The 112,676-nt window shown below is 63.4% G+C and carries 105 protein-coding genes, 1 tRNA gene and 1 pseudogene (1 of these 107 running past the window's edge); 47 read left to right on the forward strand and 60 right to left on the reverse strand.

Features of this window, described 5'->3' with window-relative positions; all coding sequences use genetic code 11:
- Both ACLV74_RS06500 and istB read left to right on the forward strand, forming a co-directional pair.
- Nucleotides 1-290: pseudogene (locus tag ACLV74_RS06500) on the forward strand (IS21 family transposase); the annotation flags it as partial.
- On the forward strand, nt 280-1,071 hold the full coding sequence (gene istB / locus ACLV74_RS06505) for an IS21-like element helper ATPase IstB (RefSeq protein WP_411878557.1): 792 nt from the start codon (nt 280-282) through the stop codon (nt 1,069-1,071). The pseudogene ACLV74_RS06500 and the gene istB, both read left to right, overlap by 11 nt.
- Nucleotides 1,072-1,139: 68 nt before the next feature.
- Here the strand turns inward: istB and ACLV74_RS06510 are convergent, their stop codons facing one another.
- Nucleotides 1,140-1,571, reverse strand: a complete 432-nt coding sequence (locus tag ACLV74_RS06510) for a hypothetical protein (protein ID WP_411878558.1) — start codon at nt 1,569-1,571, stop codon at nt 1,140-1,142.
- A 232-nt stretch (nt 1,572-1,803) separates the two neighbouring features.
- On the opposite strand from ACLV74_RS06510, the gene hxsA2 reads away from it, so the two are divergent.
- The 5 genes from hxsA2 to ACLV74_RS06535 all read left to right on the forward strand — a co-directional run bounded on the left by hxsA2 (nt 1,804) and on the right by ACLV74_RS06535 (nt 6,549).
- The gene (gene hxsA2, locus ACLV74_RS06515; protein WP_411878559.1) at nt 1,804-2,100 is read left to right on the forward strand and encodes a His-Xaa-Ser repeat protein HxsA2; all 297 of its coding nucleotides are present in this window, start codon (nt 1,804-1,806) and stop codon (nt 2,098-2,100) included.
- 56 nt (nt 2,101-2,156) lie between these two features.
- Nucleotides 2,157-2,468, forward strand: a complete 312-nt coding sequence (gene hxsD, locus ACLV74_RS06520; protein ID WP_411878683.1) for a His-Xaa-Ser system protein HxsD — start codon at nt 2,157-2,159, stop codon at nt 2,466-2,468.
- On the forward strand, nt 2,446-3,903 hold the full coding sequence (gene hxsB, locus ACLV74_RS06525) for a His-Xaa-Ser system radical SAM maturase HxsB (protein ID WP_411878560.1): 1,458 nt from the start codon (nt 2,446-2,448) through the stop codon (nt 3,901-3,903). The genes hxsD and hxsB overlap by 23 nt, the downstream gene beginning before the upstream one ends.
- Nucleotides 3,900-5,057 (forward strand): His-Xaa-Ser system radical SAM maturase HxsC, encoded by a 1,158-nt coding sequence (hxsC, locus tag ACLV74_RS06530; protein WP_411878561.1) that lies wholly within the window; start codon nt 3,900-3,902, stop codon nt 5,055-5,057. Before hxsB ends, hxsC begins: the two co-directional genes overlap by 4 nt.
- 154 nt (nt 5,058-5,211) lie before the next feature.
- Nucleotides 5,212-6,549 carry an FRG domain-containing protein gene (locus ACLV74_RS06535; RefSeq protein WP_411878562.1) on the forward strand — a complete coding sequence of 446 codons (1,338 nt, stop codon included), beginning with the start codon at nt 5,212-5,214 and terminating at the stop codon, nt 6,547-6,549.
- 74 nt (nt 6,550-6,623) lie between these two features.
- On the opposite strand, the gene ACLV74_RS06540 is transcribed toward ACLV74_RS06535, so the two are convergent.
- Genes ACLV74_RS06540 through ACLV74_RS06560 form a run of 5 tightly spaced genes read right to left on the reverse strand, consistent with a single transcriptional unit; the run spans nt 6,624 to nt 11,988 of the window.
- Nucleotides 6,624-7,490: a TniQ family protein gene (locus tag ACLV74_RS06540; RefSeq protein ID WP_411878563.1), complete on the reverse strand. Its 867-nt coding sequence runs from the start codon at nt 7,488-7,490 to the stop codon at nt 6,624-6,626.
- Nucleotides 7,491-7,492: 2 nt separating this feature from the next.
- Nucleotides 7,493-8,485: a TniQ family protein gene (locus ACLV74_RS06545; RefSeq protein WP_411878564.1), complete on the reverse strand. Its 993-nt coding sequence runs from the start codon at nt 8,483-8,485 to the stop codon at nt 7,493-7,495.
- Nucleotides 8,436-9,401, reverse strand: a complete 966-nt coding sequence (locus ACLV74_RS06550; RefSeq protein ID WP_411878565.1) for a TniB family NTP-binding protein — start codon at nt 9,399-9,401, stop codon at nt 8,436-8,438. Before ACLV74_RS06550 ends, ACLV74_RS06545 begins: the two co-directional genes overlap by 50 nt.
- Nucleotides 9,402-11,366, reverse strand: coding sequence for a hypothetical protein (locus ACLV74_RS06555; protein ID WP_411878566.1), 1,965 nt, complete (start codon nt 11,364-11,366; stop codon nt 9,402-9,404).
- Entirely contained in the window at nt 11,308-11,988 is a 681-nt protein-coding gene (locus tag ACLV74_RS06560; protein WP_411878567.1) for a Tn7 transposase TnsA N-terminal domain-containing protein, read from the reverse strand. The genes ACLV74_RS06555 and ACLV74_RS06560 overlap by 59 nt, the downstream gene beginning before the upstream one ends.
- 481 nt (nt 11,989-12,469) lie before the next feature.
- On the opposite strand from ACLV74_RS06560, the gene ACLV74_RS06565 reads away from it, so the two are divergent.
- Nucleotides 12,470-13,516 (forward strand): hypothetical protein, encoded by a 1,047-nt coding sequence (locus ACLV74_RS06565; RefSeq protein ID WP_411878568.1) that lies wholly within the window; start codon nt 12,470-12,472, stop codon nt 13,514-13,516.
- A 148-nt stretch (nt 13,517-13,664) separates the two neighbouring features.
- Here the strand turns inward: ACLV74_RS06565 and ACLV74_RS06570 are convergent, their stop codons facing one another.
- The 4 genes from ACLV74_RS06570 to ACLV74_RS06585 all read right to left on the reverse strand — a co-directional run bounded on the left by ACLV74_RS06570 (nt 13,665) and on the right by ACLV74_RS06585 (nt 22,551).
- A complete protein-coding gene (locus ACLV74_RS06570; protein ID WP_411878569.1) occupies nt 13,665-14,819 on the reverse strand; it encodes a hypothetical protein in 1,155 nt (384 codons plus the stop codon).
- Nucleotides 14,820-15,559: 740 nt separating this feature from the next.
- The gene (locus tag ACLV74_RS06575; protein WP_411878570.1) at nt 15,560-19,111 is read right to left on the reverse strand and encodes a helicase-related protein; all 3,552 of its coding nucleotides are present in this window, start codon (nt 19,109-19,111) and stop codon (nt 15,560-15,562) included.
- On the reverse strand, nt 19,111-21,312 hold the full coding sequence (locus tag ACLV74_RS06580; RefSeq protein ID WP_411878571.1) for a hypothetical protein: 2,202 nt from the start codon (nt 21,310-21,312) through the stop codon (nt 19,111-19,113). Before ACLV74_RS06580 ends, ACLV74_RS06575 begins: the two co-directional genes overlap by 1 nt.
- 141 nt (nt 21,313-21,453) lie before the next feature.
- Nucleotides 21,454-22,551 carry a hypothetical protein gene (locus ACLV74_RS06585; RefSeq protein WP_411878572.1) on the reverse strand — a complete coding sequence of 366 codons (1,098 nt, stop codon included), beginning with the start codon at nt 22,549-22,551 and terminating at the stop codon, nt 21,454-21,456.
- A 1,405-nt stretch (nt 22,552-23,956) separates the two neighbouring features.
- Between ACLV74_RS06585 and rpoH the strand changes: the two genes are divergently transcribed.
- Nucleotides 23,957-24,880 (forward strand): RNA polymerase sigma factor RpoH, encoded by a 924-nt coding sequence (gene rpoH, locus ACLV74_RS06590; RefSeq protein WP_411878573.1) that lies wholly within the window; start codon nt 23,957-23,959, stop codon nt 24,878-24,880.
- A gap of 288 nt (nt 24,881-25,168) precedes the next feature.
- The gene (locus tag ACLV74_RS06595; RefSeq protein ID WP_411878574.1) at nt 25,169-26,887 is read left to right on the forward strand and encodes a diguanylate cyclase; all 1,719 of its coding nucleotides are present in this window, start codon (nt 25,169-25,171) and stop codon (nt 26,885-26,887) included.
- A gap of 21 nt (nt 26,888-26,908) precedes the next feature.
- Here ACLV74_RS06595 and ACLV74_RS06600 read toward each other — a convergent pair whose 3' ends face one another.
- From ACLV74_RS06600 to ACLV74_RS06620, 5 genes are read right to left on the reverse strand one after another with little or no spacing between them, the layout of a single operon-like run.
- Entirely contained in the window at nt 26,909-27,538 is a 630-nt protein-coding gene (locus ACLV74_RS06600) for an SCO family protein (RefSeq protein ID WP_411878575.1), read from the reverse strand.
- Nucleotides 27,539-27,545: 7 nt separating this feature from the next.
- Nucleotides 27,546-28,466: a heme o synthase gene (gene cyoE / locus ACLV74_RS06605; RefSeq protein WP_411878576.1), complete on the reverse strand. Its 921-nt coding sequence runs from the start codon at nt 28,464-28,466 to the stop codon at nt 27,546-27,548.
- 9 nt (nt 28,467-28,475) lie between these two features.
- Entirely contained in the window at nt 28,476-29,609 is a 1,134-nt protein-coding gene (locus ACLV74_RS06610) for a COX15/CtaA family protein (RefSeq protein ID WP_411878577.1), read from the reverse strand.
- A 37-nt stretch (nt 29,610-29,646) separates the two neighbouring features.
- The gene (locus ACLV74_RS06615) at nt 29,647-30,363 is read right to left on the reverse strand and encodes a hypothetical protein (RefSeq protein WP_411878578.1); all 717 of its coding nucleotides are present in this window, start codon (nt 30,361-30,363) and stop codon (nt 29,647-29,649) included.
- Nucleotides 30,360-31,133: an SURF1 family protein gene (locus ACLV74_RS06620; RefSeq protein ID WP_411878579.1), complete on the reverse strand. Its 774-nt coding sequence runs from the start codon at nt 31,131-31,133 to the stop codon at nt 30,360-30,362. Before ACLV74_RS06620 ends, ACLV74_RS06615 begins: the two co-directional genes overlap by 4 nt.
- Before the next feature lie 18 nt (nt 31,134-31,151).
- Between ACLV74_RS06620 and ACLV74_RS06625 the strand changes: the two genes are divergently transcribed.
- Nucleotides 31,152-31,391 (forward strand): twin transmembrane helix small protein, encoded by a 240-nt coding sequence (locus ACLV74_RS06625; protein WP_411878580.1) that lies wholly within the window; start codon nt 31,152-31,154, stop codon nt 31,389-31,391.
- Between the two features lie 62 nt (nt 31,392-31,453).
- On the opposite strand, the gene ACLV74_RS06630 is transcribed toward ACLV74_RS06625, so the two are convergent.
- The 8 genes from ACLV74_RS06630 to ACLV74_RS06665 form a co-directional block, all read right to left on the reverse strand.
- On the reverse strand, nt 31,454-32,371 hold the full coding sequence (locus ACLV74_RS06630) for a cytochrome c oxidase subunit 3 (protein ID WP_411878581.1): 918 nt from the start codon (nt 32,369-32,371) through the stop codon (nt 31,454-31,456).
- A 76-nt stretch (nt 32,372-32,447) separates the two neighbouring features.
- Nucleotides 32,448-32,654, reverse strand: coding sequence for a DUF2970 domain-containing protein (locus ACLV74_RS06635; protein WP_411878582.1), 207 nt, complete (start codon nt 32,652-32,654; stop codon nt 32,448-32,450).
- Between the two features lie 2 nt (nt 32,655-32,656).
- Nucleotides 32,657-33,259 carry a cytochrome c oxidase assembly protein gene (locus tag ACLV74_RS06640; RefSeq protein WP_411878583.1) on the reverse strand — a complete coding sequence of 201 codons (603 nt, stop codon included), beginning with the start codon at nt 33,257-33,259 and terminating at the stop codon, nt 32,657-32,659.
- 41 nt (nt 33,260-33,300) lie between these two features.
- Nucleotides 33,301-33,414: a cytochrome oxidase small assembly protein gene (locus ACLV74_RS06645; protein ID WP_348048202.1), complete on the reverse strand. Its 114-nt coding sequence runs from the start codon at nt 33,412-33,414 to the stop codon at nt 33,301-33,303.
- Nucleotides 33,415-33,437: 23 nt separating this feature from the next.
- Nucleotides 33,438-35,072, reverse strand: a complete 1,635-nt coding sequence (ctaD, locus tag ACLV74_RS06650; RefSeq protein ID WP_411878584.1) for a cytochrome c oxidase subunit I — start codon at nt 35,070-35,072, stop codon at nt 33,438-33,440.
- 99 nt (nt 35,073-35,171) lie between these two features.
- Nucleotides 35,172-36,347, reverse strand: a complete 1,176-nt coding sequence (coxB, locus tag ACLV74_RS06655; RefSeq protein ID WP_411878684.1) for a cytochrome c oxidase subunit II — start codon at nt 36,345-36,347, stop codon at nt 35,172-35,174.
- Nucleotides 36,348-36,484: 137 nt separating this feature from the next.
- Nucleotides 36,485-36,985, reverse strand: coding sequence for a DUF2244 domain-containing protein (locus ACLV74_RS06660; protein WP_411878585.1), 501 nt, complete (start codon nt 36,983-36,985; stop codon nt 36,485-36,487).
- Between the two features lie 176 nt (nt 36,986-37,161).
- Complete coding sequence (locus ACLV74_RS06665; protein ID WP_411878586.1) at nt 37,162-38,064, reverse strand: biotin synthase; 903 nt, start codon at nt 38,062-38,064, stop codon at nt 37,162-37,164.
- Between the two features lie 59 nt (nt 38,065-38,123).
- Between ACLV74_RS06665 and ACLV74_RS06670 the strand changes: the two genes are divergently transcribed.
- The 3 genes from ACLV74_RS06670 to ACLV74_RS06680 all read left to right on the forward strand — a co-directional run bounded on the left by ACLV74_RS06670 (nt 38,124) and on the right by ACLV74_RS06680 (nt 39,933).
- The gene (locus ACLV74_RS06670) at nt 38,124-38,924 is read left to right on the forward strand and encodes a ComF family protein (RefSeq protein ID WP_411878587.1); all 801 of its coding nucleotides are present in this window, start codon (nt 38,124-38,126) and stop codon (nt 38,922-38,924) included.
- 31 nt (nt 38,925-38,955) lie between these two features.
- A complete protein-coding gene (trmL, locus tag ACLV74_RS06675) occupies nt 38,956-39,432 on the forward strand; it encodes a tRNA (uridine(34)/cytosine(34)/5-carboxymethylaminomethyluridine(34)-2'-O)-methyltransferase TrmL (protein WP_411878588.1) in 477 nt (158 codons plus the stop codon).
- Nucleotides 39,433-39,612: 180 nt separating this feature from the next.
- A complete protein-coding gene (locus ACLV74_RS06680) occupies nt 39,613-39,933 on the forward strand; it encodes a hypothetical protein (RefSeq protein WP_411878589.1) in 321 nt (106 codons plus the stop codon).
- Here ACLV74_RS06680 and ACLV74_RS06685 read toward each other — a convergent pair.
- On the reverse strand, nt 39,930-40,385 hold the full coding sequence (locus ACLV74_RS06685) for a MaoC family dehydratase (protein ID WP_411878590.1): 456 nt from the start codon (nt 40,383-40,385) through the stop codon (nt 39,930-39,932). The genes ACLV74_RS06680 and ACLV74_RS06685 overlap by 4 nt on opposite strands.
- A 72-nt stretch (nt 40,386-40,457) precedes the next feature.
- Nucleotides 40,458-41,075 carry an AAA family ATPase gene (locus tag ACLV74_RS06690; RefSeq protein WP_411878591.1) on the reverse strand — a complete coding sequence of 206 codons (618 nt, stop codon included), beginning with the start codon at nt 41,073-41,075 and terminating at the stop codon, nt 40,458-40,460.
- A gap of 73 nt (nt 41,076-41,148) precedes the next feature.
- On the opposite strand from ACLV74_RS06690, the gene ACLV74_RS06695 reads away from it, so the two are divergent.
- Together ACLV74_RS06695 and kefC are read left to right on the forward strand one after the other, a co-directional pair.
- Entirely contained in the window at nt 41,149-41,847 is a 699-nt protein-coding gene (locus tag ACLV74_RS06695; RefSeq protein ID WP_411878592.1) for an NAD(P)H-dependent oxidoreductase, read from the forward strand.
- Nucleotides 41,847-43,703, forward strand: a complete 1,857-nt coding sequence (gene kefC / locus ACLV74_RS06700; RefSeq protein WP_411878593.1) for a glutathione-regulated potassium-efflux system protein KefC — start codon at nt 41,847-41,849, stop codon at nt 43,701-43,703. Before ACLV74_RS06695 ends, kefC begins: the two co-directional genes overlap by 1 nt.
- A gap of 52 nt (nt 43,704-43,755) precedes the next feature.
- On the opposite strand, the gene ACLV74_RS06705 is transcribed toward kefC, so the two are convergent.
- The 7 genes from ACLV74_RS06705 to ACLV74_RS06735 form a co-directional block, all read right to left on the reverse strand.
- Nucleotides 43,756-45,891 carry a serine/threonine-protein kinase gene (locus tag ACLV74_RS06705; protein WP_411878594.1) on the reverse strand — a complete coding sequence of 712 codons (2,136 nt, stop codon included), beginning with the start codon at nt 45,889-45,891 and terminating at the stop codon, nt 43,756-43,758.
- Between the two features lie 204 nt (nt 45,892-46,095).
- Nucleotides 46,096-46,986: an adenylate/guanylate cyclase domain-containing protein gene (locus ACLV74_RS06710; protein ID WP_411878595.1), complete on the reverse strand. Its 891-nt coding sequence runs from the start codon at nt 46,984-46,986 to the stop codon at nt 46,096-46,098.
- Between the two features lie 165 nt (nt 46,987-47,151).
- Complete coding sequence (locus tag ACLV74_RS06715) at nt 47,152-47,907, reverse strand: sulfite exporter TauE/SafE family protein (protein WP_411878596.1); 756 nt, start codon at nt 47,905-47,907, stop codon at nt 47,152-47,154.
- Nucleotides 47,908-48,001: 94 nt separating this feature from the next.
- Nucleotides 48,002-48,976: a Bug family tripartite tricarboxylate transporter substrate binding protein gene (locus tag ACLV74_RS06720; RefSeq protein ID WP_411878597.1), complete on the reverse strand. Its 975-nt coding sequence runs from the start codon at nt 48,974-48,976 to the stop codon at nt 48,002-48,004.
- A gap of 13 nt (nt 48,977-48,989) precedes the next feature.
- Nucleotides 48,990-50,192 carry a 3-oxoadipyl-CoA thiolase gene (gene pcaF, locus ACLV74_RS06725; RefSeq protein ID WP_411878598.1) on the reverse strand — a complete coding sequence of 401 codons (1,203 nt, stop codon included), beginning with the start codon at nt 50,190-50,192 and terminating at the stop codon, nt 48,990-48,992.
- Nucleotides 50,193-50,222: 30 nt separating this feature from the next.
- On the reverse strand, nt 50,223-50,873 hold the full coding sequence (locus ACLV74_RS06730; RefSeq protein ID WP_411878599.1) for a 3-oxoacid CoA-transferase subunit B: 651 nt from the start codon (nt 50,871-50,873) through the stop codon (nt 50,223-50,225).
- Complete coding sequence (locus ACLV74_RS06735) at nt 50,870-51,586, reverse strand: 3-oxoacid CoA-transferase subunit A (protein WP_411878600.1); 717 nt, start codon at nt 51,584-51,586, stop codon at nt 50,870-50,872. The genes ACLV74_RS06730 and ACLV74_RS06735 overlap by 4 nt, the downstream gene beginning before the upstream one ends.
- Before the next feature lie 111 nt (nt 51,587-51,697).
- Here ACLV74_RS06735 and ACLV74_RS06740 point away from each other — a divergent pair, with 111 nt between their 5' ends.
- Complete coding sequence (locus tag ACLV74_RS06740) at nt 51,698-52,501, forward strand: IclR family transcriptional regulator (RefSeq protein WP_411878601.1); 804 nt, start codon at nt 51,698-51,700, stop codon at nt 52,499-52,501.
- A gap of 116 nt (nt 52,502-52,617) precedes the next feature.
- Here ACLV74_RS06740 and ACLV74_RS06745 read toward each other — a convergent pair whose 3' ends face one another.
- Entirely contained in the window at nt 52,618-52,839 is a 222-nt protein-coding gene (locus ACLV74_RS06745) for a hypothetical protein (RefSeq protein ID WP_411878602.1), read from the reverse strand.
- 456 nt (nt 52,840-53,295) lie between these two features.
- Between ACLV74_RS06745 and ACLV74_RS06750 the strand changes: the two genes are divergently transcribed.
- Complete coding sequence (locus ACLV74_RS06750; protein ID WP_411878603.1) at nt 53,296-53,730, forward strand: DUF1841 family protein; 435 nt, start codon at nt 53,296-53,298, stop codon at nt 53,728-53,730.
- A gap of 54 nt (nt 53,731-53,784) precedes the next feature.
- On the opposite strand, the gene ACLV74_RS06755 is transcribed toward ACLV74_RS06750, so the two are convergent.
- Nucleotides 53,785-54,459 (reverse strand): c-type cytochrome, encoded by a 675-nt coding sequence (locus tag ACLV74_RS06755; RefSeq protein WP_411878604.1) that lies wholly within the window; start codon nt 54,457-54,459, stop codon nt 53,785-53,787.
- A 135-nt stretch (nt 54,460-54,594) separates the two neighbouring features.
- On the opposite strand from ACLV74_RS06755, the gene ACLV74_RS06760 reads away from it, so the two are divergent.
- From ACLV74_RS06760 to ACLV74_RS06790, 7 genes are all read left to right on the forward strand, one after another.
- A complete protein-coding gene (locus ACLV74_RS06760; protein WP_411878605.1) occupies nt 54,595-55,449 on the forward strand; it encodes an AAA family ATPase in 855 nt (284 codons plus the stop codon).
- Nucleotides 55,450-55,464: 15 nt separating this feature from the next.
- The gene (locus ACLV74_RS06765; protein ID WP_411878606.1) at nt 55,465-55,692 is read left to right on the forward strand and encodes a hypothetical protein; all 228 of its coding nucleotides are present in this window, start codon (nt 55,465-55,467) and stop codon (nt 55,690-55,692) included.
- A gap of 5 nt (nt 55,693-55,697) precedes the next feature.
- Nucleotides 55,698-56,285: a GNAT family N-acetyltransferase gene (locus tag ACLV74_RS06770; protein ID WP_411878685.1), complete on the forward strand. Its 588-nt coding sequence runs from the start codon at nt 55,698-55,700 to the stop codon at nt 56,283-56,285.
- Nucleotides 56,286-56,310: 25 nt separating this feature from the next.
- The gene (locus ACLV74_RS06775; RefSeq protein WP_411878607.1) at nt 56,311-57,531 is read left to right on the forward strand and encodes a vWA domain-containing protein; all 1,221 of its coding nucleotides are present in this window, start codon (nt 56,311-56,313) and stop codon (nt 57,529-57,531) included.
- Between the two features lie 271 nt (nt 57,532-57,802).
- On the forward strand, nt 57,803-59,647 hold the full coding sequence (locus ACLV74_RS06780; protein WP_411878608.1) for an autotransporter assembly complex protein TamA: 1,845 nt from the start codon (nt 57,803-57,805) through the stop codon (nt 59,645-59,647).
- A complete protein-coding gene (locus ACLV74_RS06785; RefSeq protein WP_411878609.1) occupies nt 59,647-63,624 on the forward strand; it encodes a translocation/assembly module TamB domain-containing protein in 3,978 nt (1,325 codons plus the stop codon). Before ACLV74_RS06780 ends, ACLV74_RS06785 begins: the two co-directional genes overlap by 1 nt.
- A gap of 69 nt (nt 63,625-63,693) precedes the next feature.
- Nucleotides 63,694-63,768 (forward strand) — tRNA-Arg (locus ACLV74_RS06790).
- 146 nt (nt 63,769-63,914) lie between these two features.
- Here ACLV74_RS06790 and ACLV74_RS06795 read toward each other — a convergent pair.
- The gene (locus tag ACLV74_RS06795) at nt 63,915-66,089 is read right to left on the reverse strand and encodes an SEC-C metal-binding domain-containing protein (protein ID WP_411878610.1); all 2,175 of its coding nucleotides are present in this window, start codon (nt 66,087-66,089) and stop codon (nt 63,915-63,917) included.
- Nucleotides 66,090-66,205: 116 nt separating this feature from the next.
- A complete protein-coding gene (locus tag ACLV74_RS06800; RefSeq protein ID WP_411878611.1) occupies nt 66,206-67,219 on the reverse strand; it encodes a hypothetical protein in 1,014 nt (337 codons plus the stop codon).
- A gap of 149 nt (nt 67,220-67,368) precedes the next feature.
- Between ACLV74_RS06800 and ACLV74_RS06805 the strand changes: the two genes are divergently transcribed.
- Nucleotides 67,369-67,758 carry a helix-turn-helix domain-containing protein gene (locus tag ACLV74_RS06805; RefSeq protein WP_411878612.1) on the forward strand — a complete coding sequence of 130 codons (390 nt, stop codon included), beginning with the start codon at nt 67,369-67,371 and terminating at the stop codon, nt 67,756-67,758.
- Between the two features lie 67 nt (nt 67,759-67,825).
- On the opposite strand, the gene ACLV74_RS06810 is transcribed toward ACLV74_RS06805, so the two are convergent.
- Together ACLV74_RS06810 and ACLV74_RS06815 are read right to left on the reverse strand one after the other, a co-directional pair.
- Nucleotides 67,826-68,650, reverse strand: a complete 825-nt coding sequence (locus ACLV74_RS06810) for an alpha/beta fold hydrolase (protein WP_411878613.1) — start codon at nt 68,648-68,650, stop codon at nt 67,826-67,828.
- 468 nt (nt 68,651-69,118) lie between these two features.
- Nucleotides 69,119-69,526, reverse strand: coding sequence for a GFA family protein (locus tag ACLV74_RS06815; protein WP_411878614.1), 408 nt, complete (start codon nt 69,524-69,526; stop codon nt 69,119-69,121).
- 202 nt (nt 69,527-69,728) lie between these two features.
- On the opposite strand from ACLV74_RS06815, the gene ACLV74_RS06820 reads away from it, so the two are divergent.
- Nucleotides 69,729-70,214, forward strand: coding sequence for a hypothetical protein (locus ACLV74_RS06820; protein ID WP_411878615.1), 486 nt, complete (start codon nt 69,729-69,731; stop codon nt 70,212-70,214).
- Nucleotides 70,215-70,392: 178 nt separating this feature from the next.
- Here ACLV74_RS06820 and ACLV74_RS06825 read toward each other — a convergent pair whose 3' ends face one another.
- Nucleotides 70,393-70,995: a TetR/AcrR family transcriptional regulator gene (locus ACLV74_RS06825; RefSeq protein WP_411878616.1), complete on the reverse strand. Its 603-nt coding sequence runs from the start codon at nt 70,993-70,995 to the stop codon at nt 70,393-70,395.
- Nucleotides 70,996-71,140: 145 nt separating this feature from the next.
- Between ACLV74_RS06825 and ACLV74_RS06830 the strand changes: the two genes are divergently transcribed.
- The 3 genes from ACLV74_RS06830 to adeC are packed head-to-tail and all read left to right on the forward strand — an operon-like array spanning nt 71,141 to nt 76,965.
- On the forward strand, nt 71,141-72,328 hold the full coding sequence (locus tag ACLV74_RS06830; protein ID WP_411878617.1) for an efflux RND transporter periplasmic adaptor subunit: 1,188 nt from the start codon (nt 71,141-71,143) through the stop codon (nt 72,326-72,328).
- Between the two features lie 19 nt (nt 72,329-72,347).
- Nucleotides 72,348-75,512, forward strand: coding sequence for an efflux RND transporter permease subunit (locus ACLV74_RS06835; protein WP_411878618.1), 3,165 nt, complete (start codon nt 72,348-72,350; stop codon nt 75,510-75,512).
- Nucleotide 75,513: 1 nt separating this feature from the next.
- On the forward strand, nt 75,514-76,965 hold the full coding sequence (gene adeC / locus ACLV74_RS06840; protein WP_411878619.1) for an AdeC/AdeK/OprM family multidrug efflux complex outer membrane factor: 1,452 nt from the start codon (nt 75,514-75,516) through the stop codon (nt 76,963-76,965).
- Between the two features lie 86 nt (nt 76,966-77,051).
- On the opposite strand, the gene ACLV74_RS06845 is transcribed toward adeC, so the two are convergent.
- Both ACLV74_RS06845 and ACLV74_RS06850 read right to left on the reverse strand, forming a co-directional pair.
- A complete protein-coding gene (locus ACLV74_RS06845) occupies nt 77,052-78,491 on the reverse strand; it encodes an N-acyl-D-amino-acid deacylase family protein (protein ID WP_411878620.1) in 1,440 nt (479 codons plus the stop codon).
- A gap of 6 nt (nt 78,492-78,497) precedes the next feature.
- Nucleotides 78,498-79,478 (reverse strand): Bug family tripartite tricarboxylate transporter substrate binding protein, encoded by a 981-nt coding sequence (locus tag ACLV74_RS06850; protein ID WP_411878621.1) that lies wholly within the window; start codon nt 79,476-79,478, stop codon nt 78,498-78,500.
- Between the two features lie 105 nt (nt 79,479-79,583).
- Between ACLV74_RS06850 and ACLV74_RS06855 the strand changes: the two genes are divergently transcribed.
- A complete protein-coding gene (locus tag ACLV74_RS06855; protein WP_411878622.1) occupies nt 79,584-80,480 on the forward strand; it encodes a LysR substrate-binding domain-containing protein in 897 nt (298 codons plus the stop codon).
- Between the two features lie 69 nt (nt 80,481-80,549).
- Here ACLV74_RS06855 and ACLV74_RS06860 read toward each other — a convergent pair whose 3' ends face one another.
- Nucleotides 80,550-81,290 carry an NIPSNAP family protein gene (locus ACLV74_RS06860; protein WP_411878623.1) on the reverse strand — a complete coding sequence of 247 codons (741 nt, stop codon included), beginning with the start codon at nt 81,288-81,290 and terminating at the stop codon, nt 80,550-80,552.
- 90 nt (nt 81,291-81,380) lie between these two features.
- Here ACLV74_RS06860 and ACLV74_RS06865 point away from each other — a divergent pair, with 90 nt between their 5' ends.
- Nucleotides 81,381-82,031 (forward strand): TetR family transcriptional regulator C-terminal domain-containing protein, encoded by a 651-nt coding sequence (locus ACLV74_RS06865; protein ID WP_411878624.1) that lies wholly within the window; start codon nt 81,381-81,383, stop codon nt 82,029-82,031.
- A gap of 63 nt (nt 82,032-82,094) precedes the next feature.
- Here ACLV74_RS06865 and ACLV74_RS06870 read toward each other — a convergent pair whose 3' ends face one another.
- Nucleotides 82,095-82,625, reverse strand: coding sequence for a DUF3237 domain-containing protein (locus ACLV74_RS06870; protein ID WP_411878625.1), 531 nt, complete (start codon nt 82,623-82,625; stop codon nt 82,095-82,097).
- Entirely contained in the window at nt 82,622-83,020 is a 399-nt protein-coding gene (locus ACLV74_RS06875) for a nuclear transport factor 2 family protein (protein ID WP_411878626.1), read from the reverse strand. Before ACLV74_RS06875 ends, ACLV74_RS06870 begins: the two co-directional genes overlap by 4 nt.
- 182 nt (nt 83,021-83,202) lie before the next feature.
- On the opposite strand from ACLV74_RS06875, the gene ACLV74_RS06880 reads away from it, so the two are divergent.
- The 3 genes from ACLV74_RS06880 (at nt 83,203) to ACLV74_RS06890 (ending at nt 85,331) form a co-directional block, all read left to right on the forward strand.
- Nucleotides 83,203-83,685, forward strand: a complete 483-nt coding sequence (locus ACLV74_RS06880) for a winged helix-turn-helix transcriptional regulator (protein WP_411878627.1) — start codon at nt 83,203-83,205, stop codon at nt 83,683-83,685.
- Nucleotides 83,686-83,999: 314 nt separating this feature from the next.
- The gene (locus ACLV74_RS06885; RefSeq protein ID WP_411878628.1) at nt 84,000-84,641 is read left to right on the forward strand and encodes a hypothetical protein; all 642 of its coding nucleotides are present in this window, start codon (nt 84,000-84,002) and stop codon (nt 84,639-84,641) included.
- A 27-nt stretch (nt 84,642-84,668) separates the two neighbouring features.
- Entirely contained in the window at nt 84,669-85,331 is a 663-nt protein-coding gene (locus ACLV74_RS06890; protein ID WP_411878629.1) for a Fic family protein, read from the forward strand.
- A 25-nt stretch (nt 85,332-85,356) separates the two neighbouring features.
- Here ACLV74_RS06890 and ACLV74_RS06895 read toward each other — a convergent pair whose 3' ends face one another.
- Genes ACLV74_RS06895 through ACLV74_RS06905 form a run of 3 tightly spaced genes read right to left on the reverse strand, consistent with a single transcriptional unit; the run spans nt 85,357 to nt 91,208 of the window.
- A complete protein-coding gene (locus tag ACLV74_RS06895) occupies nt 85,357-86,814 on the reverse strand; it encodes an efflux transporter outer membrane subunit (RefSeq protein WP_411878630.1) in 1,458 nt (485 codons plus the stop codon).
- Nucleotides 86,811-89,987 carry an efflux RND transporter permease subunit gene (locus ACLV74_RS06900; protein ID WP_411878631.1) on the reverse strand — a complete coding sequence of 1,059 codons (3,177 nt, stop codon included), beginning with the start codon at nt 89,985-89,987 and terminating at the stop codon, nt 86,811-86,813. The genes ACLV74_RS06895 and ACLV74_RS06900 overlap by 4 nt, the downstream gene beginning before the upstream one ends.
- Before the next feature lie 9 nt (nt 89,988-89,996).
- Entirely contained in the window at nt 89,997-91,208 is a 1,212-nt protein-coding gene (locus ACLV74_RS06905; RefSeq protein WP_411878632.1) for an efflux RND transporter periplasmic adaptor subunit, read from the reverse strand.
- A gap of 338 nt (nt 91,209-91,546) precedes the next feature.
- On the opposite strand from ACLV74_RS06905, the gene phnC reads away from it, so the two are divergent.
- Genes phnC through ACLV74_RS06925 form a run of 4 tightly spaced genes read left to right on the forward strand, consistent with a single transcriptional unit; the run spans nt 91,547 to nt 94,844 of the window.
- On the forward strand, nt 91,547-92,416 hold the full coding sequence (gene phnC / locus ACLV74_RS06910) for a phosphonate ABC transporter ATP-binding protein (RefSeq protein ID WP_411878633.1): 870 nt from the start codon (nt 91,547-91,549) through the stop codon (nt 92,414-92,416).
- A 56-nt stretch (nt 92,417-92,472) separates the two neighbouring features.
- Entirely contained in the window at nt 92,473-93,438 is a 966-nt protein-coding gene (gene phnD / locus ACLV74_RS06915; protein WP_411878634.1) for a phosphonate ABC transporter substrate-binding protein, read from the forward strand.
- A gap of 19 nt (nt 93,439-93,457) precedes the next feature.
- Nucleotides 93,458-94,264 (forward strand): phosphonate ABC transporter, permease protein PhnE, encoded by an 807-nt coding sequence (phnE, locus tag ACLV74_RS06920; protein ID WP_411878635.1) that lies wholly within the window; start codon nt 93,458-93,460, stop codon nt 94,262-94,264.
- Between the two features lie 22 nt (nt 94,265-94,286).
- Nucleotides 94,287-94,844: a phosphonate degradation HD-domain oxygenase gene (locus ACLV74_RS06925; RefSeq protein ID WP_411878636.1), complete on the forward strand. Its 558-nt coding sequence runs from the start codon at nt 94,287-94,289 to the stop codon at nt 94,842-94,844.
- Here the strand turns inward: ACLV74_RS06925 and phnN are convergent.
- From phnN to phnF, 3 genes are read right to left on the reverse strand one after another with little or no spacing between them, the layout of a single operon-like run.
- On the reverse strand, nt 94,793-95,380 hold the full coding sequence (gene phnN / locus ACLV74_RS06930; RefSeq protein ID WP_411878637.1) for a phosphonate metabolism protein/1,5-bisphosphokinase (PRPP-forming) PhnN: 588 nt from the start codon (nt 95,378-95,380) through the stop codon (nt 94,793-94,795). The genes ACLV74_RS06925 and phnN overlap by 52 nt on opposite strands.
- Entirely contained in the window at nt 95,377-96,072 is a 696-nt protein-coding gene (locus tag ACLV74_RS06935) for a DUF1045 domain-containing protein (protein ID WP_411878638.1), read from the reverse strand. Before ACLV74_RS06935 ends, phnN begins: the two co-directional genes overlap by 4 nt.
- A complete protein-coding gene (phnF, locus tag ACLV74_RS06940) occupies nt 96,072-96,845 on the reverse strand; it encodes a phosphonate metabolism transcriptional regulator PhnF (protein ID WP_411878639.1) in 774 nt (257 codons plus the stop codon). The genes ACLV74_RS06935 and phnF overlap by 1 nt, the downstream gene beginning before the upstream one ends.
- A gap of 98 nt (nt 96,846-96,943) precedes the next feature.
- Here phnF and phnG point away from each other — a divergent pair, with 98 nt between their 5' ends.
- Genes phnG through ACLV74_RS06975 form a run of 7 tightly spaced genes read left to right on the forward strand, consistent with a single transcriptional unit; the run spans nt 96,944 to nt 102,742 of the window.
- Entirely contained in the window at nt 96,944-97,408 is a 465-nt protein-coding gene (gene phnG, locus ACLV74_RS06945; protein ID WP_411878640.1) for a phosphonate C-P lyase system protein PhnG, read from the forward strand.
- Complete coding sequence (phnH, locus tag ACLV74_RS06950) at nt 97,405-98,022, forward strand: phosphonate C-P lyase system protein PhnH (protein WP_411878641.1); 618 nt, start codon at nt 97,405-97,407, stop codon at nt 98,020-98,022. The genes phnG and phnH overlap by 4 nt, the downstream gene beginning before the upstream one ends.
- Before the next feature lies 1 nt (nt 98,023).
- Nucleotides 98,024-99,142, forward strand: coding sequence for a carbon-phosphorus lyase complex subunit PhnI (locus ACLV74_RS06955; RefSeq protein ID WP_411878642.1), 1,119 nt, complete (start codon nt 98,024-98,026; stop codon nt 99,140-99,142).
- Complete coding sequence (locus tag ACLV74_RS06960) at nt 99,139-100,035, forward strand: alpha-D-ribose 1-methylphosphonate 5-phosphate C-P-lyase PhnJ (protein ID WP_411878643.1); 897 nt, start codon at nt 99,139-99,141, stop codon at nt 100,033-100,035. Before ACLV74_RS06955 ends, ACLV74_RS06960 begins: the two co-directional genes overlap by 4 nt.
- Nucleotides 100,036-100,082: 47 nt before the next feature.
- On the forward strand, nt 100,083-100,859 hold the full coding sequence (phnK, locus tag ACLV74_RS06965; protein ID WP_411878686.1) for a phosphonate C-P lyase system protein PhnK: 777 nt from the start codon (nt 100,083-100,085) through the stop codon (nt 100,857-100,859).
- A 30-nt stretch (nt 100,860-100,889) separates the two neighbouring features.
- A complete protein-coding gene (gene phnL, locus ACLV74_RS06970; protein WP_411878644.1) occupies nt 100,890-101,588 on the forward strand; it encodes a phosphonate C-P lyase system protein PhnL in 699 nt (232 codons plus the stop codon).
- 14 nt (nt 101,589-101,602) lie between these two features.
- On the forward strand, nt 101,603-102,742 hold the full coding sequence (locus tag ACLV74_RS06975) for an alpha-D-ribose 1-methylphosphonate 5-triphosphate diphosphatase (protein ID WP_411878645.1): 1,140 nt from the start codon (nt 101,603-101,605) through the stop codon (nt 102,740-102,742).
- Between the two features lie 205 nt (nt 102,743-102,947).
- Here the strand turns inward: ACLV74_RS06975 and ACLV74_RS06980 are convergent, their stop codons facing one another.
- Genes ACLV74_RS06980 through ACLV74_RS06995 form a run of 4 tightly spaced genes read right to left on the reverse strand, consistent with a single transcriptional unit; the run spans nt 102,948 to nt 106,382 of the window.
- Nucleotides 102,948-103,682, reverse strand: coding sequence for an ABC transporter substrate-binding protein (locus ACLV74_RS06980; protein WP_411878646.1), 735 nt, complete (start codon nt 103,680-103,682; stop codon nt 102,948-102,950).
- Nucleotides 103,683-103,715: 33 nt separating this feature from the next.
- Nucleotides 103,716-104,558 carry an amidohydrolase family protein gene (locus tag ACLV74_RS06985; RefSeq protein WP_411878647.1) on the reverse strand — a complete coding sequence of 281 codons (843 nt, stop codon included), beginning with the start codon at nt 104,556-104,558 and terminating at the stop codon, nt 103,716-103,718.
- A gap of 10 nt (nt 104,559-104,568) precedes the next feature.
- Nucleotides 104,569-105,396 carry an alpha/beta fold hydrolase gene (locus ACLV74_RS06990; RefSeq protein WP_411878648.1) on the reverse strand — a complete coding sequence of 276 codons (828 nt, stop codon included), beginning with the start codon at nt 105,394-105,396 and terminating at the stop codon, nt 104,569-104,571.
- Between the two features lie 14 nt (nt 105,397-105,410).
- Nucleotides 105,411-106,382, reverse strand: a complete 972-nt coding sequence (locus ACLV74_RS06995; protein WP_411878649.1) for a tripartite tricarboxylate transporter substrate binding protein — start codon at nt 106,380-106,382, stop codon at nt 105,411-105,413.
- A 132-nt stretch (nt 106,383-106,514) separates the two neighbouring features.
- On the opposite strand from ACLV74_RS06995, the gene ACLV74_RS07000 reads away from it, so the two are divergent.
- Complete coding sequence (locus ACLV74_RS07000; RefSeq protein ID WP_411878650.1) at nt 106,515-107,240, forward strand: GntR family transcriptional regulator; 726 nt, start codon at nt 106,515-106,517, stop codon at nt 107,238-107,240.
- On the opposite strand, the gene ACLV74_RS07005 is transcribed toward ACLV74_RS07000, so the two are convergent.
- From ACLV74_RS07005 to ACLV74_RS07030, 6 genes are all read right to left on the reverse strand, one after another.
- Entirely contained in the window at nt 107,237-108,181 is a 945-nt protein-coding gene (locus tag ACLV74_RS07005; protein WP_411878651.1) for a succinylglutamate desuccinylase/aspartoacylase family protein, read from the reverse strand. The genes ACLV74_RS07000 and ACLV74_RS07005 overlap by 4 nt on opposite strands.
- Entirely contained in the window at nt 108,181-109,200 is a 1,020-nt protein-coding gene (locus ACLV74_RS07010) for a Bug family tripartite tricarboxylate transporter substrate binding protein (RefSeq protein ID WP_411878652.1), read from the reverse strand. The genes ACLV74_RS07005 and ACLV74_RS07010 overlap by 1 nt, the downstream gene beginning before the upstream one ends.
- A gap of 90 nt (nt 109,201-109,290) precedes the next feature.
- Nucleotides 109,291-110,187 (reverse strand): LysR substrate-binding domain-containing protein, encoded by an 897-nt coding sequence (locus ACLV74_RS07015; protein WP_411878653.1) that lies wholly within the window; start codon nt 110,185-110,187, stop codon nt 109,291-109,293.
- 72 nt (nt 110,188-110,259) lie between these two features.
- Nucleotides 110,260-111,672 carry a formimidoylglutamate deiminase gene (locus tag ACLV74_RS07020; protein WP_411878654.1) on the reverse strand — a complete coding sequence of 471 codons (1,413 nt, stop codon included), beginning with the start codon at nt 111,670-111,672 and terminating at the stop codon, nt 110,260-110,262.
- 40 nt (nt 111,673-111,712) lie between these two features.
- Nucleotides 111,713-112,543, reverse strand: coding sequence for an N-formylglutamate deformylase (gene hutG, locus ACLV74_RS07025; protein ID WP_411878655.1), 831 nt, complete (start codon nt 112,541-112,543; stop codon nt 111,713-111,715).
- Between the two features lie 54 nt (nt 112,544-112,597).
- Nucleotides 112,598-112,676, reverse strand: partial view of an amino acid ABC transporter ATP-binding protein gene (locus tag ACLV74_RS07030; RefSeq protein WP_411878656.1) — the 3' end only. 701 nt of this gene lie beyond the right edge of the window; only the last 79 of its 780 coding nucleotides appear in the window; the start codon falls outside the window, past its right edge; the stop codon is at nt 112,598-112,600.

Below are 112,676 nucleotides of genomic sequence, written 5' to 3' on the forward strand. Positions count from 1 at the left end.
TGCTCAAGAAGGCCGGCGGGGATCGCGAGATGGTCGAAATCCTGGCACTGGTCCTGCAGCATGACGAGCAAGCGGTGCTGGCAGCCATAGAGACCTCCCTGGACGCTGGGGTCCCCACCAAGACCCATATCCTGAACGTGCTGCACCGCCTGGTGGACGGAAAGACGGCTGTTCCCGAGGTCATCGCTCCTCAGGCATTGAAGCTTGCCAGGGAGCCGCAAGCCAACGTCGGGCGCTACGACTCGCTTCGGGAGGTTGAAGAGAACCAGGAGCGGCGCCATGGCACGTGATTCCGCATCAAACTCAATCGTGGCCCTTCTAAAGGGACTCAAGATGCATGGCATGGCCCAGGCCGTCTCCGAGCTGGGTGATCAAGGCGCCCCAGCTTTCGAGGCAGCTCAGCCTATCCTTGCCCAGTTGCTCAAGGCCGAAACCGCGGAGCGTGAAGTACGGTCCATGGCTTACCAAATGAAGCTTGCCAGGTTCCCAGCGTATCGGGATCTGGCGGGCTTTGACTTTGCCCACAGCGAAGTGAACGAGGCAATGGTGCGCCAGCTACATCGATGTGACTTCATCGAGAAGGCTCAAAACATCGTTCTGGTTGGCGGTCCAGGCACCGGGAAGACTCATTTGGCCACAGCTATAGGGGTTCAGGCCATTGAGCATCACCACTTGCGTGTCCGGTTTCTTTCCACGATCGAGCTGGTCAACACTCTGGAGCTTGAGAAGTCGCATGGCAATACAGGACACATGGCCAATCGGTTGATGCACGTGGACCTGGTGATCCTGGATGAGCTGGGTTACCTGCCGTTCAGTGAATCGGGAGGTGCGCTTCTCTTTCACTTGCTGTCAAAACTCTATGAAAGGACTAGTGTCGTAATTACGACCAATTTAAGCTTTGGAGAGTGGGCCAGTGTCTTCGGCGATGCAAAAATGACGACGGCTCTTCTGGATCGACTCACCCACAGATGTCATATCCTTGAGTCTGGAAACGACAGCTATCGGTTTAAAAACAGCTCTGCAAAGACTCAACCCCAAAAGGAGAAAACCAAGAACTTATCCACATCGTGAGCACCTTCTGCTCACAAAGAGTGTGGGTCAAGATTCGATGGAAAACTCGGGTCAGACTTCAGCGCAATTCAACAGCCATCAACAAGATCAGAAGCTTTAGCCCAGAGCTGTGCCGAATTGGGAACCCACTTTGCCAAGTTCTCAGTTCCCCCGCCGGCACCATGAGACATCTCCCAAGTGGTAACTGACGGGTCCTTCCCAAAGATGGCGCCAGCATCAGCCAGTCGCTCTCCTGACGGCGAATCCACGCCATAGATATGCTTCAAGGAAGGATGCCCTTTAACGTCATTGAGATGGCTGACTGGCAAAACGGACGAAAATATGACGTGGTACCCGCCGCACTCGGAGTGCGAGCAATCGAATCTCAACTTGAAATCTGGCCGCCAGTCACCTACGGTGACGGGATTGGTCCAGTAAGACCATCCTGCCAGATCGAAAAATGCAGCCCATTGAGCCTCAAGGCGAGTCTTGAATTCAAGCCCGTCATAGTTTGCAGTCATGTTGCGCTCCCGATTCGCCTAAAAAAATTCATACTAGCAGCAGTCGCACACCCCAATGCAGAAGCTGCAATCTAACAAGCCTAAACGACACCAATAAAGGAACTCATGACGCTTGACGTCCTCCTCTAAACAGAGGATGCACAGAGATATTTAAAAGAGAAAATGGACTCCTTAGTAACAGTTGTTGACACGCTGTTACTGCCAGCGTATAAAAACCAAATAGGAGCAAGCCATGGCAAATCACAAATTCCTTATTCCAATGGGTATGGCCATTGCAGCAATCAGCGCTGCCCAGCCAGTTGTAGCGGCTTCTGTCCAATCTGCGCCGGCAACAGCGCAAACTGCCTCTCGAAGTTCTGCGGATCCGGTAGTGCAGGAAATTACCTATCAGATTGGCACCGAGGCACATGGATTGCTCATGAAGCGCAGCGAGGCTGGTGAGATATACGCATACCATCAATCTCACAGTTCACACAGCTCCCATAGCTCGCACAGTTCACATAGCTCTCACCGTTCCAGCGCGTACTGATAGGCGTGACCACGGCCGTCAGGTCGTTACTGTCGGGAAATATTCGGAAGGGAAGCGTGTCTGAAATCCGGTTTGACTCGACGCTATACAGCGCTGATACGATAAAGCGTGCCCTCTACAGGATGAGTGATCGGCTATCTGCTGACATTCGGGCTGAGGATGGTTGTTTTATTTGTACCTTGCATTTCGCTCCAGGGAAGAGCTCTGAGGGCATTGCATATGACGTCGCCAACTTTCGCAAGGAAGTCCTGGATCAAGACCTGCGCGAAAGAATTCGGGCCGAAACCGAATCCGTGCGGAACCTTATCTTGGCCCACGCATTCTCTAAAACAGGCCTTATAGCAGATGAGCAAGTTTCAACCCATTGAGTTCTACGGGAAGAAGCGGCCTTCAACGTATCAGCTATTGCCTTTTCGGTTTTCGGAGCTCGATGAAAACAGGTACGTGCTTACGAATCTCTCTGGCGAGTACTTGGTCGCACCGAAGAGCGCTGTAAAGCCATTTGTTGAGCATCAGCTAGATGCTTCGGATCCCCTTTACAAAGAGCTACGGGCTCGGCATTTCCTCATAGACGATAAGACCAATATCGCCCCAGACCTCCTAGCCATTAAGGTACGGACACGGTACGAACGCCTCTCAGATTTCACCGGGCTGCATATTTTTGTTGTCTCACTCCGTTGTGAGCACAGTTGTCCCTATTGCCAAGTCTCCAGGCAGTCAGAGGACAAGGGCAAATTTGATATGTCAGAGGCCGATGCGTTGGCGGCCATAGATCTTGTGCTGCAAGCGCCGGCAACTAATTTGAAAGTCGAGTTTCAGGGAGGAGAGTCACTCCTGAATTTCGAACTCATTAAATTCATCGTCAACGAATTTAAGGCCAGGCAATCCGGCAAAAACATTGCGTATGTGATCGCCACCAATTTAGCGTTGATTGATGAAGTTATTCTGGATTTCTGCAGAGAACATGAAATCCTCATATCGACCTCACTCGATGGCCCGCGCGAGCTTCACAACAAGAATCGCCCTCGCCCAGGAAAAGACAGTTACGAAAGAGCTGTGGCGGGAATTCACATGGTTCGAGAGCATCTAGGGCGCGATCAGGTTTCCGCACTAATGACAACGACTGAATCCAGCCTGGCGTTCGGGAAGGAGATTGTCGATGAGTACCTGGCTCAAGGTTTCAGCGGAATCTTTTTACGGCCGCTCTCTCCCTATGGTTTTGCAATCAAGACCAAGAGCTACTTGGCATACAACACAGACAGGTGGCTGGACTTCTACCGTAAGACGCTGGACTACATCGTTGATCTCAACAGGGACGGCATTCCGTTTCGAGAGCAATACGCGGCCACCATTCTGACAAAGATGTTCACAAGCACCGATCCTGGATACGTGGACTTGATGAGTCCGGCCGGAATTGGTATCGGCGCGGTGGTCTACAACTATGACGGCGCCGTCTACGCGTCGGATGAAGCACGCATGCTGGCCGAGATGGGCGAGACAAAGTTCAAAATTGGGCAGCTCAATAGGGATAGCTACAAAGATATCTTTCTTTCCCCGAATTTGCTGGACCCATTGGACGATTCTTTTGCATTTAGCGCACCTATGTGCAACGACTGCGCATTTGAACCCTACTGCGGAGCCGACCCCGTCTTCCATTTCGGTGTTTATAAAGACTATGTAGGTCGCAAGCCGGAGTCGGAATTTTGCCGGCGAAATATGGCCACCTTTCAGTACCTGATTGGGAAAATGGAAGAAGACCGCCACGTCAAAAAGCTATTCTTGAGCTGGGCAAGACACTCATGATCAAGCTCTATGGAAAAGTTGAGCGGCTAAGCGGTGAGATGCTGGAACCTCAGCTATTCACGCTTTCAACGAATCGCAATCTTCCAGAACGGATGCGCCGCAATTTCGCTTTTCTGTGTGACGGCGGGTCAATGCCGCATGGCTATGCAGCCTACGTTGCCAAGAGCGGAGCCACTATCATTGCCGGCGAGAATACCGGGCCGGTCTTTCAACTACCAGTCGAGCTGTCTTACCTGGCCGATGGCGATGTAGTAAGGGTGAACCCGTCAAACAATTCACTCCACGCCCTGTTTCGCAAAAGCTCTAAGCACAACACCATTCTCCTCACTGAGCAGTGCAATCACTATTGCCTGATGTGTTCACAGCCGCCCAAAGATATTGATGATTCATGGCTGATGGACGAGGCGATGCAGTTAGTTGAGCTCATTCCGCTAGAGACTACCAATATTGGCTTCTCGGGTGGGGAGCCAACACTGTATGGCCAGCGATTTATTGATCTCATGCGGCGTACCAAGAACCTACTCCCCGCAACTCACGTAGACGTATTGAGCAATGGACGGGCATTCAGGGATCCTCATTTTTCCCGGGCATTGGGCGAGGTGGCACATCCAAATCTGACACTTGGGATTCCCATTTACTCGGACGACCCAGTACGTCACGACTACGTCGTTCAAAGTGACGGAGCTTTTGATGAGACCATTCGAGGAATTCTAAATCTGAAGCGTGAGCGACAACGGGTTGAGATTCGGATCGTTATACACAAGCAGACCGTTGAACGCCTCGTGGAGACCTGCGAATTCATCGCGAGAAACTTGCTGTTTGTAGATCACGTTGCGCTAATGGGGCTCGAAATTACTGGGTTCACGCGCGCCAACCTTGACAAGCTATGGGTAGATCCGTATGAGTATCAAGACATATTGGCCGAGGCGACTCATGTCTTGAACAGCTACGGCATCAAAACGTCTGTGTACAACCATCAACTTTGTGTCATTAAAAGAGAAGTTGAGGCCAACTATACGAAGTCAATCAGTGACTGGAAAAACGAGTACGTCGATGCATGCCAAGGATGCAGTCGGATGAATGATTGTGGCGGGTTCTTTTCATCGTCCAAGATGTATCGCTATAGCGATTTTATAAAACCATTTTTAACATAGGACTCACGCCGGGGTCATATTTAAGCCTTCTTGCATGCTCATTTTTCACGCTCATCAATCCACACATTTACAACCAACCGTAGGCGACGCTCTGTGGTCGTATTTTTCTACGATTCTGCTAACTGAGTAAGTCACCTTCTAGCCATTAATCAGTATGTATCATTTCTTTGTCACGAGTAGGACCGGCGCTTGGGAGCTAGGCTTTTATGTCTATGAGCGGAGCCGGTTTCTCGAATACACGAACGACAAGATCGCCAGCAAGTTCAAAGTCAAAGCGCTTACTGCAACGCATATCCGAACCTTGCAAGCATGGCCGTGCCTTTTCGCGTATGAAGGAGAGACTCACGACGTTCGAATCGGCACTCTGACTTCCATAAAGGAGCAAGGCCACGCCATCCGGATCGAGTTCGAATTCAACCAAGACATTCCATCGATTCCCTACGCGGATATCAAGCCGTTCGCCCCGTTACTCGATATCCGGGAATGGGAAATGAATCGGACTCACTGGGCGATCAAAGATGAGGATCTCTTTGAGCGACTGCGCGCCCATGGGCTCATTGGCGCGGCTGAGCCGGAGGACCCAGTAGACGAAGCAGCCTCCGTCGACCATCTGCCGGAGGCTCCGCCTCCGCCCAGCATATCAACGGTAGGTGACTTTGTCCAAGTGGTATTGCAGCACCAAGCCGGAGAGGAGGAAGTTTTTTACCGTGGCCACTCCAGCAAGGGAAAGTACAAGCTGGAACCGTCACTCTTCAGAAAGGATGAAGCCGGGAACTACCGATACCTGGATGTGGAGCATATGCTCTATCGAGAGCTGCTCGTTTCTAACTCCATCGACTTCCACGGGGACAATTACACCCTCGACCGGCTCGTTCGGATGCAGCACTATTCGCTGCCAACTAGACTGCTCGACATTACGTCCAATCCGCTAATCGCGCTTTACTTTGCATGCAAATCGAGAGTCGCGGAAGACGGAGAGGTCATCATCCTGACGGTAGCTAGAAACAAAATAAAGTACTTCGATTCCGACACGGCCAGTTGTATTGCGAATTTGGCTCGACTATCTACGGTGGACAAAGAAGCTATTGATCGCACAATTGAAGGGATCACAGAGTTTAATGCTCAGGAGCCTATCGGACGTCTCATTCACTTTGTAAAGGAAGAGAAGTCATTTTTTGATTCACGTATTCAGCCAGAGCATCTGCGTACCATTCTTTGCGTCAAAGGCAAGCGCAGCAACGACAGGATATCCTCCCAGTCAGGGGCATTCTTGCTGTTCGGACTAGATGCGGTGCTTGATGAGCAGGGCACACCGGAAATCACAGTGAAGCGAATCACGGTATCGAACAAGGCAGAGATACTACGTCAGCTCGATCTGTTGAACATCAATGAGAGCACGGTCTTCCCTTACATAGAGAATTCCGCCAGATACGTCGCGCAGAAATATTCCTTCCGACCGGAAACTAAGCAGGCCGCGCCACCACAGGCTTGAACTCATAATTCCGGCTCGCTGGCAGCATTTGCGATCTCGACTGACTGCGGCAGCTTAACCACTAGCACAACTCATCAGCTGAGACCGAAGAGGTTCTTCAATCGGCGTTCCGCAGTGGACACGCTTACTTTGTGGTTCGAGTGAACGCCTTCACTACGCTCTGCCCCCAAAGAGGCGTTGAACAAGCAATTTTTCCTGATTTTCTCAGCAGTAAGTCCGTCCTCAGGACTCGGTAGGAGTCGCATTTTTTCCGCCAAAGGGAGGCAGCGTTTAATTGTCCGGTCAGCAACGTTGGGAATGTCTGCGTATCCCTGCGCTAAAGCCGACACAAAGGCGTTCCCGTTAGCAATTTGCATCCTATCGTAATCATGCAAGGACAAAAGATCTCTGGAATGAATGCTGAATGGCCGGGCTTTCCACAAGAGCTTGCCGCAGTGCATGCATTGACTCAAAAAAGCCACGCCGGCACGTTTAGGACCCGCAAACATCATGTCGCGTTGCGGCACGATGTATCGATCACAGTGAGGGCAGCGGTCCTCCATCAAACACATATGCGTGTAGCACATTCGCCATACATCAAATCGCCAATGCACCGGAAAGTAGGGGACACTTTGCGACTTCAGGCATAAAGGGCAATATCGGTAGCGTGGCCGTTTCATGTAGACAAGAAGTACCGGGTTCTCTAATCGAAGCTCCAATGCGTGACTGAGAATTCGATGAGAGGAGTCGAACGAGCTAGCTGACAGTCCGCAGACCTGAGCAATGTGTCGGGGAGCCGCATCTGTGAACTGACGATCAAGGTCTCGGCGGCCGGTAAAGCCCAGCAGCCGGACAAAGCTCCAGAGAGACTCTCCTTGACTGCTGGCCGCTCTCGCAAGCCAGGATATAGGTGATTCAACCTCACAAGGGGGCGGAATTGCAAAGAATTTTTGTTCAATCATGTTCAAAGATCGAAGAGGTTAAGTTGCCGCAGCGCGGCGCTGTGAATACCGTGCCGAGCGACAGCGTCGGGACCAAATACCATTGCAAGCAGACGTTGGGACACTTGTCTATCTCGCGTCGTCAATGCTCGAGCAACCATGCTTTCGAGCCCGGCCTGCCAGACATGGTGCTTAAACTCACTAATTGCTACGGAACGGTCGAACAAGGCATCCAGTCTCTCGGCGCCCCTAGCAACAACATTGTCCCAATCAGCCGTCCGCCTTGATCGAAGGATCGATGAAGACAACACCCGCTGATGCGGTGCGCAACAAGCGCCGAAGGCATGGACTGCGGCGCAGAGAAGTGGCAAGGAGATGCCGCCCATCCACGACGCCCAGCCCCGGATTGGTGGGCCACTCTCCGCACAGGAGAAGTTCTCAGCAAGCCAGGACGAAAGCCTAAGACTGGCAAAAGGAAGAGGCAGTGGATCGGCCTCCTTAAGATATCCACCGCATCCACACACGTCAATGGAGGGCCGCTCCCAAGTTAGGCGTCGTCTGCACGAAAGACAGACATCTGTCATTGTTTTCACGTGCAGGTGACAAACCGTATAGAGCGCGCAATCCCACACCGCCGCGCAGTGGCCGGTGCGGTGAATGCACTCGATGCAGACCTGTGGGTGCCTTGTCCTGAGCAATCCCGGTTGCAGGAAAAGGTGGGGGCCGATCCGCGTGGCCCACCTGCTTCGCTTGGGCTCGCGGGAAACCAAGATGTCTCTTAAGACTGAGGCCTCCAGTCCAAGTTTCAAAGCTAGGACCGGAGCGTCCGCAGAAGTCAGGATTCTTGGACTGGAAATACCTGCTAGTCGACGCAGGGTCTGAAGACTCAGCGCATTGGCGTGTGCCAGGCGGAGCAGAAAGCCCATCCCGCTTTCTCCCGGCACAACAGACCGCTCCACTGCGAGGCTAGGCTGGCTTGACATCAAACGGGTTTCCTTTTTGTGCGGCGCCTCCATACACCATGGTGTACGCCAGTTTCAGGTGACCGATTTCGACTGCCTCTGCGCCTTTATGCGCGGCAACCAATACCGCCTCGGTGATCAGCCGTTTGAGAGCCCGCAGGTTGCCGCAAGTGCATTCGTGAAGCTTCAAGCCGATGTCCCGAGCCATCAGGATCTGCAAGTTGAACCAGTCACACTGGATCACAAACCGTTTGAGAAGGCCCAGCCAGTATTTGTCATACGGAAAATCAACCAGCTGGAACTCCCCGACCACGCGGCTCTGAAGCGCATCATCAAGCTGCCGGATATCCTCCAAGTTGCTGCCCGCCAGCACCACGCCTACTCGGGCTTCGTCCATGAGCATGCGGATGAAGTCTGTCGTGGACGTTCCTTGCCCCCCCATCGCGGGCTTGTTTAACAATGAGGCAAGGTTATGCGCCTCATCAAACATGATCATCCGTGTTCCTTTCTGGCGTATTGCCTCCAGGAGAACGTTGATTCGGGCCTCTAAGGCATCCGGTGAAGACCGACGCACTGGATACCCGTACTGCCGCAACAGCGCGCCCACAAGATATCCCATATTTGGCCGCTTCGGTACGCGTACATAGACGGCGCCCAAGCCTTGCGAGAACAGTGAAGACGGCGGAAGCGAGCGCTGGAAATACCGCAGCAAAGAGGTTTTTCCGCTACCAGGTGGACCGGAAAGTTTCAAGCCGTGCGGCATATCAACCTCCGTGGCCAACTGGAAGACGCGGTCCAAACCCGACAGGGCATCCGCGAAGCCCGGATGATTGACGAATAGCCGGTCGATAGGAAGACCCATCTTCAGGGCATGCTCGCTGTAGGTATGAACCCGACGTTCGGAGATACCCTGTTCTTCCATGTCGAACTCGGAAAGCTCTTCATTGGTAAATTCTTTATCGATCAACATTTAGCGAAGTCCCATAACAAAGGATTCAAAATCAGGCACATCGGCCTGCGGGATAACGATTTCCTCCCGAGAAAGAATTTTCTCGGGCGACAGAGCAACTGGCGCAGAAGCTGGCAGCAGGATCTGATTGGAGGAGAGCCCGCTGAACTTGCCAGCGGTCTTCATATCCTGGCTGCGGTTGATCTTGGCCTGAGGGTTCATCCAGATCTCGTGAAGTTCCTGGCGAGCCAGCAACAACTGCTCGGGACCATTGCCAGCCACGTGCTTCGCGATGGCATGCTTGCGAATCAACTGATGCTGCGTCCAGGAAAGTCCGTCGGTATAGTTAGGATGAATGCTGGGAATGGGGAGCCACAGCTTCTCGACGGGGTGCTGCAGGTAAATAAAGCTCAGATCGTCGGGATTCCACTTGACGCGAGTTTTGAACTTGTGCCCGACTTCCATCTTGAGCTGATGCAAGACCGGGGACGAATAGTTCAGTCCCGGCATCACCACGCCTGCGGGACCGACTGTGAGCTCCCTGCTCATGGCCGCGATCAGGTCCAGCTGCTGATAGGAGGATGGAAACATCGGCGGTGGCAGCAGGTCGATGCTTTCGTTGAAAGCGTCATACGGTGTCTGCAAGCGGCGTTCGTTGAACTCGAACGGGTAGACGTCGACCACAAACTTAATGATCCCCTTAACGAAAGCGCTGAACAGGATGGAGGCATGGTCTTTCGGGTTGAGGTTCAGGCCGTTTGGTATGGGCTTGCGCACCCGGCCGTCGGTCAGGGTCAAATAGTCCAAATTGAGGAAGAACCGTTCAACCTTGGGCTTGAGCCAGGGTGTGCGAACCCGGCAGTACTCCAAGTCGATCCCGAGCTCCCATGCCGCAAGCTGGAACTGGGGTGAATGGAATTCCAGACCGTTGTCTAGCACGATGGTTTCGCCAAGGCCGAACGCAATCCAGGGCTTTTTGGTACCCGCCGCCGCCGCAAGGTCGTCTTTCGGCCGGATGGAGTTTTTGATGACGTTAAGCACGCTAGTGAGGCCAGGGCCGTAAAAAGACACGTAGATCCCGACAACGTAGCCGCTCATGGCGTCAACGATCACTGTGAGCGTCGGTCGTCCCAGCGGAAGGCCCGTACGGTCACAAATAACTACCCAGTTCAGAAGGGTGTGGTCGCACTGCAATTGCTGCATCGCACGCACGGCCTGCGTTCCCTCCACGGTCGTGCGGTACTTCGCCCTGGCATAGTCGGGACCGAAACGGGCTTTGTCGATATCGTGACGGGGAAATTCATTGATGCGCCTGACTACCGTGGATTTACTTACTACGGCCTCTTCCGGAGCCAGCTTTTTAGCCTTCACGAGTTGGCGCAACGCGAGAATGATCTGCTCTACCGTGTGCCGTAGCGTGAATCGCGCCCGAGTGAGATAGACCGATCGAATCTTCTTGTGGATCGTCTCCTCAACCAGCGGATTGAGTTGACGTTCTCGATGCCGTCGGGCATTTCCTGAGATCAATGCAGCCGGATTGCACGAAGACAACTCGTAATCGCGCATCCATCCCAAGATTGTCGAAACGCTGGGAGGCTTGGTTTCTCCGAGCGCCTTCGCGATCGCAGCCAGCTCGCCTTGAAGCTTGGCGCGCTGTCCGCGGGTGATGCACCGTTTTCGCAGAGCCTTGACCCACATCATGCGGCGGCTGACAGCCGCCGTATCCTTGTGATTCAGTGACGACAGGTCCGTGATGAGTGTCGGTTTGCCGGACTGCGTCGCATTGGAAATGGACTCATTTCCAATGAGCGGCACGATGTTTCCGTCGAGGACCGCACTGTAAAATCGCGGGAGCGACATGGTCTGGACCAGACGGGTTCGCTGGTCCTCAAACTGCACCTTACCACCTGGAATCAGTCGCAAAAACTCAAGCTGGCGTGCGCCATGGCGCACAACCAAACCACTTTCCAAACTGAAGAGAGGCATTTTGGAGATCCTTTTGAATGGGAAATACGAGGGAGGCGGCATCCAACTGCAGCGCGTGATTGACGGCAATACGACGGCGCGAGATAAGGTGCAACACTGAAGGCTGGCTCAAGCCAAACTTCACGCGCAGCGTCAGGATGGAAACACCGTTGGGTTTCTTCTGAACGAACTGCACCGCCGGCGCAACTCGCTCTTCATCACATGCCAAGGCGGCATACCGGCGTATGAGACAAGCCGAAGAAGCTCGCTTTCGCCCCTCGATTTGTCCCTGGTGGACAACGTAAAATTCCAAGGCCCGGACTTGGAGCAACTCTGTGATTTCGTCGAAACGGTCTTTGAGTGCTTCGACCTTGTCAGACCGCTTGACCTCTACAACCAGCGATCTCCCGTCGAGAAAGGTCAACAAGAAGTCGGGGGTATAGCTTCGTCCCGTTCGGGTGAGCGGCAGTTCGAACGGTTGATGATGAATCGTCGCCAGGCCTGGGAACAGCATTGCGCGAAGCACAAAGTGTTTTTCGAGGCGGCTTTCGTGCTCGATGGGCTTCTCTTGGAACCATGAGCAGTTGATGAGTCCCACGGTTCGCTTGGGCGAACGCGTGACGACCCGGCGTGCGGGTGGCATGAATTTTCTCCTGGTTGCGGCTATCCCTCGGCTGGGCCGATGGGAAAATCCGGGCAAAAAAATGGCTTGACGCCGCTTTCAACCAGATAGAAAATTCACCCAAGGTCTCACACCCAGGCACCATTTCAAAATTGGTTGTCGGCGGCGCCGGTTCTCGTAAAGAGGATCGGCGTTTTGCTTTCTACATATCTTTTCTCCCCGCTTTATCCGTCACCTCGCTGAGGAGACGCGCAACATCTTCGGTCTTAGCGAACAGCCCTCTCCTTCGCGGTAGCGAAAACATGTCCAATTCCAGCCGCCCACGACTTCTGGCTGCTCTGAAGCCATCTGCTGTCCGAAAACGCAGTGCCTGTTGCACATCTCGTGAGTGCATCAGTGGCCCATAGATCATTTGAAGGAGGTCGTGAGAGTTCATCGCAAAATTGATTGCTGTGACTTATGCGGACCGACTGTATTCGTTTTGGACATATCGGAGATATTCATGGAAAAAATAAAAAATGCGAGTTTAGGCATCGAAACTCGCACAACGGCGGCAGACTCAGTTTTGGAAAGTTTTGCGCCGTCGACAACTGCATCTCGCCGGTCAGGAGGCCGGCCGGCGGATGACCAGCAAAATTCATTCATTGTTCAGCGCGTGCTGCGGTTCTACGTGGACTTTCTGAAGATGAAAGCGCCAAAACACTGGAACGAGCGAAACATCAACTTTGCGCTGTTTTCTCCGGAAATCCCCAAAAGGGAACAGAGCAACCGATCCCCATACAGCGGGATCGCGGCAATTCTCAAGCGGAAGTCGTTGCCACGGCTTGGACAGGATGACCGTGTTTCCAGGGCAATTCTCCTTGCCGAGGAGACCGAAATGTTTGTTGGTGGATTTCAGATACTGTTTCACCCATACGTTTCACTGCTGCACATGCCAACCGAACTCGGATCGATCCGCGATCTTTTGTTTAACTGCAGCAATACTTTTTCGTTGGGATTTGCGCGCCATACGCCTTGGGGTGATAGAAGGAATCAGCTTAGTTTTCAGGAGGAGAGCCTAGCCCTCGAAAACCTGATCGCTCAATCAAGACAAGACGAAAGTCGATGGCTTCGCACTTTTCTGGATTTGATTGCGGTGGCACTCGGGCTAACGTTAGAAAGTGGCGCGATAGGCGACTCAAACCGTCTCCGTGCATGGAGAAAGTGGTGGGAGGGCGAACACCTGAAGTTTGCTGATTGGCCAGTCGGCGATACAGCGCCTCGAATAACAATGGACAGATGGATCTCGCTGCAAGTTGAACAGCTCGAGTTGCCCTATAGGGATCCCGTACTCAACGGGTCCGAGTATTTGGTAGCGCACGTAATTTCGCTTGATAGGCGGCCGGATGGAAATTCCAGCAGTGACGAACTTCAGCCGCCTCCTTCAGTGGGCTTTTCCGTAGAAAAATTGGTTTGGATTTTCCTGTCTTTACGCGATGGAGCTAAACCAAGCGAGAGAGACGTCTCTACGATCTTGTTGGGGGCCACAGAATCTTCAGGCAATTTTTGATAGTTGTAGATTCCGTCAACATCCGATCCAGTTGGGGCAGTGATTTCCACCCAGCCTGACCCAGGCTACACCGACGCGGCCAACTCCACCGGCCGCCTCACTTTGTCGGGACCCGCAACTTCTAAAGAGACTCCCCCGACCGAGGCCATCACTCTTTCGGTGCGGCCTGCCACGCCGCGTTCCAGTAACCGTAGCGAATCGGCAGACCGTCAAGAACACCTTGCTCTGGGGTTGGTCCACCGTAAACTGTAGCGCGAGACAACTCTCGGTTGAAGTGGATACAGTTGTGCTCTCGGTGCGTGCAGCCAGCGCAACTACCGCCATCATCGCCGCATATTGGGTCATACACGCACTCGTGGCCGGCCTGGACCGCGTCCCACAGCCAAGTATTGAGTCGTTGCTCAAAGAGGGTTGTTAGGCCTCCGATCTTGGTCTCGGCGTAGCGGTTCGCGTACAGGATGAATGAAAGAGAACCGGGTATCAGGTACTCGCCGACACTGGACGGGGAGAATCCGCTCCACTCAATGCGTCTCAGAAAAACGTGGCTCATGGTGTGAAGAAGCGTGCGGACGGCCACTGCAGCCTGCCCGTTGTAGCCCGGCTCGTGGGGCGCGTCTCGCAATCCTGGTACCTGGCCGTACAACCATGCCGAAGCTGCCTCGCTAGTCGCAGGCACTGCACCACTCGAAAGTCCATTCTCGATAAGCCAGCGAACCACTCTTACCGGGTCCAGTTGAAACCAGAGCGCTTCGGTTTCAGAGCTCAATGCAAAAATTGGAATTTTTCCGCGCTCATCAATCGGGAAGGGAGTCACGACGGTGCGAGAAGGGTCTCTCGAGGTGCGCGTGTAGCCAAAGGCGCAAAGCGCGAGGGGGAAGTCGTTGACTACGCGCACGTCACTGATGCCCATTAAATCGCGCGCTTTCCTCATCGCTTCCTCAATGTCGACCGCGCCGGCGTCGTCTCCTCGACGCCGCAGCATTTCTGCAACGTCTGTTGTGGTGCTGATATTTGTCTTGTCGAGCAGGGTTGTATGCTCAATCAGCCAACGACGCGGTGCAGCAGAAAGCGATACAGCGCTCCTCGCCAAAAGCGACGCAACCTTATCCAGTGCTTCCTGGCCTGATGGTCGACTTTTATCAGCGTCATATTTGCGCACAAGCGCATTGTTTGGGTCTGTGGCTCTTAGCGCCTCAACCATCTCGGCCATAAACGTATTCTCAGCGCCCTTGCCAATGTTGTCACGCTCACGAAGTGTGTTGCCGACAGTTTCATTAAGGAGCCCCCAGGTCCGCGCGAGCATCAAACCCAGGGCGTCAGGTGCAGACCGTAATGTTCCCTCTGTGTCTTCGGCGAAGTTGATGAATGCAACGGTGTGGGGAACGTAAAGGGACGGGTCGCCGGTAGGGACCACCTTTAAATACTTTTCGGCCTGTCGGCCCGGAGCCAAGGAGTCGTTGTAAGCACACTTACACGGCGTCATCCGAAGCGCGTGTATGTCAGCGTTGCATGCCCTGCAATACCATCGAGCCTGCTTCACTCGCCCCGGGTCATAAAAGGCGATATGTTGAGAGCCATGCGTTGGACAGCCTTGCATCGGAACGAACAGCTCCTCCATCCGGCCGCAGTTGTGCGCCTGCACGTATCGGAGTCGGTTCATGCCGCCCCCGCATTCCATGCAACGTCCAGTGCCTGTCGCACCCCTCCGGACCAGGTCAGTGAACTTGGTGGTGCGCGAGCAACTTCTGCACGTGAACGTCTGCGGGTAAGGCGTAAAGCGCACCTCGCGCGGAGAGCCCACTGCGTAATGGGAGCGGGTTCCGTTGTCACGTGGGTCTGGAAACTTTGAAGAGAATCCTGGCGTAGTCCACATTGCCAGCGCGTCCGCCATGGCATCAAAGAGTGCCTCTCGATTAACTTCCGCGTCGCCTAAAGCGACCTGAGTCACTTTGCACAAACCGTAGTCATCGTGCTCGAAAATAGCTTCCGGCAGATGTCGGAACAGAACCTGCGTCTGACCGCGAGAGAATCCCTTATTGGCCATCATCCCTCCCTCGTTTTTTGTACGAACGTGAGTAACCGAGAGTCGGCGGCATCCGCCCAGAACGGGACGCCGGCCTCCACATCGCGCAAACTCGTCATAGGGGTGGGACGTATGGCGTCCTTCACGTTCCTCTCGTGGCTGTTTTGAATGGACAACTGGACGATGCCGAGTTTCTGGTTAAGCGTGGCTGAAAGGGCTCCTTCGAGTCGGGCGTCATAAACTTTGTTCCCCAATGAATACGCCTCTTTTATCTGCTCAAAGAAGGTGGGACCCAGGTCCCTAAGCAACAATGCAACTTCATTTCGTTTGTTGAGATTGGAACGACCTGATTGCACCGCATGGAGGCCGTATATCAGTCCGAGGGCGACGCCGGGCAAGGTGCGTTGAGCCGCGTACTTGGCAAAGCGGTTCACAGGCACAGGAGAGACCATGCGGTCCAGATGCTGGTGGTACTCGAGGAAGCGGTGGTAGATGCTTGTCGCTCGCATTGAGAACCCCGCCAACACGACGATGACCAGCCCGATGTGCTTTCGGCCGCTTCGGCTTGATGCCTGAATGTATTCGGCCGTCTCTTCCGGAACGCCGTCCATCGTCATAAGGTTGACGCGCTCCAAATCCACGCCATGGCTAATCATGTTCGTCGCGACCAGAGCGTCGAGAAAGGCCTCGTTCTCCCATTTCGGAGGTGTCTCGACCCTGTGCACAAGGTCCGCAACCTCCGCGCTCGACGACCGGCTCGAGTGATACTCGACGTTGAGCTCCCGCGAACCTTCCGGCCGGAGCTTTGAAGCGACGTCGGACAAGGCCTGCTTGACCCTTGAGCCTTTCGCGAGGCTGCTGACGTAGTTCAACGTTGTGGAGTAGTACTTGAGAAGCTTCACAACGTCTTCCGGAGCCTTGGCGTCACGCAAGAACGCCAACGCAATATGCGGATTCAAAAAGAGGGAGCAAATCTCCGTGTGAAGGATCTCCGTACAAAATGCAGATGCGTCGGCAGGCGGCATGGAAGGACTTTTGAATGCGACGAACATCCGCGCCGTCTTTGCACCGCCGTCGCTGTCAAGCTCTGGCTCCGCATAAAAGCTACGCACCTTGTCATACCCCCGACCGGGGAACCGTCGCGCGTCCTTCACGCCATACAGATGACGGACTTGATGCTCAAATCCTTCGATGGTGGCGGTGGCGGCTATTACTTTCGAGGGGAGTCCACTGACCGCTCCTTCGCAGTAACGGATGAGGGTCTCGTAGTGACCAGCAAATGCACCAAGCTCTTCCTGCAGCAGATGCAGTTCGTCCTGGATGTGGAGCGCAGGTGCCGGGTCCTTCGGTTCGACGCGCGTGCGCTGTTTCTTTTCGACCTTGCATCCGAAGGCCATGCAGTAGTCTCCAAAGCCAAAGCCGTGCTGAGGGCACCTCCACTTGGCCCCACCCCATAACATGCCGAACTTCGGTTGTTGACCGACAGAGGCCATCTTGTCAATTGTTCCGACAATCAGAGTAGAAAGATTTCGATAGACCTCATCGTCGGAGACGTCCAGAGGAAGTTCAGCGTTACATGTGCTGCAGATGTGCCGGAAGCGGACCGCTGGGACGTCAGTCTTCACGTTCACCGTACCCCTACCCCCACATGCGGGGCAGTCAGGAACCACTCGAAGCCACTCGAGGCTTTCAGGGGTCGTGTACTTCTGAAGTGCCTCTTCGCTGATGCTGTTCGGCGTGGTGGTACTTCCCACGAAGTAACCGAGACGAATCTCGGCCGACTTTGCGAAATCGGTACCGAGGAGCGCCTTGCGCTCCTGCTCAGTCTCCCAGATGACCCGCATGGCACGTTGCAACTGCTGAATGCTCAGCATTCGAAGCGGGAATCTAAGCCAAGCAGTGACGCCGAAGTTCTTTCCGCGTAACCGGTCGTAGAGCATGGCACAACAGGCCAACCCCAAGTAGGCTTCCGTCTTGCCTCCGCCGGTCCGGAACCACAGAACGTCACCCCAGTCGAGAACATCCGCCCAGGCCCGCTTCACACCTGCCGGGAACTCACCTGTCGTATGCCCTTCACGTACTGCAAGGCTGGGTAGTTGTGTGACGATAAAGACAAGTTGGAATAGGCGCCAAGAGTCGTACCCTGCCGCCAACTTTCCCAAGACCCGATTTGCGGCCTTGAACGCCGTGAGGAGGCGGTCATCTGCCTTAAGCGCCGCGACTCCGCATGCGAAACGCCTTATTTCGTCTTCAAAACCCGCAAAATCGTTCCGGCACTCTGCTAGCGCCCCTTTTTCAAGCTCCAGTTCATTCTTCTCGAGGATGCGGTCGTTCCAGTCTTGCGCATAGGATCCCATGGCGACGTAAACAGCCTCAAGGGTTTTGAACGGGTCAGCGGCTAGTTCCGAGAACTTCGCTTGTACGACCTCACGCGTCATGATGCGAGGCTGCTCAAACACAGCCAATGCGGCGGTTTCAACTGTCTTCAAGTCCAGGTCCGAACGCACGCTCGTGTTGTGACCGACGGCCCATACGCGACGGTCGTATTGATAATCTTGCGGCACTGGAAGAATTTCTATCGGATGGAGGTCGCCCTGGGCAACTACTCCACGAAGAGAGACATCGCCAATAACTTTGAATGCGTCTTTGAGTCCCTTGCCCTTGGTCAACGGTGGCGTTTCAAGAGTGTCATTTCTGAAGTAGCAGCCAACGCGAACCTTTCCATCCGGCCGTGGGGCCGTGCGGACCTCCAAGGACGCTTTGATTGCCCATTGCTCAGCCGGCAAGCCAGAAGTCAGCTTTGCGAGGAACGCGGTGAAAGAGGATTCGTCTTTGACGTAGTCCAGCTTGTCGACCTTGGGGCGAGTGCCGGACCAAAGGCGCTCGGCGTCGGGGCTTGCAAACGCTCGTTGGAGCGCTTCATCGAGACAAACTTGGACTACGCCTTTGTCATCGTAGGCACCACGGCCGTTCTGCGGCGCGCGGATGGTGATGCCTTTCACTGCAAGGGGCCATCGCTGGACGACCTCGGCCAAGGGCGCCCCGGCCGATGCGCCGGTCGCTAGCACCGTCGTTTGTTCCTTCCAGGTCGGGAGGTGCTTCGTGAAGATGCTGAACACTGTGTCGATGGTCAGTTCAATGAAGCCGTCAGCGTTCGGCTCCACCAAAATTTCGAATCCGATTGCCGATGGCGGGCGCCTAGTTGAATCTCGGTCATCCTTTTTGTCGACAATGACCGGGGGGTCATCCGGCGGAGAATCATCATTCGAAGTATTCCCCCCCGCTTGCGAAGGGACCGCGGCCACCGGTGGTGCAGTCGGTGAGGGCTGCGGCGGTGTCGCCGCTCCGTCGGCCCCGGTTTCTGCCTCTATCTGCTGTGCGTCAAGGTCAACGGGCGTCCGGACTGATTTGGCCGGCCCAATGACCCCGAGGTGGCACCAGTCCAGAGGGTGTGTATTCGTACGTCTTGGCGAATCTCGGCCTGCCAGCTTTTGCTCAAGCACGCCCACGAAGTGCCGGGACAAGGCAAGTTCGTCCCAGTACGACGGCGAGTAGGTCTCTTTGTCCGCCATCAGTGGCTCCTTTTGATTGCTTGCAAGGACTTCACATCTAGAATCTCGACCGCAGCCAGGACGTCTGCAAGGGCCGTATCAAGTTGTCGAACGCTCTCAAGCGCTTCGTCGTACCCGTCCTCCCCCGTGACTATCTCCCTCAGAAAGCGGCGAAGAAGGCGCCCGGAGGCGCGACTGCGGCCTCGGTCATGCTGTACTGCCGCGAATGTGGCTTTGAGGAGCGAGGGTGAGTTGTAGGTCGGCGACTCCATTGCCAAAATCTCAAACTCTTCATACTGTTGCGGCGCCAGCACCCCCTCGTCGCCTTCTCGAAGCCAACTGGCAAAGGTCTCGTAGCCGGACTGCAGGCCTGCGTCACGCAACTTTTCGTATAAAGCGCGCTTGTTGGAGTGCTTAGAAACAAGCCCTGCTTTGGTTCTCTGCCAAAGTTCCAGAGCGACCCTCTGTTCCGGCTTCAGCCGGGAGTTAACGACTTCTGTGAGGCGCTTGAACAGCCCGTCATATCGTCCGTCCACAAATGAAATAATTTGCCAGCCCGGTCTCACGGAAGCAGCAGGGACGCGCTGAACAGTGCCTGTTTCGGAGAACACAACATCGATGCCTTGGCTCGCGTAGTAATTTGCGCTGTCGCCCCGGGTGAACGTAATCTCGACTACATCTCCGCCTTGAACGCTTATCCCCTGTTGCCCGTGGCCATTGCCCTCCGACTGGGCCCAACCAAGGCCCTCAGTGAGCGCGTCGATGTCTAAATCATTGGCCACATCCGCTGTTTTCGTCGCTTTAATAGTGTGGCCATCCGTCGTCTGAACCGTAAGGTCCGGTCGTAAGTAGGGCGCGGCCTTCGGCGAATTGGGTGGTGGGCGCAGACCCAGCGGGGCCAGTAGCCCTACACGACTCTCGTCGGTCATTGCCGAACTAAGGCTCCCGTACAAGCGGACTTGGGCTGCTTGCTCGATGTCCACCTCGTGTGGATACACGAACTCGTCAATTCTTTGAGACGCAAACACGTCGAGATAGCGGTGACCATTCATGCGCGGACCCAACAGGACCGTGGGCGATATGTGGCCTTCCGCAACGAGATTGGCTTCCTGGCGGCTTGAAACGACTTCCAACCTACCCTTCACCATCGCCTCTCGGACTCCATCGACCACGTCACCCAACATCTCAAGAAAGAGCTCGCTTTCGGCCTCCGAGCCGATGACAACACGAAGATGAGCAGCGCCGGACGCAATGAAAGTCTCTACGCTTGACGCCACACCCCAAAACTTGGCGGTTTGTTCACGCTCAAGAAACGTTTGGTATGCGGCGCGTGTCACATCCCTGAGCTCCGGCCAGGTGGTGTCCCACGCAACATCGCCATGGCCCTGCACGTCCGCCAACGCGTCCACCCGCACGCGAAGATTGCCCGACCACGTATTTGCGGAGACCTGCTCGAGTTGTGCGAGCGGCACCAGTAGCTGTCTCAATCGGTTATAGATGGACCAACATAGCTGAATTCCCGGGTAGGCTCTTCCCGCGGCAGCACGTGAGGCCTTTACGAGTTGTCGGTGCAATTCTGCCAATGCCTTGGCGCCCGCTGCATCAGAGTCACACACCCACAAGACCCGCTCGGCGCCTTTGCCTGCGTTGCTGTCAAGTGGGCTCTTTCCATCCACTGCGGCCACTGCGTCCTTTATGGCCTGTGGATCCCAGACCCACACAAACGTTTGAGCAGGATTTCCGAACGCAGGATTAAGGTGCGCAATCGGGGGAGCGACTGCAATGCGGATTGAACTACAGCCGCGGGCTGCTGCGAGGAGCTCGGGAAGCTTTTCAATGGTTCTTGGATGGGAGGCGTCGATAACCACTGCGCCGAAGCGACGGCCTGCGGTGCCGGCCAACATCCAACCTGGGTTCGCCAGGAAAACACGAGGTTTATCAGCCTTACGGCCGGTATATTTTGAAAATGCAATGACGTCCCAGTACTCTTTCAAACGCTGGTACTGCGCTATGGGAACCTCTTGCAGCTCCCCTTTCGAATCGGAAACCGCTGGCGTGACGAAAAGCAGATCGCCTTTGAAGAGTGGGTGAACCTCTGCGGGTGGCAGTTCGCCGTGACCTCCAGAATGCGCGTGGTTCCCGACCAGGAGAGCCGCAGCGATGTGCCTAGCTGTTGTCGCTGTCACCTCAGGAACAAGGAAGAGTAGCGTTTGCTTGGCCACCCGGGCATTTAGTGCCGTTCTAACTGCGATGGCAGCACTAACCTTCTCGAAGGGCTTTCCACCTGAGGGAAGGACGGACCCGCAGAGCAGGGCGTATGTGACCCGTTGCGTGGAAACCTGAAAAGCGTCTTCCCACATTGACTACCTAATCAGCTTGTCGCTTTTGGTCAGACGGGACAAATGCAACACGTACAGTTCAGCGAGTCGGTCGATTTGTGCCGACTTCACACATTCTGCCAAAGCGAGGCCAATTGCCACCAGATTCATTTCGGCAAGTGTCTTAGGCCGAAATTCGAGACTTACGGGCCTAGCCGCCTGGCTGGTCGATGGCACACACTCGATAACGAGGTCATGGAGCATGGCTTCCACGTTGCGTTTGCAGTGGTCGGCCTCGTTCTCTGCACGAACAACGGCAAGTGCCTTAACCACGAAACCTGCCTTGCAGATCGCCCCGGTCAACGCTTGCCATGCGACCATTTTTTTATTATGAAATGTAAGGACCAAAGTGCCGTCCTCCTTAAGAGTGCGGCGGCTCTCCCTTAAGCACGCCGCAATTATGTTTTCGTAGTCCGCCGCAGATGTGCCTTTGATTGAGTTCGGCACCGCCTCCTGGGCCTCATCAAAAGTCAACTTTGGGTCATACACCTTCAGCCACGCATGAAATAGCCGCGCTAGTTCGCCGTATTGAACGTCATCGAAATATGGCGGGTCAGTTACAACGACACTTACAGAGCCATCACGTAGAGCTTGCTGGGAACTGCTACCCGTCGAAATTAGGATGTCCCAATCCGTTCGCTTGCGGCCCCGTCGGCCGGAAGTAGTTGATACCACCTTAGGTGGAGTCGAACAGGACTCGATTAGCCATTGAAGGCTGGTGGACGCGGCGCCGAATCGTCGCGGCAACGTTCCTCTTCCGACTGGCGAAAGGAAATTTGTTTCGACAGCGAGGGTGGTTTGCGTGTATCTATGGTTCGCCATTCCTTCGAACGGCTTCAGATTTGATCGGTCCCACCGACTCAGAAATGCTGGCATCTCAGCTGCACCCAGCACTGAAAAGGCCAACCGATCCTTTACTGCAAGTGGCATATCCAACTGTTTTATTGCGACTAGGGCTTCCGCCAGCACGTGGGCTTGACGACGTGTGTACAAGTCGCCCCAACGCATCAGGCCATTGTCAATGAGCCGCTTCGTTTCTTTCCCTGGGGAAATGAGCTCATTCAGAGCAGCTACACCACCCACGGCGGAGTCCGCTTGAACTGGGTCGTCGTGTTTGACCGGACGAAGGACAGCCCGCCATTGATTGCCTTGCTGTGTAAGCTGCTGGACTAGCACCGCATGCCATCCCGTCGGGCTCAATCGTTCTGATGCACAGTGAGCGCAGCCGACCAGCAACGTTGTCGCACTCCAACGGGAAGCGCAGCTTCCACACTTATAACTGCCAACGTCTTTATTTCTTTTAGACACCGAACCACACTCGTAGCAGCCGAAGAAAGCTGAGGTTTCCGCGACGGCGCGACTTGCCCGGGAAACAAGCGGGTGGGGGAATTGATAGCTCGTCCGCCCACAGTCAAGGCATTCTGCCGTGCGCACTCGCAGGATGTGGCTCAATTCCTGCCCAGCTGAATTTTTGTACGCCAATCGGAGGTGCGCAACGGCCTCAAGGACGGCTGCTGCGGCCTTAGTCAAGTCATCAGCGTCGCAGCTATGCAGAGCAGATGCTAATCCTCGAGCTGGCCAAGGGTATAGATCCTGTGCGTACGCCTTCAAGCCACGTTTTGCTGCTTCAAAGGTGACCGTCCCACCGCCACTGAATGGGTCTGCGGCCGTCAATCCAGGGCCGTACTGCTCAACCGCAGCATCCAAAATGGCGCCCATAACGCAATGGGGGCGCCTCGCCCACCAGCGGTAAGCGGAGACTACTGGCGAATGAAGTTGGCGTTGTTTGACCTCGCGGCTTGCGACGCCGGCGAGTTGCCTCCAATTCACTCGCGAAAGGAGGCTTTCGTTGGACGGGGCTGGTATGCGCATGGGTCTTTAAGTACTTCCGCCGTCCGAGCCTCCCGGACCCGTCAGAAATTTGTTACAAATCTTCGCGAGCCTATCACCAATGGCTGGCTATATCTAGTGACGTAATTACATGCGTCATCGCAGCTACCGCAACTAACCAGCGGGTAGTAGCGTCGCGACTCTCAGAATCAGATTTCCAAGGCCTTGTTAGGTGAGATTAATAGACTGAATAGGATTCCCAGCCTGATGCTAAGCGACTTCTTTAGCGCTACTCCACGCCTGATGACAACTAGCGCTGAAGTCCTCTACAGATGAATGCAGCGGGACTGCCCTCAAAAACGCGGCCATAAATTCAGAGTTAAGTGGAAAAAGTTCAAAGTTAGCTGGAAATCGGCATCCCGGCCGGAAACGCCAGGAATTACCCGCGTTTACATCACGGGCACCTTACACCCTGAACCAAAACCGGCCTGCGGCAGTCATACTGAAAACCAAGGGTTATTACGTATTAGCCTTCCGCTATCCGCATCATTGAACCTATTGCTTAGCACTCGATCCAACAGAGTGCTAATATTTGGCAATAGAGAAAAGGAGTCCTGCTGTGTCATATGCTCTTTCCCCCCAACCGCTGACCGCTGCCGTGGCCGTTCCCAACCCGGGTGCCGTCGCAGCCGTCAACCCTTGGTCGCTGGTTCCCCCACTGGGCAACCTGGACGCTTACATTTCCGCCGTCAACCGCCTGCCCATGCTCACTTTGGAGCAGGAGCAGGAATTCGCCAAAAACCTCAAGGAAAACAACGATCTTGACTCGGCCGGTAAGTTAGTGCTTTCTCACTTGCGCCTGGTGGTGTCGATTTCGCGCAAATACCTGGGTTACGGCCTGCCCCACGGCGACCTGATCCAGGAAGGCAACATCGGCCTGATGAAGGCTGTGAAACGCTTCGACCCGGACCAGAACGTGCGCCTGGTGAGCTATGCCATGCACTGGATCAAAGCCGAGATCCACGAGTACATCCTGAAGAACTGGCGCATGGTCAAGGTCGCCACGACCAAGGCCCAGCGCAAGCTGTTTTTCAACCTGCGCTCCATGAAGCAGGGTTTCAAGGACGACGCCGACGTGGCGACGCACCGCGACACGCTGACCGAAGGCCAGATCGATTCCATGGCGAAGACGCTGAACGTCAAGCGCGAGGAAGTCATCGAAATGGAGCAGCGCATGTCGGGCGGCGACGTGCTGCTGGACCCTAGCCCGGGTGACGACGGCGAGGACGCCTTCGGCCCCATCGCCTACCTGGCCGACGCGACGCAGGAACCGACCGCGCTGATGGAATCGCGCCAGCGTGACAATCTCGCCTCGGACGGCATCACTGCCGCGCTTGAGGAGTTGGACCCGCGCGCGCGCCGCATCGTGGAAGAGCGCTGGCTCAAGGTGAACGACGACGGTTCAGGCGGCATGACGCTGCATGACCTCGCCTCTGAATACAAAGTCAGCGCCGAGCGTATCCGCCAGATCGAAGTGGCCGCGATGAAGAAGATGAAGAAGGTGCTTGCGGCTTACGCATAAGCGAAGACGCATAGGCCAGGGCTCACACCCTTTCCCCCAAAAGCCCGCACCGTCGAAAGTGCGGGCTTTTTTGTGGACGCGCGCAGCCTCCAGGCGCAGGCTTGCTGCAATAAATTGCAGTTGCGCGCGCACGCCATTCGTCGGGCTCGCCAGGCACCCACAAAAATTTAAAAAATTTTTGTCCGCGCGCAGCCGCACAATGAATTTGTGCTGATCTTCCACGCACTCACGGGCAAGCCCGGACGCATTCTGCGGTTCGGGCGCGCACTCCTCCGTGGCCGCTGCATAGTGGGAATACTGGCGGCGTGCCTGCTGTTACCAGCCACGCATGGATGGGCCCAGCACGCCGCCGATGCGCGGCTGCCGGTGTTGCAGCTCAACGCACCCGACGGCCAGGTCGCGCTGGCCGACCACAGCCAGTTCTGGATCGACACGACCGGCAAGGCCGTGCTGGAACAGGTGGAGTCCTGGGAGTACGACCTGCCGTTTGCCAGGCGCCCGGCCGGCCACACCGTATTGCTGGACGGCCATGTGATGTGGATTCGCTTTAACGCCATGCAGCCGGACCTGTCGCAACGCTGGGCATTGGAAGTGAGCAGCGCCGGCGTCGACCGGGTCAGCCTGCACTACCGCAACGCCGCAGGGGACTGGATCGAACAAAAAGCCGGCGACAAGCTGCCGGTGAGCCGGTGGCCGCGCCCCGACCGCTTCCCGGTTTTCGACCTGGATGCGGAGCAGACGCGGCCCGTCACCTACTTCATCCGCATCGAGCATGCGCGCACGCCCTTCTCGGCACCGCTCTTCATTTACAGCCAGCCCGCCCTGCTGGCGCAACGCATGCAGGAGCAATTCCTGCTGGGCGCCTATTTCGGCCTGGCCGTGCTGATGGCCCTGGTGGCTGCGGCCAACGCGGTGGCCTTCAGGGACAGGAGCTTTGCGGCCTACGCCGTCTACATCAGCGCGCGGGCCGCGGCCCAGGCCGCGATGCTGGGCATAGGCGGGCAATACCTCTGGCCGGACTCGCCGGCATGGAACGACCTGTCGGCCTTCCTGCTGCCGGTGCTGGCGGCCTGCAGCGGCATCTGGTTTGCGCGGGTGGTGACGCGGCCGCAGCGCTTCTCGGCTCCACTCGACAGGTTGTCGCTCCACCTGATCATGCTGCTGGCACTGGTGGCCGTGCTCGACACTGTTTACCCAACACATGCGGGCTTCGTCGCCACCACGGCGCTCATCATCGCGGCCATCTCCGTGATCTGCGCGCTGGTCTTCATCGCCTGGCAAAGCGGCGACCCCACCATGCGCTGGATTGCGCTGGGCTTTGTGCCGGTCGTGGTGATGGCGCCCTTCCCGGTGCTGCGCAACCTGGGCCTGGTTCCGGTCAGCTTCCTCACGCAGTACGGCCTGACCCTGGGCGCGGCGCTGGAGACGCCGCTGCTGTTTTACGGCCTGCTCAGGCACGCCGCGCAGCGCCGCGAAGCCCGCGCGCGCGCCGCCGCGCTGGCGCAGACCGAGCCGCTCACGGGACTGAGCAACCAGCACACCTTCGAGGCGCGGCTGCACGAGGCCCTGCTGCGCTCGAACCGCTACCAGCACCGCAGCGCGCTGCTGATGATCGACCTGTCCAACCACGGCTGGTTCGCCAGGGAGCACGGACGGCAGATCTCGGATTACGCGCTGGTGCTGGCGGGCTCCTGCCTGCGCAAGCTGGCGCGCGACATCGACATCGCGGCGCGTGTCGGCGACTGTGAGTTCGCTTTGCTGATCGAGGGGCCGGTAAGCCCCGCGCAGGCGGTGGCGGCGGCCACGCAGCTGGTGGCGCGGGCGCTGCAGCCGTCAGACCTGCTGCCGGTGGGATCGCGCCTGAAGCTGCACGTGGCGATTGCCATGGTGCCGGACGCGCAATGCGGGGAGCACCCCAATGCCGCGCTGCACCTGGCCTACATGCTCAAGTCCTTGCGGGAGATGCCGGCCAACACGCGCAAGTCGATCAAGACGGTGAACTTCTAGGGGAGGCTCACCTGCGGGCGCTCAGGCGCCCTTGAGCAGCAGGCGAATGTCGGAGGCCAGCGATTCCACGCCGCTGCCGTAGCGGTTGTACAGGCGTATGCGGCCCTTGCCGTCGAACACGTAGCTGCCCGCGGAGTGGTCCATGGTGTAGCTGCCGGGGGTCTTGCCGTCGACCTTTTTGTAGTAGACCTTGAAATCCTTGGCGACCTCGGGCAGTTGCGCCATGGTGGGGCGCAGCGCGAGGAAGGCCGGGTCGAAATTACCCATATAGGCCTTGAGCAGTTCGGGCGTGTCGCGCTCGGGGTCGACGGTGATGAAGATGGCCTGCAGCTTGTCGCCGTCGGGGCCCAGCTGCTGCTTGACCTGCGCGAGTTCGGCCATGGAGGTCGGGCAGACGTCGGGGCATTGCGTAAAGCCGAAGAACACCACCACCACCTTGCCGGAAAAATCTTTCAGCGTGCGCACCTGGCCGTTGTGGTCTGCCAGCGTGAAGCCCTGCGCATAGTCGGCGCCCGTCAGGTCTATGCTTTTGAACTGCGCTTTGTCGGGCGAACAGGCGGCCAGCAGGCCGGCCGTGGCCGCGAGCACCGCGGCGCCGGCCAGGGTTTTGACGGCGCTGCGTCGCGTGGGCAAGGTGCTTGGGGTTTTCATACGGGCTTCAGACAAGGTAGTGGTCCAGCAGCAGGGCCGCGAACAGGACCGAAAGATGGATCAGCGAAAAGCGGAAGGTCTTGCGCGCCAGCGCATCGGAGTAGTTGCGCCACAGGCGCCAGCCGTACCAGCTGAAACCTATGCTCAGCCCCACGGCGGCCACCAGGTAGAGCCAGCCGCTCATCTTGAAGATGAAAGGCATCAGGCAGGCGGGAAACAGAACCAGCGTGTACAAAAACACCTGCAGGCGCGTGAACTCGTTGCCGTGCGTGACCGGCAGCATGGGCAGCCCGGATTTGCGATAGTCCTCGACCCTGTACAGCGCCAGCGCCCAGAAGTGCGGCGGCGTCCAGAGGAAGATGATCAGGAACAGGATGAGCGCCTCAGGGCCGACCGAGCCCGTCATCGCGGCCCAGCCCAGCACCGGCGGCATGGCGCCCGAGGCGCCGCCGATCACGATGTTCTGCGGCGTCATGGGCTTGAGGATCACGGTGTAGACCACCGCATAACCGATGAAGGTGGCAAAGGTCAGCCACATGGTGAGCGGGTTCACCCACACATACAGAATCCAGGAGCCCAGCGCGCACAGCCCTGCCGAAAATGCCAGCGTGAGCGGGTTGCTCAGTTCGCCCTTGGCCGTGGGGCGCCAGGCGGTGCGGCGCATGCGCGCGTCGATCTGCTGCTCGACCAGGCAGTTGAAGGCCGCGGCGGCGCCGGCGACCAGCCAGATGCCGGCGCAGGCGATGAGCGCGAGCCGCACGTCGGGCCAGGCGGGAACGCCGGGGACGGCCAGCACCATGCCGATCAGCGCGCAGAACACGATGAGCTGCACCACGCGCGGCTTGGTCAGCGCATAGAACTGCGCGAACTTCGACGGAATGTGGGGCGTGGCGGATGCCGGGGCGGCGGATGGGGTGCTGGGGTTCATGGGAAATCGCTAGGCATTCAATTTTGACGCATGTGGCGCGCGGGGCCCGCCGCGGCCGGAAAAGACCACGCCGCTGAGCACAATGACCAGGGCCGCCGCGCCGCCGGTGTGCGACACCGCGGCCAGCAACGGCCAGCCCAGCACGGCATTGCTGATGCCCGTGACGGCCTGCAGCAGCGTGAGCCCGGCCAGCCAGCGCGCGGGCGTGCGCCAGGCCGACAGGCGGTACAGGCAAAAAGCCAGCGCCATGAAGACGGCAAACACAAGGTAGGCCGTGAGGCGGTGCACATAGTGGATGGCGGTGAGGGCCTGGAAGCTGATGTTGGCGCCGTCATGGCCCGCGCCCAGTTCGCGCCACAGCGTGAAACCCTGGCGGAAATCCATGGCCGGCCACAGCGAGTTCTGGCAGGCGGGGAAGTCGGTGCAGGCCAGCACCGCGTAGTTGGTGCTGACCCAGCCGCCCAGGGCGATCTGCAGCCACAGCAAGGCAAACGCGGCCAGCGCGGCGAAGCGAATGCCGCCGCTCAAAGCCTGGGCCGGCGGCGCCTGCAGTTCTGCATGGCGCAGCGATTGCGCGCGCAGCAGCGCCAGCAGCACCAGGCCGCCCAGCAAGTGCATCGTGACGATGGCGGGGAATAACTTCATGGTGACGGTGAGCGCGCCGAACGCGCCCTGCAGGCAGACCCACACCAAGGTGGCGGCAGGCCACCAGGGAGAGACCGGTACGCGCCGGCGCTCCATCCAGCTCGTCACCGTGAGTGTGAGGATCAACACGCCAACGCCCGTCGCCAGGTAACGGTGGATCATCTCGATCCAGGCCTTGGAATGCGTGACTGGCCCTGTCGGCATGGCGGTTTGCGCGGCCTCGATGTGCACCTGCGCGCCCACCGGGCTGGCGCTGCCGTAGCAGCCGGGCCAGTCAGGGCAGCCCAGGCCGGAATCGGTCAGCCGGGTGAAGGCGCCGAAGATCACGAGGTCGAAGGTGAGGAACAGCGTGACCAGCGTCAGCACCCGCAGGCGCTGCGACACCGGCGCGTTCTTGTTGCGCACCCAGACCCAGGCCAGCGGCCCGAGCGCCACCACCAGGCCCATGATCATCAGGCGCAGGGCGGGGCTGAGGTCGTAGAGTGCGGTGCTTGACATGGCGATGCGAGATTGACGTTAAACCGGCTTCGCCGGTTTAACGGCCCTCTTTGTCCCAGCTGCTGGAGGCCCTCAAAAGGCGCTCCAGGTCGCGCTTGGCCTTGGCGGCGGCTGCTGCATCCATGTCGGCCGGGAAACGCATCATCCAGTTGCCGATAGGGTCGACCAGGTAGAGGTGGTCTTCCAGGCGGTGGCCTGCGGCGGGCTCCAGCCATTTCGCGAGGTCGGCGGGCGCGACGCGCAGCACTGGTGAAGAAGCCAGGGCCGGCAGCAAGGCCTCGCGCACGGGCGCGTCGTCGGCGACCAGCCAGACGCGGTCCAGGCGCTCTTTTTCCTTGCCCAGCGACTCGCGCAGCTGGCGCTGGAAATACAGGTTCTGCTCGCAGCGGGCATCGCAGGCGCCGCCCGCCACGCTGATCAGCAGCCATTGGTCTTTCAGCGCCGTCAACGTGCCGGCGCGGCCGTCAAGCGCGCGTGTGGCCAGCGGCGGCAGGGGTCGCTGCGGGTCTATCAGCTCGCCGAAGTTACGGCGGCCTTCGGGCCGGACCACGTAGTAGGTGAAATAGGAGGCGACCACCGGGGCGGCGCACACCAGCAGCACGGCCAGCATTTTCCAGCGTCCGGCGACAGTGCTGGGCGCGCGCACACTGGACGGGTCCGGCACCGGCATGGCATGCACGGTCAGGCCCAGGGGCTGGTCCTGCAGGGTGGGTGCGGCGGCAGGGGTCGAAGAAGCGTCAGGCGTAGTGGTCACGGCAGTTGATCACCGCTTTTTGGGCGGCGTGGTGAGGTACTTTGGGTACGGTGGGCACGGAAAGGAAGGACCAGCTGGAACCAGCCATACAGGATGAACACCAGGGCGCACAGGCCGAACCACTGGAAGGCATAACCGTAGTGCTTGTCCACGCCGAGGTTGGGCGCGGCCCATTCACGCTGCAGACCCTCACCGGCTGCGCCGGTCTGCAGCAGCGAGACCTCCAGCAGCGGCAGGCCGGTTTGCGCGCGGTAAGCGGGCAAGTCGAGATTTTGCCGTATGCGGCCGCTCTCGACGCCCTTGAACTCATAAAGCCTGGAGGGCGGCGGGGCGATGCGGCCCTCCACCGTGACGACTCCCGCGGGCGTTGAAATCTCCGGCAGGCGGGTGCGGTCGGCGAAGTTGCGCGGCACCCAGCCGCGCTGGACCACGATGGCCTGCGACGTGCCTTCAAGCACCAGCGGCGTCAGCACCACAAAGCCGGTCTTGCCGCTCATGGGCCGGTTGTCGAGATAGAGGGTGTGTTCCGGCCGCCAGACACCCTTGAGCACGGCCGGCCGGTGGATGTCGTCTGTGATGTTTTTGGCCGTGAGCAGCGATTGCGCATCCAGCGCGGGAAGCCGGCCTTTGGAGTCGACGGCGGCCTGCAGCGCCTCTTTTTGCGCAGCGCGGCGCAATTGCCACTGGCCCAGCGAAAAAGTGGTGCCGGCCACCAGCACGGCCGCTGCAGTCAGCAGCCAGAAGCGCGGGGAGTGCAAAGCCTTGGTCATGCGCGGATAATCCTGTTCATGACTTACCTCGTTGCACTGGCGTTCATCGCCATACTCGCCAGCCTGGCCTCGGCGCTTTTTTTCATGCTCAAGGGCGGCAAGGACAGCGAAGATGGCGAAGGCCGCAAACGCAAAACCAGCAACATGGCGCGCGCACTGGCGTTCCGTGTCGGGTTTTCGGTCTTGCTGTTCATCTGCATCCTGATTGCGTGGAAACTGGGTTATATCCAGCCCACCGGCATCCCGGCGGGCAAATAAAAGAACAAAGGCCGCATCAAGCGGCCTTTGATTGAGCGGCCCGGGCCGCGATTGGTTCCGCCTTACAGCCAGTAAACCAGGATGTACAGGCCCAGCCACACCACGTCCACAAAGTGCCAGTACCAGGCTGCGCCTTCAAAACCGAAGTGCTTTTCAGGCGTGAAGTGGCCTTTTTGCAGGCGCAGCGTGATGAACAGCAGCATCAGCATGCCGACGAACACGTGGAAGCCGTGGAAACCCGTGAGCAGGAAAAAGGTCGAGCCGTAGACGCCGGAAGACAGCTTCAGGTTCATCTCGTGGTAGGCATGGAAGTACTCATAGCCCTGCACGAACAGGAAGACAATGCCGAGCAGAACGGTCGCCCACATGAAGGCGATGGTACGGGCGCGCTTGCCCTCGATCAATGCATGGTGGGCGATGGTGATGGTGACACCGGAACTCAACAGCAGCGCCGTGTTCACCGTCGGCAGGGAACCCATGATGGAGGCCCAGATGCCGCCGCCAATCATCAGCGGCTTCATCGCGGTGAAGGGCTCGATGATGTCGGCGGGCGAAGCCGTCACGCCGGCGGCGAGGCTGGGCCAGACGGCCTTGAAGTCGGGCCAGAGCAGCGCGTTTTCGAGGCTGCCCAAGGCCGGCAGCGAGTGCGAGCGGGCCCACCACAGCGCGGTGAAGAAGGCGCCGAAGAACATCACTTCCGAGAAAATGAACCAGCTCATGCTCCAGCGGAAAGACAGGTCGATCTTGCGCCCGTACAGGCCGCCTTCGCTTTCGGCGATGGATTCACTGAACCAGCGGAACAGCGTCACCAGCCACCACACCATGCCGAACGCCAGCGACCATTTTCCCCAGTCGGCGCCGTTGATCCATTGGCTGGCACCGAGAATGACAAAAAACAGGCCGATAGCGGCCATCACCGGATGGCTCGACGGGGCGGGGACAAAGTAGTGGGGGGTTGACCCGTGGGTTGCTGATGACATCGCTCGACTCCTGTTTTTCTCTCGAATTTCCAATAATCTTTAACTCAAACCGTTGTGCTGGACTGTTCCGCGCTTCTCAGCGCGCGACCATCCATTTCGCCAGCAGCACCAGGACTACGACGAACACCACCACGGCAATCAGCCCGACCACAATGATGTGGAGGGGGTTCAAATTCTTCACGTCTTCCTCGTAGTCGCCGCGGGACCGCAGGCCCACGAAGGACCAGGCGACGGCCTTGACCGTGCGCAGGAAGGAAGGCTTTTTGACGGGTGTCTGGGCCATGCTTATGCGCCTGCCTGCTTTTCAGGTGGCACGGCGGCTGTCGTTGCCTTCGGCGCGGCCGGCGTCTTGCCGCCCACTTCAAAGAAGGTGTAGGACAGCGTGATCGTCGCCACGTCTTTCGACAATTTCGGGTCGATCACGAACACCACGGGCCACTGTTTTTTCTCGCCGGGTGCCAGCGTGTACTGACTGAAGCAGAAGCATTCCAGCTTGTTGAAATGCGCGCCGGCCTGGGCCGGCGCATAGCTGGGAATGGCCTGGGCGGACATGGTCCGGTTCTGCACGTTCTGGAATTCGTACATCACCGTGGTCAGCTCGCCCGGGTGCACCTGCAGCGTGTTCTGGGCCGGCTTGAAATGCCAGGGGCCGCGTGAATTCGCGTCGAACTCGACCGTGATGGTGCGGGTGCGATCCACCTGCGTGTTGGCCGGCAGGCTGGAAGTCGCCCCGGGGATCTGGCGGTCGGACAGGGCCAGCACGTTGATGCCGGTCATCTCGCAGATCGCCTTGTAAATAGGCACCAGCGCGTAACCGAAGGCAAACATGCCGAGGACGATCACGCCCAGCTTGCCCATCATGTTGAAATTTTCGCGCTTGAGCCGCATCAGTGTTACCGGTTTGAGCCTGGAGTCGGAAAAACCGGCTCTCAGTGACCCAGGAAAATCATCTTGGCCATGAAGCCCACAAAAAAGACGAGCGCGACCGAGGCCAGTATCAGTGCCAGCCGCAGGTTGCTTTTCTTTTGTTCAGGTGTGGTCATTGGCCGTTACCGATGGGGATTGATCAGCCGATCACGCGGGTTGCCGAGGCATCCAGCTTGGGCGGGGTTTCATAGGTGTGGAAAGGCGCGGGCGACGGGACTTCCCATTCCAGGCCTTCGGCGCCCTTGCCGCCTTCGTCCACCCAGGGGTTTTGCTTGGCCGGTGCGCCCTTGCCGCGCATCGTGGGCACCACGATGAACAGGAAGAAGTAGACCTGGGCGAAACCGAAGAAGAAGGCGCCCACGCTGGCCACGGCATTGAAGTCGGCGAACTGCATGGGGTAGTCGGCATAGCGGCGCGGCATGCCGGCCAGGCCCAGGAAGTGCATCGGGAAGAAGGTCACGTTGAAGGAAATCAGCGACCACCAGAAGTGGATCTTGCCGCGGGTTTCGTTGTACATGACGCCGGTCCATTTGGGCGACCAGTAGTAGTAGCCGGCAAACAGCGCGTAGAGCGAACCGGCCACCAGCACGTAGTGGAAGTGGGCCACCACGTAGTAGGTGTCCTGCAGCTGCGTGTCGATAGGCGCGACCGAGAGGATCACGCCCGTCAGGCCGCCTATGGTGAACACGAAAATGAAGCCCACCGCGAACAGCATGGGGGTTTCAAAGGTCATGGAACCGCGCCACATCGTGGCGATCCAGTTGAACACCTTCACGCCCGTGGGCACGGCGATCAGCATGGTGGAGTACATGAAGAACAGCTGGCCCGTGACCGGCATGCCGGTGGTGAACATGTGGTGAGCCCACACGACGAAGCTCAAGATGGCGATGGAGCCGGTGGCGTACACCATGGAGGCGTAGCCGAACAGGCGCTTGCGCGCGAAGGCGGGAATGATCTGGCTGATGATGCCGAAGGCCGGCAAGATCATGATGTACACCTCGGGGTGGCCGAAGAACCAGAAGATGTGCTGGTACATCACCGGGTCGCCGCCGCCGGCGGGGTTGAAGAAGCTGGTGCCGAAGTGGCGGTCGGTCAGCGTCATGGTGATGGCGCCTGCCAGCACCGGCATCACGGCGATCAGCAGGTAGGCGGTGATCAGCCAGGTCCAGCAGAACATCGGCATCTTCATCAGCGTCATGCCGGGAGCGCGCATGTTCAGGATGGTGACGATGATGTTGATCGAGCCCATGATGGACGAAGCGCCCAGGATGTGCATCGCGAAAATACCGGCGTCCATGGACGGGCCCATCTGCAGCGTGAGCGGCGCGTAGAGCGTCCAGCCCGCGGCGGGCGCGCCGCCGGGCATGAAGAACGAGCCGCCCAGCATCAGGCCGGCGGGAATCATCAGCCAGAAGCTGAAGTTGTTCATGCGGGCGAAAGCCATGTCGGCCGCGCCGATCTGCAGCGGGATCATCCAGTTCGCGAAGCCCACGAAGGCCGGCATGATGGCGCCGAACACCATGATCAGGCCGTGCATGGTGGTCAGCTGGTTGAACAGCTCGGGGTTGACCAGTTGCAGGCCGGGCTGGAACAGCTCGGCGCGGATCATCAGCGCCAGCACGCCGCCGAACATCAGCATGAAGAAACTGAACAGCAGGTACAGCGTTCCGATGTCTTTATGGTTGGTCGCGAAGACCCAGCGACGCCAGCCCGTCGGGGCGTGGTCGTGGTGGTCGTCATGCGCGTGATCGTGATGGTCTAGAACTGCACTCATCTTGGCTTCCTTTGGTGGCTTTGGCCTGTAGCTTTATCGTGGCGGCCGGCGCCCATATGAATATGGCGCCGGCAAATTCTGGTCGTGGGGCGGATCGGCTTACTTGCGGGCGGCCTGCACTTCGGCGGGCTGGACGATCTGGCCGGTCTGGTTGGACCAGTTGTTCTTGGAGTAGCTGATCACGGCGGCGATATCGGTGTCGCTCAGCGCCTTCCAGGAAGGCATGGCACCGCCGGCGGCGCCGTTGAGCACGGTGTGGATCTGTTTGGCATGGTCGGCGTCGAGCACGATGGGCGAGCCGTCCAGCGGCTTGATCGGGCCGGCGCCCTTGCCGTTGGGCTGGTGGCAGGCGGCGCAATTGGCGGCGTAGACTTTTTCACCGCGGGCCTTCAGGTCGACGAGCGTCCAGACCTTGGTCGGGTCATCGGCCTTGGCGGCGGCTTCCTTGGCCTTCACGGCGACCCAGGCGCTGTAATCGGCGGCGGACACGACCTTCACGTGGATGGGCATGTAGGCATGTTCCTTGCCGCAGAGTTCCTGGCACTGGCCGTAGTAGTCGCCGATGGCTTCGGCGCGGAACCAGGTGTCGCGCACAAAACCGGGAATCGCATCCTGCTTGATGCCGAAGGCCGGCACCGCGAAGGCGTGGATCACGTCGCTGGCGGTGGTGATGATGCGGATTTTCTTGTTGACGGGAACAACCAGCGGGTTGTCGACCTTGAGCAGGTAGTTGTCGGGGGCTTCGCCGGCCTTGGGGCCGCCGTTGTCGGACATTTCGCGGTGCGTGTTGTCGAGTGTGGAAACGAAGCCGATGCCCTCGCCTTCGCCCTTGATGTAGTCGTAGCCCCATTTCCACTGGATGCCGGTGGCCTTGATGGTGAGGTCGGCTGCGGTGGTGTCCTTCTGGGCGACCAGCACCTTGGTGGCCGGCAGGGCCATGGCGATCACGATGATGAAGGGAACGATGGTCCAGGCGATTTCAACGGCGGTGGACTCATGGAAGTTGGCCGATTTGTGGCCGACCGACTTGCGGTGCTTCAGGATGGAATAGAACATCACACCGAACACCGCCACGAAGATCACGAGGCAGATGGCCATCATGAACCAGTGCAGCCACTGCTGCTCCGCGGCGATCTTGGTTGCGGCCGGGTGCAGGTTCAGCTGGTTGACGGCCGGGCCGCCGGGCAGGTCGTTGACGGCGTAAGCGGCGGTGCTGACCCAGGCGGCCGCAGATACCAGAATTGCGCCTGCATGCTGCATGCCAAGCCGTGTCATTTTGCTCATGGTGTTGCTTACGTTCATCGTGATCACTTTTTCTGCTTCAATTACCGACCAAATTAACCGGCTGATTATAAAGTTAGCGGCGGACCCTCCCGCCGCACCTGAACTGACGCGAGACTTTCAGCGCCTCTTCAACCGCCTCGCAACGCCATGCGAATCTCGCGGGCCAGCGCGGGGCGCAGCTCAGGCCGCACATGCCGCCCCACCTGCACAGATCGCCCTTGCCCGGACACCTCAATCAGCGAGCCGTCCCCATCCTTGGGCTCGATGCGCACCCATTCGCGGTTGAATTCCGCGCGCTCGGTGCGCCCCGCCGTTTCCAGCTCCACCACCAGCTGCCCGCCTTCGAGGACGATTTTTTCACCGTCCCCCGCATGGCGGGCGTACACCACAAAGGCCGCGCCCACCGCGAGCAACTCGGCCCAGGCAAAAGGCATCACCATGGTGGCGCCCTGTGCCCAGAAAAATGCCGCGATCCCCAGCGAAACGCCGCACAGCGACACGTAAAGCCACCCGAGCTGGGCCGGGGTGAGTGAACAGTGACGCTTGAGAAGCCACAGCACAGCATCATGGCTGTGGGCGCCCTGCACGGGCATGGTGGCAAAACGAAACGCTGGCGTTGGCTGCAGCATGCGGCAACCCCCAAAAAAAACAGCGGACCATGCCGTGCACGGGCCGCATGAGGCTTGGGAACATACCCAAAATTCTGTTTTGAATTGTAGCCGGTTTGCCTTGCCGCTCCCCTGAAAAAGCCCTCAAACCGGTGATAGCGGCAGAGCGGGCGGGCGCCTGCGCAACAGGTGAAGCCTCAGGCGCCGGGCCGTGCGCCCTGCAGCATGCTGCGCATGTCGGCCACCGACACCGCGCTGAGCGCGCTGACCTTGACTTTGGGCGGCGCCTTCAATGCATGGCCGTAGATGACTTCGAAGGTCAGGGACAGGCGCCCGTCCTCCCCCTTGACGAGCTTGCGGGCAAGCGCCTCTTCAAGCCTCGCCTTCCAGGCCCGGCCGCGCAGCGCGGGAAAGCGCGCGGGATGAAAATTGCGGCCCAGCTCGGCCAGGTCTTCGAGCAGGCGCGCCGGCGTCGCGTAGGTCAGCGTGATGCGCTCCATGTCCATCACCGGTTCGGCAAAGCCGGTTTGCACCAGCATGTCGCCCCAGTCGTGCATGTCGGTCAGTTCATGGCCCGCGGGCGGCCAGCCCAGCTGCGCATAAACCTCGCGCAATTCTTTCGCGGTGTCCGGGCCCAGGCATGAAAACATCAGGAAGCCGTTGACCTTGAGCGCCTGGTGCCATTGCGCCAGCAAGGCCTGCGGGTCGGCCGATTCATGCAAGGCCATGTTGGCCCACAGCATGTCGGCGCTGCCGGGCGGCGGCGCTTCAACGCGCAGCGGCGCGGCCAGCCAGCCGCGCGGTTTCCACCACGGCGTTTTTATTTTTCTGAGGGCTTCCTGCGTGCGCCCTTCGCCGGTCTCCAGCACAAACGCCGTGGCGCCCGGGTAGGTTTTGGCCAGTTGCGCATGGGCCAGCAGCCCGCCGCGCAATGCGCCCCAGTGCACCCAGGAACGGGGCTGCAGCTTGATCCATTGCAGCCGGTCCATCATGCGGCGCGCCACTTCCTCATGCAGCCACGGCGAGGCCAGGGGCGCGGTGCGCTCCCAGCGGGCGACGGCAATCGGGTCTAGCGTGGGCGGGCGCTCGGTGGGGGTCATGGAGAGGGAAAAAGAATGAGAGGGCGATTTGCCCAAAAGTACGCGAGTATATTGACACGGTGTTCACACGCCTGCTTGTCCCCGCCGCATTCCTGCCCCGCTTTCCGGGCTTTCTTTCCGGTTTTGCTGCGGGCTTTGCCGCCGGCATCGCCAGCCAGTGCGCGGTCTGCCGCAGCTGGCCCGCGCGCCAGGTGTGCGACCCTTGCGTGGCCCGTTTCGCACAGCCGGTGCAGCGCTGCACGCGCTGCGCCCTCGCCTTGCCGGCCGATCTTTCCATGGGTCTTCGCACCGGCCCGCCGCTGTGCGGCGCCTGCGCCGTCGAGCCGCCGCCGCTGGACCGCGCTTTCGCCGGCGTGGCCTACGCCTATCCCTGGTCCACACTGATCTCGGGCTACAAATTCGGCGAGCAGCACGGCTGGGCCGCTTTTTTTGCCGGCCTGCTGCTGCAGTCGCCGGGCCTTGCCCAGGCCTTGGGTGAATTGACGCGCGAGGACTGGCTGGTCCCGGTACCGCTGTCGGCGCAGCGCCTGCAAACGCGCGGCTTCAACCAGGCCTGGGAACTGTGCGCCGCGCTGGCCCGGCAAACGCGCACGCAGGCAAGCTTCGATGCCCGGTTGCTTCTGCGCACGCGGCACACGCGGCCGCAAAGCCAGCTCAAGCGCAAGGAGCGGCTGGCCAACGTCAAGGGCGCCTTCCAGGTGGACCCGCTGCGCGCGGCGGAACTGCGCGGCCGCCGCGTGGTGCTGGTGGACGACGTGATGACCAGCGGCGCCTCGCTCTACACCGCCGCGCAGGTTTTGCGCGATGCGGGCGCCACGCACATCACAGCGGTCGTCCTTGCCCGTACGGCACCCACCTAGAATCGCGGGCTCCGCTTCACCGGTCTGCCGCATGTTCAATATTGTTTTGGTCGAACCCGAAATCCCTCCCAACACCGGCAACGTGATCCGGCTGGCGGCCAACACCGGCTGCCGCCTGCACCTGGTGGAGCCGCTGGGGTTTTCGATGGACGACAAGCACATGCGGCGCGCCGGGCTGGATTACCACGAGTACGCGCAGGTGCTGCGGCATGCCAGCTGGCAGGCGATGCTGGAAAGTGAGCAGCCACCCCCAGGCCGCCTCTTTGCCATGACCACCCAAGGCTCGGGGAGTGTCTACGACATGCGCTTCCTGCCCGGCGACTGGCTGGTGTTTGGCGCGGAAACCCGCGGCCTGGCGCCGGAACTTCGGGAGTCCTTCGCCCCCAACCAACGCCTGAAAGTGCCGATGCGGCCCGGCCAGCGCAGCCTGAACCTGTCCAACACCGTGGCCGTCACGGTGTTCGAGGCCTGGCGGCAAAACGGCTTTGGCGGCGCCGCTGCTTCCTGACAAAGCCCTGAACACAAGGCCGCGGCCGGCCTGGATCGGTTGCCAGAAAGTAAGTAGAAACCCTATAATTCCATACTTCAAACCTAAAGCTTTGAAGCGTGTGGATGCCGATACCCCGGCGATTCCGGCGTATCCCCCCTTCCCCATCGGCCCAGTTCACAAGACTGGCAGGAGTCTTTTGTGAACACGGTCATCAAACGTTTTTTTGGCATGGCGGCGCCAGCCTTTTCCGATTCAGGCCGTCAGGTCAACCGCCTGCCGATCGAGCAGGTCCGGGAAAGCCTGCAGGCTTTGCTGCATGACTGCCGGTGCATGCGTTCCCAGCGGGTTCTCTACAAGATCAACGTCGCCCAGACACCGGCCGAGCTGTGGCTGCTGCGCAGCGACCTGCACCAGTGCATTGCCCAGACCCACAGCCAGAGCGAAGCGGCAGAGCGCATCAACAGCCTGATCGAAGTGTTTGAAGGCTGGCTGCCGGCCGGCCAGCTCCTGCGGATTTAGGGGTAGCGCCGCACCAGCGACTCGGCCACGCACACCGGTTTGGCCGAGCCCTCGCGTTCCACCGTCATTTCCCAGGTCATCTGCATGCCGTCACCGGCGATGGGCTCGGCCGCCAGCAGTTTCATGCGGCCGCGCAAGCGGCTGCCGACCGGCACGGGTGCCGTGAAGCGCACCTTGTTGAGCCCGTAGTTCACGCCCATGCGCGAGCCGGTGATGTCAAAAGACGATTCAAAAAAGCGCGGCAGCAGCGACAGCGTCAGGAATCCGTGCGCAATCGGCGCGCCGAAGGGCCCGGCCGCGGCTTTTTCGACATCGACGTGGATCCACTGGTGGTCGCCGGTGGCTTCGGCGAACAGGTTGATCTGTTGCTGGGTGATGGTGATCCAGTCGCTGACGGCGACTTCCTGGCCGGTGCAGGCGGCCAGGTCGGCCAATGTGTCAAAAATTCTCATGCCGCCACTGTAACGGCAGCATCGCGCGCTTTTTGTCGGCTCAGCGACAAGCCGCCGCGCAAAAGCGCGGTCTCAGCGGTCCAGCCACTGGCAGATGGCTTTCCACTGCTCCATGTCTTTTTCGACCCGGCTGGGCGCCACGTCGAACAGGGTCAGGCCGCGGGCCGCCAGGTGGATGTAGTTTTGCGTGTCGCGCAGGTAGCCCAGCACCGGCAGGCCCAGGCCTTCGACAAAGCCGCGCAGCTTGTCCGCGGCGATGGTGCGCGAATCCACGCGCATGCCGACAATGCCGACCTGCATCTTGCCGGCGTGCTTGTGTTCGGCCAGTTGGTCCAGGAAGGTGCGCGTGGCGAAGATGTCGAAAACGCTGGGCTGCAGCGGCACGATGACCTTGTCGGCGAGCTTCAGGACATCGTTGAAGCGCCAGCCGTGCAGGCCGCCGGGCGTGTCGAGCACCACGTGCGTCGTGCCCTTGGGGGGCTTGACGATCAGGTCGGCGTTCACATCCCAGGTGGCGATTGGTCGGGCGGCGGGCGGCCTGAGCCCCAGCCACAGCCGTGAGGACTGCTGCCGGTCGGCATCCCCCAGCATGACCGAATGGCCCTGGCTGGCGAAATATCCGGCAACATTGGTGGCCAGCGTCGTTTTGCCGACGCCCCCCTTCGGATTGGCGATCACAACCACGGGCATGCGAATCTCCTCTGGTTTGGAACTTGTCGGTTCCAGGGAACTCTTGGTCTTGCTTTTCCGCTATGGTAACGGCATGGACAGCCTTCTCACAACCACTGAAAAACCCACAGGCGATACGGCCGGCCCTGACATTTATGTCATTGCGGCCCATCCGGCCTGGCGTGAGTCACGGGTCAACCGCCCCCTGATGGAGGCCGCGAAAGCCCTGCCGCGCGCGCAGGTGCAAGACCTTTATTCGAGCTACCCCGACTACGCCATCGACGTGCCGAAGGAACAAGCCGCCCTGGAACGCGCGCAACTCGTGGTGCTGCTGCACCCCATCCAGTGGTATTCCATGCCCGCGCTGCAAAAGCTCTGGATAGACGACGTGCTCACCTACGGCTGGGCTTACGGCGAAGGCGACGAACAAAGCGGCCCGGGCCGCGCGCTGGAAGGCAAGGACCTGTGGCTGGTCGCCACCACGGGCGGCCCCGAGGGCTCTTACCACCCGCAGGGCTACAACCGCTACTTTTTTGACGCCTTCCTGCCGCCTTACGAGCAGACCGCGGCCTTGTGCGGCATGCGCTTTCTGCCGCCGCTGGTGCTGCATGGCGCCCACACCGTCGACCGTCAAACCGTTACCCAGCACGTCGCCACCTTCAGCCAGCGCCTGCAAAGCTACCCCGACTGGCCCGAACTTGAAGACCTGGAGCAATGCGCCGCCTGCGTGGTGCCCATGAAAGACCGGCCTGTCGAGCACCTGGACGCGGCCACTGCCGTGAAGGTTGCGTGATGGAACACGCGCCCGTCTGGCTGGTCAACAGCTTTATCTACCTGGCCGCCGCCGTCATCGCCGTGCCCCTGGCCAAAAAACTCGGCCTCGGCTCCATCATCGGCTACCTGGCCGCCGGCATTGCCATCGGCCCCTGGGGCCTGGGCCTGGTCACCAATGTGCAGGACATCCTGCATTTCGCCGAATTCGGCGTGGTGCTGATGCTGTTCCTGATCGGCCTGGAGCTCGAACCCAAACGCCTGTGGAACCTGCGCCGGCCCATCTTCGGCTGGGGCAGCGCGCAGGTGCTGGGCTGCGCCGCCCTGCTCACCGGTGTGGCCATGGCGTTCGGCGTGAGCTGGCAGATCGCGCTCGTCGCCGGCCTGGGCCTGGCGCTGTCGTCCACCGCGATCGCGCTGCAGGCCATAGGCGAGCGCCATTTGATGCCGACCTCCAGCGGGCAGGCGGGCTTTTCCATCCTGCTGTTCCAGGACGTGGCGGCCATCCCCATCCTGGCGCTGCTGCCCCTGCTGGGCGCCCTGGCCGGCGACAACGAAGCGGTCAGCCACAGCAGCCGGGCCTTCGAAGCGCTCAAGATCGTCGGCGCGATCGCCGCCATCATCCTGGGCGGGCGCCTGCTGCTGCGCCCGCTGCTGCGCTGGATCGCCAACAGCGGCACGCCAGAGATCTTCACGGCCGCCTCGCTGCTGCTGGTGGTCAGCATCGCGGCGCTGATGCAGTTCGTGGGCCTGTCGATGGCGCTGGGCGCCTTCCTGGCCGGCGTGCTGCTGGCGGAAAGCGAATACCGGCGCGAACTGGAAACCGACATTGAGCCCTTCAAGGGCCTGCTGCTCGGGCTGTTTTTCATCGCCGTCGGCATGAGCATCGACTTCGGCGTACTGTGGCGCTCGCCCGGCCTGATGGCCGCCATCCTGTTCGGTTTTCTGGGCCTGAAGCTGGCCGTGATCTACGGCCTGGCCAAAATCATGAAGCTGCCCTTCCAGGAGCGGCCGGTGTTCGCGGTGCTGCTGGCGCAGGGCGGCGAGTTCGCCTTTGTGGTGTTCCAGGCCGCTGCCGGGGCCCAGGTGTTTTCCGCCGAGACCGCGTCGCTGCTGATAGGCGCGGTGGCGCTGTCCATGTTGCTGAGCCCGCTGCTGCTGGTCGCCGTCGACAAACTCTGGCTGCCCTACTACGCCAACTGCAACACGCCGCAGCTGGAGGAAATCTCCGAGCAGCAGGAGGCGCCCATCATCATCGCCGGCTTCGGCCGCTACGGCCAGATCATCGGCCGCATGCTGCTGGCCCAGGGCATTCCCGCCACGGTGCTGGACCACGATGCCGAGATGATTGAGACCGTGCGCGCCTTCGGCTACCGCGTGTTTTACGGCGACGCGACACGCCTGGACCTGCTGCGCACCGCCGGCGCGGCCACGGCCAAGGTGCTGGTGCTGTCGGTGGACGACATGGAGCAATCGCTGAAGATCGTCGACATTGCGCGCGAGAACTTCCCGCAGATTCAGATCGTGGCTCGCGCGCGCGACGTGACCCACTGGAACGCGCTGCGCGACCGCGGCGTGATGCTGGTTGAACGCGAGGTCTTCGAGTCCAGCCTGCGCAGCGCGCGCAGCGTGCTCGAGTTGCTGGGCCAGCCGCCGCACGAGGCGCGCCAGGCCGCCATGCGTTTTCGCCAGCACAACCTCGAGCTGTTCGAGCGCATGTACCCGCACCGCAAGGACCGCACCAAGGTCATCGCCGTAGCCACACAGGGGCGGCTGCAGCTTGAGGAGCAACTGGCCCAGGAGCGCCAGCTACAGGCGCAGCGCCGCCCCCCCGGCTGGCAGGACCAGGAACCGCTGGAGCGGGAACAGGAAAGGTAAAAACGGGCAGGCCCCGCGCAGGGCCCGCACCGCGCCTTGGCGCCCTGGCGAATCAGCGCCTGAGCTGCTCGGCCTCGCGCCGCCGCTGCTCCATCGCGCGGCGCTCCACACACACCGGGTGGTTGGTGAAGGCAGGCTTGGCGCACTGCTCCGACATGCAGATCTGAAAACCGATCAGCATGCGGTCTTCACAGGCCTGTTTGGGATTGCCCGAAGGCGCCGCCGGCGCCGGCGCGGCGGCATGCTCGGCGGCAGCCGCGGGTGCTGCGCTGCCGGCTTTGGCCTGGGCGGCCTGCTGTTTGGCCAGCCGTTCTTTCTCCTGGGCGGCTTTGCGGGCTGCGAGGGCCTGCGCGGCCGCGGCCCTGGATGCCGGGGACAGCGGCGCTACCGCGGCCGAAGCCGCCGGCTGGGCCTGGCTGGCGGGCTCCACCGCCGGTGCGGCGGGCGTCGCAGCGCCGGCGTCGGCCGCCACGGCTGCCAGAGCCGATTCCACGGCCGGCGCCTTCGGCCTGGTGAAAGATTTGATCCCCCAACCCAGGACCGCCAGCAGCACCAGGCCCGCCACGCCCCAAACCAGGTAACGCGAAGTGGGCGCGGGCGCAGCCGCCCCGGATGCGGCCGCCTCGGCGCTGCGGCGCTTTCGCACGGACTCTGTTTTTGCCGGCCTGACGTCGGGCATGGCGGCCAGAACCGCCCTGGCCGGTTTGGCTTCCTTGACCTGTGCAGGCGCCGCAGCGGGCTCCGCATGCCCCAGGTGGGCATCGCTGAACACGGTCTCGGGCCACTCGGATTCGACGTGCTGCTGCGTCTCGGCGAATGCCGGGGGCACAGCCGCGGCGGGGGCGCCCAGGCGCGTGGCGTCCGGGTCCTCGGCGGCAGGCATGGCCGGCGCGGCAGGCGCAGGAGGGGCCGGCACAGGCGCCTGGGCGGCGGCCTCTTCGAGCGCCTTCCAGGCCATGTCTGTCGACGTGCCTCCCGGGGAAGATCCCCCATCGGCAACAGCAGGCGCTTCAACCGCTTCCATCGGGCGCGGGATGCCCAGCGTGCCGGTGCGCGAGCGCGTGCCGATGTCCGAATCCTCCCCGCCCGGCACGCCCATCTTTTTCAGGCGGCGCCGGGCCAGGTCGGCATAGATGCCCGAGGGAAACCTGGCGAGAAAGCCCTGGATGTCCTCGACGTCCATGGACTCCTTGATCTCTTTCCAGTAGACCAGCTCCAGCTCCTGCGTCACCACCGAGATGTTCGCGCTGGTGCCCGATGGCTGGTCGACCAGCGCCTCGCCGGCCAGCAGCGTGGACGTCCAGGTCGAGCTGCTGCCCTGCCCCGGCGGCAGGGGCGGCGGCAGCACCGTGGTGTCGGCCGCTTCACGGGCAGCCGCCTGCAGGGCCGTGAGGAAGTCCTGGGCGCTCGCGTAGCGCTGGTCGCGCGACTTGGCCAGGGCCTTGATCACCACCGCGTCGAGCGCCGCCGGCAGCCTGGCGTTGAAGCTGCTGGGCGCGGCCGGCGTGTGGCTCACAATCTGCTGGATGGTGGCGAAATCGGTGTCGCCGTCAAAGGGCCGCTTGCCGGTCAGCAACTGGTACAGCACGATGCCCGCGGCGAACAAATCGGCCCGGGCGTCTATGGGCCGGCCCTGCACCTGCTCGGGCGACATGTATTTGAGGGTGCCCACCATGGAGCCCTGCGTGCGCGTGGCTTCGCCCGAATCCTGGATGCGCGCCACGCCGAAATCGGTGAGCTTGACGCGCCCCTGGGTCTCTATCAGCAGGTTGGCCGGCTTGATGTCGCGGTGCACGATGCTCTGCCGGTGCGCGTAATCCAGCGCCGACAGCAGGTCGCCCATGATGCCCAGGGTCTGCTCCAGCGTGTAGAGGTCGCCCTTGTCCAGGTGGTGCTTGAGGTCGTCGCCGGCGATGAATTCCATGACCAGGAAGGCGATGTCGCCGTCGCGGTCGGAGTCGTAGACGCTGACGATGTTGGGGTGCTGCAGCCGCGCGGCCGAGCGCGCCTCGGTGCGAAAGCGCACCTCGTATTCGGCGGCGGCCTCTTCCGAGAGGTTCTCGACCTTGATGGTCTTGATCGCCACGCGCCTGTCAAGGTTCGGGTCGCGCCCCTCGTACACCAGCCCCATGGCGCCCTTGCCCAGGACGCGGATCAGATCGTATCGGCCAAGCTTCTTGAGACTCATGAGGAGGTAGAAATGGGCGGAATGAACGCAGTGGGCGAGGAGGCTAAAAAGGCGGGATGGCCTGCGGGCTGCCCAGGAGCCCGGCTACGTCTTGAAACAAAAATCGATTCTAGCCTGCATCGCCCGGAGGCAAAACCCTTGAAAGCCGTTACTTTTCCCGCTGCGCCGCCCGTGCCGCAGCCGGCCCGCGCGGCTTCAGCAGCATCAGGTCCGGATGGAAAATGCCACCAGCGGCGCGTTGTCGTCGGTCCGGTCGCAGCCCGGCACGATGTGGCCGTTGCCGACCAGGTAGCACTCGGTGCGGCGCAGCACCACGGCTTCGCTCTGGTTGCCCAGGTAGACCCAGGTGCCGTAGCTGGAGGCGTCCGTCAGCACAAAATGGCCGCCGCGCCATTCCAGCGTGGCATGCATGCGCGAGACGCGCGGGTCGTTCAGCGCCAGCGCCGCATCGGCGCCCCGGCCCAGCGCCAGCTTGCTGCTTTTGGCGTCCAGCCGCACGGTCTGCCCGGCGTAGCTCAGTTCCAGGAAGGCCTGGCTGGGCGAGGCGAACATCGAGCGCCCGGCCATGGTCGCGTCCTCGTCGCGCCCTGTCTGCCATTCGACCCGGTAGACGTGGCTGGCTTCGGCGCGGCCGCGCAGGTACATGGGGCCCATGCTGCGCAAGGCATCCCTTTGCGCCGGCAACAGCGCCGTCCAGACGTTTTCGGTGGTGAGGATTTGCGCCGCGCCGGCCAGGTCGGCCAGGCGCGCGGCGGAGTTCACGGTGTCGCCGAAGCAGTCGCCGTCGATTTCGACCACTTCGCCCGACTCTATGCCCATCTGCATCTGCACCGGCGCGCCGCTGCCGCCGGGCTTGATGGGTTTTTCCTGCAGGCGCTTCTGGATGGTGATGCAGGCGGAAAGCGCGTCTCCCTCATTGGGAAAGACCACGAACAGGCCGTCGCCCAGCAGCTTGACGACCCGGCCCTGGTGCTCCTGGAACACCTGGCTGAGCACGCCGATCAGCTGCGTCACGAAGCGCGACGCGGTCTCATCGCCCAGCCGTTCAAACATGCTGGTGCTGCCCACGAGATCGGCAAAAACAACGGTTGTCATGAGGGGGAAGTCAGCCGCAATGTAAGCATATTGTTCTCATGCTCGCGATTCTCACAGAAATCCGCGGGATGCAGGCGGTGAAAATCCGGGGCGCCGGCCCAAAACCCGCGGGGCCCTGGGGGCGGGGCTGGACGCGGCAGGCGAATAGCGCTAGGGGCCCCGCCCTCAGTGAAAGCCGTCCCAGAGCAGCTTGCACCCGGTCAGCAGCATGCCGATGTACAGCAGCCGGTAGAACAGCACCGGGCTGATGCTGCGCGCCATGCGCACGCCCATCCACACGCCCAGCGGCGCCAGCGGCAGCAGCACCAGCGAGGTCGCCATGTTGCGCATGTCCAGCAGGCCCAGCCAGGCGTAGGGAATCCACTTCGAGAGGTTGATCACAAAAAAGAAGGCCGCCATGGTGGCTGCGAACTTCACCGGGCTCAGGCGCATGGGGATCACATAGGCGCTCAGCGGCGGCCCGCCCGCATGCGAGACAAAACTCGTGAAGCCCGAAGTCACCGTCAGGATCGCGCCCAGCCATTTAGGCGGCGGCGCGCTGTCGGGCCGGGGCGGGAACAGCAGGCGCTGCGCCAAAAACAACAGCGTGAATATTCCCACCAGCGCCGCCACCACCTTGGCGTCCAGCACCTTGAACAGCAGCGCGCCCACCACCGTGCCCACCAGGCCGAAAGGGATCAGAAATTTAAGGAACTTGAAGTCGAAATCGCGCCGGAAGGCCGCCAACCCCAGCAAGTCCATCAGCAGCAGCACCGGCATCAGGATGGCCGCCGCCTGCGGCACCGTGACCGCCAGCGCCATCACCGGCACCGCCAGCGAACCAAAGCCCGCGCCGAAACCGCTTTTGCTCACGCCCAGCATGATCACGGCGGGAACGGCGACGGCGTAGAAATAGGGGTCGGTGATCAGCGGGAAGCTCACGGCGTGTCTTTCGGGTTACCCAGGCCGTGGCGTACGGGCGCAAGGGGCGGCAGGCGCCATGTTATCCGGCGCCCTTACTCGTGCTTACTCGCGTTCACTCCGCCGTGGCGCCGGAGACTTTCACGATGTCGGCCCACTGGGCGCTCTCCTTGCGGATCAGCGCGGCGTACTCGGCCGGCCCGCCCAACAGCGGCACCGCGCCTTCCACCCCCAGCCGCGACTGGAAATCGGCGGTGGCGGCGACCTTGAGCATCTGGCCGGCCAGTTCATTGACCACGGCCGGCGGCGTGTTGCGCGGCGCGAGGATGCCGTAGGTCAGCGTGCTCTCGAAACCGCCCAGGCCCGCGACACCCGACTCGGCGACGGTGGGCACATCCGGCAGCGAAGGCAGGCGCCGGCTGCCGGTCACGGCCACGGCGCGCAGGCGCCCGCTCTGGACCAGCGCCAGCGCGGGCGGAATCACGCTGAACATCATCTGCACCTGCCCGCCCACCAGGTCGGTGAGGCCGGGCGCCGTGCCCTTGTACGGGATGTGGCTGACCTTCGCGCCGCTTTTCTGGCCGAACAGCTCGCCCGTCAGGTGGCCGCCCGTGCCGCTGCCGCTGGACGCGTAGTTGAGGCCGCCCGGCTGCGATTTCGCCAGGGCCACCAGGTCGGCCACGGTTTTCACCGGCGACGAGGCCGGCACTACCAGCACCAGCGCCGACGAGGCAAACATGGCGACCGGCGCCAGGTCCTTGCGCGCATCGAACTTGAGCTGCTTGTAGAGCGCCGGGTTGATGGACACCGTGCCCGAATGCCCCAGCAGCAAGGTCGTGCCGTCGGGTGCGCTGCGCACCACCTGCTCGGTGCCCACGTTGCCGCCGGCGCCAGGCTTGTTGTCGACGATGACGCTTTGTTTGCGCAACTCGCCCAGGCTTTTTGCCATCTGGCGGGCAAACACGTCGTTGCCGCCGCCCGGCGCGAAGGGCACGACGATCCTGATGGGCTTGTCCTGGGCCCACACCGGCAGGCCGGCTGAGGCCAGCGACGCCAGCAACAGCGCGCGGCGTTTCAAGGGGAAGTTCATGGGAACGCCTCGTTCAGACGCGTTCGAGGATCACCGCGATGCCCTGCCCCACGCCAATGCACATCGTGGCCAGCGCGTAACGCCCGCCGGTTTTGTGCAGCTGGTTGACGGCCGTGGTGGCCAGGCGCGCGCCCGATGCGCCCAGCGGATGGCCCAGCGCGATCGCGCCGCCGTTGGGGTTGACGCGCGGGTCGTCGTCCCGCACGCCCAGCAGGCGCAGCACGGCCAGGCCTTGCGCGGCAAAGGCTTCATTGAGTTCGATCACGTCCATCTGCGCGATGGTGAGGCCGGTGAGGGCCAGCACTTTTTGCGTGGCGGGCGCGGGGCCAATGCCCATGATCCGCGGCGCAACGCCGGCCGTCGCCATGCCGACGATGCGGGCACGCGGCGTGAGGCCATTCTTTGCGGCCGTGGCTTCATCGGCCAGCAGCAGCGCGCAGGCGCCGTCGTTCACGCCGCTGGCATTGCCGGCGGTCACCGTGCCGTCGGGCCGCACCACGCCCTTGAGCTTGGCCAGCGCCTCGAGCGAGGTCTCGCGCGGGTGTTCGTCCTTGCTGACCACAATCGGGTCGCCCTTTTTCTGGGCAATCGTCACCGGCGTGATCTCGGCATCGAAGTAGCCGGCCTTTTGCGCGGCCACGGCTTTGAGCTGGCTGGCCAGCGCCATCTTGTCCTGGTCTTCGCGGCTGATCTTGTAGTCGGTGGCCACGTTCTCGGCGGTTTCGGGCATGGCATCGACGCCGTACTTTTCCTTCATCAGCTTGTTGATGAAGCGCCAGCCAATCGTCGTGTCGTAGACCGCGTTGGCGCGGCTGAAGGCGCTTTCGGCCTTGGGCATCACAAAGGGCGCGCGGCTCATGCTTTCAACGCCGCCGGCAATCATCAAGGTGGCTTCGCCTGACTTGATGGCGCGCGCGGCCGTGCCCAGCGCGTCCAGGCCGGAGCCGCACAGGCGATTCAGGGTGGCGCCCGGCACGTCCATGGGCAGGCCGGCCAGCAGGGCCGCCATGCGCGCGACGTTGCGGTTGTCTTCGCCGGCCTGGTTGGCGCAGCCGTAGATCACGTCGGTGACGGCCTGCCAGTCGACATTCGGATTGCGCGCCATCAGCGCCTTGATGGGGATCGCGCCCAGGTCGTCGGTGCGCACGCTGCTCAGGGCGCCGCCGTAGCGGCCGAAGGGGGTGCGGATGGCGTCGCAGATAAAAGCTTGGGTCATGGTGTGGTGTCTTTTCGAAGAGGGTGGACTTCAGGCGGCTGCAATCGGCAAGCCGACAAGTTTTTCAAGTTCGGCGAGCGAAAGGCCTTCGACGGTGTCGATCAGCTTCAGGCCTTGCGGCGTGCATGCCAGTGTCGCCAGGTCGGAATACACGCGCTTGACGCAGCCTATGCCGGTCAGCGGGTAGGTGCATTGGCTCACGAGTTTGCTCACGCCCTGCTTGGTCAGCAAATCCATCATGACCCAGGTCTGCCGCGCGCCGATCGCCAGGTCCATGGCGCCGCCCACGGCGGGAATCGCACCGGGCTCGCCGGTGCTCCAGTTGGCCAGGTCGCCCGTGGCCGAGACCTGGAAGGCGCCCAGCACGCAGATGTCGAGGTGGCCGCCGCGCATCATGCCGAAGCTGTCGGCATGGTGGAAGAAGGCGCCGCCCTTGAGCAGCGTCACCGGCTGCTTGCCGGCGTTGATCAGGTCGTAGTCTTCCTCGCCTTCGGCGGGAGCCGGGCCCATGCCGAGGATGCCGTTCTCGCTTTGCAGGATGACCTCGCGCCCGGCCGGCAGGTGGTTGGCCACCAGCGTGGGCTGGCCTATGCCGAGGTTGACGACGGCGCCGTCAAAAATATCCTGCGCGACGCGGGCTGCGAGCTGGTCCTTGCTGCGGCGTTGGTAAGTCATGGTCATGCCGCTTTCTTGAAGCCGCCTGCCTGGGTGGCGGTGCGGGGGATTTGGACAATGTGATGCACAAAGATGCCGGGCGTCACGATGGTTTCGGGATCGAGCTCGCCGAGCTCCACGACGTCGTGCACGGTGGCCACGGTTTTTTTCGCGGCCGTCGCCATCACCGGGCCGAAGTTGCGCGCCGCCATGCGGTACGTCAGGTTGCCCCAACGGTCGCCGCGCTCGGCCTTGATCAGGGCCACGTCGCCATGAATCGGCATCTCCAGGACATACTGCCGGCCGTTGATTTCGCGGGTTTCCTTGGCGCTGCCGTCGGCGTTCAGCGCCAGCTCGGTGCCGTAACCCGTGGGGCAGAAAAATGCGCCTATGCCGGCGCCGGCCGCGCGTATGCGCTCGGCCAGGTTGCCCTGCGGCACCAGTTCAAGCTCCAGCTTGCCGCTGCGGTACAGGCCGTCAAACACCTGGCTGTCGGCCTGGCGCGGAAAGCTGCAGATGATTTTGCGCACGCGCCCGGCTTTCAGCAGCGCGGCCAGGCCCACTTCGGCATTGCCCGCGTTGTTGTTCACCACCGTGAGGTCCTTGGCGCCCTGCTCAATCAGGCCGTCGATCAGCTCGTTGGGAATGCCCGCGGTGCCGAAGCCGCCTATCAGCACCGTGGCGCCGTCTTTCACGTCCGCCAGCGCGTCGGCGACGGAGGCGGCAATCTTGTTGATCATTCAGGAGTCTCCAGGTACGGCAGCCGCTCAATCCACTGAGGGCCGGCGTCATTAATTGTTCGCCATAAGAACAAGAGTTCGTATAATGAATTTTAGGAGATTTCCCGTACCATGGCAAACGCCGCATCCACCTTGTCCCATGACCGCAAACCCGGCGACGGCTATGTGCAGTCTTTCGCGCGCGGGCTGGAGGTCATACGCTCCTTCAGCGCCGACGCGCCGCGGCAGACGCTGACTGAGGTCGCCGGGCGCAGCGGCCTGAGCCGCGCCGGCGCGCGCCGCATCTTGCTGACGCTGGAAACGCTGGGTTATGTGCACAACGACGGCAAGCTGTTCCGCCTCACGCCGCGCATCCTGGATCTGGGGTTTGCCTATTTGTCGTCCATGCCGATCTGGAACCTGGCCGAGCCGGTGATGGAAGCGCTGGTCGGGGAAGTCAAAGAGTCGTGCTCGGCCGCCATGCTGGAAGGCACGGACATCGTCTACGTGCTGCGTGTGCCCACGCACAAGATCATGAGCATCAGCCTGGGCGTGGGTTCGCGCCTGCCGGCCTATTGCACGTCCATGGGCCGTATGCTGCTGTCGGCCCTGCCCGAGGCCGAACTCATGAAGTGCCTGCAGGCCTCAACGCTGACGGCCCGCACCAAATACACCGTGACCGACGTGAAAGAACTGGCGGCCAAGGTCGCGCAGGTGCGCAAGCAGGGCTGGTCGCTGGTGAACCAGGAACTGGAAGAGGGTTTGGTGTCGATGGCGGCGCCGATCACCAGCCGCGCCGGCCAGACCGTGGCCGCGCTCAACATCAGCGGCCAGGCCAACCGCACCAGCGCCAAGGCGATGCAGGAGACCATGTTGCCGCAGCTGTTGGCGGCGGCGCAGGCGATCTCGCGCATGCTCAGCGTCCAGCGCAATTAAGCTCACCCCTGTCCAGGCTCACTGCGTGTAGCCTGTTCCCCCCTTGCAGGGGGCGGCGCCTGCGGTCTGGCAAAGCCGGTCCCGCGGCCCCTGCTGGGGTGGGGCGAGGCGCGAAGTCAGGTTTTCTTGAAACCGATGGCCAGGACCACCGCACCGAGGACCACGGCGCCCAGGCTTAGCCACTGCGGAATGTTGACCGACTCTTTTTCCTTCACGGTCAGCTGGATGGGGCCGACCTTGGCGGCCGTCGTGTCCTTGGTGAAACTGAAGCCGCCGGTGAAAAAGCCGGCCAGGCCCAAAACGATCAGGACAATGCCTGTGATGCGTGCTGCGTTCATGATGTCAATCTCCTCGCCGGGCTGTGAATGATGGGAGTGGCCCTGCCCCGGAACTGCGCCACTCTGTAGGGCCTGTTAACGCTATTTATGCAAATGCGAATGGGGTGAGAAAGGCGCCAATCAAGACGCGCGACGACGCGCAGACCGGGCGTCTGCGCTAGGAGCGCAACGCCGAGTGGCGCCTTTCTCACCCCATTCCCTCCGGGTTGCGATCAAAAAGGCCTTGCGCGGCGTTGCAAAGCCTTGACGGGGTCTACCCCGCCTGCGTTTTGCGCCTTGCTCAAGGCCTTTTTGACTCGCAACGCATCTGCATAAATAGCGTTAACAGGCCCTAGCAATGTAGGCAGGGGCGCTAAATCTGTCTGTAGGACTTGACCGGCCAGCACTGTGGCCCGAACGCTGAAAAGCACAACCCCATGCGTGCAACGGAAACCGCCTGCGTGATACGCTTTCCCCATGTTCACGCCCTCGCAAGCCGACGTTCGCCGCTTCTTCTGTTCCGTCTACGCCAAGGCCCGCGCCGGCCAGCCCATGGAGGCGATTGAAACCATCGCCAGCCAGTGGATTGAAGAGCACCCCGAATACCACGCCGACTTTTCCGACGCCGACGCCGCGCTCGACAAAATGTACGACGTGGACGCCGGCAAGACCAACCCGTTTTTGCACCTGTCCATGCACCTGTCGATCAGCGAGCAATGCTCCATCGACCAGCCGCGCGGCATACGCCAGGCGGTGGAGCTGCTGACGGCCAAACGCGACTCCCTGCACGACGCCCATCACGAGACCATGGACTGCCTCGGGCAGATGGTCTGGGAAAGCCAGCGCGCGGGGCGCCCACCCGACGGCGCGGCCTACATCGACTGCGTGCAGCGCAGAGCCACAAGAGACTGAGCATAAAAAAAGCCGCTTGATAAAGCGGCTTTTTTGTGTGCGGGAGCTTCCGGCTTAGCGGAATTTCTTCTGCGGAACGGTCTTCAGGTCGCCGTCCACCGAGGACAGGTAATTGGCCAGCATCTTGAGTTCCGGATTGGTGTACTGCCTGGCCATGCCGGCCATGATGGCGTTGCTGCGGCCGACCTTGGGGTTGTTGTCGGTCTTGTAGGCCTTGAGCGCCACAAACAGGTAGTCGGCGTGCTGGCCGCCCAGCTTGGGATAAGCCGGGTCAATGGGCTTGCTGAAGTTGGCGCCGTGGCAGGACGCGCAATTGGCCTTGTTCAGCAGGGCCTGCACTTCCGCGCTGGGCTCCTTGATCTTGGCGGGCTCGGCCTTGGCCGGCTCGGCGGCGGCCACCACGCCGTCGGCGCTGTAGTGGGCTGCCAGGTCGGCGATGTCCTGGTCGGTCAGGGAGTCGGCGATGGCGCGCATCGTGGGATGTTTGCGCTCGCCTTTTTTGTATTCATTGAGCGCGGCGGTGATGTATTTGGCGCCCTGGCCCGAAATCTTCGGGACCTTGTAGACCTCGGGGAAGGAGGCCTGGTAGCCCTGGATGCCGTGGCAGCCAATGCACATGGCATTCTTGGTTTCGCCGGCCTTGGCGTCGCCCTTGATCTCCTGGGCAAGGCTTGCAACCGTCACGCAAGAGACAGTTACGGCGAATATCGTGGTGAACAGCTTATTCATTTTGCGCGCACAATCAGGTGGGAATTCATCGTATAAAACAACCTTGGATTATATCTGGGCCCGCCGCGGCCAGGCACTTGTTGCCGGCAATCCACGCAAAAGCCCGCCCCTTCTTCACTTCCCTGACCCAAGAACATGAAATTTCAAGGCTCAAAAAACTACGTCGCCACCCAGGACCTGATGCTCGCCGTCAATGCCGCCGCCGCCCTGAAAAAGCCGCTGCTGGTCAAGGGCGAGCCGGGCACCGGCAAGACCATGCTGGCCGAGGAAGTGGCCCAGGCGCTCAACCTGCCGCTGTTGCAATGGCACATCAAATCGACCACCAAGGCGCAGCAGGGCCTGTATGAATATGACGCGGTGTCGCGCCTGCGCGACTCGCAGTTGTCCACCGTGGACGGAGGCGAGAAGGTCAAGGACATCCACAACTACATCGTCAAGGGCGTGCTGTGGCAGGCCTTCACCTCCGAAACGCCGGTCGCGCTGCTGATCGACGAGATCGACAAGGCCGACATCGAATTCCCCAACGACCTGCTGCGCGAGATCGACCGCATGGAGTTCTATGTGTACGAGACACGCGAACTCATCAAGGCCAGGCACCGCCCGCTGGTGTTCATCACCTCCAATAACGAAAAAGAGCTGCCCGACGCGTTTTTGCGCCGCTGCTTCTTCCACTACATCAAGTTCCCCGACGCCGACACCATGAAGCAGATCGTGGACGTGCACTTCCCGGATCTCAAGAAAGAGTTGCTGGCGGCCGCGATGAAAACCTTCTACGAGGTGCGCAACCTGCCCGGCCTCAAGAAGAAGCCCTCGACCAGCGAACTGCTGGACTGGCTCAAGCTGCTGGTCGCCGAAGACATCCCGCTCGATGCCCTGCAAAGCAAGGACGACAAGGTCGCCGTGCCGCCGCTGGTGGGCGCACTGCTCAAGAACGAGCAGGATGTGACGCTGTTCGAGAAGCTGGTTTTCATGCAGCGCAACAATCGCTGAGCGCGGGATTCACACATGAACCAGAAATCGATGTTGCTCGAAGGCCTGTCCGACGCGGTCGGCTTTGTAGGCGGCGCGCTGCTGGGCTACGGGGCCGCCCACCTGCTCGGCTTCGACATTTTTGAAGCCGGCTACGGCAACGGCGCCATCGCCGGCATCGTGCTGGTGGGGCTGGGCGGCGGCCTGGGCCTGCAGCTGGCCAGGCGCTGGAGGAACCGGCAAAAACCCGAAGGAAAGAACTGAGCATGGTGGCTTTTGTCGACCCCGTGACACTGGAAGCGCGCGGCGTGCGCCTGGTGCCGCTCAGCCTCGAACACGAAGCCGGCCTGAAAGCAGCAGCAGCCGACGGCGAACTCTGGAAGCTGCGCATCACCTCCGTGCCCGAGCCGCATGAAACGCGCGGCTACATCGAGACGGCCCTGGCCACCGCCAACCGCTTTGCCTTTGCGGTGACCAACGCGGCCAGCGGCGAGGTGCTGGGCACCACGAGTTTTCACGACATCGTGCCCAACCTCAAGCGCGTCGAGATCGGCTACACCTGGTACGCCGCGCGCTGCCAGCGCACCCACGTCAACACCACCTGCAAGCTGCTGATGCTCACGCATGCCTTTGAGACCCTGGGCTGCAACATCGTCGGCTGGCGCACCGACAACTTCAACCACGCCTCGCAGCGCGCCATCGAACGCCTGGGCGCACGCAAGGACGGCGTGCTACGCGGCCACTCGCTGCGCCGCGACGGCACGATACGCGACACCGTGATGTACAGCCTGGCCGCCGGCGAATGGCCGGAAGTCAAGGCGCAATTGCTGTACCTGCTGGACAAACCTCGAGCCTGAAGCGCCCGCCGCCAAGGAGTTTTCCATGCTCATCGATTTCTTCTACACCCTGCGTTCGGCCAAGCTGCCGGTCTCCGTCAAGGAATACCTGATGCTGCTCGAGGCGCTGGAGGCCGGCGTGGTCGGCCCGAACAGCGGACAAGGCCAAGACGGTGAAGAAGCGGGCGAAGGCGCCTGGAAAATCGACGACTTCTATTACCTGAGCCGCACGGTGCTGGTGAAGGACGAAAAAAACTACGACAAGTTCGACCGCGCCTTCGCCGCCTACTTCAAGGGCGTGGAGATGATCGCCGACTTCACCAAGGACATCCCGCTCGAATGGCTGCGAAAAAACCTCGAACTCGAACTGAGCCCCGAGGAAAAGGCCAGGATCGAAAAAATGGGCTGGGACGAGCTCATGGAAACGCTCAAGAAGCGTTTTGAGGAACAGAAGGAACGCCACGAAGGCGGCAGCAAATGGATAGGCACGGGCGGCACCTCGCCCTTCGGCGCCAACGGCTTCAACCCCCAGGGCATACGCATAGGCCAGGAAAAAAGCCGCAACAAGAGCGCGGTGAAAGTCTGGGACCAGCGCGCCTACAAGGATTACGACGACACCCAGGAGCTGGGCACGCGCAACATCAAGGTCGCGCTGCGCCGCCTGCGCAAGTTCGCGCGCCAGGGCAATGTCGAAGAACTGGACCTGGACGACACCATACGCTCCACCGCCGCCAACGCCGGCTGGCTGGACATCAAGATGGTGCCCGAGCGCCACAACAATGTGAAGGTGCTGCTGCTGATGGACGTGGGCGGCACCATGGACGAGCACATCCACCGCGTCGAGGAAATGTTCTCGGCCGTGAAGGCCGAGTTCAAGCACCTGGAGTTTTACTACTTCCACAACTGCGTCTACGATTTCATGTGGAAGAACAACCGCCGCCGCTTCAGCGAAAAATTCCCGACCTGGGACATCATCCGCAAGTACAACAAGGACTACAAGCTCATCTTCGTCGGCGACGCGACCATGAGCCCGTATGAAATCCTGCAGCCCGGCGGCAGCGTGGAATACAACAACGAGGAAGCCGGCGCCGAATGGATGCAGCGCCTGACCAACGCCTTCCCCAAGTTCGCCTGGATCAACCCCGAGCCGCAAGGTGTCTGGCAATACCGGCAAAGCATCGCCGTGATCCAGCAGCTGGTGAACCAGCGCATGTACCCGCTGACCATCAAAGGCCTCGAAGAAGCCATGCGCCTGCTGTCCAAGTAAAGGCCAGGCAAGGGCCAAGGGTAAGGGCAGCGCCACGCGCCCGCCTCCTACGCGGCGCGCGGAATCGCTCAAGTAAACTGGACCGGTGACCCACCCCAGCACCCACAGTATTCACTGCGCACGGACGGCCACCCCGGCAGGACTGATCCCACACGCCGCCGGCTTCATCCCTGCTTTCGCCCTCTGTGCGATCTTCCTGGCGCCTTTGGCCGCCGCGCAGACAGCTGCGTCCGCACAAACCCCACAATCCGCTCAATCCGGCACGGCCGCCATGGACAGCACGGCCACCCCGCCCTCCGGCGTCGTGCAGACCGCCCCCGCCCCGCCGGCGCCCCCTGAAAAAGTCGAGCCCGAAAGCACGCCGCAAGGCGCCACCGGCCCGACCAGCGCCCAGCCCGAAGTCACGGCCTTCGACATCGCCGTGCGCGCGCCCGAGGCCATCAAGGAACTGCTGGACAAACACCTGGAGCTGCAGCGCTACCGCGCCGTGACCGACCTCGACGAGGCCGAACTCGCCCGCCTGATCGTGCTGGCCGAGCGCAACGTGCGCAACCTGGTCGGCACGCTGGGCTACTTCAGTCCCAACATCACCATCACGCGCGAAGGCGGGGTCAACCAGCGGCCGACCATCGTGGTGGCCGTGGATCCCGGCCAGCCCACGACCATAGGCACGGTCGCCATCGACTTCGCCGGCGACATCGCCGCATCGCCGGACCCGGCCGCGCAGGCCCAGCGCGCCGACATCCAGCGCGACTGGCGCCTGCCCGCCGGCCGGCGCTTCACGCAGGACGCCTGGGACGGCGCCAAGACCCAGGCCCTGCGCGAACTGGTGGCGCGCCGCTACCCCGCCGGCAAGCTGGCCGGCAGCCTGGCCGACGTGGACGCGCCCGAACACAGCGCGGCGCTCAGCGTCAACCTTGATTCCGGCCCGCTCTACCGCCTGGGCCCCATGCAGGTCACCGGCGTGGAGCGCTACGACCCGGTGCTGGTGCCGCGCCTGGCGCGCCTGAGCACCGGCGCGCCCTACGACCAGAACCAGCTCGTCGAGGCGCAGCAGCGCCTGGCCTCCAGCGGCTACTTCGATTCGGCCTATGTGTTTGTCGACCCCGACAGCGACCCCGAGGCCGCGCCCGTGCAGGTGCAGGTGCGCGAGGCCAGGCTGCAAAAAATCGTGCTCGGCGTGGGTGTGACCACCGACGCCGGCCCGCGCGCCTCCATCGAGCACACCCACCTGCGCGTGCCCGGCACCAACTGGCGCGCCGCCACCAAGCTGCAGATTGAAACCAAATCGCCTTTCGCCCAGACCGAATGGACGTCCATTCCCGATGAGTCCAACTGGCGCTGGCTGGCGCTGGCGCGCGCCGAGCGCGTCGATGACGACACGCTCGTCACCCGCTCCAGTCGCCTGCGCTTCGGCCGCATCCAGTCCGGCGAACGCATAGACCGCAACGTCTACGCGCAATACGACAGGGCCAGCGTCAGCGGCAGCGGCCAGACGGGCACCAGCGCCGCCGACACCGGCGACGGCTCGGCCCTCACCGGCAACTACGTCTGGACGGGCCGCTACTTCGACAGCCTGATCGCCCCCAACAAGGGCTACGGCCTGGGCTTTGAGCTGGGCGCCGGCAGCACCATGGGCGCGCAGCACCTGCCGCTGGGCCGCGTCGTCGGCCGCTGGCTGGGCATACTCCCGCTCGGGAGCGGCCGCATCGCGATGCGCGCCGAAGGCGGCGCCGTCATCGCCAAGGACTCGGCCCGCATCCCAGGCACCCTGCTGTTCCGCACCGGCGGCGACACCACGGTGCGCGGCTACGGCTGGCGCGACATCGGCATCACGCTGGCCAACGGCGCCACCGGCCCCGGCCGCTACATGGCCGTCGGCAGCGTCGAATACCAGCGCCCCATGATGAAAGACGGCCGGCCCAGCGACTGGGAAAACACCTTCTTCATCGACGCCGGCTCCGTGGCCGACAACCCCAAGGACATGCGCGCCTCCGTCGGCATAGGCACCGGCGTGCGCTGGAAAAGCCCCATAGGCCCGCTGCAGATGGACCTGGCCTACGGCGTCAAACCCAAGGCGCTGCGCCTTCACGTCACCGTGGGCTTTGTTTTCTGATGGACACGCCCATCACGCCCCCCGCAATGCCGCCTGAGCCGCCGCGCCCAAGCCGCAAGCCCCGGCGCGGCTGGCGCATCGCCGCCTGGACGCTGGGCAGCATCGCCGCGCTCATCATCGCCATCACCAGCGCCGCCTGGTGGTGGGCCGGCACCGACGGCTCGCTGGCCACCGCGCTGCGCTGGATCGCCCGCTCGCAACCGCTGAGCGCCGAACGCGTCAGCGGCTCGCTGCGCGCCGGCGGCCATGTCGAACAGCTCGTCTGGGAACAGAACGGCCTGCGCGTCGACGTGCGCGACGTCACCCTCGCCTGGCAGCCCTGGTCGCTGCTGCACGGCATCCTCAAGGTCAACCGGCTCGCCGCCGCCAGCGTGCAGGTCACCGACCAGCGCCCGCCTTCCACCACACCCTCGGTGCCGCCCTCCGCGCTCGGCTTGCCGTTGCCGGTGCTGCTCGAAGGCTTCTCGGTCGACCAGCTGCAGTGGACGGGCAAGGCCGCGTTCTCCGCCTCGGCCATCACCGGCAACTATTCCTTCAACGGCCTGGCGCACCAGCTTGAACTGCTCAGCGCGCAGGTGGCGCACGGCCGTTACAGCGGCAAGGCATCCCTGTCTTCGCGGGGCACGCTGCAACTCGATGCCAGCCTGGCGGGCGCGCTCGATGCGCCGCTGCCCGGCGGCAAAACCCCCATCCCCCTGGCCTTCACGGCCACGGCAAAAGGCCCGCTGACCGAACTGCTGGTCAAGGCCGATTTGCAGATGCGCGCCCCAACGCCCGCGCAAAAGGCGCAGCCCCAGGCCAGCGCCACCGCCCGCGTCATGCCCTGGGCGCCGCAGCCGCTGCCGCAGGCCGATGCAACTTTCCGCGACCTCGACGTCGCCGCCTTCTGGCCCGAGGGTCCGCAAACCCAGCTGACCGGCAAAGCCAGCGTGCGGCCCGCAGATACCAGCCCGGTGTCGTCCGCCTCCGCCTGGCTGCTGCAACTCCAACTCGCCAACGCCCAGCCCGGCCCCTGGGACCAGCACAGGCTGCCGATAGACCGGCTCGAAGGCCAGGGCGAATGGCGCGGCGGCGCGGCCCTGGTGCGCACGCTCAAGGCCCAGCTGGGCGGCGGCGAGCTGCTGGCCAGCGGTGAATGGGCCAACACCGATACCGGTACCGGCGCCCAAACCACCACGCCCGCCAGTGGCCCGACGATCCCCGCCTGGAAGCTGCAAGCCACGCTGCAACACGTCAACCCCGCCCTGCTGCACAGCCAGCTCGCGCCGCTGCCGCTGGACGGCAAGGCCGAGGTCCACAGCCAGGGCGCGGCCATTGCGTTTGACGCCAACGTGCAGGCGGCGCGCAACGACGCCGCCAATGCCAAAAGCAATCCGCTGGGCCCGCTGCGCCTGCGCGACGCCAGCGCTACCGGCAGCTGGAACCCCCAACAGGCCGGCGGCACGCTGGTCCTCTCGGCCCTGCGCGTGCGCAGCGACGACGCGGAACTGAACGGCCAACTCGAAGCCCAGCCTGCCGCACACGGCGGCAAAGGCAAGCTCACACTCACCGCACCCGGCGTCGATGCCCAGGTGCAAGGCGAGCTGCGCCCCGCCAGCGGCAAGGGTGACCTGAGCCTGCGCGGCCGCGACATGGCGCAAGCCCTGCGCTGGCTGCAAAAGTTGCCCGGCATGCCCGCCGCGCTCAAATCCGCCTCAGCCGCCGGCAGCGCCGAATTGCAAGCCAGCTGGCAAGGCGGCTGGCAAGACCCGGAATTGCAGGCGCGGCTGGACCTGCCTTCGCTGGACTGGCGCATGGCAGCTTCAACACCTGCTGCGGCCAGCACCGCCCCCACCACGGCAGACGCCAACCTGCTCAAAATCCGCGCCTTCCAGGCCACGCTCTCGGGCCGCCTGAGCCAGGCAAAACTCACGACCCAAGGCCGCGCCGAAGCCGGCACGCGCCGCTACGCGCTGCAGTTGACGGCCGAAGGCGGGCGCGTGGGCGCCGCACGCAACACCCCGCTCGCCGAATCGGCCTGGCAAGGGCTGCTGCAGCAATTCAACGTCAGCGTGCAGGACCCCGCCCTCGGCACCGGAGCCTGGCAGCTCAAGACACGCAATGCCGTGCCCCTCAAATGGACGCCCGCGCGCAACAGCGGCGCGTTTGAAAGCGGCGCCGGCGAGGCGCTGCTGATCGCGCCGGCTTCCGGTGCGGCCGGCGCTTCGGGTGCAACAACCCCCTCGCAAGCCACACTCGCCTGGCAGCCCGTGCGCTGGCGGCCCGGCATCGAACTCGTCACGGCCGGCAAGCTCAGCGGCCTGCCCCTGGCCTGGATAGAGCTGCTGGCAGGCCCGCAAATGGCCGGCGCCGGCCTGGGCGGCACGCTACTGGTCGACGGCGACTGGGACGCCACGCTGGGCGACACCCTGCGCCTCAAGGCCAACCTGGCGCGCAGCAGCGGCGACATCACCGTGCAGGCCGAAACCGCGCAAGGCACCTCGGCGCGCGTGGCGGCCGGCGTGAAAGAAGCGCGCCTCTCGCTGCTCAGCGAAGGCGAAGCCGTCACCCTGGCCCTGCGCTGGGACAGCGAACGCGCCGGCACCGCCGACGGCCAGCTGCGCACACGCCTGGCCCGCGCGCCCGGCGGCGCCTGGGTATGGCCCGGCGACGCGCCCCTGGCCGGCCAGCTGCGCGCCCAGCTACCGCGCATAGGCGTGTGGTCGGTGCTCGCGCCGCCCGGCTGGCGGCTGCGCGGCTCACTCGGCGCCGACGTCGCCATCAGCGGCACACGCGCCGCGCCTCAGCTGGCCGGCGACCTGCAGGCCAACGACCTGGCGCTGCGCTCCGTCGTCGACGGCATCGAGTTCGGCAACGGCAAGCTGCGCGCCAAACTCGACGGCACCCGCATGCGCATTGACGAATTCACGCTGCAGGGCGCCGGCGACAAAGGCACGGGCGGCGTGCTCACGGCCCAGGGCGAAGCCGGCTGGGTCGACGGCAAGCCCCTGGTCCAGCTCAGCGCGAAACTTGAGCGCCTGCGCGCCAGCATACGCACCGACAGGCGCATCACCCTCTCGGGCGAAGTGCAGGCCAGCCTCAAGGGCCAGCAGACCGAACTCACCGGCAAGCTGCTGGTCGACCAGGCCCGCATCCTGCTGCCCGAAGAAGGCACGCCCCAGCTCGGCGACGACGTCGTGGTGCGCAGCACCCGCGGCGCCGCCGCCGGCCAGAAGGCCCCGGCCCAGGCCAGCGGCGACACCGTCGAGCGCGAAGCCCGCCCCTTCAAGCTCGCCGTCGAACTCGACCTGGGCCGCGACTTCCGCATCCAGGGCAAGGGCCTGGACACCCGCGTGCAAGGCACCCTCGCCCTGAGCGGCGAGACCCTGCGCGAGCCCCGGCTCAACGGCACCATCCGCACCGCCGACGGCCAGTACCGCGCCTACGGCCAGCGCCTGGACGTCGAACAAGGCGTGCTGCGTTTCACCGGCGCCATCGACAACCCCTCGCTCGACATCCTCGCCATACGCCCCAACCTCACCCAGCGCGTCGGCGTGCAGATCACCGGCACCGCCCTGCTGCCCCGCGTGCGCCTTTATGCCCAGCCCGAACTGCCCGACGCCGAAAAACTCTCCTGGCTGATCGTCGGCCGTTCCTCCGCCACCGGCGGCGCCGAAGCCGCGCTTCTGCAACAGGCGGCCCTGGCCCTGCTCGGCAGCAAAAGCGGCGGCATGTCAGGCGGCCTGGCCGCCTCGCTGGGCCTGGACGAACTGTCCTACCGCGGCGCCTCCAACAACGCCGACGGCAGCACCACCGAAAGCGCCATCACCCTGGGCAAACGGTTTTCACGCAATTTTTATGCGTCCTATGAACGCACCATCTCCGGCGCGCTGGGCACGCTCTATGTGTTCTACGACCTGTCGCAACGCTTCACCGTGCGCGCCCAGGCCGGCCAGCAGAGCGCGGTGGATTTGATCTTCACGGTGCCGTTCGACTGAGTCGTCTCCCGGGGGGCGGGATGGGCCATCATCCACCGAATACAATCACCGCTTCTCTCCAAGAGACGTGCGGCCATAGTTCAATGGATAGAACGGCCCCCTCCTAAGGGGCAGATAGGGGTTCGATTCCCTTTGGCCGCACCAGGACCTTGCATCAAGGTTTTCAAAGCACCCGTCAGGCTACGCATATTCACGGTTATTCCGCCAATAGTGTTCTCGAAAAACCGGCGGCTTTGGAGCAGAAGCGGACATCCGCCCGCCTGCAAAGACCATCCTGCCGTTATCGTATTTCACAGCAAATGGCACTTTTTGTATTTCAACCCACTACCGCATGGGCACGGATCATTGCGGCCAATTTTCTTACGACTCACCTTCGCGTTCATTAAGGCGGACAACGCATCTCTCACTGGCTGAGGCTGCTGCATATCTCGTGTGTCCTCCTCCATGGACTCGTCCTCCTTCCAAGGAAACGTCACAGAAACACCGAACCGGACACTGCAGTCCTTGGGCCGCATGCATAGTCCGAACCATCGCGCCGCGCGTTCTTTGTATTTGCGCCGTGTGCAATACAGGTTCAATCGACGTAGGGCGATTGCATGGGGTTCATCGTTGAGATGAACCGTCAAACCTGCTTCACCCCTTCCGAATGCGATCGTCATGTCATGGTGCTGGCCGTCACCGCGCGCAAGCGCTGCAAGCCTGTCGATAGCACGACTTGTCGTCTTGATGGTGTCCTCGCTAGCAGCTAGGAGGAGAAACCCGAGGTCGATAGTGGCAGGCTCCGGCCGCGCTTCAATCTCTTTGATGACATCACCCAAGGTAGTCGCATGGTAATGGCGAGTGAGTATTCCTTGCGGTGTGGATTCCCCGTCCATGCCAGCGCGTCGAACAGCCATGGCTATGTCAAGGCCAGCAGAAAAGTCATCATGCAGATGCATCAGACCGGTTTCTGACTCCAGCCATAGATTCTGTTTGAGGTGATAGGCAAGGATTGTCAGTTCCTGGGAAGCCAGCAACTTGTCCCCATAGGTGACGCGTCGATTCAAGTAGCTGAGGAAATGCAGCGGTGACTGGAGCATCTCGGTCATAGCGTCGAGCGCGAAGACGTCCATCACCATCGGTGGCTGCACACGAGCCGCTTTTGTGGTTTTTAGAAAATTTCTGACTTGAAAACTCAATGCCGGGTAATGATCGCTTACGACGCAAACCACATAGATTTCTTCAATCTCGTAGGACAACTCGACTGCCCGACCATCCACCGACTTTAAGACGTAACGGGAATCGCCGAGACACTGGGCACAACCAACTGCTTGGTCATACGCGTCCTGCACGCTCTTCTTGAAGTCGTCTCGAATGACCAAGTCATTGCCCTTTCGAGCTTCAATGGTCAACCGCTTAGACTTCGCCTGAACAACGATAGCTCGGTTCCCCCACACCACTAGCGTGTCAATTTCTCCCGCCTTGACGCCTTTTTCGGCATAAATGTCAACGCCTCGGAATACTCTTTCTGGACCAAAAACTAGAGTAAGTCGCTCAGTCACAAACGATTCCGTGAAGTCACCGCGGTTCTTAGCCAGAGTGCCAGCGTATGTCTTGTCTGGCGCCATCCAGTAGAACGGAGCCTCGTAAAGAGCTTCGGCTAAAGCGTAGGCTTGCAATGACAAGTATTCCCCACTGGGCATCCGCAACAATGGCGTTGCACTGATGACGTTGAAATCATGGAGTGCGCTAAAGCCCACATTGCGCTCTATTTCCGGAAAAGTGAAGGCATCAAGGATGCGCGTAACCAATGTCGCATTCAATCCTGAGTGCGCCGCGACCTCCTCGACCGTTATCGAGAAGAACGGAAGCATCGTCCATTGGTCTGGGTGCAGCGTGCGCATCGTTTCGCGGACTTGGACAAACCGGTTGGCGTGGACCTGTTCGACCCCTGCAGCGACGGCGCTTGCTGTCTGCATGTCGAAGCCGCGATGCTTCTGAAGCCACGCTGCATCAGCTGCATACTTGCGCGCCGCCAGCGCCCGATACTGAAAGTTGTAAGCTGATTCGCCGCTATAAAAGATGGGCTCCCGCATCGCCTCGCCACGCTTGAATGGGTCGAACTTGCCATCCGCTACCGTTTCGGCCGTCAAATCTCTAAAAAACTCGCTGGACATACTGTGATGGAGTTCCTCAAGCAATTGATAGCTGCGATCAGAGCACTCCTGCAAATCCTTCGGACTTGGCAACTCCCAGTCGATCTTTGCCTTGACCATAAGCCCCATCAGCGTATTGATTTCACTGCGAATGAGGCGTGACGGATCGAACATCCTGCGCATATCCGCTTCTTTTACCTTGCCAACGTACGGGATGATGTTGTCTCGAAAGCAGATGTAGGCTAGCGCATGTACGAACCCCGGCTTGGTGCAAAGCAGAGCCAAGTCGGCAAAAATTTCATGCTCAGGCCTAGAAGTTGAAGCTGCCACGCGTCAGAGCATACTCTTAGGTCTTCTTGTGACTGATTGGTTGCGGAAATTTCCGCTTTGGACCCGAAACAGACATAAGACCTCGAAGTGCGGAGTAGTAATTACCGACGCACAGATTACTTAGGTTCACGTAGCTGCTTCAGAATGTCGGTCTTCGTGACCTCTGGCAGCTTGCTCTCATCTAAGACAAAGTCAAAGTTGATGTTGGTCACGCCCGAGCTGTAACTCCATGCACGCATAAAGTCCTCATCTTCACTAAAAATCTGAAACCGACACTCGCTGGCAGGCACACCGTTTGCCAGCTTGAGAGCTGATATCACGTTGTTGATAGAAAACTGGATCAGTTGCAGAAGAAGAATGTCGCGCTCCAGTGACCAATTAACTGAGGTTCTCTGAGAGCGAAGGTGGCGGCCTCCACTTACCTTCAATTTCTCAACCCTGTAGAACATGGAGCCATATTGCGAACCTCCCAGTACGTTCATCGCGGACTCTGGCGCGGGAACGCCCCTGGTCTCCTCAATCCCAATTGCCAACGTGAAGCCACCCGAGCGAGTTCGAAAGCCATGTTTTATGGCGTTGTACTCCTGGTTCACCACTTCGTCTTGCATTTCACCAGCAAGGGCCCCCCACGCCATCCCAAAGCCATTGACGTTGTGTTTATGCTTTTCGGTTCCCGGTTGGCAGTTCTTCAAAACGGCCGCCGACACATCGGTCCAACTAAGAAGCGGCTTTTCCCACCTAGTTATCAGTGAGTCGTCGCCAGTGCTGATCCGTGATACGACCTTTCGCAGTTCTTCTGTCTTGCACCGTGCTATCCACGCATATGGGCAGTCAGGGGCTTGGATAAATGCACCTAGAAGAGAAAACAGCGTCTCGATTCCGTGATGCAAGGCAAGGCGGATAGCAACAGATGCACGCTTTTCGTCCTCCGTCTCCATGTGGGCCTGGAGAACATATGCAAAAAATTCGGAGTCTAAGCCTGCCAGGAAGTCGCGCGTGCGCTCAGCAACGTCGACTTCCCAAAGACAATATGGCTCGTCACCCACGGCGAAAATTGTTGGCTTCATCAACGGCAATGCTACGCGCTCAAGCTGAGCGTGGCCTAGCGAAGCGCCTTTTGCGGCAAGCAACCGCCGCGCCAGAACGGTGGGTCCGGCTTCACGCCGCCAAGGGAAGAGCCTTCCCGGGAGCCCCCCTTGGAGCGCAACTGTGAGACAGCTACTTTAGGCCTCAAACGAACTTTTCAGCGCGAGCCTCATGTGTGTTTTTTCGCCATTTGATGTTCGTTAAATCAATCTTTATCAGCATAATGAATGATTTGACGAACATGAAAGTAAAACAGTCGGCAATACTGACCCCAGACCTCGCGCAAGAAATCACCCATCTCGGCCATCTCCTTGCGCGCTTGCGCCAGGCGCACAAGATCAAGCAGGCCGATGCGGCTTTGCGCGCAGGGTTCTCGCGCAACACCGCCTACCGCCTGGAAAAGGGCGACCCCGGTCTGGCGATTGGACAGGTGCTCCGCTACCTCGATGCCATTGCGCCAGGAGTCACTCTGGCAGATCTGTTGACGCAGGCCGACCCCGCACTGGCTGCCCTGCAGGCCCGGGAATCAACGAAGCGCGTTCGCGACCTGACTGAGGCCGAACTCGAGAAATTGAACTTCTGATTTGAGTGCCATGGCAATCCTTGCAATGCGGCAGGCGCCGGGGCCATCCAGCAGCCGCCTTCATGCGTCAGGACTTCGCGAATGCCAGCAGGTCGGCGTTCAGCTTGTCTTTGCTGGTGTCTCCCAGGCTGTGCGTGCCGCCCGGGTAAATTTTCAGGGTCGCGCCCTTGATCAGCTTTGAAGAGAGCATGGCCGAAGCGCCTATGGGAACGATCTGGTCGTCGTCACCGTGGATGACCAGCGTCGGCACATCGAATTTTTTCAGGTCCTCGGTGAAGTCGGTTTCAGAGAATGCCTTGATGCAGTCGTAGGCATTCTTGTGGCCGGTCATCATCCCTTGCGTCCACCAGGACTGGATCAGCCCCTGGGACACCTTGGCGCCGGGACGGTTGAAGCCGAAGAACGGCCCGCTCGCCACGTCCAGGAAGAACTGGGCACGGTCCGCAAGATACGCCTTGCGAAAGCCGTCGAACACCTCCATCGGCAGCCCGCCTGGATTGGCCGTGGTCTTGACCATGATGGGCGGGACGGCACCCATCAGGACAGCCTTGGCTACCCGCTTCGTGCCGTGACGGCCGATGTAGCGCGCAACTTCGCCGCCCCCCGTGGAGTGGCCGATCATGGTGACGCCTTTCACATCCAGCGCGCTGAAAAGCTCGTTAAGGTCGTCCGCATACGTGTCCATGTCGTTTCCGTGCCAGGGCTGGCTCGACCGGCCGTGCCCGCGGCGGTCATGCGCGATGCAGCGAAAGCCGTTGGAAGCGAGGTGAAACATCTGCGCCTCCCAGGCGTCGGAATTGAGCGGCCAGCCGTGGCTGAAGCTCACGACGGGACCGGTTCCCCAGTCCTTGTAATAGATCTGCGTGCCGTCTTTGGTGATGAACGTGCTCATGGAAATCCTTTCGTGTTGTTCAAGATGAACCGCCTGCCCGGATGAGGTGGCAGGCGAAGATTGTGCGGCGAATGCCGCGACAGGGAAAGTGGCGCCGGGTCCGGGATGGGTTTCATCATTTTTAAAAAGAAATGTTGTAGAGCGATAGCGCTATGTGGCGACCGGAATCTTCGGATCCCATCGTCCTTAAGTGGTAATCGCTCGTGTCGCGAAAGAGAATGGACCCAGCCCGTGTCCACGGGACGACATGGAGAGCGCCGGGTTCAAGAAACACCCTGTCGATCATGGGGTGCCGGCCAAGGTGAGGACGGCGTTTCCCGCCGCCGTCCTCTGGTGCGGCGGCTTCACCAGCCGCGAGGGCGCCCAGGGCGAGCTGGGCATACGGACTTTCCGTGCAATCAGGAAGCTAGGGCTGAATGCACGCTGCCTTGAGTGTGGTGGTGATACGCAGGCAAAGAGATTCACCTCTCATGGCTGGCCATCAAAAGCCTCCAGCTCCGCCGGCAAGGTCACCCATGAAAGACAGCGTCGCGTCCAGATTTGCCGCTGCGGGGCGCCCAGTTCATGCCGCTGCTTCAGCGTGCCGATGCGGAGCGAGTAGGCCTGCGGGTTCTCCACAGCGCAGGCATACAGGGGACTGCCGCAGACCTCGCAAAAAGCGAGCACCCGCTTCGATCCACTGGCCGCGGTCTTGATGTAGGTGCGGGGTGTGCCCTTCACCAGCCGGAAGCCGCTTGCAGGCGCCGGGATATTGGCCCGGAACGCGGAGCCGGATTGCGTCTGGCAGTCGGTGCAATGGCAGACCGTGATGGTGCCCGGCTCGACTTCCGCTTCGTAGTGAATCGCGCCGCAATGGCATTGGCCTTGGACTTTCAATTGCATCTCCTGGGGCCGCGATGGCCGCTTCCTGCCGATGGTATCTGGTCGGGCGGAAGCAAGCCTCTCGCCAGTCGACCACAGAAGCGGCTTCGGTGTGATGCCCTTCGCCGCTTCCTACGCCCGCTCGGGTGCTTTTCCCCTACTTCCACGCAGCAGGCCCAAGCACCATGGATTCAGTACCACCTCCACGGAATGAAACATGAAAGACGACAGCTTGATCTTCTCCGCCCTCATAGGCGCGGTGGCCAGTGCGCGCTCCATGACGCCCATGGCCACCATCGCGGCGGCGCGGCTGCTGGACCGTCGCACGCCGGGGCAGCTTGTGCTGCTGGACCGCCCGCTGTTCAGGAACGGCGCCCTGGCCATGGGTGTGGGCGAATTGTTCGGCGACAAGATGAAGACCGCGCCCGACCGCACGGTGTTTCTGGGGCTGCTGGCGCGGGTGATGAGCGCGGGCATCGCAGGCGCCGCACTGGCGCCGCGTGGCCGTGAGCGGGCCGGCGCCTTGACGGCGGTTGCGACCGCCGTGCCGCTGGCCTATCTGACGCTGGCGGGCCGCAAGCGCGCGATGGCGCGCATGGGCCAGACCCGCAGCGGCCTGATCGAGGACGCGCTGGTGGTGGCCGCCGGTGCGGCGATTGTGGCGCTGGCGGTCAGGCCGTCAAACGGTTTGCAGTCACGATAAGCGCTTCCTGGCCTGGACGACATCAGCACTGCGCAGGTCCAAATGACGATGGATGTTTTTGTAGATCAAGACACCACGCCGTTCGGGCGAATCCTGTCGAAGCCCTGCGACAGGCCGGGGCGAACGGTCGTGAGGATTGGCCGTGTTTCAAGCAAGTCTCCATAATTGCCGCCGGTATTCATGGGGTATACGCATCCATGAAAACCGCCACCGCGCGGTCAACCATCTGTTTGATCTGCTGGCGCGTGTGTGAGGCCGTCACGCCCATCAGGGTGCGATGCTGGGTCTCGGCCGTCAACAACGCCGACAGCTGCATGGCCGCAATCGATGCGTCCGCCTTCTTGAGCCGGCCGCTGTCCATCTCGGACTGAAGGAAAGCCGCGATCAGGTCTTCGCCGCGTTTGGGCCCCAGTTCAAAAAAACTGCGGCCTATGTCGGACTGGCCGGATTGCGCGACCACCATGCGGTATGTACCCGCGGCCTCCGGTGTGCAGACGAATGACAGGAACTTCTCGCCGAAGCGGCGCAGCATGCGCGGCAAGTCGTCGCTGCCGGGCACAAGTTCATCGAAGGCCGGTCCCAGCTGGCGCATTCCGGCGTAGTTGGCGACTTCCAGGAAAAGGTGCTGCTTTGACGGGAAGTAGCCGTACAGCGTGACCTTCGAGCCGCCCATGCGCGCGGCAATCTCATCCATCGACGTGCGTTCGTAGCCCATTTCCTGAAACACCTGCGATGCGATTTCGAGGATGGACTCGCGCTTTGCCTCGGTTTTTACTCTCACGTCAATGCCTTTATTTTGAACTGATGAGTTCATTATCTCTTGACATCAAGAATGGGTCAATTCCTATAATATACTCATCAGTATGTTTATACGGTGATTTTCCTGGATTGATTCCGGCATTTCGCCACGTTCAAGGAGCTTTCCCATGCCTTCGATTCTTTCCCTGCCCCGCGGGGCCGCATTGCCGGTTCTGCTGTCGGTGCTGCTGGCGGCCTGCGGAGACCCGCCGAACGGCGCCCCGCCCGAGGCCTCGGGGCCGCCGCAGGTCAGCGTGCTGGTGGTGCAGCCGCAGCGGTTTGCATTCAACACCGAACTTGCGGGCCGCACCGTGCCCTACCAGATTGCCGAAGTGCGCCCGCAGGTCACGGGCCTGGTCAAGACGCGCAATTTCGAGGAGGGAGGACTGGTGAAAGCCGGCCAGGCGCTGTACCAGGTCGATCCGGCGAGCTACCAGGCCAGCTACGACAACGCCCGTGCCGCCCTGGACAGGAGCGAAGCGAATGTGCATTCGACGCGGCTGAAATCACAGCGCTACAGCGAGCTGGCCGCCATCAAGGCGGTCAGCCAGCAGGACCAGGACGACGCATCGGCCGCACTGCAGCAAGCCGAAGCCGACGTGGCCGGCGCCAAGGCGGCGCTGGAGAGCGCGCGAATCAACCTGGCCTACACGCGTGTCGTGTCGCCGATCTCGGGGCGCATCGGCAAGTCGTCGGTGACGCCCGGCGCGCTGGTCACGGCAAACCAGGCGGCGCTGCTGTCGACCGTGCAGCAGCTGGACCCCATTTATGTGGACGTGACCCAGTCGAGCAGTTCCGTGCTGCGGCTCAAGCATGCGCTGGCGCAAGGCCATCTGAAGCGCGGCGGCCCGGATGCCGCGGTCGTCAAGCTGCTGCTGGAAGACGGCAGCACCTATCCGCTGAACGGCAAGCTGCAGTTTTCCGACGTGACGGTCGATCAGGGGACGGGTGCGATCACGCTGCGCGCCGTGTTCCCCAATCCAAAGGCCGACCTGCTGCCGGGCATGTATGTGCGCGCCGTGGTGGAGGAAGGTGTGAGCGACGAGGCCTTGCTGGTGCCGCAACCGGCGGTCAGTCGCGACGCCACCGGAAACGCCCTTGCCTTTGTGGTCGGCGCAGACGGCAAGCTTGAATCGCGGGCCATTACCACCGGCCGCGCCGTCGGTGACCAGTGGCTGGTGACGGCCGGCCTGAAGGCGGGGGACCGCCTGGTCGTCGAGGGGCAGCAGAAGGCGCACCCAGGCCAGGTGGTCAAGGTCGCCGCGCCGCCGGCCGCACCTGCCAGCGCTCCCGTTGCGCGCGTGGCCGCGAACTGACTTCCAGGAGATTTACACCATGGCTCGTTTTTTCATCGACCGCCCGATCTTCGCCTGGGTACTCGCCATCATCGTGATGCTGGGCGGCGTGATGGCCATCAAGATCCTCCCCATCGCGCAATACCCGACCATCGCACCGCCGGCCATCGCCATCTCGGCCAGCTACCCGGGCGCATCGGCCAAGACGCTGGAAGACACGGTGACCCAGGTCATCGAGCAGAAGATGAAGGGCCTGGACCGGCTGGCTTACATCGCGTCCACCAGTGAATCGTCGGGCGCGGTCACCATCACGCTGACTTTCGAGAACGGCACCGACCCGGACACCGCCCAAGTGCAGGTGCAGAACAAGCTGGCGCTTGCCACGCCGTTGCTGCCGCAGGAGGTGCAGCAGCAAGGCGTGCAGGTCACCAAGTCGGCGAACAATTTCCTGAACGTGCTGGCTTTCGTGTCCAGGGACGGCAAGCTCACCGACGCCGACCTGTCGGACTACGTCGCGGCCAGCGTGCAGGATGCGGTCAGCCGTGTCGAGGGCGTGGGCGACACCACACTGTTCGGCGCCTCGTATGCGATGCGCATCTGGCTCGATCCGGGCAAGCTCAACAGCTTCAAACTGACTCCGCTGGACGTGAAGAACGCGATCCAGGCGCAGAACGCCCAGGTCTCCGCGGGCCAGCTCGGCGGCCTGCCGGCAGTGAAAAACCAGCAGCTGAACGCCACGATTACCGCGCAGACACGGCTGAAGACCGCCGCCGAATTCGAAGCGATCCTGCTGCGCACGCAGGCCGATGGCTCCGCGGTGCGTTTGAGCGACGTCGCCCGCATCGAACTGGGCAGCGAGAGCTATGCCACCGTCGGCCGCTTCAACGGCAAGCCCGCCGCCGGCCTTGCCATCAAGCTGGCGACGGGCGCGAACGCCCTGGACACGGTGCGCGGCATCGACGCGAAGATCGGCGAACTGAGCAAGTTCTTCCCGCCCGGCGTGGAGGTGGTCAAGCCTTACGACACCACGCCTTTTGTGCGCATCTCCATCGAAGAGGTGGTGAAGACGCTGATCGAAGCCATTGTGCTGGTCTTTGTCGTGATGTACCTCTTCCTGCAGAACTTCCGCGCGACGCTGATCCCGACGATCGCGGTGCCGGTGGTGCTGCTCGGCACTTTTGGCGTGCTGGCAGCCTTCGGCTATTCGCTGAACACCCTGACCATGCTGGCGATGGTTCTGGCCATCGGCTTGCTGGTTGACGACGCCATCGTGGTGGTGGAGAACGTCGAGCGGGTCATGAGCGAAGAAGGGCTCTCGCCGCTCGAGGCCACACGCAAATCCATGGGGCAGATCACCGGTGCCCTGGTGGGCGTGGCATTGGTGCTGGCGGCCGTATTTGTGCCGATGGCATTCTTCGGCGGCTCGACGGGCGTGATCTACCGCCAGTTCACCGTCACCATCGTCTCGGCGATGACGCTGTCGGTGCTGGTCGCCATGGTCCTCACGCCGGCGCTGTGCGCCACGCTGCTCAAACCCGTGGAAAAAGGCCACGCGCTGGCGACCACCGGCTTCTTCGGCGCGTTCAACCGCCTGTTCGACCGCGGCAACCGCGGCTACCAGGGCGTGGTGCGCCACATGCTGGGCCGCGGCTGGCGCTACATGGCGGGCTACGCGGTGCTGGTGCTCGCGGTTGGCTTCGTGTTCGCGAAGATTCCCGCCGGCTTCCTGCCGGATGAAGACCAGGGGTCCCTGTTCGCGCTGGTGCAGCTGCCGCCCGGCGCGACGCAGGACCGCACGATGAAGGTGATCGAGCAGGTTGAGCATCACTTCCTGGTGGACCAGAAGGATGCGGTCGATTCGATCTTCACGGTGGCGGGCTTCAGCTTCGCCGGCAGCGGGCAAAACGCGGGTTTCGCCTTCGTCAAGCTCAAGCCCTGGAGCGAACGCACGCGCCCCGGGCTGAGCGCCTCGGCGGTCGCCAGCAAGGCGATCAGCCGCTTTTCGCAGCTGCGCGATGCGACGGTGTTCGCTTTTGCGCCGCCGGCAGTGTCCGAACTCGGCAATGCCAGCGGCTTTGATTTGATGCTGCAAGACCGCGCCAACCTCGGCCATGATGCGCTGATGCAGGCGCGCAACCAGCTGCTGGGTGCATTGATGAAGGAAAAAGGCCTGGTCGCCGTCCGGCCCAACGGCATGGAAGACACGCCCGAGTTCCGGCTGGACATCGACGAGCACAAGGCCGGCGCGCTGGGCCTGACGATGTCCGACGTCAACAACACCTTTTCGGCGGCCTGGGGCAGCAGCTACGTCAACGATTTCATCGACAAGGGGCGCGTGAAGAAAGTGTTCCTGCAGGCCGATGCGCCGTTCCGGATGCTGCCGGGCGACATCGACAACTGGTTTGTGCGCAACGCCGGTGGCGCGATGGTGCCCTTCAGCGCGTTCGCCAAGGCCGGCTGGACCTCAGGCTCTCCGAGGCTGGAACGCTACAACGGCGTGCCTTCGGTCGAGATCCTGGGCATGGCCATGCCCGGCGCGATGTCCAGCGGACAGGCGCTCGACCTGGTGGAGCGCCACGCGGCCAAGCTGCCCGCCGGCATCGGCTTTGAGTGGACCGGCATCTCGCGCCAGGAGCGCGAGGCCGGTGGCCAGGCCATGCTGCTGTACGCGGTATCCATCCTTGTCGTATTCCTGTGCCTGGCGGCCTTGTACGAGAGCTGGTCCATCCCGTTCTCGGTGATCCTGGTGGTGCCGCTGGGTGTGCTGGGTACGGTGATCGGTGCGCTGCTGGCATGGAAGATGAATGACGTCTATTTCCAGGTCGGCTTGCTGACGACCGTGGGCCTGGCGTCGAAGAATGCCATCCTGATCGTGGAGTTCGCGAAGGACTTGCACGCCCGGGGAATGGGCCTGGTCGAGTCGGCGCTCACCGCGGCGCGTATGCGTTTGCGGCCCATCCTGATGACCTCGCTGGCGTTCATCCTGGGTGTCCTCCCGCTGATGCTGGGCAAGGGCGCGGGGGCCGGCGCGCAGAACGCGCTGGGCACGGCCGTGGTCGGCGGCATGGTCTCGGGCACGGTGCTGGCCGTCTTCTTCGTGCCGCTGTTCTTCGTGGTCGTGCGCCGACTGTTCGACAGGAGGCCCAACGCCGTTGCCGCACCGCCGGTGACGCATACCGAAACCCCTTTGCTGGAAGGCCGTTGACATGACCCGCTTGACCTTGATCACCCTGGCCTGCGCGGCCGCCCTGGGCGGCTGCAGCCTGATGCCCACTTATGAACAGCCGGCGCTGCCGGTGCCCGCGGCCTACCCGGCGGCCGCCTCGCCCGGTGGCCCGTCCTCGTCCTCGCCCGTTGACGCGGCCGACATCGGCTGGCGTGAATTTTTTGCCGATGAGCGCCTGCGCCGGGTTGTGGCGCTGGCTCTGGCCAACAACCGCGACCTGCGCGTGGCCGCCCTCAATATCGAGAAAGCGCGCGCGCAGTACCGCGTACAGGACGCCGGCCTGTATCCCGCCGTCAATGCCACGGGCAGCCAAAGCGCCACCCGTACGGCCGACAGTCTGCGCCTGCCGGGCAACCCCGGGATCAGCCGCCAGTACAGCGCGGGCGTCGGCGTCAGCGCCTACGAGGTCGACCTGTTCGGCCGCGTTCGCAGCCTGGGCGCGCAGGCGCTGGAGCAGTTTCTCTCGACCGCAGAGGCGCGCCGCAGCACCCACATCAGCCTGGTGTCCGAGGTGGCAAACGCCTACCTGGCGCTGGGCGCCGACCAGGAGCGGCTGGCCCTGGCGCGCAACACGCTGGCGAGCCAGGGCGAGTCCTACCGGCTCAGCCAGCGCAGCTTTGAGGTCGGGGTGACGTCGGCGCTGGCGCTACGGCAGGCGCAGACCAGTGTCGATACCGCGCGTGTCGACGTGGCGCGCTACACCGCGCAGGTGGCGCAGGACCGCAACGCGCTGATGCTTCTGGTTGGATCGGCGGTACCGGACGAATTGCTGCCCGCCCGCCTGGCCGACTCGCTGAATGCGCTGCCTGAGCTGCCGGCCGGCTTGCCCTCAACGCTGATGCAGCGCCGGCCCGACATCCTGCAGGCCGAGCACCAGCTGAAGTCGGCCAACGCCAGCATCGGCGCGGCACGGGCGGCTTTTTTTCCGCGTATCAGCCTGACCGCATCGGCCGGCTCGTCCAGCGCCGACTTGTCGGGCCTGTTTCAGGGCGGCTCAGGCACCTGGAGCTTCCTGCCGCAGATATCGCTGCCGATTTTTGATGGAGGCGCCAACCGCGCCAACCTTGACGTGGCAAAAATCACCCGCGAGATCAACGTTGCCCAGTACGAAAAGGCGATACAGACCGCGTTCCGTGAGGTGTCGGATGCGCTGGCGCAGCGCAGCACGCTCGGCGACCAGCTGGAGGCGCAGCAGTCCCTGGTGAACGCCACGGCCGAGAGCGAGGCGCTGTCGCGCGCCCGCTTCTCGCATGGCATAGACAGCTACCTTGCCGTGCTTGATTCCCAGCGCTCGCTCTACAGCGCGCAGCAGAACCTGATAGGAATGCGGCTTTCGCGAATGTCGAACCTGGTCACGCTGTACAAGGTGCTGGGCGGCGGCTGGTCCGAGGGCCGTGCCGGCGGCATCGCGGCGACAGGGCCGGGTGGTTGACCTGGTGATCTCGTGATGCGGGCCTCACAGGCACGGATTGACGTTCTTTGGCGAAGTCGGCACGCTGCCGGCAGCATGCGGCGCCCTCATGCAAGCGCACCTTGCCTGCGCAGCACCCGGCCGGCATCCACGTTGACGCTGACACCGTCGCGGCAGGCAAGCCGGCCGTTGACGAAGACGGCGGCTATGCCCGAGCTGACTTCGGTGGGGTGCTCGTAACTGGCGTTGGCCGCGACGCGGTGTTCGTCGAAGATGACGATGTCGGCGTGATGGCCGGGCGCCAGGGTTCCGCGGCCGACGAGGCCGAAGCGCCTGGCGCTGAGTCCGGTCATTTTGTAAATGGCGGCCTCTAGCGGGAACAGCTTTCTTTCCCGCACGTAATGCCCCAGCACGCGGGGGAAAGTCCCCCACAGACGCGGATGCGGGCGCACGTCGTGCGCCAGGCCGTCCGAACCTATCATGGCCATAGGGTGGCTCAGGATGCGGCTGACGTCGTCCTCGCTCATCGCGAAGTAGATGGCGCCGGCCGGCTGCAATGCCCGCGCCACTTCTTCCTCGGTCTGGTTTCTCTCGCGCGCCAGCTCTTTCAGGGAGCGGCCGGCAACACCGGGCTCGGCCCCGGACCAGGTCACCAGCACGTCGCTGGACTGCTTCACGCGGGAGGGCAGCAGCATGGTGGACGAGGCGTTGTAGGGATAGCAGTCGAAGCAGACCGACTGCCCTCGCGCCGCCTGCTCCAGCATCGCCAATGTCTGCACGGAGCGGCCGTGGTTGGCCGTGCCGACCAGCTTGTGGTGGGAAATGACGGTGGCCACACCCAGTTCGCGGCCTATGTGCAGGGCCTCGCGCAAGGCCTCGTCGATGGCGTCGCCTTCATCGCGGATGTGCATGGCCACGATGCCGCCGGCGGCCTTGAGCTGCGCGCCCACGGCAATCACTTCTTCAGCGGTGGCGGCTTTCGCGGGCGGATAGTACAAGCCCGTCGACAGCCCGATGGCGCCCGCGGCCAGTGCGCGGGCCAGTTCCGCCGCCATGCCCGCCGATTCCGCGCGGGTGGCCGGCCTTTCAAGGTCGGCCATGTACTTGACCCGCAGCGTGGAATGGCCCACCAGGCAGGCGACGTTGACGGCCAGGGGAGACGCGTCGAGCGCATCCAGGTAGGCCGCGAAATCCGGGTAGATCCAGCCGTCCGCTCCCAGGATGTCCAGGGGCGGCGGCGGATTTGCCGTCTCCAGCGGGGCAAGGCTGACGCCGCAGTTGCCCGCCACCACCGTCGTCACGCCCTGCGACAACTTGGGGTGGGCCCCCGCCGTGGGCGTGAGCAGCAGGCGGTCGTCGTGGGTGTGCACGTCGATAAAACCCGGCGCGACGATGCGCCCGTGCGCGCTGACCCGCCCGCCGGCCGGCTCGGCCGACAGGTCGCCGATGGAGAGGATTTTTCCCCGGGACACACCGAGGTCGGCGCGCACCCGGGCGGCGCCCGTCCCGTCGATCAGTTCGCCGCCTTCAATGATGAGATCGAACATGCGGGTTCAATCCACCTGCACGCCGGCGCGCTTGACGACCTCAGCCCACATGCGCGTCTCGCGCAGGGCGCGGTCAAACAGGCGGTCTGGCGAGCCTATGGTGGTCTCGAAGGAAATGGCGGCATAGCGCTCATTCACCGCGGCATTGCCCAGCACCTTGTTGATGTCGCCATTGAGCCGCATGACGATGTCGCGCGGCGTGCCGGCCGGCGCGACAATGCCGCCCCAGGCCGTCGTTTCATAACCCTTGACGAACTCGCCGATGGCGGGCACGTCGGGAAACAGCGGGCTGCGCGCCCGGCCTGAAACGCCGAGCGCCTTGATGCGCCCGTTCTTGATGTGCGGCGCGATGGACGACAGGTTGTCGAACATCAGGTCGACCTGGCCGCCCATCAGGTCCTGGATGGCCTGCGGGCTGCCGCGGTAAGGCACGTGGGTCATGAAGATGCCGGTCATGCTCTTGAAGAGTTCACCGCCCAGGTGGCCGGTGGTGCCGTTGCCGGGCGACGCCATGGTGAGCTTGCCGGGCCTGGACTTTGCCAGCGCGATCAACCCGGCCACGTCCTTCACGCCCAGGTCGTTCCTGACGACGAGCGCGTTCTGGACATATCCCAGCAGCGCCACGGGCAGCAGTTGCTTCTCGGGATCGTAGGGAAGTTTCGCGAAAAGCGATTTGTTGATCGCCAGCGTGCCCACATTGCCGTAGCCCAGCGTGTAGCCGTCGGGCGCCGCGCGCACGATCTCCTGCATGCCGATGTTGCCGCTTGCGCCGGGCTTGTTGTCGATCACAAAAGGCTGTCCCAGGCTCTTCATCAATTCGCTGGTCAGGATGCGGCAGATGTTGTCGGGCGAGCCGCCGGCGGCAGAGGGAACGATCAGGCGGATGGGCCGGTCCGGCCAGGCCGCGCGTGCCAGCAGGGGCGATGAGGCCATCACGGCAGCCCCCAGTTTGAGGAGCGTTCGCCGCTGGGTCCGGTATTCGTTCATGGAGGCCACCTTGGGTTGAGCAATGAGGAAACCGAATGATGCGTGGACAAACCCTCGGCTACAAACGACAATTTCTGCGTCTTCCATGTTTTTTTCTCATGCACCATGATGTTGCGCGCGCCTTCCACCATGTCCCTGGTATGCCTTGAGGCCAGCGCGCGCCTGCGGTCCTTCACCGCGGCCGCGCAGGAGTTGCACCTCACCCAGGGCGCGGTCAGCCGCCAGATCATGGCGCTGGAAAGGCGGCTTGACCTCAAGCTCTTCGTGCGGCGCCGCGACGCGGTCATCCTCACGGAAGCCGGCCGCTATTACCTGGACGAAGTAGGCCCCATTCTCCAGCGCCTCGAACGCGCGACGGCCAACGTGATGGCGCTCAAGGGGCGCGGGGGCACGCTGGCGCTGTCGGTCGGCGCCTCGCTGGGCAGCTATTGGCTGATTCCGCGCCTGCCTGACTTCACGCGCGCGCACAGCGAGATCACCCTGAATTTCGCCACCCGCGTGGGCTCGGTTGATTTCAAGAGCATGCCGGTGGATGCCTCGCTCGAATTCGGCGACGGAAAACGCGCCGGCCTGCACAACGATTTTGTGCTGCCGCTGGCGATGGCGCCGTATGCCGCACCGGCATGGATCGCCAAAAACGGAAAGTCGCTGAGCGCCAGCACGCCGATGTCCGAACTGGTGCACCACACCACCGTGCTGGACGCGTGGAAAAAATGGTTCGACCATGCCGGCATCCAGATCGGCACCGGGCAGGAGGGACCGCGCTACGAGTTGATGTCCATGGCCCTGAATGCCGCGGTGGCGGGCCTGGGCGCGGTGCTGCTGCCCGATTTCATGGCCGGCGATGCGGTGGCGACCGGCCGTTTGCGCCGGCTGTCGAAGAAACAATGGGTGTCCACCCGCGGCTACTACCTGGTGTATCCGGAAGAATCATCGACGCTGGAGGCACTGACGGTATTTCGCGCGTGGCTGCTTGCGCAGGTCGCCACCGAGCCAGCCTGAATCATGGGCCGGGGCGGAGGCCCGGCCCGCGTCCTGGTCATTGGATGAAATCCGCTTTGGATTTCTTCGTCACCGCAGCAATGATCGGCGCGTCGGTTCCAGCCTAACCACCTCGTTGTCACGCCAGGTGCGCTTGTTCATCTCCGGCCGCAGCTGGTCACGCCACAGCGCTGAAGCCGCCAGCTCCAGGTGAAACCGCTGCAGATCGTCATGTCCGTCAAAGCGCAGCAGCCAGATGAAGAGCGTCTCCCCTTCCCGCACCGGCAGGCCCTGGAAATTGTTCTCGCGGTGGTCCACCACCCAGCAGCCTTCGACTGTGGCGCCGGCGGCCAGCAATACAGGGCGGAGCGCGTCCTCAAACCATGCGGCAAACGCCGTGTCGGTGCGCGGGGCGAGGTAGCACGCCGTCATCTCGAACACGCCGGCTTCGCCCGGGTCGGCCGCGGGCGGTGGGCGGTGCGCGCCAAAACTGGGGGGCAAGGGGCCCGGGCCCAGCAAGGACGGCATGACGGCGTCGCCCAGGGGCTTGAGCATCAGCACGTTGTCGGAATTGACCATGGTGCCGTTGGCCGCGTCGCGGTGCCGCGCCCAGACCGGGCCGGTGTAGAAGCTGCGCAGCGCTTCCGCGCGGCGGGGCAGGTCTTCAAAACGCCGCAACCAGACAAAGGCGTCGGGATCGTCCAGGTCGCGGAACTGGGCCAGCACGGACAGGCCGGCCGCATCCTGCGTTTCGAGGAATTCACGGTCAAACAGGTCAATCAGCGTCTCGCGGGCGCCCGGGTGCAAGCGATAGCGGCGCAGTTCAATCACGGGGCCGGCAGTTGTTTTTGGAGTGTCGGAGGTTTGGCTTGTCATAGGCCGTGAATTACAGGACAATCATCCTGTTTTGTCAACTCCGCCATGTTTGAACCCATGAAGACCGCAGCAGGAAAGCCGATGAAGAAGATGCCCGCGCCTGCCGCAACAGGCCGCACCAACGACCCCGACGGCCTGCGCCAGCGCTTGCTGGACACGGCCTTCGAGGCCTTCACCACGCGCGGCTATGCCAGCACCAGCATGCAGGACCTGAGAGAGTTGTCCGGCGCCACCGGCGGCGCGCTCGCGCACCACTTCGCGACCAAGAAGGCGCTGGGCCTGGCCGTGGTCCATGAACGCGTTGCCGCGGCGATCGAGGAAAGCTGGATCGCCCCGCTGCGGGCGGCGCCCGATGCATCACGCGGCGTCCAGCAGGTCTTCAGCGGCATCATTGCCGGCCTGGAAGACCAGGGCCGGGTCAACGGCTGCCCGCTGAACAACCTTGCGGTGGAACTGTCGGGGGAGGAAGAATTCCGCGTGCCGATGGCGGCGCTGTTTGACGCCTGGCGCCAGGCCATTGCCGGCAAGATCCGCGACGACAGAAAGGCCGGGCGCGGCGGCACGGCCAGCCCGCAGGCGCTGGCGACACTGGTGGTGGCGACCTATTCCGGCGCCATGGCCATGGCCAGGGCCGCGCAGTCGGCGCAGCCCTTGCGCGTGTGCGCGCAGCAGCTCAAACAGGTGATGGCGGCCTGAACGGGACGAAGCCCGGGCCCAAGCCCTGCGCAGCACGTTTCTTCGCGCGCTGCGCAGGCCCTGTCACAGGATGCGATACATCCGGTGGTCGATGCGGCCCGGGCCGTATTCGCCGTAGCCGACGGTGACGATGCCGCACAGCCACGCGTAGCGCTCGTCGGAGGTCTCGAACCTGGGCGTCGGGCGCACGTAGCTTTCATCGAAGGACAGTCGCTCACCCCTGGCCAGGCGCTGGCGGCCGTCCGCCGGAAACCGGAGGATGCCGTGCGACTCATAGTGAATGAGGACGCCGTCATCGGTGCGCAAGGTGGCGCGCACATCCATGCGGCTGGTGCCGTCGGCGCCCACGGAGACCCAGTCACCGCCGCCCGGCAGCATTTCGCCGCGCAGGCGCGGGCCTTCGAAGCGGCCGCCCTTCACCACGAAGGTCAAACGGGTGCCGAGAGGAGTCGGGATCACCTGGCCGAGCTCCAGGGCTATGCTGAGATCGAACAGATGTTCGACCGGCAAGGCGGTGGTCAAGGCCCGGTCGAACAAGGGCGTCACGCTATTGGCGGCAGGCGCTTTGGCGTTGGTCATATTTTTGTCCCTCATGCCGCTTCGAACGCGGCTTTGACCTGCGCAAAATCGAAGAAGGTGTCTTTCCTCGTGACAAGCCCGGCGTCATCCACCTCCACAACGTCGAGCGCGCGGAACCCCCTGCGCGCCTTCCCCGGCGGCTGGAAGGTCAGGTCCCATTCGAGCGTCCAGTGTTTGTCGCCCAGCAGGAGGCGGTGTGTCTCCACGCCGAAACCGGGATAGCGTTCAAACACTTCGGCGAACTCCTTGAGCAACGCGGCCTTGCCTTTCACCTCCGCGCCACGGCCGTGCGCCTGGAATGTCGACCCGGGCGCGTGCATCGCGACAATCGCCCCGGGATCGCGGGAGAGCCATGCGGCGGCATAGCGGTCGGCGATGGCGGCAATATCCTGTTTGGTCAATTCAGACATGAGAAAACCTTTCGATGTCATCCGGTGTTGTTCGCGGAAGATCCATTGATTCCGCGGTTCACAAGAGAAGGTCTGCCAACCATCTTGCAAACGATTTCCACTATACCTATGATTTTCATAGTGACAAGAGGTATGATGCCAAAATGCGCAAAAAACCAGATCAAACCCCGGCCCCGACGTCCATGGAACAGGGAACGCTGTGCCCTGTTGCCCGGGCCCAGGACATCGTCGGCGACCGCTGGACCGTGCTGGTACTTAGGGAGCTGTTCCTGGGCACGCGCCGCTTCGAGGAGATTCAGGCGCACACGCAGGCCACCCCGCAGATGCTGGCGACGCGATTGAAGAAACTGGAGGCGGACGGCATGGTCGAGCGCCGCCCGTACAACGACAAGCCTCTTCGCCACGAGTACCACCTGACGGACATGGGGCAGGCCTTTTATCCGGTCTTCCTGGCGCTGCGCGCCTGGGGAGAAGCCTGGTGCAAAACCGAAGAGGAAGAAGTCGCCATTCACTACACGCACATCCCGTGCGGCGAGGATCCCGGCCTGGGTCCCACCTGCCAGGTGTGCGGCGCCGAGATGCGCAGGGAGGATCTGACGGCGAGACTGAGCGGGTCCTTCGTGGCTGAAAGGCACGCGCGGCTGAGTGCCTTCAAGCGCGGGTAAAACTGTCCGCACGATAAATACCGCGCCCGGCCGGACGGTTTTTCACGGACTGCCGGCGCGCGTGATGAGCGCCGGCGGCAGCTTGATTCGCCATATCAACCGCCTTTCTTATGCCAATGCGCCTCGTCTGGCCGGGCGCGGTGCGGGTGGAAGCCCGGAATCCCGGTATTTATCCCCTCCCGCAGCTGTGAGAGACTTTTGCGCCCAAACCTGCGTAAACTGCATGACACTGTTCTGCATGACACTGTTGTATGTGTTGTATGACTGTGTGTTCACCGTGAATACGGACGGCCAGACAACCCAAGGAAAACATCATGACTGCTGCTTCCATGCCCGGCACCGCAGATTTTGATCGTGATGTCCGCCAGCAGATTTCCCAGGTGCGCAAGCTGGGGAGCGCGCCCACCACCAAGACATGGGTCCTGAACGCAGCGATCAAGACGCTGGGCCGGCCCACGCTTTTTCTGCTGGATGCGGTGCTGCGTGTGGCGCATCGCCGGCTGGTCCGCAAAACAGAGCGCATGGAACTGGCGATCGCGTGGTTCAACGACAGCTACGACGATTTTTATGAGCGGGTGTCACAGCGCGCATACATCCCCGACCAGAAGTTCACTGACGACTTCCGCCAGCTGCGGGCAAAAAACCGCCACCTGATCACAGTGTGCCGAAAGAGCAGCGACGACCTGCGCCCCCTGGGTGTCGCGCCGGAAGTAGCGACAGCCTTCGACAATCTCGCCGGCATGGCGGCCGGCATGGACGCGGCCCTGGCCCGCTTCGAAATCCTGGCCGTGGCCGCGCAGTCCTGCGAGGCCGCGCTCAGGCGTTCCATGGAGTTGAGCAAGGACATTCGCGGCACGCTGGAAGATTTCGACAGGGACGACCAGTTGATGGACGACCCGGAACTGGTGGCCGCCTCCAGGGCCGCCGTGCAGCGGATGAGGGCGCAAGCCGTCTAGTCTGAAAAAAACAAGGCGAGGCCGGCCATGCAGCCGGGGACAATGGGAGACCACAGCAGCTGCAAATACTGGTCGTACACCAGCCATCCGGACCGGCAGGCGGGCCTTGGCAAGCGCTGCCGCTACCTGACCGATGCGGCCCTGCTCTCGGAGCCGGTGGTGGGCCGCGCCGATTTCGACACCCGCGCCGCGCACGGCTTCATGTTCCAGGGCATGACGCCGGCATCGTGCACCTGCATCATCGGCAACTACCGCGGCACGCCGGGCTGCCCCGACCTCGTCACCTGCCCCGTCAAGGTGGCCGATGACGACAAGGTCGGGCTGGCGCCTGAACTGGTGCACGGGGCGATGCGCAAACTCGACGAAGAGTGCAACGAGATCATGAACGGCTACTACCGCTGGGTGGACGGCGAGGGGCAGACGGCAACCCTGGACCGTCAGCTCAGGAAATTCGCCATCGAAGCGGCAAAGGTGTTCGAGCGCTTTTTGACCATACACCCTTACGTCGACGGAAACGGCCACTGCGCGCGGCTGCTGGTTTTCAGGATGCTGGTGTGGGCCAGGTTTCCGCCCAGGCAATGGGATATCGACGCAACACTGGACCTCCACCAGGAGCTCAAAGCCTACCGCCGTGAGCAAAGAGGCCCGCTGATCCAGAAGCTGACCCTGTTTGTTCTTCAGTCGATGTAGTCCGGCGGCGCGCGGCCGGCAACGCTCAGGGCGCCGCCACCGCCGCGGAGGCGTTTGACGCCTCGCTCCACCCGCCGCCCAGCACCTTGTAGAGCGTGAGCCGGTTCACCTGCTCGACGCGCTGCAGGTCTATCAGGTCCTGCTGCACCAGGTAGAGCGCGCGCTGCGCGATCAGCGTGTCGAGGTAGGCGCCGCCGCCGCTTCGGAACAGCGCCTGCGACAGGTCGTAACTGCGCTGCGAAGCTGCCACCAGCGACTGCTGGGCGGCCATGCGCTCGGCCAGCGTGCGGCGTGCGGCCAGGGCGTCGGCGACTTCGCGGAAGGCGGTCTGCAGGGTTTTTTCGTAACTGGCCAGCTGGATTTGCTGCTGCACCTCGGCCACCTTGAGGTTGGCGCGGTTGGCGCCGCCGTCGAAGATAGGCAAGGTGATCGAGGGCACAAAACTCCAGGTGCTGCTGCCGCTTTTGAAGAGGCCCGACAAGGTGCCGCTGGCGGTGCCGGCCGCGCCGGTCAGCGAGATGCGCGGGTAAAAGGCTGCGCGGGCCGCGCCTATGTCGGCATTGCTGGCGCGCAGCACGTGCTCGGCCGCGAGCACGTCGGGGCGCTGCAGCAGCACGCTGGACGGCAGGCCCGCGGGCGGCACCAGCAGCTGCGCGACGGGTGCGGACAGCGGCGTGCCGGGCGTGGGCAGCAAATCATCAGGCAGCGGGCCGCCGGCCAGCAGGGCCAGTGCGTTGCGGTCCTGCTCGACCTGGCTGTCATAGGTGGCGGCCTGCAGGCGCGCGCTGTCGACGGTAGTTTGCGCCTGCGCCAGGGCCAGGCCCGATTGCGCGCCGAGTGCGTGGCTGCGCTCTATCAGCTCAAACGATTTTTGCTGGCTGGCCAGCGTGTCTCGCGCGAGCTTGAGGCGCTGCGTGTCGGCTTCCAGCGCCAGCCAGGCCGAAGCCACTTCGGCGACCAGGCTGATCTGCGCGCTGCGCCGGGTTTCATCGACGGAGAAATAACTCTCAAGCGCGGCATCGCCCAGGTTGCGCACCCGGCCGAACAGGTCGAGCTCGTAGCTCACCAGGCCCAGGTTCACGCTGTACTGGGTCGCAAGGGTGCTGGCGCTGCCCGTGCTGCCGGAGGTGCGGGCGCGCGAGGCGGCGGCGCCAAGATTGACCGAGGGAAAGGCGTCCGCCCGCGCGATGCCGTACTGGGCGCGCGCGCGTTCGATGTTGAGTGCCGCGACGCGCAGGTCGCGGTTGTTGGCGAGCGTGATCTCGACCACGCGACGCAGGCGCGCATCGAGGAAAAACTCGCGCCAGCCCAGGGACGCCGGCGCCTGGGCCTCGGGAGCCGAAAGGCCGGTGGCCGGAAATGCGGCGGGAACCGGCGCGGCAGGCTGCCGGTAAGCGGGCGCGAGGTTGACGCAACCGGCCAGCAGCATGGCAGCGGCGAACAGCGACAGGGCCGGCATGGCGCCGCGCAAAAACCGGCTCATGGCTGGCTCCCTTCGGCCGCGTGGGCCGGTTCGACGCCCTCGGTCGAGGGTTTCTTGCGGCGCTGCAAAAAGCTGCGGATCATGACAAAGAACAAGGGGACAAAAAAGATGCCGAGCGCGGTGCCGACGATCATGCCGCCCAGCACTGCGGTGCCGATGGACTGGCGGCCGCCCGCGCCGGCGCCGGTGCCGATGGCGAGGGGCAGCACACCGAAGCCGAAGGCCAGCGAGGTCATCAGGATGGGTCGCAGCCTCAAACGCACGGCCTGCAGCGTGGCCTCGAGAACACTTTTGCCCTGCTCCTGCAGCTGCTTGGCGAATTCGACGATCAGGATGGCGTTCTTGGACGACAGGCCCACGGTGGTGAGCAGGCCGACCTGGAAGTAGACGTCGTTGCTCAGGCCGCGCGTCCAGGTGAAAAGCAGCGCACCGACGATGCCCAGCGGCACGACCAGGATCACGGAAAACGGCACGGACCAGCTTTCATACAGCGCGGCCAGGCACAGGAACACGAAGAGGATGGAAATCGCGTACAGCATGGGCGCCTGCGCGCCGGAGATGCGCTCCTGCAGCGAGGCGCCGGTCCATTCATAACCGATACCGGCGGGCATCTGCTTCATGACGTCTTCGACGGCGTTCATCGCGACGCCCGAGCTCACGCCGGCCGCGGCGTCGCCGACGAACTCGTAGCTGGAGCTGCCGTTGTAGCGCTGCAGCTGCGGCGAGCCGTAAGTCCAGCGCGTGCTCGAGAACGCCGGGAACTGCACCATCTGCCCCAGCGTGTTGCGCACGCTCCAGCGGTTGATGTCCTCGGGCAGCATGCGGAACTGCGCGTCGCCCTGCAGGTAGACGCGCTTGACGCGCCCGTTGTTCAGGAAGTCGTTGACGTAGGTGCCGCCCATCGCGGTCGACAGCGTGCTGTCGATGGCGCCGGTGGGCAGGCTGAGCGCGCCGGCCTTGGCGTCGTCGATGTCGACGGCGAACTGCGGCGTGTCGTCCAGGTTGTTGCTGCGCACGTTGGCGACTTCCTTGCGCTGGCCCAGCAGCTGCACCACCTGGTCGCGGGCCTTCACGAGCGCGTCGTGGCCCAGGCCGTTGGTGTCTTTCAGGTTGAAGTTGAAGCCGGCGTTGGCGCCCAGCCCGCGCACCGCGGGCGGCAGCGACACATAGATACGCGCATCGCGGATTTTCGAGAGGTCGCTGGTCGCCTTGCGGGCGATGGCGTCGGAAGACTGCTCTTTGGTCTCGCGTTTAGCCCACTCCGTGAGCATGACGAAGGCGCGCGCCGAACTCTGGTCGCCGTTCTGGCCGGTGATCATGTTGATGCTGACGACGTCGGGCTGCTTGAGGAAGTAGTCCTGCACCTGGTCCATGATGGGCTGCAGGCGCGCGTTCGACGAGCCGGGCGGCAAGGTGATCTGCACCGACAGCGAGGCCTGGTCTTCGTTGGGCAGGAAGGAAGTGGGCAGGCGCAGGAACATCACGGCCATGGCGATGCAGATCAGCGCGTACACCACCAGGCTGCGCTTGCCGCGGCGTATCATGCCGCCGACGATGCCCTGGTATCTGTCGGCCGTCTGGTCGAAGCGCCGGTTGAAGCCGCCGAAGAAGCGGTCGAACCAGCCCACGAGCCCGGGGCGCGGCTCGGCGTGGGCGTGGTGCTCGCCCTTGGGCAGCGGTTGCAGCAGGGTGGCGCAGAGCGCCGGCGTCAGGGTCAGCGCGACAAAGACCGACAGCACCATGGCCGAGACGATGGTGATGGAAAACTGGCGGTAGATCACGCCGGTGGAGCCGCCGAAGAAGGCCATGGGGATGAACACCGCCGACAGCACCAGCGCGATGCCGACCAGCGCGGGCGTGATTTCGGCCATGGACTTGCGCGTGGCTTCCTTGGGCGAGAGACCCTCCTCGCTCATCACGCGCTCGACGTTCTCGACGACGACGATGGCGTCGTCGACGAGCAGGCCGATGGCCAGCACCAGGCCGAACATGGTCAGGGTGTTGATGGAATAACCGAACACCGACAGCACGCCGAAGGTGCCCAGCAGCACCACGGGCACGGCGATGGCCGGGATCAGGGTGGCGCGGAAGTTCTGCAGGAAGATGTAGATCACCAGCACGACGAGGATCATGGCCTCGACCAGCGCCTTGACCACCTCGTCGATGGAGGCGCTGACAAAGGGCGTGGTGTCGTAGCTCACATAGGTCTTGAGCTGGTTGGGAAACAGCGGCTCCAGCTCGGCGATCTTGGCCTTGACCGCGTCGGCGACCTGGACCGCGTTGGCGCCGTCGGCCAGCACCACGCCCATGCCGGCGCCGGGCTTGCCGCCCAGCAGCGAGCGCACGGTCAGGTTCTCGGCGCCGAGCTCGACCCGGGCCACGTCCTGCAGGCGCACCACCGCGCTGTCGGGCGCCACACGCAGCACCACGTTGTTGAACTGGTCCGCCGTCTGCAGCTTGCTGCGCGAGGTGATGGTGGCGTTGAGCTGCTGCCCGCCGGTGGCCGGCAGCGCGCCCAGCTGGCCGGCCGACACCTGCGTGTTCTGCGCCGTCAGCGCCGAGATCACGTCGGACGGCATCAGCGCATATTTGCGCAGCTTGTCCGGGTCCAGCCAGATGCGCATGGCGTAGCCGGTGCCCAGGGTCTGCACGTCGCCGACGCCGTCGATGCGGCTGATCACGTCGACCAGGCTGCTGGTGATGTAGTCGCCGACGTCGACCGCCGAGGCGCTGCCGTCGGCGGAGTACATGGAGACGATCAGCAGGAAGTCATTGCCGCCCTTGGTGACGGTGACGCCGCGGCTTTGCACTTCCTGCGGCAGGCGCGAGATCGCCTGCTGCAGCTTGTTCTGCACCTGCATCTGGGCCACGTCGATGTTGGTGCCGGCCTCGAAGGTCAGCTGCGTGCGCGCGGCGCCCGATGAGGCGCTGGTGCTCTGCATATAAAGCAGCCGGTCCAGGCCCTTCATCTGCTGCTCGATGACCTGGGTCACCGAGTCCTCGACGGTCTTGGCCGAGGCGCCGGTGTAGGTCGCGTTGATGGACACGCGCGGCGGCGCGATGTCGGGGTATTGCTCGAGCGGCAGCGTCTTGATGGACATGGCGCCGGCCAGCATGATGACGATGGACAGCACCCACGCGAAGATGGGGCGGTCGATGAAAAACTGTGCCATGGACCGTCCTTAACGCGCGGCGCTGGCCAGTTTGGCGGCGGCAGGCGCCGATGCCGATGCCGCGGCTGCGGCCGCGGCGGAAACCTCGACCGGCTTGACCGTGTCGCCCACCCGCGCGCGCTGCGAGCCCTCGACCAGCACCCGCTCGCCGGCCGCCAGGCCGTCCAGCACCTGCCAGCGCGCGGCGACCGCGCGGCCCACGGTGATGGGGCGCTTGGCCACCTTGTTGTCGGCGCCCACCACCAGCGTGGAGGCGCTGCCGTCCGGCGCGCGGGTGACGGCCTGCTGCGGCACCAGGACGGCGGCCTCGTCGGCGGCCACCTGCAGCACGGCGCGCACGTACATGCCGGGCATCAGGGTGCGTTCGGGATTGGGGATCACGGCCCGCAGCGTGACGCTGCCGGTGCCGGCATCGACCGTGACGCCGCTGAAGGTCAGCTTGCCGTCGTGCGGGTAGCGCGTGCCGTCTTCCAGCAGCAGCTTGATGGGCGCTGAAACGGTATCGACTTTCTGCATGCGCCCGCCCGCGAGTTCGCGCTTGAGGCGCAGCAGTTCGCTGCTGGACTGCGTGACGTCGACATACATGGTGTCGAGTTGCTGCACCGTCGCCAGCGCGGTGGCCTGGTTGGCGGTGACCAGCGCGCCGGGCGTGACGGTGGACAGCGACACCCAGCCCGACACCGGCGAGGTGATGCGGGTGTAGCCGAGGTTGATGCGCGCCGACTGCTCGGCCGCCTGCGCCACGGCAAGGTCCGCCTCGGCCTGCTGCGCCGCGGCCTGGGTCTCCTCATTGACCTGCTGGCTGATCGCGTCGATCTTGACCAGTTCGGCATTGCGCCTGGCGACGGTACGGGCCGTGGCCAGCGCCGATTCGGCGCGCCGCGCGCCGGCCTGGGCGCTTTGGTAGGCCGCCTGGTAGGTCGAGGGGTCTATCTGGTAGAGCACCTGGCCGGCCTTGACCTGCGAGCCTTCGGTGAACAGGCGTTTTTGCACGATGCCGCCGACCTGGGGCCGGATCTCCGCGATCACGGTGGCCGCCGTGCGGCCGGGCAGTTCGGTGCTGAAGGAGATTTTTTCCGCCTTGAGCGTCAGGACGCCGACTTCGCGGGGCTGGGCGGCTGCCTTGCCGCCCGCATCGCCCGGGGAACAAGCCGTCAGCGACGCGGCGGCCAGGGTGAAAACAAGGAGTCGGACGATGCAGGTGGGGGAAGGTTTTTTCATGGAATGGCGTTGAGCGTCCGGGCCGCGCAGACGGGTGCGATCGGTAGACGGAAAGCCTAGCGCAATAGTTCCGCTGCAGTGCAGCATTGCGTGCAACAGTTCTGTAAAGCTGCTTCTGAGCGCGCTTGTTGTATTGCGCCTTCCTCCTCTGGGGGAAGGTTGGGATGGGGGCCAGCGGCACCGGATGTTGCCCCGCGTGTGTTTAAAGGCCGCCGGCCCCCACCCCCGCCCTCCCCCAGAGGGGGAGGGAGAAAAGCCGCAAAAACCCTACAAAAAACCTGACACGAAAACGACACATTGCGCCCCTAGATTCAGCCCAGTCAACTCCGGGAACGACCATGGACGCCATCCGCATCAACACACTCAGCAAAACCTTCGGCAACGGCCGCAAAGCCCTGCAGGCGATTGACCTCAGCATCGCGCCCGGGGAGATGGTGGCGCTGATAGGCGCCTCGGGTTCCGGCAAATCCACGCTGCTGCGCCACATGGCCGGGCTGATGGCGGGCGACACGCAGTCGCAGGGCTCCATCGAGATCCACGGCCGCACCGTGCAGCGCAACGGCAGGATCGCCTCCGACATCCGCTCGGTGCGCTCGGGGGTCGGTTTTGTCTTCCAGCAGTTCAACCTGGTGGGCCGCCTGCCCGTCATCATCAACGTGCTGGCCGGCACGCTGCACAAGGTGCCTTTGTGGCGCAGCCTGGCGCGCTGGTTCACGGCCGAGGAAAAAGCACGCGGCATCGAAGCCTTGCGCCGCGTCGGCATCGCCGAATGCTGGGCGCAGCGCGCCTCCACCCTCTCGGGCGGGCAGCAGCAGCGCGCGGCGATCGCGCGTGCCATGGTGCAGGGCGCCAAAGTGGTGCTGGCCGACGAACCCATCGCCTCGCTGGACCCGGAGTCCTCGCGCAAGGTCATGGACATCCTGGCGCGCGTGAACCGCGAAGACCAATGCACCGTGGTGGTGTCGCTGCACCAGGTCAACGTGGCCGTCAAATACTGCCCGCGCACCATCGCCCTGCACCAGGGCAAGGTGGTGTACGACGGCCCTTCCGCCGGGCTGACGCCCGCCGTGCTGCGCGACCTGTATGGCGCGGAGGCCGACGACATCCTGTCCCTGGGCGACCATATCTCCAGCCTGGAAGACAAGGTTGTCCCCGTCATTCCCATTCCCCACCTGGCCTGGCCGGTGCCGCTGGCGCAGGCCGCCTGAGCGTGCTCCCCAAGACCCTCAATTCCCCCCAGTCACCTACCCCTCAAGGATTCACCATGCTTAAAAAATTCATCAGCGGCCTGGCCGCGGCCACCGTCCTGGCGGTCACGCCGGCCATGGCGCAAGAGCTCAAGGAAATCAACTTCGGCATCATCTCCACCGAGTCGTCGCAGAACCTGAAGTCCGACTGGCAGCCCATCCTCGACGACATGGCCAAAAAGACCGGCCTGAAGGTCAATGCCTTCTTCGCCTCCGACTACGCCGGCATCATCGAAGGCATGCGCTTCAACAAGGTGCACGTGGCCTGGTACGGCAACAAGTCGGCCATGGAGGCGGTGGACCGCGCAAGCGGCGAGGTGTTCGCGCAAATGGTCAATGCCGACGGCACCCAGGGCTATTACTCGCACCTGATCGTCAACAAGGACAGCCCGCTCAAGACGCTGGACGACGTGTTCAAAAACGGCAAGAACCTGTCCTTCGGCAACGGCGACCCCAACTCGACCTCGGGTTTCCTGGTGCCCGGCTACTATGTTTTTGCGAAGAACAAGATCGACTCCAAGACCTTCTTCAAGGTCTCGCGCGGCGCCAACCACGAGAGCAATGCCCTGGCCGTGGCCAACAAGCAGGTCGACGTGGCCACCTGCAACAGCGAGGTGATGGAGAAGGTCAAGGAGCGCCAGCCCGAGAAGTTCGCCGAGATCCGCATCATCTGGACCTCGCCGCTGATCCCGCTGGACCCGCTGGTGATGCGCAAGGACCTGCCTGAAGGCACCAAGAAAAAGATCCAGGACTTCTTCTACACCTACGGCAAGGGCGGCCAGCAGGAAAAGGACAACCTCATGAAGCTCTCCAAGCTGTCGGCCTTCAAGCCTTCGACCAACGCGCAATTGATCCCCATCCGCCAGCTGGAACTGTTCAAGGACCGCAACAAGTTTGAAGCCGATGCCGGCATGCCCGCCGCCGACAAGCAGCTCAAGATCGCGGAGATCGACAAGAAGCTTGCCGAGCTCAGCCAGCAATAAGATGCGCGGAATCGCCGACATGAGCGTACCTTCAACTCCCCTGGCGGTCGCGCCGCTGCAGCTGGACGTCCCCCGGTCCAGCCTGCTGGGCATGCTGGCCTGGGGCGGCGTGATCGCCGTGCTGGCCGCGTCGTGGCAGGGCGCGGACATGCGCCCGCTGGACCTGGTGCGCGATTCCAGCAATATGGCGAAATACGCGGCGGATTTTTTCCCGCCCAACTTCAGCCAATGGCGCTTTTACCTGCAGGAAATGCTGGTGACGCTGCAGATCGCCGTGTGGGGCACGGCGCTGGCCGTGGTGTTCGCGGTGCCGCTGGGTTTGCTGTCCTCGGCCAACATCGCGCCGGCCTGGGTCCGGCAACCGGTCAGGCGGCTGATGGACGCGGCGCGCGCCATCAACGAGATGGTGTTCGCGATGCTCTTCATCGTGGCCGTCGGTTTGGGGCCGTTTGCCGGCGTGCTGGCACTGTTCGTGCACACCACGGGCGTGCTGGCCAAGCTGTTCTCGGAAGCCGTGGAATCCATCGACGCGCAGCCGGTGGAAGGCATACGCGCGACCGGCGCCAACGCGCTCGAAGAGATCGTCTACGGCATCATCCCGCAGGTGCTGCCGCTGTGGATTTCCTACTCGCTGTACCGCTTTGAATCCAACGTCCGCTCGGCTTCCGTGGTCGGTATGGTGGGCGCCGGCGGCGTGGGCGTCATTCTCTGGGAAATCATCCGCGGCTTTCAGTACGCCGAAACCTGCGCCGTGATGATCATCATCGTGGTCACCGTGACGATGATCGACCTGGTCTCGGCGCGCATACGCAAAGCACTCGTTTAAATCGTTTTCAGGAAGCACTGCCATGGCCCTGCAGATCGCGCAGATCACCGAGTTGTTCCTGGTGCAGGGCGCCCTGCGTTATGGCGCCGAAGCCATCAGTCAGCAGCAGCACGCCCTGCAATGCGCGCACCTGGCCGAGCGGGCCGGCAGCACCGACGAACTGGTCGCCGCGGCCCTGCTGCACGACCTCGGCCATTTGCTGCCCAGGACCGCGCCCAAGGCCGCGGGCATAGACGACCTGCACCAGTACATGGCCATCCCGTTTTTGCGCGGCGTGTTCGGCGAGGCCGTGCTGGAGCCGGTGCGCATGCACGTCGATGCCAAGCGCTATCTCTGCCACGTCGACGAACAGTATTGGGCCGGCCTGTCGCCGGCGTCGCAGCGCAGCCTGGAATTGCAAGGCGGCGCATTTTCGGCGGAAGAAGCGGCCGCCTTTATCGCCCAGCCCTTTGCCGCCGACGCGGTGGCGCTGCGCCGCTGGGATGACCTGGCCAAGGACCCCACCGCCAGGCCGCCCGGCTGGGCGCACTATGTGGCTGTGCTGGAACGCGCCTGCATCGCGTCCGCCGCCGTCGCCTGAGCGTTGCGCGCCAGGTAGTCGGCCAGGCGCCGGCCCGCGGTCGCCAGTTCCGCGTCATTGACGATCACGCAGTCCGCCTGCATGCCGGTAAAACGCGTGTTGCGCGCCAGCCTTTCGGTGACCGCATGCGACGCATCCCGGCCGCGCTGTGCCAGGCGCTCCGCCAGCTGCCTGTGATCAGCGGTAATCTGCACCACCCGCAGCCCGTGCGAAGGTTCCAGGCTGTTGACGTGCTCGCGCGAGCCGTTCACCACCACGCTGCGCCCGGCTTCCACCTCGTCGCCATAGTGCCGCGAAATGCCGTAATAAAAACCGTGCGCCTGCCAGTGCCAGCTCAGGCCTCCGGCGCGCAGCAGCGCGAGGAAGTCGGCCTCCGCCACGGGCTCATGGTCGGAGCCCTGCTGCGCGGGGCGCGTCACCATGCGGCGGGCAAACACAATGTCTTGCCGCGATGAAAGCATTTCCCTGGCCGATGCGATCACGCTGTCTTTGCCGGCCCCGGACGGGCCGCAGACAAATATCCAGGCGCCGCTCATGCGTGCAGCTTCAGGTCGATGAGCCGCAGAAAGGGGTCGCCCGGCGCCCTTTCCACAAACAGGCAGAGCCGGTCCAGTGACAGGGGGGTGCCGGCGTTGAGCCGCGCAATTTCCGGTGCCACCGCATGAATGACGGTTTGTGCGGTCGCGGCATCGACAGGGCCTGTCAGCGTCATGTGAAAACGGAAGCGCTCCATCACATGGGGATAACCGTAGAGTTCCAGCAACTCGATGCCGCGCGTATCCAGAAGGTCCACACGGCGTCGCGCGCGGTCGGCTTCGCCCAGCGGCGCGCGCAAATCATCGAGTTCACGCACGCAGGCTGCGGCCAGTTCCTGCAGGCCTGCGGGTTCGCCATCGGGCACCAGCGCCACAAAGTCACCGATCGCGGCCACGCGCATGGGGCCCATCGCCACGGGCTTGAGCGTGGCGGCCAGGGCATTGAGCCGCCGCATCAGGCCGGTTTCATCGCAGCCGGCCGCCAGCCGCAAGGGCGCCTTGAGCGTGGCGTGAAATCCATAACGCCTGGGGTCCTGCGTGATCTGCGCAAACGCCTGCGGCGCCATGCCGTCCAGCGCGGGTTGGGGCAATACGCTGTTGTCGTATTCGTCGCGGCCCAGCCAGCGCGCGCCGAACTCGCGCCAGGGGGAATATTTGTCGGGCGCGAAGTAGATGGCGTAACGCGGACTCATCATTCGGCTCCCGCGGTTTCATCCGCGGCGGAGTTCACCACCAGCTGCACGCGGTCGCCGCAGAACACCGTCTCGCCGTACTTGATGGGACTGCCCTCCATGTCGGCGTCCAGGCATTCCACGCACAGCAAAGGCCGCGTGACGGGCTGCTTGAGCAGGCGGGCGGTTTCTTCCGACGGCATCTGGGTGGTGATGCGGCTTTCCGCGCGCACGTAATCCTGCACACCGAAGTGGCGCAGGATTTCGGTGGTGCGCATGCCGGTGTTGAGCATGTCCAGCAGGCCGGCGAAGCGCAGCGCCGGGTAGTAGGCGGTGGCCAGGCCTATGGGCTGGCCGTTGGCTTCGTCGAGCATTTCCACCATCAGCACCTTGGCGCCCTTGGCGAGCTTGAGCTCGTGCATGGCGCGCTCGGGTGCCGGCATTTCACGCGCCGTCAGCAGCAGCTTGCTGGGCAGCAGGCCCTGGCGCAGCAGGTTTTCACTGAAGCGCGTGCGGCGCGAGAGCACGTAGTCGAGCAGCTCGTGCTGGATGAACATGCCGCGCCCCGGCTCTATGCGCACCAGGCCGTCGGACTGCAAGGCGGCCACCGCCTGGCGCAGCGTGTGGCGGTTCACGCCGAAGCGCGTGGCGAGCTCGTTTTCGCTGGGCAAACGCCCGGTGTCGGTGAAGGCACGGTCACGGATTTCCGTGCTCAGCGTATCGGCGATCTGCTTCCAGACGGCGACACCGCTGCGCCTGCCTGGAGCACTGGAAAGGGTGCGTTCGCTTGTCATCATTTGGTCATGTTGCCCGGTTGAACTAGGACCTGTTGGCACCCACAGCGGGTGCTTCCGGCCACCCTTCAACTCTAGTAACTGATTTAGACATCCGTATGACAAACGAGTCCCTGGATACAAGCAACGCGCCGCGCAAGCGATGGCTGGCGGTGCTGGCGCGCGCCGATACACCGGCGCTGGAGCAGGCCGCAGCCGCCCTCGGCGAGCTGCCGCCGCTGGAGCATGTGCGGCCTTCCGAGCCCGGCATGGTGATGCTGCGCGGCCGCGTGGGCGGCACGGGCGATGCGTTCAACCTCGGCGAGGCCACCGTGACGCGCTGCGCCTTGCGTGTCGGCGCAGGCGCGCTCGGTGTCGGGTATGCGCTGGGGCGCGACAAGCGCAAGGCCGAACTGATTGCGCTGTTTGATGCGCTGCTGCAGGACCCGGCGCGGCAGGCATCGATCCAGCGCGATGTGGTCGACATGCTGGCTGGTGAACAGGCCGCACGGCGCGATGCCGCCGGCCGCTCGGCCGCCGCGTCCAAAGTTGAATTCTTCACCATGGTCAGGGGCGAAGCATGAGCGCACAGCAACAAACACAAACACAAGCACAACTGGGCGCGGGTTTTGCCGATGCCGTGCACGAAGCGCAGAACGCGTTCCGCGGCCTGCTCGACGCCCTGTCGCGGCCGGGCCGGCGCGTGGCCATCGGCAGCCCCGTCAAGGGCCTGGCCCTGGGCCCCGCGATGGCGCACCTGCTGCTGACGCTGACCGACGACGACACGCCTGTCTGGTGGCAGCAGAGTGACGAGGCCACCACCGGCTGGCTGCGCTTTCACACCGGCGCCAGCGTGACCGCCACGACTGGGCTCGCGGCCTTTGCGGTGATCACCGACGCGGCCACCTTGCCGCCGCTGGACGCCTTCGCGGCCGGCTCGCTGGAGTCGCCCGAACATTCGGCGACCTTGCTGGTGGAAGTGGCTTCGCTGGACGGCGGCCCCGCCGTCGAATGGCGCGGCCCCGGCATCCAGGACATGCAGACGGTGCGCATCACCGGCCTGCCCGACCAGTTCTGGGCGCAATGGCAGGCCAACCACGCCGCGTTCCCGCAAGGCGTCGACATTGTTTTCACCTGCGCGGATGCCGCGCTGGGTTTGCCGCGCACCACGCGTGTGCGGCGTCTGGAAGGGATCTAGCATGTACGTTTCCGTCAAGGGCGGCGCGGCCGCCATCGAAAACTCCTGGCGCCTGCTGGCCGAACAACGCCGCGGCGACACCGCGCTGCCGGAGCTGTCAGTGGCGCAGATACGCGAGCAACTGCCGCTAGCGGTGGACCGTGTCATGTCCGAGGGTTCGCTGTATGACCGCGAACTCGCCGCGCTGGCCATCAAGCAGGCCGGCGGTGACCTGGTCGAAGCCATCTTTTTGCTGCGCGCCTACCGCACCACGCTGCCGCGCTTCGGCTACAGCCTGCCCATGGACACGGCGCGCATGCAGTTGGTGCGCCGCGTCTCGGCCACCTTCAAGGACGTGCCCGGCGGCCAGGTGCTGGGCCCCACCTATGACTACACGCAGCGCCTGCTCGACTTCGCGCTGCTGGCCGAAGGCGGTACCGATGCGCCGGGTGAGGCCCCCGCCGCCGAACCCATGCCGGCCAGCATGCCCCGCGTCAATGAACTGATGGCGCGCGAAGGCCTGATGGAGACGCCGCGGCCTTTGTCGGAGGGCGAGCCCGGCGACCTGACGCGCGAGCCGCTGATGTTTCCCGCGCAGCGGCCGCTGCGCCTGCAGGCGCTGGCGCGCGGCGACGAAGGCTGGCTGCTGGCGCTCGGGTATTCGACCCAGCGCGGGTATGCCAACTCGCACCCCTTCGCGGGCGAGATACGGCGCGGCAGCGTGTCGGTGGAAATCCTGCCGGATGAGCTGGGCTTTGCCATCGACATCGGCGACGTGGAGGTGACCGAGTGCCAGATGATCAACCAGTTCGCCGGCAACCGCGAGGTGCCGCCGCAGTTCACCCAGGGCTACGGCCTGGCCTTTGGCGGTGCGGAACGCAAGAGCATGGCCATGGCGCTGGTGGACCGCGCCCTGCGCGCGCGCGAACTCGGCGAGACGGCCACCGCGCCGGCGCAGAACGAGGAGTTTGTGCTCTCGCACGCCGACAGCCTGGAAGCCTCGGGTTTTGTGCAGCACCTGAAGCTGCCGCACTACGTGGACTTCCAGTCCGAGCTGGAGCTGGTGCGCAAGCTGCGCGCCGCCCATGCACAGGAAAGAGACGCCGAACAGCAGGCGCAGGCCCTGCAGAAAGCAGCATGATGGACGAGAACTACAACTTCGGCTTCCTCGACGAGCGCACCAAAAAAATGATACGGCGCGCCATGCTCAAGGCCGTCGCCATCCCCGGCTACCAGGTGCCTTTCGGCTCGCGCGAAATGCCTTTTGCCTATGGCTGGGGAACCGGCGGCGTGCAGGTCACGGCCAGCATCATCGGCAAGCGCGACGTGCTCAAGGTAATCGACCAGGGCGCGGACGACACCACAAACGCGGTCAACATACGCCGCTTCTTCGCGCGCACCACGGGCGTGGCCACCACCGAAAAAACCGCGCAGGCCACCATCATCCAGACCCGCCACCGCATCCCGGAAGCGGCGCTGACCGAGGCGCAGGTCATCGTCTACCAGGTGCCCATGCCGGAGCCGATGTTCCGCCTGGAGGCGCGCCGCCGCGAGACCATCACCATGCATGCGCTGGCCGAATACGGCCTGATGAACGTCAAGCTCTATGAAGACATCGCGCAGCTGGGCGCGATCTCCAAAACCTATGACTACCCGGTGCTGGTGAACGAGCGCTACCTGACCTCGCCCTCGCCCATCCCCAAGTTCGACAACCCCAAGATGCACATGAACCCTGCCCTGCAGCTGTTCGGCGCGGGCCGCGAAAAACGCATTTATGCGATACCGCCCTACACCGCCGTGCGCAGCCTCGATTTTGAAGACCACCCGTTTGAGGTGCAGCGCTGGGAACATGCCTGCGCGCTGTGCGGCTCCGGCGAAAGCTTCCTCGACGAAATGATTGTGGACGACGAGGGCAGCCGCCTGTTCGTCTGCTCCGACAGCGACTTTTGCGGTGAGCGGCGTGACGCCGGCCATGTCGGCACGCAGCAATCGGTGCGCCTGCGCGATGTGCTGGCTTCGGAAAAGGCTGCATGATGAACAAGCAGCTGCTCTTATCCGTGCGCGGCGCCGGCAAGAACTTCATGCAGGGCAACCGCCCGCGCTGGGCCTGCCGGGGCGTCAGTTTTGACCTCTATCCCGGCGAAGTGCTGGCCGTCGTGGGCGAGTCCGGCTCCGGCAAGTCCACGCTGCTGCGCTTGCTGGCTTCGCGCCTGGCCTGCGATGAAGGCTCGGTGCATTACAACCTGCGTGACGAAGCCGGCACCGGCCCCGTTGCCGCGCAAGACGACGCCGGCTTGGTCAACCTGGCCGAATTGTCCGAAGCGCGCCTGCGCTGGCTGGCCCGCACCGACTGGGGGTATGTCGAGCAGCATGCGCGCGACGGCCTGCGCATGAACGTCTCGGGCGGCGCCAACATCGGCGAACGCATGATGGCCCTGGGCAGCCGCCACTACGGCAAGCTGCGCGGCGAAGCCCTGGACTGGATGGAGCGCGTCGAGCTTGACGCGGGCCGCATCGACGACCTGCCCGGCACCTATTCAGGCGGCATGCAGCAGCGCCTGCAGATTGCCCGCAACCTGGTGACCCATCCGCGCCTGGTTTTTATGGACGAGCCCACCACCGGGCTGGACGTGTCGGTGCAGGCGCGGCTGCTGGACCTGCTGCGCGAACTGGTGGACCAGTTGCAGCTGGCGGCCGTCATCGTCACCCACGACCTGGCGGTGGCCCGGCTGCTGGCGCACCGCATGCTGGTGATGAAGGACGGGCTGGTGGTCGAACAAGGCCTGACCGACCGCGTGCTGGACGACCCGCAGCACCCCTATACCCAGTTGCTGGTGTCTTCGGTGCTTACGCCTTGATGTCCCTGCCCCTTCATTTTTTGATGCCCTATGACCGCCCTGCTTGAAACCCAAGACCTGTCCAAAACCTTCACGCTGCACGGCCGCGGCGGCCTGGAGTTGCCCGTGTTCGCCGGCATCAACCTGAGCGTGCGCGCCGGCGAATGCCTGGCACTGACCGGCCACTCCGGCAGCGGCAAGAGTTCGCTGCTGCGCTGCCTCTACGGCAACTACGCCGCCACCCACGGCGAGGTGCGCATACGCCATGACGACGCATGGCTCAGCCTTTCGGCGGCCGCGCCGCGCGAGGTGCTGGAAGTGCGGCGCCGCAGCCTCGGTTACGTGTCGCAGTTTCTGCGCGTGATCCCGCGCGTCTCCACGCTGGACATCGTGGCCGAGCCGCTGCGCCGGCTTGGCGTGGCGGCGCAGGAAGCCCAGGCCCAAGCCGCCCAGTGGCTGGCGCGGCTGAACCTGCACGAGCGCCTGTGGCATCTGCCGCCGGCGACTTTTTCAGGCGGCGAGCAGCAGCGCGTGAACATCGCGCACGGCCTGATCGCCGGCCACCCGGTGCTGCTGCTGGACGAGCCCACGGCCTCGCTGGATGCGGACAACCGCCGCGTGGTGGTGGAACTGATCCACGCGGCGCGCGAACGCGGCGCCGCGGTGGTGGGCATTTTTCATGACGACGAAGTGCGGGAAGCCGTGGCCAGCCGCTGCTTTGATGTCGAACAGTATCGCAACCCCCTTTAACCCCGGAACACGCCATGACACAACGCATCATCAAAAACGCAAAGATCGTCACCGCCGATGAAGAATTCACCGGCTGCATGGTGATCGAGGGCGGCACCATCCGCTCGATAGAGCGCGGCGACACCTCGGTGCCCGCCGCCGAGGACTGGGCCGGCGACTGGCTGCTGCCGGGCCTGGTCGAGCTGCACACCGACAACCTCGAAAAACACCTGGTGCCGCGCCCCGGCGTGATCTGGAACGCGCATTCCGCCACCGTGATGCACGACGCGCTGTGCGCGGCGGCCGGCATCACCACCGTGCTCGACTCGGTGGTCATCGGCGACATGGACCAGGGCGGCGCGCGCAGCCAGACCCAGCACGTGGCCATCCAGGCCCTGCACGCCTGCCGCGGCGAAGAGCTGCTGCGCGTCGAGCACCTGCTGCACCTGCGCTGCGAGGTGTCGGCGCCCGACATTGTGGAGGTGTTCGAGCGCTATGCCGACGACACGCTGCTGGAACTGGTCAGCGTGATGGACCACACGCCGGGCCAGCGCCAGTGGCGCGACCTGACCAAATACCGGCGCTATGCCGAGCGTTTCGGCAGCTTCGGCGACGCCGAGTACGACGCCATGATCGCGGAGCGCCAGGAGCACCAGATCCGTTACGCCATTCCCAACCGCGCCGCCGTGATCGCCGGCAGCCACGCCCGCAGCCTGCCGCTGGCCAGCCACGACGACACCGAAGTCGACCACGTCGAGCAGGCCAGCGAGGAACGCATACGCATCTCGGAGTTCCCCACCACAGTGGCGGCCGCCCGGGCCGCGCGCGCGGCGGGCATTGCCATCGTCATGGGCGGGCCCAACCTGGTCAAGGGCGGTTCGCATTCCGGCAATGTGTCGGCGGCCGAACTCGCGCGGCTGGACCTGCTGGATATTTTTTCATCCGACTACGTGCCCGCCAGCCTGCTGCAATCGGCATTTTTGCTGCGCGACACGGTGGGCTGGAGCCTGCCCAAGGCCGTCAAGACGGTGACACGCAACCCGGCGCGCGCCATCGGCCTCCATGACCGCGGCGAACTCGCGACCGGCCTCAGGGCCGACCTGATACGCGTGAAGATGAGCGGCAGCATGCCCATCGTGCGTGGGGCATGGCACATGGGTGTGCGGGCCTTCTAGGCGCCACGCCTCCCGGCTTGCTCCTTCCCCCTCTGGGGGAAGGTTGGGTTGGGGGCTGACGATGCCTGATGGTTGGCAGCGCGTGATTGGAACGCCGCTGGCCCCCACCCCCGCCCTCCCCCAGAGGGGGAGGGAGCCCAAGTTTTGCTCCTTCCCCCTCTGGGGGAAGGCTGGGATGGGGGCCGCGGCGCGCGCAGCCGGCTTCTCAGCCGGCAGGTGCGACGGAAGCGCCCTCTATCTTGTGATCCGCCAAAGCCCCGGCGACAAAGCCCGTGGCCTTCATCTCTTCGACAAAAAGGTGCAGCGCTTTCGCCGCGGCCTCGCCCCGTGTCCTGGGCGTGCCCATGGCCTGCTGGATCACCATGAAACGGCCCGGCAGCAAGCGAAGGCCTGTGTGTTTTTTCGCGTCAAGCTCCAGCTGCTGCTTCACGCCGGCGGCCACGTCGATCTTCTGCGCCACAAAGGTCTCCACCACGGCCGGTGAGCTGGGCGCCCTGACGATGCTCGCGTGCTGGAGTTCGCGGCTCAGGTAGAGGTCGTAAGCGCTGCCAAGGCCCACGGTGACCGTCACGCCGGCCTTGTCGACCTCTTCGTTCCGCGTGATCGGCGACGAATCGCGCACCAGGTAACAGCCTTCAATCAGCACATAGGCCGCCGTGAAAGCGATACCGGCGCCGCGCAAAGGGTCTATGGCGAAGAAGCCGATGTCGGCCTGGTCGTCGCTGACCGCCTGCACCGACTTGCCCGCCGTGTCGAACACCACAAATTCGACGGGCACGCCCAGCCGCTGCGCAAAAGCCCTGGCCAGGTCCACCGACACGCCCGTGGGTTCGCCGCCGGGCGGGCCGGCTTTGGCCAGGATGGGGTTGCCCAGGTTGATGGATGCGCGCAGGACGCCGGTGGGGGTGAAAGCCTTGACGAGGGCGGCATCCATGGCCATGGGAACTCCTTGAGGATTTAAGCGATTCCGCCTTTATACCTGCGGCCGGTACAGGCTCACGCCGTTGCTCCACAGCGCCTTGCGCGCCAGTTCGGGGCCGAGCACGTCCTTGACCAGTTGCAGGTCGGATGCGGCAAAGGGTCGCTTGGCGCGGGTGGAGGGCATGTCGGTGCCGAAGACCAGCGCGTTCGGGTTGCGCCTGGCAATCGCTTCCAGCGCCTTGGGCACGTTCATGTCGACGCGGCCGAAGCCGGTGGCCTTGATGCGCGCGCCGGCGTCGACCAGGTCCAGCACCACGGGCAGGCCGGCCTCGGTCATGCCGAGGTGGTCGATCACGATCTGCGGCAGCTTGGACAGCTTGGCGACGTGCGGGCGCAGGGCCGCGGCGTCGGCATAGATTTCCGAATGCCAGCCGCCGACCGCGTGCACGCGAGTGGCCAGGGCCACGATGTCGTCGACGCTGTCGATACGGCCGCGGAAGATGTTGAAGCGCAGCGCCCGCACGCGCAATGCCGCCAGGCTGGCGACTTCAGCGTCGGGGATGTTGGGCGGCACCTGGGTGACGCCGACCCAGCGCGGGCCCAGTTCCTTGAGCGTGGCACGCAGATAGGTCTGGTCGAAACCGTGGAAGGAGCCCGAGACGATGGCGCCCGAGCTGACCTTGAGCGGCGCGGTGTCGGCCAGGTATTGCGCGAGCGGGAAAGGCGGCGGCGTGTAGCCCTGGTTTTCGATGATGGGGTAGCGCGGGTCGATGATGTGGCAGTGGGAATCAAAGACCTGGTCTTGCGCGGCGGCACCGGTGGCGCAGCCGGTCAGCGCGTGGGAGGCCGCGGCGGCGGCGAAACCGGCCAGCAGGTGGCGGCGATTGAGTTGCATGCATGTCTCCTTATTGTTGAGAAAGCGAACTGGCACGGACGAGAACGGACGTGATGCGGCGCGCGACCCTGCCGGGCGCCTCCATCGGTGTGTAGTGGCGCAGGCCGTCGAGCACGGCCAGCTCGGCGCCCGGCAGGCGGCCCATGATGTCCTGCGACATGGCCAGCGGCGTCGCATAGTCGGACTCGCCCACCACGACGATGGCCGGGCCGGTGTAGCGGCTGATGCGTTCACGCTCGTCGGCGCGGCCCAGCATGCGGCAGCTTTCCGCGTAGGCGTTCACGTCGTTGCGCAGGAAGACCTCGACCGCGCCGGCCAGTACCTCGGGGCTGGCCGCCGCGAAGCCCGGGCTGAACCAGCGCTCGGCCTGGAAAGGGATCAGCGAAGCCAGGCCCTCGCGCAGCGCGCGTTGCGCGCGGCCTTCCCATGCGCCGGGTGCGTCGTCGCCATACCAGGCCGTGCAGTCGACGACGCTGAGGCTGGCGACGCGCTGCGGGTAGAGGCCCGCAAACGCCAGCGCCACCGTGCCGCCCATGGAGCAGCCCACCACGTGCGCGCGGGCGGCGCCCAGGCTGTCGAGGACCTGCGCAAGGTCCTCCGCGAAACGGGCGGTGGTGTAAGGGCCGGCCGGCTTGCCGGAGGCGCCATGGCCCCGGCAGTCCAGGGCATAGAGGGGTGCGACGATGTCCAGCCTGTCGGCCACGCCCTGCCACATGCGGGCATCCATGGCCAGGGCGTGCAGGAAAACAAGGGGCTCGACGTCCGCGCGGCCGGGACGCAGCGTGTGCAAGGCGAGCACGCAACCATCGCTGGCCGTGACCATGCGGTGGGCAGGCATGTTTGGCTGAAGGCTCATTCCGCGCGGGCACCCGACTTGGCGACCTGCGCGCGCCAGAAGGCCAGGTCATTGACCATCTTGGCGTCGAGTTCGGCGGGTGAACTGGTGGCGACTTCAAAGCCGTCGTCGCCGAGTTTCTTTTGCAGCTCCGCGTTGGCCAGCACCGTGCGCACGTCGGCGGCGATCTTGTTGCGCACGGCCACCGGGGTGGCCTTGGGCGCCATGATGCCGAACCAGGTGTCGACCTCATAGCCCGGCAGGGTCTCGCCCACGGTGGGGACCTGGGGCAATATCTTGAGCCGCTTCGCGGACGACACGGCCACCGCCTTGATGCGGCCGCCGCGTATCAGCGCGATGCAGGCCGGCAGCCCGGTGGAGACCAGCTGGATCTGGTCGCCCATCAGGTCGGCCAGCGCCGGGCCGCCGCCGCGGTAGGGCACGTGGGTGAGCTGTTTCGCGCCTTCACGTTTCATAAGTTCGGCGGCAAGGTGGCCCGGCGAGCCGGCGCCTGCCGTGCCGTAGTTGAGCGGCTCTTTGGCGGCCAGCACGTCCTTCATGCTGGCGATGTTGGCCTTGGGGCCGCTGACCAGCACCTGCGGCGCCCGGGCCAGCAGGGCCACGCCGGACAGGTCGCGTATCGCGTCGAAAGGCGGCTTGGGATACAGCAAAGGATTGGCCAGCACGCCATCGCCCCACAGCAGCAGCGTGTAGCCGTCGGCCGGCGCGCCGATCACGAACTGCGCGCCAATGTTGCCGCCCGCGCCCGCGCGGTTTTCAATCACCACGGGCTGCTTCCAGAGTTCGCCCAGGCGTATGCCCAGGCCGCGCGCGATCACGTCAAAGCTGCCGCCCGGCGGGAAGGGCACGATGATCCTGACCGGCTTGTCGGGGAAGGCGGCTTGCGCCGATGCGCCGCCTGATACGGTGGAAAGGCCGGCGGCCAGGCAGGCCGCGGCGGCCAGCAAAAGCCTTCTGGATGTCTTCATGGGTTTGTCTCCTGTTCAATGTCGTGTGCATGTGCCGTGCGGCCTCATGGCCTTTCAACACCTATACAGGAGTATAGATGTAACGCAGTGCCTTAACATGGGGACAACCCTTGCTTCAACCCAGGAAAAAACTTGCCCACACCCAACGATCCCCGCCTGCCCCGGCATCTCCAGGTCAAGGACGAGCTGATGCGGCGCATCGCGGACCGCGCCTGGAAAACCGGCGAAGCCCTGCCGGGCGAAGAAAAGCTCGCGCTGGAGTTCGCGATTTCGGTGGGCACCATGCGCAAGGTCATGCAGGGCCTGGTGCAGGACGGCGTGCTGGAACGCATACACGGCAAGGGCACGTTTGTAAGCCGGAGTTTCGAGCGCAGTTCCATGCTGCGTTTTGTGCGCTTCCGGGAGCCGGGCACCGTCGAGCTGCCGACCGCGAAAATCCTCACCATGGAAGTGCGCAAGGGCGAGGCGCAGGCCAATGCCAAACTGGGCCTGGCGCCCAACGACAAGACCATCTACCTGCACCGCGCGCGCTCCTACGGCGACGAGGTGGTGCTGGTGGAACACATCTGGCTGCCGCAAAGCCGCTTCGCCAAGCTGGTGCCCTACCTGCAGAAAGAGTCACCGCCCCTGCTCTACCCGGTGTACGACGCGGTCTGCGGCGTGGTGGTGTTCCGCGCGGTGGACGACCTGGCCATGGACAGCCTGCCCAAGGAAGACGCCAAAATTTTCAAGGTCGCCGCCAGGTCGCCGTGCATGCGCATTGAGCGCTCCATGACCGAGCACGGCGGCGCGGTCATCGAATGGCGGGTGTCTTATGTGCCGGCCGACCGGTTTCACTACACGGTGGAGATCCGCTAGCTTCTGCGCCCCAGCCGCACCGTGGTCACACCGGGCCGCAGTTGCCGCAGCGAGGGCATGACCAGCACACAGTCGTCATAAGGCGTCACGATGTCGCGGCCCGCGTCGGTGGCGATCACGGTGCCGGCGCTGTCAATGGTTTCGCCGCCGGTAAAGGCTTCGGTGAAACGGAAATCCATGGAACTCGCCACGACGCGGCCGGTCACCACCACAGGCGCGGGCGGTTCGCGGTCCGGCAGCAGCCAGCCGCCGGGCACTTCAAGGCGAGCCAGCGCGCCCGCCTGCACCAGGAAACGCATGAGCGTATCGCGCGCGGCGACGACGGCGTGCGGGTGCCAGTGCTGGCCGGCCTCCAGCAGCAGCGCGATGCGTTCGCCCTGCGCATCCGCAAATCCGCCGTAGTCGCGCATGCGCACGCCGTCGGCATGGCCTTCGTCGATGACCACCTGCGCTGAAGTGCGCAAGGACTGCGCAAAGGCGATGTTGCGCGCCAGCGTGCCCGTCACCAGCAAGGGGGTGCAGGGCTCGTGCATGGAATGCAGGTCCAGCAGGTGCGTGGCGCGATCCACAAAAGGCCGCAGCTGCCGCGCGCGCTCAAGTTCGGCGCTGCGGCGCGGCCCGTCCAGCGCATCAGCGGCCCAGACGCGGTTGAAGTCTTGGTCCACAAAACGCGAGGCATCGGGCTGGGCCGGGTCGAAACGCCCGAACGCAGCGACGTTGCAGAAAGCCAGCGTGACCCGGCCGCGCGCCGGCGCCCAGCCGGCGGTGAGCAGTTCGGCCAGCGCGATGGCGCCCGAGTATTCATTGCCGTGCACCAGCGCCGTGACCAGGATCTCGGGGCCGGGCGCGGCGCCTGCCCGTTCATGCACATGGGGGACACCGGTGTTGGAGACCGACCAGCGCGCGAGCGTGGGCGGCAGGGTCGTGACCGGGTGGTGCATCAGTTCGTCGCCCCGGTGCTGACCGCCTTGTTGACCACGGCGCGCACGCGCTGGGTTTCGGCGCGCACAAAGGCCGCGAGCGCCTGGGGCGTTCCGCCTTCGTTGGAGATGCCGGCCTTCTGCAGTTTTTGCCAGACGGCTTCCTCGCGCAGGACTTCGTTGAGTTCGCGGTTGAGCCGCGTGACCATGGGCGCGGGCAGTTTCGCGGGGCCGAAGAGGCCGAACCAGACATTCATGTCATAGCCCTTGAGCCTGGGGTTCTCGGCCAGCGCGGGGATTTGCGGCGCGGCGCGCGAGCGTGTGGGCGTGGTGACGCCCAGCGGGATCATCTTGCCCGACTCGATGTGCGGCAGCGCGGAGGACAGCACCGACACGCTGAACTCGATGTTGCCGCCCAGCAGGTCCTGCAACTGCTGGCCCGCGCCGCGGTAGGGCACGTGGCGGAAGGTGGTGCCGGCCAGCAGGTTGATGAGTTCGCCCGACATGTGCAGCGGCGTGCCTATGCCCGAAGAGGCAAAGCTCAGCTGGTTGGGTTCGCGCCTGGATTTGGCGATGGCCTCCTCCATGGTCTTCACGCCGGTCCTGGTGTTGGTCACAAAGACCATGGGCGTGACGCCTATCAAGCCCACCGGGGCCAGGTCGGTTTCGCCGTTGTACTTGACGGCGGCATTGAAAAGCTTGGCGATGGAGACCTCGCTGCCCGAACCCAGCAGCAGCGTGTAGCCGTCGGGATTGGCGCTGACGACCTTCTGCGCGCCTATGGTGCCGCCGGCGCCGCCCACGTTTTCAATGATGACCGCCGTGCCCAGGCGCTTGGACAAGGGCTCGGCGATGATGCGCGCGACCAGGTCGACGCTGCCGCCGGCCGGATAGCCCACCACCAGCGAGATCGGCCTGGACGCGGGCCAGGCCTGGGTCTGGGCATGTGCCACGGGGAAGACCGAAAAGGCCGAAAAGGCCAGCAAGGCCAGCAGGGCGCCGCCGAGGTGGGGACGCGGGAAGAAAGAAGGTGTGGGCATAAAGGCTCCTTGTTGGTGGAGCCAGTCTAGGAATGCATCCCCCAGAGGCGCATGCGCATCACGCATGGACGCATGCGAGTCATCAACGAGTCATCCATTCGTGCTTGCCGCCCAGATGCGCTGCACCAGATCGTTGCGCGGGCTGCGGTTGCGGTACAGCCGTATCTCAAAGCGCACCGCGATCGCCTGCGGGTCGGCCGCCACCAGCCGGCCGCTGCGCAGGTCGTCGCCGACCAGGCCGCGCGGCAGCCAGGCCAGGCCCACGCCCTGCAGGGCCTGCTCGTGCAGGGATTCGGCGAAATCGGATTCGGTCACCGTGTGCAGGAAGAGCTCGCGCGCATCGCGGCTCAGCCCGTCCTGCAGGATCTGGCTGAGCGCCAGCGTGGGCGCGTAACCCAGCACCCGCGCCGGTTCGCGCGCCGTGCCCGGCAAGGCATGCTGCGCCTGCCCGTCGGCGCGCGGCGCGCTCACGGCCACCAGCTCCTCGGTGCCCAACGTGAGTCCCTCGAAGGCCTGGTCGTCCAGCCGCATGGGCAGGCGCGGATGCGTGAAGGACAGCAGGAAGTCGGCCGCGCCCTGCTCCAGCGCGGTAGCGCCTTCGTGGATGGACCCCGTGAGTATGCGCAGGCGGAACTCCCCGGCGCCGCGCTTGACGCGCGCCAGCCAGGAAGGCACTGTCGTGCGCGACAGCGTGCGGCCGGTGGCCAGCGTGACCCAATCGAGCCCGCCCTGCGCATGGCGGATGCGGGCCCGCACGTCGGCCAGGCCCGCCACAGCGCGGCGCGCCACGGGCAGCAATTCTTCACCGGCGGCCGTGAGCCCCAGCGGCACGACGGCGCGGTTGACCAGGTCGGCGCCCGCCCACAACTCCAGCGCACGCACGCGGCGCGAGAACTGCGGCTGCGTTACATGGCGCAGCTCCGCCGCTCGCGAAAAACTGCGCTCGCGCGCCAGGGCAATGAAGTCTTCCAGCCATTTATGGTCCACGGCAACGCCTTGTTGGGGAGATGGGGCGATGGTATCGCCTGCCGCCAACGCAGGGTCGGAGGCCTGACTTGATCAGCCCGCCCACAGCTCCTGCATGGCGCGCGCAAAGCCCTGCGCCAAGCGGGGCTGGAGCACCCCGCCGCGCGCGCTTCCCGTGGCCTGGCCGTGGGCGGCGACGCGCTCACCGGCCACAAACACTTCATCCAGCGCAGCCCCGGGGCTGGAGAACACCAGCGCGTCCAGCGCGTGGCCGGCCGGCACACCCAGCAGCGCGGGGGAGGCCATGTCCAGCGTCACAAAATCGGCGCGGTGGCCGGGCGCAAGGCCTGCCTGCATGCGGCCGGTGGCAGGGAAGCCGCCGGCCAGCGCGGCTTCGAACAGGCCGGCGGCGCTGCTTTCGGTACCGAGTACGCGCGCGGCGATGTTGCGCTGGCGCAGCGTGAAGCGCTGCGAGTATTCAAGCAGGCGCAGCTCTTCGGGCCAGCTGCGCGTGACGTGGCTGTCCGAGCCTATGGACCAGCGGCCGCCCGCTGCCGCGTAAGCCGGCAAATCAAACACGCCGTCGCCCAGGTTGGCCTCGGTGGCGGGGCAGATCACGATGGCCGCACCGCTGCCCTGCACGCCCTGCAGCTCGGCCGGCGTGGCATGGGTGGCGTGCACCAGGTTCCAGCGGGCGTCGACGTCGGCGTTGTTGAGCAACCATTCAATCGGGCGCTGGCCTGTGTGTTCCAGGCAGTCGTCGACCTCCTGTGTCTGCTCGGCGATGTGGATGTGCACCGGCAGGCCGGCTTCTTTCGCCGCCGCCGTGAGTTCATGCAGGGCGGCCGGGCTGGCGGCGCGCAGCGAGTGCACGGCCACGCCGACGTTGATGCGCGCATCGCCCTGTGTCTGCCGCTGCACCTGCTCGACCGTGCGCATCACGCTTTCGGGCGTGGAAGAAAACCGGCGCTGGTCTTCGCGCAGGCCTGTGGCCTTGAAGCCTGATCGCATGTAGAGCGTGGGCAGCAGCGTGAGGCCCATGCCGGTGCGCTGCGCGGCGCGCACCAGGGCCAGCGACATCTCGGCCGGGTCGGCATAGGCCGCGCCGCTGACGTCGTTGTGCAGGTAATGGAAATCGCAGACCTGGGTGTAGCCGCCGGCCAGCAGTTCGGCATAGAGCTGGGTCGCTATTGCCTCCAGCTGGCCGGGCGTGATGCGGTTGGCCGCGCTGTACATGCGGTCGCGCCAGCTCCAGAAATCGTCGGACGCATGGGCGCCGGCGCTGCGGCGTTCGGTCAGGCCGGCCATCGCGCGCTGGAAGGCGTGGCTGTGCGCGTTGACAAGGCCCGGCAGCACCGGGCCGGCCAAACGCGTGGCGCCCGCCGCGTCCTGCGCCGAGGCGCCGGGCTGCACGCTTTGCCAGCAGCCGTTGGCGGCCACCGTCAGCAGCACGTCCCTGGCCCATGCGCCCTGCACCCAGGCCTGGGGAGCGAAAAATGTCTTCATGTCACTGCTCATGGTGTTTCAGGTGTCCGGGTTCAGGTGCTCAGGCGTACAGGTGGACAGCGGCGCCGAGCGCGCCGGAGACCATCATCTTGAGCAGGGGCTGCACCTGCCAGGCCAGGGCTTCATCGTAGGCATAAGGCGGCACTTCCTGCATGTAGAGGCTCTGGCACATCTCCAGCTGCACGGCATGCACGTCGTCCGCCGGCCGTCCGTAGTGGCGCGTGATGTAGCCGCCCTTGAAGCGGCCGTTGACGGCGGTGCTGATGTGCGGCGCGGCTTCGCAGGCCTGCACCACCGCATCGGTGATGGACGCGTGCGCGCTGGCGCCGCTGGCCGTGCCGATGTTGAGGTCGGGCAGCTTGCCTTCGAACAGCCAGGGGATGTGCGAGCGAATGCTGTGCGCGTCCCACAGCAGGGCAAACCCGTGCAGCGCCTTCAGGCGCGCCAGTTCGGCGGCCAGGGCCGCGTGGTAGGGCTGCCAGTAGGCCTCGCGCCGCCTTGCACGCTCCTCGGGGCCGGGCTCGTGGCCGGGTTTGTAGAGCGGCGCACCGCTGAAAAAGCGCGTGGGGCACAGCTCGGTGTTGGACGCGCCGGGGTACATGGGCGCATCGTCGGGCGGGCGGTTCAGGTCAATGACGTAACGCGAATAACGCGGCCGCAGCACGCTGGCGCCCACCACGGGCAGGCAGTTGTAGAGCCGGTGCAGGTGCCAGTCGGTGTCTTCGACCCGAAGCGCCTCTTCCGTGTAGCCGGCCTGTAGCTCAGCCGGGATCTCGGTGCCTATGTGCGGCATGCTGACCAGCAGCGGCGCCGTGCCCTGCTGCAGGCTGAAAACTTCGCTCACGCCGTTTGCATCGCTGAAGTCACTCATGTGGGGAGGCCCTTGAAAAAGTTGAGCGCGAAAGCCCGGAAGATAACAGCACCATCAGGTCCGTGACAACACCGCATGCAGGAAATCGCGTGTTCGCGCCTGCGCCGGGTTCGTGAAGATGATGTCGGGCGGC

The sequence above is a fragment of the Polaromonas sp. YR568 genome, from assembly GCF_943369415.1.
Taxonomy (GTDB): Bacteria; Pseudomonadota; Gammaproteobacteria; order Burkholderiales; family Burkholderiaceae_C; genus Polaromonas.

Excerpts from the sequence above, each read along its gene's own strand:
- ACLV74_RS06720 (WP_411878597.1), bottom strand. The coding sequence starts at position 48,976 with ATGAACTTCCCCTTGAAACGCCGCGCGCTGTTGCTGGCGTCGCTGGCC.
- ACLV74_RS06780 (WP_411878608.1), top strand. The coding sequence starts at position 57,803 with ATGGACAGCACGGCCACCCCGCCCTCCGGCGTCGTGCAGACCGCCCCC.
- ACLV74_RS06785 (WP_411878609.1), top strand. The coding sequence starts at position 59,647 with ATGGACACGCCCATCACGCCCCCCGCAATGCCGCCTGAGCCGCCGCGC.
- ACLV74_RS06925 (WP_411878636.1), top strand. The coding sequence starts at position 94,287 with ATGGCCCTGCAGATCGCGCAGATCACCGAGTTGTTCCTGGTGCAGGGC.
- trmL (WP_411878588.1), top strand. The coding sequence starts at position 38,956 with ATGTTCAATATTGTTTTGGTCGAACCCGAAATCCCTCCCAACACCGGC.
- ACLV74_RS06510 (WP_411878558.1), bottom strand. The coding sequence starts at position 1,571 with ATGACTGCAAACTATGACGGGCTTGAATTCAAGACTCGCCTTGAGGCT.
- ACLV74_RS06775 (WP_411878607.1), top strand. The coding sequence starts at position 56,311 with ATGCTCATCGATTTCTTCTACACCCTGCGTTCGGCCAAGCTGCCGGTC.
- ACLV74_RS06625 (WP_411878580.1), top strand. The coding sequence starts at position 31,152 with ATGACTTACCTCGTTGCACTGGCGTTCATCGCCATACTCGCCAGCCTG.
- ACLV74_RS06835 (WP_411878618.1), top strand. The coding sequence starts at position 72,348 with ATGGCTCGTTTTTTCATCGACCGCCCGATCTTCGCCTGGGTACTCGCC.
- ACLV74_RS06760 (WP_411878605.1), top strand. The coding sequence starts at position 54,595 with ATGAAATTTCAAGGCTCAAAAAACTACGTCGCCACCCAGGACCTGATG.
- ACLV74_RS07020 (WP_411878654.1), bottom strand. The coding sequence starts at position 111,672 with ATGAAGACATTTTTCGCTCCCCAGGCCTGGGTGCAGGGCGCATGGGCC.
- ACLV74_RS06640 (WP_411878583.1), bottom strand. The coding sequence starts at position 33,259 with ATGCGGCTCAAGCGCGAAAATTTCAACATGATGGGCAAGCTGGGCGTG.
- ACLV74_RS06805 (WP_411878612.1), top strand. The coding sequence starts at position 67,369 with ATGTTCGTTAAATCAATCTTTATCAGCATAATGAATGATTTGACGAAC.
- ACLV74_RS06755 (WP_411878604.1), bottom strand. The coding sequence starts at position 54,459 with ATGAATAAGCTGTTCACCACGATATTCGCCGTAACTGTCTCTTGCGTG.
- ACLV74_RS06695 (WP_411878592.1), top strand. The coding sequence starts at position 41,149 with ATGGACAGCCTTCTCACAACCACTGAAAAACCCACAGGCGATACGGCC.
- istB (WP_411878557.1), top strand. The coding sequence starts at position 280 with ATGGCACGTGATTCCGCATCAAACTCAATCGTGGCCCTTCTAAAGGGA.
- ACLV74_RS06900 (WP_411878631.1), bottom strand. The coding sequence starts at position 89,987 with ATGGCACAGTTTTTCATCGACCGCCCCATCTTCGCGTGGGTGCTGTCC.
- phnC (WP_411878633.1), top strand. The coding sequence starts at position 91,547 with ATGGACGCCATCCGCATCAACACACTCAGCAAAACCTTCGGCAACGGC.
- cyoE (WP_411878576.1), bottom strand. The coding sequence starts at position 28,466 with ATGAACCCCAGCACCCCATCCGCCGCCCCGGCATCCGCCACGCCCCAC.
- ACLV74_RS06575 (WP_411878570.1), bottom strand. The coding sequence starts at position 19,111 with ATGGCGGACAAAGAGACCTACTCGCCGTCGTACTGGGACGAACTTGCC.
- ACLV74_RS06935 (WP_411878638.1), bottom strand. The coding sequence starts at position 96,072 with ATGAGTCCGCGTTACGCCATCTACTTCGCGCCCGACAAATATTCCCCC.
- hxsA2 (WP_411878559.1), top strand. The coding sequence starts at position 1,804 with ATGGCAAATCACAAATTCCTTATTCCAATGGGTATGGCCATTGCAGCA.
- ACLV74_RS06745 (WP_411878602.1), bottom strand. The coding sequence starts at position 52,839 with ATGAACGCAGCACGCATCACAGGCATTGTCCTGATCGTTTTGGGCCTG.
- ACLV74_RS06555 (WP_411878566.1), bottom strand. The coding sequence starts at position 11,366 with ATGCCTCTCTTCAGTTTGGAAAGTGGTTTGGTTGTGCGCCATGGCGCA.
- ACLV74_RS06665 (WP_411878586.1), bottom strand. The coding sequence starts at position 38,064 with ATGACCCCCACCGAGCGCCCGCCCACGCTAGACCCGATTGCCGTCGCC.
- ACLV74_RS06630 (WP_411878581.1), bottom strand. The coding sequence starts at position 32,371 with ATGTCATCAGCAACCCACGGGTCAACCCCCCACTACTTTGTCCCCGCC.
- phnG (WP_411878640.1), top strand. The coding sequence starts at position 96,944 with ATGACAAACGAGTCCCTGGATACAAGCAACGCGCCGCGCAAGCGATGG.
- ACLV74_RS06550 (WP_411878565.1), bottom strand. The coding sequence starts at position 9,401 with ATGTTGATCGATAAAGAATTTACCAATGAAGAGCTTTCCGAGTTCGAC.
- ACLV74_RS06635 (WP_411878582.1), bottom strand. The coding sequence starts at position 32,654 with ATGGCCCAGACACCCGTCAAAAAGCCTTCCTTCCTGCGCACGGTCAAG.
- ACLV74_RS06830 (WP_411878617.1), top strand. The coding sequence starts at position 71,141 with ATGCCTTCGATTCTTTCCCTGCCCCGCGGGGCCGCATTGCCGGTTCTG.
- ACLV74_RS06850 (WP_411878621.1), bottom strand. The coding sequence starts at position 79,478 with ATGAACGAATACCGGACCCAGCGGCGAACGCTCCTCAAACTGGGGGCT.
- ACLV74_RS06560 (WP_411878567.1), bottom strand. The coding sequence starts at position 11,988 with ATGCCACCCGCACGCCGGGTCGTCACGCGTTCGCCCAAGCGAACCGTG.
- hutG (WP_411878655.1), bottom strand. The coding sequence starts at position 112,543 with ATGAGTGACTTCAGCGATGCAAACGGCGTGAGCGAAGTTTTCAGCCTG.
- phnH (WP_411878641.1), top strand. The coding sequence starts at position 97,405 with ATGAGCGCACAGCAACAAACACAAACACAAGCACAACTGGGCGCGGGT.
- ACLV74_RS06880 (WP_411878627.1), top strand. The coding sequence starts at position 83,203 with ATGGAACAGGGAACGCTGTGCCCTGTTGCCCGGGCCCAGGACATCGTC.
- ACLV74_RS06570 (WP_411878569.1), bottom strand. The coding sequence starts at position 14,819 with ATGCTCGCGCGGACCTGGGGGCTCCTTAATGAAACTGTCGGCAACACA.
- ACLV74_RS06980 (WP_411878646.1), bottom strand. The coding sequence starts at position 103,682 with ATGGCCATGGATGCCGCCCTCGTCAAGGCTTTCACCCCCACCGGCGTC.
- ACLV74_RS06905 (WP_411878632.1), bottom strand. The coding sequence starts at position 91,208 with ATGAAAAAACCTTCCCCCACCTGCATCGTCCGACTCCTTGTTTTCACC.
- phnL (WP_411878644.1), top strand. The coding sequence starts at position 100,890 with ATGACCGCCCTGCTTGAAACCCAAGACCTGTCCAAAACCTTCACGCTG.
- coxB (WP_411878684.1), bottom strand. The coding sequence starts at position 36,347 with ATGACACGGCTTGGCATGCAGCATGCAGGCGCAATTCTGGTATCTGCG.
- ACLV74_RS06565 (WP_411878568.1), top strand. The coding sequence starts at position 12,470 with ATGGAAAAAATAAAAAATGCGAGTTTAGGCATCGAAACTCGCACAACG.
- ctaD (WP_411878584.1), bottom strand. The coding sequence starts at position 35,072 with ATGAGTGCAGTTCTAGACCATCACGATCACGCGCATGACGACCACCAC.
- ACLV74_RS06740 (WP_411878601.1), top strand. The coding sequence starts at position 51,698 with ATGGCAAACGCCGCATCCACCTTGTCCCATGACCGCAAACCCGGCGAC.
- hxsC (WP_411878561.1), top strand. The coding sequence starts at position 3,900 with ATGATCAAGCTCTATGGAAAAGTTGAGCGGCTAAGCGGTGAGATGCTG.
- phnE (WP_411878635.1), top strand. The coding sequence starts at position 93,458 with ATGAGCGTACCTTCAACTCCCCTGGCGGTCGCGCCGCTGCAGCTGGAC.
- phnK (WP_411878686.1), top strand. The coding sequence starts at position 100,083 with ATGCAGGGCAACCGCCCGCGCTGGGCCTGCCGGGGCGTCAGTTTTGAC.
- phnN (WP_411878637.1), bottom strand. The coding sequence starts at position 95,380 with ATGAGCGGCGCCTGGATATTTGTCTGCGGCCCGTCCGGGGCCGGCAAA.
- ACLV74_RS06730 (WP_411878599.1), bottom strand. The coding sequence starts at position 50,873 with ATGACCATGACTTACCAACGCCGCAGCAAGGACCAGCTCGCAGCCCGC.
- ACLV74_RS07010 (WP_411878652.1), bottom strand. The coding sequence starts at position 109,200 with ATGCCCACACCTTCTTTCTTCCCGCGTCCCCACCTCGGCGGCGCCCTG.
- ACLV74_RS06865 (WP_411878624.1), top strand. The coding sequence starts at position 81,381 with ATGTTTGAACCCATGAAGACCGCAGCAGGAAAGCCGATGAAGAAGATG.
- ACLV74_RS06660 (WP_411878585.1), bottom strand. The coding sequence starts at position 36,985 with ATGCTGCAGCCAACGCCAGCGTTTCGTTTTGCCACCATGCCCGTGCAG.
- ACLV74_RS06765 (WP_411878606.1), top strand. The coding sequence starts at position 55,465 with ATGAACCAGAAATCGATGTTGCTCGAAGGCCTGTCCGACGCGGTCGGC.
- ACLV74_RS06845 (WP_411878620.1), bottom strand. The coding sequence starts at position 78,491 with ATGTTCGATCTCATCATTGAAGGCGGCGAACTGATCGACGGGACGGGC.
- ACLV74_RS06875 (WP_411878626.1), bottom strand. The coding sequence starts at position 83,020 with ATGTCTGAATTGACCAAACAGGATATTGCCGCCATCGCCGACCGCTAT.
- ACLV74_RS06975 (WP_411878645.1), top strand. The coding sequence starts at position 101,603 with ATGACACAACGCATCATCAAAAACGCAAAGATCGTCACCGCCGATGAA.
- ACLV74_RS06710 (WP_411878595.1), bottom strand. The coding sequence starts at position 46,986 with ATGACAACCGTTGTTTTTGCCGATCTCGTGGGCAGCACCAGCATGTTT.
- phnF (WP_411878639.1), bottom strand. The coding sequence starts at position 96,845 with ATGACAAGCGAACGCACCCTTTCCAGTGCTCCAGGCAGGCGCAGCGGT.
- ACLV74_RS06685 (WP_411878590.1), bottom strand. The coding sequence starts at position 40,385 with ATGAGAATTTTTGACACATTGGCCGACCTGGCCGCCTGCACCGGCCAG.
- ACLV74_RS06995 (WP_411878649.1), bottom strand. The coding sequence starts at position 106,382 with ATGAAGACATCCAGAAGGCTTTTGCTGGCCGCCGCGGCCTGCCTGGCC.
- ACLV74_RS06855 (WP_411878622.1), top strand. The coding sequence starts at position 79,584 with ATGATGTTGCGCGCGCCTTCCACCATGTCCCTGGTATGCCTTGAGGCC.
- ACLV74_RS06610 (WP_411878577.1), bottom strand. The coding sequence starts at position 29,609 with ATGTCAAGCACCGCACTCTACGACCTCAGCCCCGCCCTGCGCCTGATG.
- ACLV74_RS06645 (WP_348048202.1), bottom strand. The coding sequence starts at position 33,414 with ATGACCACACCTGAACAAAAGAAAAGCAACCTGCGGCTGGCACTGATA.
- ACLV74_RS06540 (WP_411878563.1), bottom strand. The coding sequence starts at position 7,490 with ATGATTGAACAAAAATTCTTTGCAATTCCGCCCCCTTGTGAGGTTGAA.
- ACLV74_RS06810 (WP_411878613.1), bottom strand. The coding sequence starts at position 68,650 with ATGAGCACGTTCATCACCAAAGACGGCACGCAGATCTATTACAAGGAC.
- ACLV74_RS06960 (WP_411878643.1), top strand. The coding sequence starts at position 99,139 with ATGATGGACGAGAACTACAACTTCGGCTTCCTCGACGAGCGCACCAAA.
- pcaF (WP_411878598.1), bottom strand. The coding sequence starts at position 50,192 with ATGACCCAAGCTTTTATCTGCGACGCCATCCGCACCCCCTTCGGCCGC.
- ACLV74_RS06600 (WP_411878575.1), bottom strand. The coding sequence starts at position 27,538 with ATGAAAACCCCAAGCACCTTGCCCACGCGACGCAGCGCCGTCAAAACC.
- ACLV74_RS06895 (WP_411878630.1), bottom strand. The coding sequence starts at position 86,814 with ATGAGCCGGTTTTTGCGCGGCGCCATGCCGGCCCTGTCGCTGTTCGCC.
- ACLV74_RS06535 (WP_411878562.1), top strand. The coding sequence starts at position 5,212 with ATGTATCATTTCTTTGTCACGAGTAGGACCGGCGCTTGGGAGCTAGGC.
- ACLV74_RS06545 (WP_411878564.1), bottom strand. The coding sequence starts at position 8,485 with ATGGAGGCGCCGCACAAAAAGGAAACCCGTTTGATGTCAAGCCAGCCT.
- phnD (WP_411878634.1), top strand. The coding sequence starts at position 92,473 with ATGCTTAAAAAATTCATCAGCGGCCTGGCCGCGGCCACCGTCCTGGCG.
- ACLV74_RS06985 (WP_411878647.1), bottom strand. The coding sequence starts at position 104,558 with ATGCAACTCAATCGCCGCCACCTGCTGGCCGGTTTCGCCGCCGCCGCG.
- ACLV74_RS06820 (WP_411878615.1), top strand. The coding sequence starts at position 69,729 with ATGAAAGACGACAGCTTGATCTTCTCCGCCCTCATAGGCGCGGTGGCC.
- hxsB (WP_411878560.1), top strand. The coding sequence starts at position 2,446 with ATGAGCAAGTTTCAACCCATTGAGTTCTACGGGAAGAAGCGGCCTTCA.
- ACLV74_RS06885 (WP_411878628.1), top strand. The coding sequence starts at position 84,000 with ATGACTGCTGCTTCCATGCCCGGCACCGCAGATTTTGATCGTGATGTC.
- ACLV74_RS06990 (WP_411878648.1), bottom strand. The coding sequence starts at position 105,396 with ATGCCTGCCCACCGCATGGTCACGGCCAGCGATGGTTGCGTGCTCGCC.
- ACLV74_RS06890 (WP_411878629.1), top strand. The coding sequence starts at position 84,669 with ATGCAGCCGGGGACAATGGGAGACCACAGCAGCTGCAAATACTGGTCG.
- ACLV74_RS06690 (WP_411878591.1), bottom strand. The coding sequence starts at position 41,075 with ATGCCCGTGGTTGTGATCGCCAATCCGAAGGGGGGCGTCGGCAAAACG.
- ACLV74_RS07005 (WP_411878651.1), bottom strand. The coding sequence starts at position 108,181 with ATGCACCACCCGGTCACGACCCTGCCGCCCACGCTCGCGCGCTGGTCG.
- ACLV74_RS06620 (WP_411878579.1), bottom strand. The coding sequence starts at position 31,133 with ATGACCAAGGCTTTGCACTCCCCGCGCTTCTGGCTGCTGACTGCAGCG.
- adeC (WP_411878619.1), top strand. The coding sequence starts at position 75,514 with ATGACCCGCTTGACCTTGATCACCCTGGCCTGCGCGGCCGCCCTGGGC.
- ACLV74_RS06870 (WP_411878625.1), bottom strand. The coding sequence starts at position 82,625 with ATGAGGGACAAAAATATGACCAACGCCAAAGCGCCTGCCGCCAATAGC.
- ACLV74_RS06705 (WP_411878594.1), bottom strand. The coding sequence starts at position 45,891 with ATGAGTCTCAAGAAGCTTGGCCGATACGATCTGATCCGCGTCCTGGGC.
- ACLV74_RS06750 (WP_411878603.1), top strand. The coding sequence starts at position 53,296 with ATGTTCACGCCCTCGCAAGCCGACGTTCGCCGCTTCTTCTGTTCCGTC.
- ACLV74_RS06955 (WP_411878642.1), top strand. The coding sequence starts at position 98,024 with ATGTACGTTTCCGTCAAGGGCGGCGCGGCCGCCATCGAAAACTCCTGG.
- ACLV74_RS06735 (WP_411878600.1), bottom strand. The coding sequence starts at position 51,586 with ATGATCAACAAGATTGCCGCCTCCGTCGCCGACGCGCTGGCGGACGTG.
- kefC (WP_411878593.1), top strand. The coding sequence starts at position 41,847 with ATGGAACACGCGCCCGTCTGGCTGGTCAACAGCTTTATCTACCTGGCC.